General features: G+C 66.2%; 95 protein-coding genes and 1 pseudogene (1 of these 96 only partly in view). 51 read left to right on the top strand and 45 right to left on the bottom strand.

Annotated elements, in window-relative coordinates; all coding sequences use genetic code 11:
- Nucleotides 1-122 precede the first annotated feature (122 nt).
- The 5 genes from QZM72_RS13980 to QZM72_RS13960 form a co-directional block, all read right to left on the bottom strand.
- Nucleotides 123-347, bottom strand: a complete 225-nt coding sequence (locus QZM72_RS13980; RefSeq protein ID WP_089470077.1) for a hypothetical protein — start codon at nt 345-347, stop codon at nt 123-125.
- 277 nt (nt 348-624) lie between these two features.
- Complete coding sequence (locus tag QZM72_RS13975; protein ID WP_006485974.1) at nt 625-828, bottom strand: cold-shock protein; 204 nt, start codon at nt 826-828, stop codon at nt 625-627.
- A gap of 351 nt (nt 829-1,179) precedes the next feature.
- The gene (locus tag QZM72_RS13970) at nt 1,180-2,025 is read right to left on the bottom strand and encodes a MerR family transcriptional regulator (protein ID WP_301738406.1); all 846 of its coding nucleotides are present in this window, start codon (nt 2,023-2,025) and stop codon (nt 1,180-1,182) included.
- Between the two features lie 9 nt (nt 2,026-2,034).
- A complete protein-coding gene (locus tag QZM72_RS13965) occupies nt 2,035-2,595 on the bottom strand; it encodes a GNAT family N-acetyltransferase (RefSeq protein ID WP_301738405.1) in 561 nt (186 codons plus the stop codon).
- A gap of 81 nt (nt 2,596-2,676) precedes the next feature.
- A complete protein-coding gene (locus QZM72_RS13960) occupies nt 2,677-3,549 on the bottom strand; it encodes a LysR family transcriptional regulator (protein WP_301738404.1) in 873 nt (290 codons plus the stop codon).
- 131 nt (nt 3,550-3,680) lie between these two features.
- Here QZM72_RS13960 and QZM72_RS13955 point away from each other — a divergent pair, with 131 nt between their 5' ends.
- Entirely contained in the window at nt 3,681-4,679 is a 999-nt protein-coding gene (locus QZM72_RS13955) for a quinone oxidoreductase (RefSeq protein ID WP_301738403.1), read from the top strand.
- A 41-nt stretch (nt 4,680-4,720) separates the two neighbouring features.
- Here the strand turns inward: QZM72_RS13955 and QZM72_RS13950 are convergent, their stop codons facing one another.
- Nucleotides 4,721-6,235 carry an MDR family MFS transporter gene (locus tag QZM72_RS13950; RefSeq protein WP_301738402.1) on the bottom strand — a complete coding sequence of 505 codons (1,515 nt, stop codon included), beginning with the start codon at nt 6,233-6,235 and terminating at the stop codon, nt 4,721-4,723.
- A gap of 231 nt (nt 6,236-6,466) precedes the next feature.
- On the opposite strand from QZM72_RS13950, the gene QZM72_RS13945 reads away from it, so the two are divergent.
- Nucleotides 6,467-8,026, top strand: coding sequence for a methyl-accepting chemotaxis protein (locus tag QZM72_RS13945; protein ID WP_301738401.1), 1,560 nt, complete (start codon nt 6,467-6,469; stop codon nt 8,024-8,026).
- A 160-nt stretch (nt 8,027-8,186) separates the two neighbouring features.
- Here QZM72_RS13945 and QZM72_RS13940 read toward each other — a convergent pair whose 3' ends face one another.
- The 4 genes from QZM72_RS13940 to QZM72_RS13925 all read right to left on the bottom strand — a co-directional run bounded on the left by QZM72_RS13940 (nt 8,187) and on the right by QZM72_RS13925 (nt 12,600).
- A complete protein-coding gene (locus QZM72_RS13940) occupies nt 8,187-8,558 on the bottom strand; it encodes a hypothetical protein (RefSeq protein WP_301738400.1) in 372 nt (123 codons plus the stop codon).
- Between the two features lie 26 nt (nt 8,559-8,584).
- Nucleotides 8,585-9,751 carry a DUF6402 family protein gene (locus tag QZM72_RS13935; RefSeq protein ID WP_301738398.1) on the bottom strand — a complete coding sequence of 389 codons (1,167 nt, stop codon included), beginning with the start codon at nt 9,749-9,751 and terminating at the stop codon, nt 8,585-8,587.
- A gap of 197 nt (nt 9,752-9,948) precedes the next feature.
- Nucleotides 9,949-11,622 (bottom strand): ATP-dependent helicase, encoded by a 1,674-nt coding sequence (locus tag QZM72_RS13930; RefSeq protein WP_301738397.1) that lies wholly within the window; start codon nt 11,620-11,622, stop codon nt 9,949-9,951.
- A 123-nt stretch (nt 11,623-11,745) separates the two neighbouring features.
- On the bottom strand, nt 11,746-12,600 hold the full coding sequence (locus QZM72_RS13925) for a helix-turn-helix domain-containing protein (RefSeq protein WP_301738396.1): 855 nt from the start codon (nt 12,598-12,600) through the stop codon (nt 11,746-11,748).
- Nucleotides 12,601-13,086: 486 nt separating this feature from the next.
- On the opposite strand from QZM72_RS13925, the gene QZM72_RS13920 reads away from it, so the two are divergent.
- The 4 genes from QZM72_RS13920 to QZM72_RS13905 all read left to right on the top strand — a co-directional run bounded on the left by QZM72_RS13920 (nt 13,087) and on the right by QZM72_RS13905 (nt 16,695).
- Nucleotides 13,087-13,296: a hypothetical protein gene (locus QZM72_RS13920; protein WP_301738395.1), complete on the top strand. Its 210-nt coding sequence runs from the start codon at nt 13,087-13,089 to the stop codon at nt 13,294-13,296.
- Nucleotides 13,297-13,848: 552 nt separating this feature from the next.
- Complete coding sequence (locus QZM72_RS13915) at nt 13,849-14,121, top strand: hypothetical protein (protein WP_301738394.1); 273 nt, start codon at nt 13,849-13,851, stop codon at nt 14,119-14,121.
- Between the two features lie 84 nt (nt 14,122-14,205).
- Nucleotides 14,206-15,540 (top strand): FAD-binding oxidoreductase, encoded by a 1,335-nt coding sequence (locus QZM72_RS13910; RefSeq protein ID WP_301738393.1) that lies wholly within the window; start codon nt 14,206-14,208, stop codon nt 15,538-15,540.
- 60 nt (nt 15,541-15,600) lie between these two features.
- Nucleotides 15,601-16,695 carry a TrkA family potassium uptake protein gene (locus QZM72_RS13905; protein WP_089470068.1) on the top strand — a complete coding sequence of 365 codons (1,095 nt, stop codon included), beginning with the start codon at nt 15,601-15,603 and terminating at the stop codon, nt 16,693-16,695.
- A gap of 215 nt (nt 16,696-16,910) precedes the next feature.
- Here QZM72_RS13905 and QZM72_RS13900 read toward each other — a convergent pair whose 3' ends face one another.
- The gene (locus tag QZM72_RS13900; RefSeq protein WP_256979752.1) at nt 16,911-17,975 is read right to left on the bottom strand and encodes a LysR family transcriptional regulator; all 1,065 of its coding nucleotides are present in this window, start codon (nt 17,973-17,975) and stop codon (nt 16,911-16,913) included.
- Between QZM72_RS13900 and QZM72_RS13895 the strand changes: the two genes are divergently transcribed.
- The 8 genes from QZM72_RS13895 (at nt 17,959) to QZM72_RS13860 (ending at nt 27,971) form a co-directional block, all read left to right on the top strand.
- The gene (locus QZM72_RS13895; RefSeq protein ID WP_089470066.1) at nt 17,959-19,674 is read left to right on the top strand and encodes a dihydroxy-acid dehydratase; all 1,716 of its coding nucleotides are present in this window, start codon (nt 17,959-17,961) and stop codon (nt 19,672-19,674) included. The two genes, QZM72_RS13900 and QZM72_RS13895, sit on opposite strands and share 17 nt — an antisense overlap.
- A gap of 1 nt (nt 19,675) precedes the next feature.
- Complete coding sequence (locus QZM72_RS13890) at nt 19,676-21,058, top strand: MFS transporter (RefSeq protein WP_089470065.1); 1,383 nt, start codon at nt 19,676-19,678, stop codon at nt 21,056-21,058.
- Complete coding sequence (locus QZM72_RS13885) at nt 21,048-21,965, top strand: TauD/TfdA family dioxygenase (protein ID WP_089470064.1); 918 nt, start codon at nt 21,048-21,050, stop codon at nt 21,963-21,965. The genes QZM72_RS13890 and QZM72_RS13885 overlap by 11 nt, the downstream gene beginning before the upstream one ends.
- A complete protein-coding gene (locus QZM72_RS13880; RefSeq protein ID WP_301738392.1) occupies nt 21,966-23,252 on the top strand; it encodes an aconitase X catalytic domain-containing protein in 1,287 nt (428 codons plus the stop codon).
- Nucleotides 23,249-23,704, top strand: coding sequence for a DUF126 domain-containing protein (locus QZM72_RS13875; RefSeq protein ID WP_089470062.1), 456 nt, complete (start codon nt 23,249-23,251; stop codon nt 23,702-23,704). Before QZM72_RS13880 ends, QZM72_RS13875 begins: the two co-directional genes overlap by 4 nt.
- A gap of 64 nt (nt 23,705-23,768) precedes the next feature.
- Nucleotides 23,769-25,070: an FAD-dependent oxidoreductase gene (locus tag QZM72_RS13870; RefSeq protein WP_089470061.1), complete on the top strand. Its 1,302-nt coding sequence runs from the start codon at nt 23,769-23,771 to the stop codon at nt 25,068-25,070.
- A gap of 160 nt (nt 25,071-25,230) precedes the next feature.
- Entirely contained in the window at nt 25,231-26,634 is a 1,404-nt protein-coding gene (locus QZM72_RS13865; RefSeq protein ID WP_301738391.1) for an MFS transporter, read from the top strand.
- A gap of 146 nt (nt 26,635-26,780) precedes the next feature.
- Nucleotides 26,781-27,971 (top strand): porin, encoded by a 1,191-nt coding sequence (locus QZM72_RS13860; protein ID WP_301738390.1) that lies wholly within the window; start codon nt 26,781-26,783, stop codon nt 27,969-27,971.
- Nucleotides 27,972-28,340: 369 nt separating this feature from the next.
- Here the strand turns inward: QZM72_RS13860 and QZM72_RS13855 are convergent, their stop codons facing one another.
- The 4 genes from QZM72_RS13855 to QZM72_RS13840 form a co-directional block, all read right to left on the bottom strand.
- Entirely contained in the window at nt 28,341-30,227 is a 1,887-nt protein-coding gene (locus tag QZM72_RS13855; RefSeq protein WP_089470058.1) for a methyl-accepting chemotaxis protein, read from the bottom strand.
- Between the two features lie 859 nt (nt 30,228-31,086).
- Entirely contained in the window at nt 31,087-31,815 is a 729-nt protein-coding gene (locus QZM72_RS13850) for an MmgE/PrpD family protein (RefSeq protein WP_301738389.1), read from the bottom strand.
- Nucleotides 31,808-33,163 carry an MmgE/PrpD family protein gene (locus QZM72_RS13845; protein ID WP_301738445.1) on the bottom strand — a complete coding sequence of 452 codons (1,356 nt, stop codon included), beginning with the start codon at nt 33,161-33,163 and terminating at the stop codon, nt 31,808-31,810. The genes QZM72_RS13850 and QZM72_RS13845 overlap by 8 nt, the downstream gene beginning before the upstream one ends.
- Nucleotides 33,160-34,572, bottom strand: coding sequence for an MFS transporter (locus QZM72_RS13840; protein ID WP_301738388.1), 1,413 nt, complete (start codon nt 34,570-34,572; stop codon nt 33,160-33,162). The genes QZM72_RS13845 and QZM72_RS13840 overlap by 4 nt, the downstream gene beginning before the upstream one ends.
- Before the next feature lie 207 nt (nt 34,573-34,779).
- Here QZM72_RS13840 and QZM72_RS13835 point away from each other — a divergent pair, with 207 nt between their 5' ends.
- The 9 genes and pseudogenes from QZM72_RS13835 (at nt 34,780) to QZM72_RS13795 (ending at nt 41,713) form a co-directional block, all read left to right on the top strand.
- The gene (locus tag QZM72_RS13835) at nt 34,780-35,472 is read left to right on the top strand and encodes a GntR family transcriptional regulator (protein WP_089470054.1); all 693 of its coding nucleotides are present in this window, start codon (nt 34,780-34,782) and stop codon (nt 35,470-35,472) included.
- Between the two features lie 2 nt (nt 35,473-35,474).
- Nucleotides 35,475-35,585 (top strand): annotated as a pseudogene (locus tag QZM72_RS13830) (IS3 family transposase); the annotation flags it as partial.
- A gap of 153 nt (nt 35,586-35,738) precedes the next feature.
- A complete protein-coding gene (locus tag QZM72_RS13825) occupies nt 35,739-35,996 on the top strand; it encodes a hypothetical protein (protein WP_301738387.1) in 258 nt (85 codons plus the stop codon).
- A 21-nt stretch (nt 35,997-36,017) separates the two neighbouring features.
- Nucleotides 36,018-37,352 (top strand): glutamine synthetase family protein, encoded by a 1,335-nt coding sequence (locus QZM72_RS13820; protein ID WP_089470052.1) that lies wholly within the window; start codon nt 36,018-36,020, stop codon nt 37,350-37,352.
- A gap of 10 nt (nt 37,353-37,362) precedes the next feature.
- Nucleotides 37,363-38,745 (top strand): aspartate aminotransferase family protein, encoded by a 1,383-nt coding sequence (locus QZM72_RS13815; RefSeq protein WP_089470051.1) that lies wholly within the window; start codon nt 37,363-37,365, stop codon nt 38,743-38,745.
- Nucleotides 38,742-39,482: a GntR family transcriptional regulator gene (locus QZM72_RS13810; protein ID WP_089470050.1), complete on the top strand. Its 741-nt coding sequence runs from the start codon at nt 38,742-38,744 to the stop codon at nt 39,480-39,482. Before QZM72_RS13815 ends, QZM72_RS13810 begins: the two co-directional genes overlap by 4 nt.
- A 286-nt stretch (nt 39,483-39,768) precedes the next feature.
- Nucleotides 39,769-40,374, top strand: coding sequence for a TetR/AcrR family transcriptional regulator (locus tag QZM72_RS13805; protein WP_089470049.1), 606 nt, complete (start codon nt 39,769-39,771; stop codon nt 40,372-40,374).
- Between the two features lie 2 nt (nt 40,375-40,376).
- Nucleotides 40,377-40,823, top strand: coding sequence for a DMT family transporter (locus QZM72_RS13800; protein WP_089470048.1), 447 nt, complete (start codon nt 40,377-40,379; stop codon nt 40,821-40,823).
- Complete coding sequence (locus QZM72_RS13795; RefSeq protein ID WP_089470047.1) at nt 40,823-41,713, top strand: alpha/beta fold hydrolase; 891 nt, start codon at nt 40,823-40,825, stop codon at nt 41,711-41,713. Before QZM72_RS13800 ends, QZM72_RS13795 begins: the two co-directional genes overlap by 1 nt.
- Before the next feature lie 42 nt (nt 41,714-41,755).
- Here the strand turns inward: QZM72_RS13795 and QZM72_RS13790 are convergent, their stop codons facing one another.
- Together QZM72_RS13790 and QZM72_RS13785 are read right to left on the bottom strand one after the other, a co-directional pair.
- Nucleotides 41,756-42,943: a diguanylate cyclase gene (locus tag QZM72_RS13790; RefSeq protein WP_301738386.1), complete on the bottom strand. Its 1,188-nt coding sequence runs from the start codon at nt 42,941-42,943 to the stop codon at nt 41,756-41,758.
- Nucleotides 42,944-43,423: 480 nt separating this feature from the next.
- Entirely contained in the window at nt 43,424-44,332 is a 909-nt protein-coding gene (locus QZM72_RS13785) for a LysR family transcriptional regulator (RefSeq protein ID WP_089470045.1), read from the bottom strand.
- A 143-nt stretch (nt 44,333-44,475) separates the two neighbouring features.
- On the opposite strand from QZM72_RS13785, the gene QZM72_RS13780 reads away from it, so the two are divergent.
- The 8 genes from QZM72_RS13780 to QZM72_RS13745 all read left to right on the top strand — a co-directional run bounded on the left by QZM72_RS13780 (nt 44,476) and on the right by QZM72_RS13745 (nt 59,222).
- The gene (locus tag QZM72_RS13780) at nt 44,476-45,348 is read left to right on the top strand and encodes an NAD(P)-dependent oxidoreductase (RefSeq protein ID WP_089470044.1); all 873 of its coding nucleotides are present in this window, start codon (nt 44,476-44,478) and stop codon (nt 45,346-45,348) included.
- A 54-nt stretch (nt 45,349-45,402) separates the two neighbouring features.
- On the top strand, nt 45,403-46,917 hold the full coding sequence (locus QZM72_RS13775; protein WP_089470043.1) for an aldehyde dehydrogenase: 1,515 nt from the start codon (nt 45,403-45,405) through the stop codon (nt 46,915-46,917).
- 48 nt (nt 46,918-46,965) lie between these two features.
- On the top strand, nt 46,966-48,300 hold the full coding sequence (locus QZM72_RS13770) for a DUF3100 domain-containing protein (RefSeq protein ID WP_089470042.1): 1,335 nt from the start codon (nt 46,966-46,968) through the stop codon (nt 48,298-48,300).
- Nucleotides 48,301-48,382: 82 nt separating this feature from the next.
- On the top strand, nt 48,383-49,573 hold the full coding sequence (locus tag QZM72_RS13765) for a M20 aminoacylase family protein (RefSeq protein ID WP_089470597.1): 1,191 nt from the start codon (nt 48,383-48,385) through the stop codon (nt 49,571-49,573).
- Nucleotides 49,574-50,036: 463 nt separating this feature from the next.
- Entirely contained in the window at nt 50,037-54,425 is a 4,389-nt protein-coding gene (locus QZM72_RS13760; protein ID WP_301738385.1) for an autotransporter domain-containing protein, read from the top strand.
- 182 nt (nt 54,426-54,607) lie between these two features.
- Nucleotides 54,608-55,255 carry a hypothetical protein gene (locus tag QZM72_RS13755; RefSeq protein ID WP_144030157.1) on the top strand — a complete coding sequence of 216 codons (648 nt, stop codon included), beginning with the start codon at nt 54,608-54,610 and terminating at the stop codon, nt 55,253-55,255.
- Between the two features lie 565 nt (nt 55,256-55,820).
- Nucleotides 55,821-57,953 carry a polysaccharide deacetylase family protein gene (locus QZM72_RS13750; RefSeq protein WP_089470039.1) on the top strand — a complete coding sequence of 711 codons (2,133 nt, stop codon included), beginning with the start codon at nt 55,821-55,823 and terminating at the stop codon, nt 57,951-57,953.
- 33 nt (nt 57,954-57,986) lie between these two features.
- A complete protein-coding gene (locus QZM72_RS13745; protein WP_301738384.1) occupies nt 57,987-59,222 on the top strand; it encodes a S53 family peptidase in 1,236 nt (411 codons plus the stop codon).
- Between the two features lie 252 nt (nt 59,223-59,474).
- Here QZM72_RS13745 and QZM72_RS13740 read toward each other — a convergent pair whose 3' ends face one another.
- From QZM72_RS13740 to QZM72_RS13725, 4 genes are all read right to left on the bottom strand, one after another.
- Nucleotides 59,475-60,206 carry an ABC transporter substrate-binding protein gene (locus QZM72_RS13740; protein WP_089470037.1) on the bottom strand — a complete coding sequence of 244 codons (732 nt, stop codon included), beginning with the start codon at nt 60,204-60,206 and terminating at the stop codon, nt 59,475-59,477.
- A 44-nt stretch (nt 60,207-60,250) separates the two neighbouring features.
- Entirely contained in the window at nt 60,251-61,531 is a 1,281-nt protein-coding gene (locus tag QZM72_RS13735; RefSeq protein ID WP_301738383.1) for an MFS transporter, read from the bottom strand.
- 140 nt (nt 61,532-61,671) lie between these two features.
- Nucleotides 61,672-62,721: an Ldh family oxidoreductase gene (locus tag QZM72_RS13730; protein ID WP_089470035.1), complete on the bottom strand. Its 1,050-nt coding sequence runs from the start codon at nt 62,719-62,721 to the stop codon at nt 61,672-61,674.
- A gap of 215 nt (nt 62,722-62,936) precedes the next feature.
- Nucleotides 62,937-63,854, bottom strand: coding sequence for a LysR family transcriptional regulator (locus tag QZM72_RS13725; protein WP_089470596.1), 918 nt, complete (start codon nt 63,852-63,854; stop codon nt 62,937-62,939).
- Nucleotides 63,855-64,356: 502 nt separating this feature from the next.
- Here QZM72_RS13725 and QZM72_RS13720 point away from each other — a divergent pair.
- Complete coding sequence (locus QZM72_RS13720) at nt 64,357-65,505, top strand: porin (protein WP_089470034.1); 1,149 nt, start codon at nt 64,357-64,359, stop codon at nt 65,503-65,505.
- Nucleotides 65,506-65,626: 121 nt separating this feature from the next.
- Here QZM72_RS13720 and QZM72_RS13715 read toward each other — a convergent pair whose 3' ends face one another.
- A complete protein-coding gene (locus tag QZM72_RS13715; protein ID WP_179233540.1) occupies nt 65,627-66,085 on the bottom strand; it encodes an Lrp/AsnC family transcriptional regulator in 459 nt (152 codons plus the stop codon).
- 183 nt (nt 66,086-66,268) lie between these two features.
- On the opposite strand from QZM72_RS13715, the gene QZM72_RS13710 reads away from it, so the two are divergent.
- Together QZM72_RS13710 and QZM72_RS13705 are read left to right on the top strand one after the other, a co-directional pair.
- The gene (locus QZM72_RS13710; protein ID WP_301738382.1) at nt 66,269-67,366 is read left to right on the top strand and encodes a branched-chain amino acid aminotransferase; all 1,098 of its coding nucleotides are present in this window, start codon (nt 66,269-66,271) and stop codon (nt 67,364-67,366) included.
- A gap of 101 nt (nt 67,367-67,467) precedes the next feature.
- Nucleotides 67,468-69,363 carry an FUSC family protein gene (locus tag QZM72_RS13705; RefSeq protein ID WP_301738381.1) on the top strand — a complete coding sequence of 632 codons (1,896 nt, stop codon included), beginning with the start codon at nt 67,468-67,470 and terminating at the stop codon, nt 69,361-69,363.
- A 201-nt stretch (nt 69,364-69,564) separates the two neighbouring features.
- Here QZM72_RS13705 and QZM72_RS13700 read toward each other — a convergent pair whose 3' ends face one another.
- Together QZM72_RS13700 and QZM72_RS13695 are read right to left on the bottom strand one after the other, a co-directional pair.
- Nucleotides 69,565-70,503: a response regulator gene (locus QZM72_RS13700; protein WP_301738444.1), complete on the bottom strand. Its 939-nt coding sequence runs from the start codon at nt 70,501-70,503 to the stop codon at nt 69,565-69,567.
- Between the two features lie 67 nt (nt 70,504-70,570).
- Entirely contained in the window at nt 70,571-74,008 is a 3,438-nt protein-coding gene (locus QZM72_RS13695; protein ID WP_301738380.1) for an ATP-binding protein, read from the bottom strand.
- Nucleotides 74,009-74,232: 224 nt separating this feature from the next.
- Between QZM72_RS13695 and urtA the strand changes: the two genes are divergently transcribed.
- The 8 genes from urtA to QZM72_RS13655 all read left to right on the top strand — a co-directional run bounded on the left by urtA (nt 74,233) and on the right by QZM72_RS13655 (nt 81,949).
- On the top strand, nt 74,233-75,507 hold the full coding sequence (gene urtA / locus QZM72_RS13690; protein WP_089470030.1) for an urea ABC transporter substrate-binding protein: 1,275 nt from the start codon (nt 74,233-74,235) through the stop codon (nt 75,505-75,507).
- Between the two features lie 55 nt (nt 75,508-75,562).
- Entirely contained in the window at nt 75,563-76,480 is a 918-nt protein-coding gene (gene urtB / locus QZM72_RS13685; RefSeq protein ID WP_301738379.1) for an urea ABC transporter permease subunit UrtB, read from the top strand.
- A gap of 55 nt (nt 76,481-76,535) precedes the next feature.
- Nucleotides 76,536-77,705, top strand: coding sequence for an urea ABC transporter permease subunit UrtC (gene urtC, locus QZM72_RS13680; protein WP_301738378.1), 1,170 nt, complete (start codon nt 76,536-76,538; stop codon nt 77,703-77,705).
- Between the two features lie 3 nt (nt 77,706-77,708).
- The gene (urtD, locus tag QZM72_RS13675) at nt 77,709-78,452 is read left to right on the top strand and encodes an urea ABC transporter ATP-binding protein UrtD (protein ID WP_089470028.1); all 744 of its coding nucleotides are present in this window, start codon (nt 77,709-77,711) and stop codon (nt 78,450-78,452) included.
- A 34-nt stretch (nt 78,453-78,486) separates the two neighbouring features.
- Nucleotides 78,487-79,176, top strand: a complete 690-nt coding sequence (gene urtE, locus QZM72_RS13670) for an urea ABC transporter ATP-binding subunit UrtE (protein WP_301738377.1) — start codon at nt 78,487-78,489, stop codon at nt 79,174-79,176.
- Between the two features lie 61 nt (nt 79,177-79,237).
- Nucleotides 79,238-80,476, top strand: a complete 1,239-nt coding sequence (gene fmdA / locus QZM72_RS13665) for a formamidase (RefSeq protein WP_089470026.1) — start codon at nt 79,238-79,240, stop codon at nt 80,474-80,476.
- A 36-nt stretch (nt 80,477-80,512) separates the two neighbouring features.
- Nucleotides 80,513-80,848, top strand: coding sequence for a zinc ribbon domain-containing protein (locus QZM72_RS13660; RefSeq protein WP_301738376.1), 336 nt, complete (start codon nt 80,513-80,515; stop codon nt 80,846-80,848).
- Between the two features lie 75 nt (nt 80,849-80,923).
- Nucleotides 80,924-81,949 carry an aliphatic amidase gene (locus QZM72_RS13655; RefSeq protein WP_301738375.1) on the top strand — a complete coding sequence of 342 codons (1,026 nt, stop codon included), beginning with the start codon at nt 80,924-80,926 and terminating at the stop codon, nt 81,947-81,949.
- 147 nt (nt 81,950-82,096) lie between these two features.
- On the opposite strand, the gene QZM72_RS13650 is transcribed toward QZM72_RS13655, so the two are convergent.
- The gene (locus QZM72_RS13650) at nt 82,097-82,402 is read right to left on the bottom strand and encodes a DUF4148 domain-containing protein (protein ID WP_089470024.1); all 306 of its coding nucleotides are present in this window, start codon (nt 82,400-82,402) and stop codon (nt 82,097-82,099) included.
- A 278-nt stretch (nt 82,403-82,680) separates the two neighbouring features.
- Between QZM72_RS13650 and QZM72_RS13645 the strand changes: the two genes are divergently transcribed.
- Nucleotides 82,681-82,890 carry a hypothetical protein gene (locus QZM72_RS13645; protein WP_301738374.1) on the top strand — a complete coding sequence of 70 codons (210 nt, stop codon included), beginning with the start codon at nt 82,681-82,683 and terminating at the stop codon, nt 82,888-82,890.
- Between the two features lie 349 nt (nt 82,891-83,239).
- Here the strand turns inward: QZM72_RS13645 and QZM72_RS13640 are convergent, their stop codons facing one another.
- From QZM72_RS13640 to QZM72_RS13625, 4 genes are all read right to left on the bottom strand, one after another.
- The gene (locus tag QZM72_RS13640) at nt 83,240-84,706 is read right to left on the bottom strand and encodes an efflux transporter outer membrane subunit (protein WP_301738373.1); all 1,467 of its coding nucleotides are present in this window, start codon (nt 84,704-84,706) and stop codon (nt 83,240-83,242) included.
- Entirely contained in the window at nt 84,699-85,904 is a 1,206-nt protein-coding gene (locus tag QZM72_RS13635) for an efflux RND transporter periplasmic adaptor subunit (RefSeq protein ID WP_301738372.1), read from the bottom strand. Before QZM72_RS13635 ends, QZM72_RS13640 begins: the two co-directional genes overlap by 8 nt.
- The gene (locus QZM72_RS13630; protein ID WP_301738371.1) at nt 85,894-89,148 is read right to left on the bottom strand and encodes an efflux RND transporter permease subunit; all 3,255 of its coding nucleotides are present in this window, start codon (nt 89,146-89,148) and stop codon (nt 85,894-85,896) included. Before QZM72_RS13630 ends, QZM72_RS13635 begins: the two co-directional genes overlap by 11 nt.
- A gap of 345 nt (nt 89,149-89,493) precedes the next feature.
- Nucleotides 89,494-89,721, bottom strand: coding sequence for a hypothetical protein (locus QZM72_RS13625; protein WP_301738448.1), 228 nt, complete (start codon nt 89,719-89,721; stop codon nt 89,494-89,496).
- Here QZM72_RS13625 and QZM72_RS13620 point away from each other — a divergent pair.
- Nucleotides 89,683-90,105 carry a hypothetical protein gene (locus QZM72_RS13620; protein WP_301738370.1) on the top strand — a complete coding sequence of 141 codons (423 nt, stop codon included), beginning with the start codon at nt 89,683-89,685 and terminating at the stop codon, nt 90,103-90,105. The genes QZM72_RS13625 and QZM72_RS13620 overlap by 39 nt on opposite strands.
- Nucleotides 90,106-90,158: 53 nt before the next feature.
- Here QZM72_RS13620 and QZM72_RS13615 read toward each other — a convergent pair whose 3' ends face one another.
- The 3 genes from QZM72_RS13615 to QZM72_RS13605 all read right to left on the bottom strand — a co-directional run bounded on the left by QZM72_RS13615 (nt 90,159) and on the right by QZM72_RS13605 (nt 92,420).
- Nucleotides 90,159-90,917 (bottom strand): SDR family oxidoreductase, encoded by a 759-nt coding sequence (locus QZM72_RS13615; protein ID WP_301738369.1) that lies wholly within the window; start codon nt 90,915-90,917, stop codon nt 90,159-90,161.
- A 152-nt stretch (nt 90,918-91,069) separates the two neighbouring features.
- Nucleotides 91,070-91,441 carry a hypothetical protein gene (locus QZM72_RS13610; protein ID WP_144030156.1) on the bottom strand — a complete coding sequence of 124 codons (372 nt, stop codon included), beginning with the start codon at nt 91,439-91,441 and terminating at the stop codon, nt 91,070-91,072.
- Nucleotides 91,442-91,475: 34 nt separating this feature from the next.
- Complete coding sequence (locus QZM72_RS13605) at nt 91,476-92,420, bottom strand: LysR family transcriptional regulator (protein WP_089470019.1); 945 nt, start codon at nt 92,418-92,420, stop codon at nt 91,476-91,478.
- 161 nt (nt 92,421-92,581) lie between these two features.
- On the opposite strand from QZM72_RS13605, the gene QZM72_RS13600 reads away from it, so the two are divergent.
- On the top strand, nt 92,582-93,796 hold the full coding sequence (locus QZM72_RS13600; protein WP_301738368.1) for an FAD-dependent monooxygenase: 1,215 nt from the start codon (nt 92,582-92,584) through the stop codon (nt 93,794-93,796).
- Nucleotides 93,797-93,892: 96 nt separating this feature from the next.
- On the opposite strand, the gene QZM72_RS13595 is transcribed toward QZM72_RS13600, so the two are convergent.
- Both QZM72_RS13595 and QZM72_RS13590 read right to left on the bottom strand, forming a co-directional pair.
- Nucleotides 93,893-94,837 carry an esterase family protein gene (locus tag QZM72_RS13595; protein ID WP_179233521.1) on the bottom strand — a complete coding sequence of 315 codons (945 nt, stop codon included), beginning with the start codon at nt 94,835-94,837 and terminating at the stop codon, nt 93,893-93,895.
- Nucleotides 94,838-94,898: 61 nt separating this feature from the next.
- Complete coding sequence (locus tag QZM72_RS13590) at nt 94,899-95,996, bottom strand: OpgC domain-containing protein (RefSeq protein WP_301738367.1); 1,098 nt, start codon at nt 95,994-95,996, stop codon at nt 94,899-94,901.
- A gap of 381 nt (nt 95,997-96,377) precedes the next feature.
- Here QZM72_RS13590 and QZM72_RS13585 point away from each other — a divergent pair, with 381 nt between their 5' ends.
- A complete protein-coding gene (locus QZM72_RS13585; RefSeq protein ID WP_089470017.1) occupies nt 96,378-97,532 on the top strand; it encodes a porin in 1,155 nt (384 codons plus the stop codon).
- Nucleotides 97,533-97,575: 43 nt separating this feature from the next.
- Here the strand turns inward: QZM72_RS13585 and QZM72_RS13580 are convergent, their stop codons facing one another.
- Nucleotides 97,576-98,487, bottom strand: coding sequence for a LysR family transcriptional regulator (locus tag QZM72_RS13580; protein ID WP_301738365.1), 912 nt, complete (start codon nt 98,485-98,487; stop codon nt 97,576-97,578).
- A gap of 142 nt (nt 98,488-98,629) precedes the next feature.
- Here QZM72_RS13580 and QZM72_RS13575 point away from each other — a divergent pair, with 142 nt between their 5' ends.
- A complete protein-coding gene (locus QZM72_RS13575; RefSeq protein ID WP_301738364.1) occupies nt 98,630-99,631 on the top strand; it encodes an aldo/keto reductase in 1,002 nt (333 codons plus the stop codon).
- A gap of 127 nt (nt 99,632-99,758) precedes the next feature.
- On the top strand, nt 99,759-100,499 hold the full coding sequence (locus QZM72_RS13570) for a sulfite exporter TauE/SafE family protein (protein ID WP_301738363.1): 741 nt from the start codon (nt 99,759-99,761) through the stop codon (nt 100,497-100,499).
- A gap of 83 nt (nt 100,500-100,582) precedes the next feature.
- On the opposite strand, the gene QZM72_RS13565 is transcribed toward QZM72_RS13570, so the two are convergent.
- From QZM72_RS13565 to QZM72_RS13555, 3 genes are all read right to left on the bottom strand, one after another.
- The gene (locus QZM72_RS13565) at nt 100,583-102,745 is read right to left on the bottom strand and encodes a hypothetical protein (RefSeq protein WP_301738361.1); all 2,163 of its coding nucleotides are present in this window, start codon (nt 102,743-102,745) and stop codon (nt 100,583-100,585) included.
- Between the two features lie 490 nt (nt 102,746-103,235).
- Nucleotides 103,236-103,622 carry an ester cyclase gene (locus QZM72_RS13560; protein WP_301738360.1) on the bottom strand — a complete coding sequence of 129 codons (387 nt, stop codon included), beginning with the start codon at nt 103,620-103,622 and terminating at the stop codon, nt 103,236-103,238.
- Nucleotides 103,623-103,668: 46 nt separating this feature from the next.
- Nucleotides 103,669-104,565: a LysR substrate-binding domain-containing protein gene (locus QZM72_RS13555; protein ID WP_301738359.1), complete on the bottom strand. Its 897-nt coding sequence runs from the start codon at nt 104,563-104,565 to the stop codon at nt 103,669-103,671.
- 500 nt (nt 104,566-105,065) lie between these two features.
- On the opposite strand from QZM72_RS13555, the gene QZM72_RS13550 reads away from it, so the two are divergent.
- From QZM72_RS13550 to QZM72_RS13540, 3 genes are all read left to right on the top strand, one after another.
- Nucleotides 105,066-105,935 carry a peptidoglycan DD-metalloendopeptidase family protein gene (locus QZM72_RS13550; RefSeq protein WP_089470010.1) on the top strand — a complete coding sequence of 290 codons (870 nt, stop codon included), beginning with the start codon at nt 105,066-105,068 and terminating at the stop codon, nt 105,933-105,935.
- Between the two features lie 208 nt (nt 105,936-106,143).
- The gene (gene bla / locus QZM72_RS13545) at nt 106,144-107,043 is read left to right on the top strand and encodes a class A beta-lactamase (protein WP_089470009.1); all 900 of its coding nucleotides are present in this window, start codon (nt 106,144-106,146) and stop codon (nt 107,041-107,043) included.
- Nucleotides 107,044-107,149: 106 nt separating this feature from the next.
- Complete coding sequence (locus QZM72_RS13540; protein WP_089470008.1) at nt 107,150-108,022, top strand: LysR substrate-binding domain-containing protein; 873 nt, start codon at nt 107,150-107,152, stop codon at nt 108,020-108,022.
- Between the two features lie 26 nt (nt 108,023-108,048).
- Here the strand turns inward: QZM72_RS13540 and QZM72_RS13535 are convergent, their stop codons facing one another.
- From QZM72_RS13535 to QZM72_RS13505, 7 genes are all read right to left on the bottom strand, one after another.
- The gene (locus QZM72_RS13535; protein ID WP_089470007.1) at nt 108,049-108,384 is read right to left on the bottom strand and encodes a hypothetical protein; all 336 of its coding nucleotides are present in this window, start codon (nt 108,382-108,384) and stop codon (nt 108,049-108,051) included.
- A gap of 364 nt (nt 108,385-108,748) precedes the next feature.
- A complete protein-coding gene (locus QZM72_RS13530) occupies nt 108,749-109,003 on the bottom strand; it encodes a GlsB/YeaQ/YmgE family stress response membrane protein (RefSeq protein ID WP_089470006.1) in 255 nt (84 codons plus the stop codon).
- Between the two features lie 155 nt (nt 109,004-109,158).
- Nucleotides 109,159-109,839, bottom strand: a complete 681-nt coding sequence (locus tag QZM72_RS13525; protein ID WP_301738443.1) for a fimbrial protein — start codon at nt 109,837-109,839, stop codon at nt 109,159-109,161.
- Between the two features lie 333 nt (nt 109,840-110,172).
- Nucleotides 110,173-112,767 (bottom strand): fimbria/pilus outer membrane usher protein, encoded by a 2,595-nt coding sequence (locus tag QZM72_RS13520; RefSeq protein ID WP_089470004.1) that lies wholly within the window; start codon nt 112,765-112,767, stop codon nt 110,173-110,175.
- A gap of 203 nt (nt 112,768-112,970) precedes the next feature.
- Nucleotides 112,971-113,711: a molecular chaperone gene (locus QZM72_RS13515; protein WP_089470003.1), complete on the bottom strand. Its 741-nt coding sequence runs from the start codon at nt 113,709-113,711 to the stop codon at nt 112,971-112,973.
- A 110-nt stretch (nt 113,712-113,821) separates the two neighbouring features.
- Complete coding sequence (locus QZM72_RS13510; RefSeq protein ID WP_089470002.1) at nt 113,822-114,373, bottom strand: fimbrial protein; 552 nt, start codon at nt 114,371-114,373, stop codon at nt 113,822-113,824.
- Between the two features lie 425 nt (nt 114,374-114,798).
- Nucleotides 114,799-115,343, bottom strand: the 3' portion of a protein-coding gene (locus tag QZM72_RS13505) for an ABC transporter ATP-binding protein (protein ID WP_089470001.1). Its footprint extends 232 nt past the window's final position; only the last 545 of its 777 coding nucleotides appear in the window; the start codon falls outside the window, past its right edge — the gene reads right to left on this strand; its stop codon occupies nt 114,799-114,801.

The following is a 115,343-nucleotide window of genomic DNA, read 5'->3' as shown; positions in this document are numbered from 1 at the left end:
CGACTGCGTCGTGCCGGACTGCGGTGAAGGAGGTGAACGGGCGCGCCATGCAAAAAAACCGACGGGCACGTTGCCCGCCGGTTTTTTATGACCGTCTGCGGATATCGACAGCCGCGCAACCTTTAACCGCGCGTATCGACCCAGTTGCGCGCCCAGCGTGCCGAATGCGCGAGCGCCTGCGCTTCGCTCGGGAAGTAGTCGAGCGAGTAGAACTGGTAGCGGCCTTCGTCGCGCGTGCTATCGGCGCGTTCGAGCAGCAGGTTGGATGAAAAACTCCCGTCGGGCAGGCGATGCGCCGAGGGTTGGACGGCATAGCCGTTGTACTGTTGAATTCGTTGGTTGTGCATTTTAATTTTAATGATGATCGAGTGCGCGCGTGCCGTGCGAAATGCGCACGGGTACGCCGATTCAACGCCATTGCGAGCGGAATCTGGCGCAGTCGGAAAGCGAAAATAAGGCGTTGCGGCCGGAGGGGGATGAAGTGCAACGAGACGTGTAGCGCGTGGCAAGCTGCTGAATAAACAGATGCAGCTGAAGCCGATCGCGCCAACTTTAGGAGACGAAGCTCCGTGGGGATGTCGCTGCGACCCGGCGTCCGTCGACGGACGCCGGGCCCTTCAAACTTTACAGCGGCTTGATGTTGGCCGCTTGCAGACCCTTCGGGCCCTGCTTCGTTTCGAAGCTCACTTTTTGGTTTTCAGCCAACGTCTTGAAGCCGTCGGCACGAATTTCGGAGAAGTGAGCGAAGAGGTCGTCGCCGCCGTTGTCCGGCGTGATGAAACCAAAGCCTTTGCTGTCGTTGAACCACTTGACGATACCGGTATCCATGAAGATTCCTTGAGAAAAAAATAGAGATTTGCTCTGTTGAAGAGCGCGTGAAGCGTCAAGGAGGGAGAGGACAACGAATACCGCTTGGGAGGAGCGAGCAATTGATGAACAGCAATCGGACTTCTTGGACTTCGGCGCATACACTAACCGTCGGGCGGGCTTGCGTCAACGAATAACTTGTAACTGTGTCGCGACGAGGGGGCCGTGGGCGGAGCGATGCGGGGCCGTCTGGCTGGAATGCGCGCCGAGCGGCGCTTCTGGCCATCCGCCGGTAATGGCCTGCGACCTTGCCGCGAACCGGATCCGCGCGCGTCGTGGCGACAAGCCGACGCATGCACGACGGCCGCGCGCCTATGCGTTGTCGCCGTCGCGTTGCGTGTCGCTCGTACCGGACTGCCGCGCCGCTTCGGCTTCGTCGTTGAGCTTCTTGTCGAGGATCGTCGCGACCCGGCCGCCGAGATACGCGCCGGCCGCGGTTTCGAGCGCGCGGTTCGTCTCGCCTTCGACGAACACGGCCGCGAGCGGGCGCAGCCGCCAGATCGCGTCGACGAGTTCGGGCACGTCGGTGGCCGGCGGCAGCGTGCCGGCGTCGTAGCGGTCCAGCCGCTTCACGACGAGATCGACGAGCAGCCGCGCGATCGCGTCGAAATGCGGCCGCGCGAGGCTGATCACGTCGAGCAGCTCGCGCGGCGGAATCCCTTCCTTCGTCATTGCGGCCGCCGCCTCGAGCAGCGCGGGGCTTTTCGCGACGAACGACAGACCGCGCCGTTCGAGCAGCCCGAGTTCGGTCACGCGCGACAGTTGCGTGGTCGCCTGCGGGCCGAACATCTGCGCGAGTTGGGCGAGCGAATAGGTTTTCGGCAGCTCGTGCGACCAGCGGCCGCCGATCGCGTTTTCGAGGCCGAGGATCGAGCGCAAGTCGTGGCCTTCGTCGATCGCCTTGATCAGGTCCTGGATGTTCGACAGCGTGTAGCCGCGCGCGAGCAGATGGTTGATCAGCTTCAGGCGCGCGACGTGCGTGTCGTCGTAGATGCCCACGCGGCCGCGTTTCTCCGGCGGCGCGAGCAACCCGCGATCCTGATAGGCGCGGACGTTGCGCACGGTGGTGTCGGACACGCGCGCGAGTTCGTCGACCGTGTACTCGTTGCGGGAATCCGGCGCGGCCTCGTCGGGCGTGGAAGAAGTCTGTTTTGACATGCGGCCATTTTAGCGCGCCGCGGCAGGCTCGGGCGAGGCGGGGCGCGTGTTCGCGCCGGCGCCGAGCGGGCGCTGCATCAGCGCCGTGTCGATCCAGCGGCCGTGCTTGAAACCGACCGCCTTCAGCAGGCCGGCCGGTTCGAAGCCAAATGCGCGATGCAGCGACGTCGAGCCGCCGGTGCCGCCGTCGGCGATCACCGCGATCATCTGCCGCCACGGGCCGCCTTCGCAGCGCGCGATCAGCGCCTCCAGCAGCGCGCGGCCGATTCCGCGCCCGCGCTGCGCCTCGTCGATGTAGATCGAATCCTCGATCGTGAAGCGGTACGCGCTGCGCGTGCGGTACGGCGTCGCGTACGCGTAGCCGGCCACGCGAGCGTCGCATTCGGCGACGAGATACGGGAGCCCGTGGTTCAGCACCGCGTCGCGGCGTGAGCGCAGCTCGGCGGCGTCGGGCGGCGTTTCCTCGAACGACGCGACGCTGTGGTGAACATGGTGCGCATAGATCGCGTGGATCGCATCGAGGTCGGCGTCGGTCGCGTCGCGCACGACGCAGGCGGGAGCTGTGGACATGGCGGCAGGGCGGACGAAGTGAAGACATTACTATGCCGGCCGCCGCGGCGCGTGGCAAAGCCCGTTTGCGTTTCGGCGGCTTTACAGCCGTCCGTCCGCTGCATGAACCGCATCGGCGATCGCGTCGGCCACGCGCTGCACGCGCGGCGACCGGCGCACGTCCGGGTGAACGACGAGCCAGATCTCGCGCTCGATGTCGCAGCGCGGCGCGTTCGTGAGTTCGACGAGCGGTGCGCCGGCGTGCGCGGCCAGATCGTCGAGGAGAAACCGCGGCAGCAGCGCGACACCGGCCCCGGCTGCGCAGGCGCGGTGCTGCGCGGCCAGGTCGTTGGCGATGAACGCAAAACGGCGCCCGGCCGCGAAGCGTTCGAGCCATTGCTGCTGCGGCGTTTGCGCGAGTGCATCGTCGTAGCCGACGAACGGCCAGCTGTCGGGCGGCACGTCCGTCCATTCCGGTGCCGCGCACAGCGCGAAGCGCATCGTGCCGAGCCGGCGCGCGGCGAGCCCCGGCTCGCTCGGCCGCGACAGTCGCACCGCGAGATCGGCTTCGCGCGCATACAGGTTCGCCGCGTGCATCTCGCCGATCAGGTCGATCCGCAGCGCCGGCCATGCGCGCTGCGCCCGGGCCAGGCGCGGCGCGAGGAAATGGCTGGCGAACACCGGCGACGCCGATACGCGCACCACGCCGTCAAGCGCGGCCGCGCCCTGCGCCGCCCGTGCGAACGCATGCGCGTCGGCTTCGAGGCGCGCGGCGTGCTCGGCCAGGTGCAGCCCTTCGTCGGTCGGCGGCCAGCCGCGCGGCAGCCGGTCGAATAGCCGGATCCCGAGCGCCGACTCGAGCGCGTCGATGCGCCGCGCGACCGTCGAATGCTGGACCTGCAGCGCCCGGGCCGCGGCCGACAGGCTGCCGGCGCGCATCACCGCAAGGAAGTAGCGGACATCGTCCCAGCTCATCTGCAGCGCACGCGCGGCGGGAGAATCGTGATCGGTCGAATTTTGCACAGTAGATGGGCGTTCAGCGTGAATTCCGTTCGATTATGCACGATGGGATGATCGTGTCACTTCATTCGATAGAGAGGAACGTCATGACCCAGACTGCCAACGCCGTCCGGATCGGAATCGACCGTTACGGCGACGCCGACGTGCTGCGTCGCGTCGATGGGCCCGTCGCGCCGCCCGGCGCCGGCGAAGTGCGGATTCGCCAGACGGCGATCGGCGTGAATTTCGTCGACATCTATTTCAGGACGGGCGCGCACGCGTTGCCCGCGCTGCCGGCCGCGCTCGGCGTCGAGGCGGCCGGCGTGATCGACGCGGTCGGGCCGGGCGTAACGGCGCTCGTGCCCGGCCAGCGCGTCGCATATGCCGGCATGCCGACCGGCAGCTATGCGAGCCTGCGCACGATGCCGGCCGAGCGCGTGCTGCCGATTCCCGACGGGCTGAGCGACGAAGCCGCCGCCGCCGGGCTGCTGAAGGGGATCACCGTCTACATGCTGCTGCATCGCGTCCGGCAGGTCGGCGCCGGCGATACGGTGCTCGTGCATGCGGCGGCCGGCGGCGTGGGGCTGCTCGCGACGCAGTGGGCGCGTGCGCTCGGCGCGCGGGTGATCGGCACGGTCGGATCGGCCGCGAAAGCCGCGCTCGTGCGCACGCACGGCGCCGAAGCGGTGGTCGATTATCGCGAGGAAGATTTCGTCGCGGCCGCGCGTGCGTTCGGCGGCGGTGCAGGCGTCGACTATGCGATCGACGGAATCGGTGGCGACGTGCTGGCCCGCACGCTCGGAGCGATCCGTCCGTTCGGGATGGTTGCGAGCATCGGGCAGGTGGCGGCGATCGGCGCGCGGCAGACGTTCGATCTCGACGAACTCGGGCCGGCCCGTTCGATCGCGCTTTCACGACCGAGCGTGCTCGGCTTCATCGCGCGCGACGTCGGTGCATATCGGGACGCCGCGCGTGCGACGCTCGACCGGCTCGCGGGCGGGATGCACGTCGAGATCGGCGCGCGGCTGCCGCTCGAACAGGCGGCCGATGCGCACCGGTTGCTGGAGTCGCGCGCGACGACGGGCGGGGTTGTGCTGCTGGCGTGACGGCGGGTGCGGGCGGGGCGCGTCGCGCTCCGCCTGCCGCTTCAGTGATGCTTGCGCAGCGGCGCATCCTCGACGAACCACGCGAGCACGAACGCGATCGCGATGATCGCCGCGGCCGCCAGATACACGACGTGCAGCGAGCCGGCGAACGCGTGCAGGTACGCGTCGCGCATGGCATCCGGCAACTGATGCACGGCGGCCGGGCCGAGTGCGGGCGGCAGCTCGGTGCCGGCCGGCAGCGCATGCGTCATCCGCGATTGCAGCCCGTGCGAAAACAGCGCGCCGAACCCGGCGACGCCGAGCGAGCCGCCGATCGAGCGGAACAGCGTCGCGCCCGACGTCGCCACGCCCATATGCCGGAATTCGACCGTGTTCTGCACGGCGAGCGTCAGCACGGGCATCACCATCCCGAGCCCGATCCCGAGCAGCGCCATGTACGCGTACATCGTGTGCAGAGGCGTATCGAGCGTCAGCGTCGACAGCAGCGCCATCGCGACGCCGCCGGTCAGCGTCCCCGCGATCGGAAACGGCCGGTACGAGCCGAGCCGCGAGATCAGCCGCCCGCTGACGATCGACGTGACGAGCATCCCGCCCATCATCGGCAGCAGCTGCAGGCCGGCCTGCGACGGCGTCGAGCCCTTCACGACCTGCAGGTAGAGCGGGATGAACGTGACCGAGCCGAACAGCGCGACGCCGACCACGAAGCCGATCAGGCTGACCAGCACGAAGGTGCGATGACGGAACAGGTCGAGCGGCATGATCGGCTCGGCCGCGACGCGTTCTTCGTAAATGAAACCGCCGATCGCGACGAGGCCGAGCACGAGCGTCATCCACAGCTGCGGCGACGTCCACGGCAGCAGCGAGCCGCCTTCGCTCGTGAACAGGATCACGCAGGTGAGGGCGGTCGCGAGGAACGCGGCGCCCATGTAGTCGATCCGGTGTTTCACGTGCGCGGTGTGCGGCCGGAACGCCATGCCGATCACCGCGAGCGCGAGCAGGCCGAGCGGCAGGTTGATCGTGAAGATCCAGCGCCATGAAAGATGCTCGACCAGGAAGCCGCCGAGCAGCGGGCCGACGATCGTCGCGAGGCCGTAGACGCCGCCGAACATCCCCTGGTAGCGCGCCCGGCGATCGGGCGGAACCAGATCGCCGATGGCGGCCATCGTGACGACCATCAGGCCGCCGCCGCCGAGCCCTTGCAGCGCGCGCAGCACGATCAGTTGCGTCATGTCTTGCGCGACGCCGCACAGCGCGGAGCCGGCGAGGAACAGCACGATCGCGGCCTGCAGCACGATCTTGCGGCCGTACAGGTCGCCGAGCTTGCCGTACAGCGGCAGCACGACGGTGGACGACAGCAGGTACGCGGTGACGACCCACGACAACTGGTCGAGCCCGCCGAGTTCGCCGACGATCGTCGGCAGCGCGGTCGACACGATCGTCTGGTCGAGCGCGGACAGCAGCATGACGAGCAGCAGCGCGGCGACGATCAACCCGGTCGGCGCGTCGCGTCGGGCCGCTTCGGCGGCGGGCGGGGTAAGAAAGGTGTCCGTTGTCATCGAGATATCTGCCATGGCAGGGAATTGGATCGAAATATAGTCATGGATGATTGACTAGTCAATTTCTGCCCAGCCTCGATATGTTGCAGTCGTAACAGGAGATTGCCCGCCTGAAAAATTGACCACGATCAGCCGCAATGCAGGGACGGACTCAAGTTTTTTGCAGGCAACCCGTAATACAGAGGGCCGCGGACCGATTGCCGCGGCATTTTTCATCGCTCACGTGCCGTCATGAACCTGAACGCCCTGTTTTCCCGTTTCTCGATCCGTACGCGGATTTTCTCCACGCTCGGCCTCGTCGCCGCGCTGCTCGTCGTGTCGGGGCTGATCGGCCTCGCGGGCATGCAGAGCTCGAACCGCGCGCTCGACGAGGCCTATACGCAGCAATTGGCCGCGAAGACCGCGCTGTCCGCGGCGAGCCTGAACCTGACGATCGTGCGCACGACGCTCGACCGGGCGCTGCTCCATCCGGAAGCGCCGGAAGTGCCCGATCTCGTGAAGAAGGCCGAGAGCTATCTCGCGAAGGCGGACACGGCGTGGCGCAACTACGCGACGATGCCGCACGACGGCGACGAAGGCCCGCTCGCGAGCCGCCTCGATGCCGCGCGCCAGGCGCTGATCGGACAGGCGCTGAAGCCGCTGATCGATGCGATCCGCGAAGGGCGGCGCGACGAAGCCGACCGGTTGCTGATGACGGTCGCACCGCCGCTGTCGGTCGCGCTCACGCAGGCGACCGACGCGCTCGATGCGTACCAGGCGGCGCGCGGCAAGGACGTGTACGACACCGCGCAGACCTATTACGGCTGGATGCGCATGGGCGCGATCGCGGGCATCGCGTTCGGCCTGGCCGCGTGCCTCGGTTGTGCGATCGGCCTGCATTTCGCGATCACGCAGCCGGTGAATCGCCTGTTGTCGCATTTCCGCCGGCTGTCGGACGGGGATCTCACGTCGGAAGTGCATTGGTCGTCGCGCGACGAGATGGCCGAACTGGTCAAGGGGGTGACCGGCATGCAGCGCAGCCTCGCGGATACGGTACGTCAGGTGAGCCAGGGTTCCGAAGCGATCTCGACGGCGACGCACCAGATCGCGGCCGGCAACACCGACCTGTCGCAGCGCACCGAGGAACAGGCGTCGGCGCTGCAGGAGACGGCCGCGAGCATGGAGCAGCTCACGGCAACCGTGAAGCAGAACGCCGACCACGCGCTCGAGGCGCAGGCGTGCGCGGACAGCGCGAGCGAGATCGCGACGCGCGGCGCGACGGTCGTCGGCGAGGTGATCGGCACGATGAACGAGATCGACCGGAGCTCGCAGAAGGTCGCCGACATTATCGGCACGATCGAAGGCATCGCGTTCCAGACCAACATCCTCGCGCTGAATGCGGCGGTCGAGGCCGCGCGCGCCGGTGAGCAGGGCCGCGGCTTCGCGGTGGTCGCGGGCGAGGTGCGCACGCTGGCACAACGCTCGGCGTCCGCCGCGAAGGAAATTCGCACGCTGATCGGCGAATCGGTCGAGCGTGTCGCGACGGGCTCGCGGCTCGTCGGTACGGCCGGCGCGACGATGCAGGACATCCAGCAGGCGATCGGGCGCGTGACGGGCATCATGACGGAGATCGCGGCCGCATCGAGCGAGCAGCGCGACGGAATCGAGCAGGTGAACCGCGCGGTGTCGCAGATGGATCAGGTGTCGCAGCAGAACGCGGCGCTCGTCGAGCAGGCGGCCGCGGCGGCCGCGTCGCTGGAGGAGCAGGCGGATGGGCTGCGTCGCGCGGTGGGGGCGTTTCGGGTGGGTTGAGCGTGACCGGGTGAATTGCCGCAGATCTGTGGGCTGATGCGACCTGTTTCGCGGGTTGGTCGATGCTCTCGTCGGTGATCCGAGCGCGCAGTCTGTCGAGAAACAAAGCCCCGCTAGTGGGGCTTTGTTTCTTATAAATCGAAAACTTAGGGTGTAACCTTTAAAACAAAGGCAATCTGGCGCGAAGCCAATCCCACTTGGAGGGGGGGATCATCAGATGTTTTTTTATATTCGATTCATCGGTCAAGTCGATATAGCGAACCAGGTTGCCCTCGTAACGCAGGGGCGGGTGAGAGCTATCTCCGTGATACCAGTTGACGGAGAAATATCGTCTCGCAAGAAGCTCGCCATTTTCACTAAACACGCTTAGTTCGATGTTGTCGTCGGTCGCGTCCTGATCATTCCCGCCAGTGCCACACAGCTTGAATCGATACCAAACGCCATTCATGTTTTTTATGCCGCCATCCAATGTATCCGCTCGATCATAGAAATCGCATCGTCCGTAGGCGGGGCGACTGAAATGAATGATCAAACCTGCGCATAGGTAAATGGCAATGGCTAGGCCAATGTATCTGGTGGCTCTATTCGGCATATTTCGCCAAGATTAAGGTCGATCGGTTTATTAAGCTTCAAATAGACTGGCTTCGAATATAGCATGAAGTCTCTGCCTCTGTGATGCCTCTCTCTCCAGCGACTGTAATCTGCGTTGTAGATCGGAAAGTAAACGTCGGGTTTTTTGAATTTCCCGAACATGCTTCTTCGGGTGTCGATTGGTTTGTTGATATTTTTTGACCAAATATCAATGTCGAATTCTCGCCTTGGCGATCCTGATCCGGTGAGAAGCGACCCTGTCGCAATGATCACTCCATGCGTGTTCCAGTGGCCTAAATATTGTTTTCCGTTGAATGAGTAGTTGTCTTTCACGTAAACATAGATGTGCGTAATTTTCCCCGTGGCGCTTAGGCAATAAAAGGTGCTTGATTTTTCATATTTGAAGTATTTTTCACTGGAAATTTCGACGTTTCCAATGGCCGCATAAATATTAAAATTGGCCAATGCCCCTGTGAGATCCGTCGGGAAAAGGTTTTTCAGGGTGTCAAAATTTCCTATAAGCGAGGAGGTGTTGAAATTTAATGTCGAATTTATGTCAAAAAATAGCTCTTTGACAAAGGACTTCGTGATGTCTGTTGCTGTGCGTATGGAGCGCTCGCTGTAGATATCGTTTGCAAGAAGTTTCTCGTATTTTTTCCTGACATTTCCGAATTTCAACACCCAATCAAGAGTAACGTCATCGTTATTCATTGGCTGGACCGACGTTGGATCGTCATTGTAGGTATGCGCCGCGCCCGCAAACCAGATTCGCGCAAGCCTGGCTGAAACCTTCCAGCCCAGATTGTCCATCGCAATCGGCACGTCCTGGAGATCGAAAGGCGGCGGGGTTTCGCAAACTTCCGATTCCGCCTGCGTCGGCGGTTCTTTGGTTCTTGCCTGATCGGTTTGCGGCGGCGGTCGAGGTGGCGCAGGAGGCTTTGGGGCATTCGAAGGCCTGGAAATCGCTTTCGGAGGCGGTGGCGGCGGCTTTTCCCCCGGTGCAAGCCGGTCGATCGATACGCTCCTTTGCGTATCAAGCGGAACGCACCCTTGGGAACCCCTGTATTCTCTCAACGCCGATCCGAACAATCCCTTTTTCGGTTTGTAGTACGGCAGTTTTTTCACGTCGGCCATGGGCTATTCCGTTTGCAACGAATGGCCTGGCATCGTAAAAGCCGGCTGCAAACGGGCAAACTGTCAGGTATGGCCTAAAGAGGTCGAAACGAGCGTGGACAAGGGGCCGGAGCATCGAGAAATGTGCCCGATTGTGTCAACGGCCACGATATCGGAGAGTGTCCCCGGGGCGGACAGGCGTTCGCCCGCCCGCCGCGTCAACCCGCCGCGTCCGCGAGTTGCGCGGCCGCGCGCGACGACGCGACGATCAGCAGCTTCATCGTCGCGCGCGTCGCGCCGACGAACAGCTTGCGCGCGGCACGCGCGTCGAGCGTGTCGAAGTCGACTTCGGTGAGGATCACGCACGGCGCCGACTGGCCCTTGAAGCGGTAGATCGAATCGAGCAGCACGTCGCCTTCGCGATATTCGGGGTTGCCGAACAGATCGTACTTGCCGGTGAAGCGCTTGATCCGGTGGGGGCCGAGCTGGTCGAGCGGCGCGAGCACCGAGCCTTCGCGGCCGCGGTACGACAGCACCGCGATGTCCTGCTTGCGGAAGCCGAGCGACAGCGCCTGCGTGATCGCGCGCTTGGTCGCGTCGATGCAGGCTTGCGCCAGTGCGTCGCCCGACGCGCCATCTTCCCCGTATGCCGACACCGACGGATCGGAGCCGTCGAACGGGCTGCCCGAGCGCAGTTCGGCCGCGAGCGGCTCGACGCGGCCGACGACGTCGCGCACGAATTCGAGCAGGTCGCGCGGGCTGCGGTAATTCGTGAGCGCCTTCAGCGTGACCCAGCCGGGCAGCGCGACCGGTTCGCGCATGTACAGGTTCTGCAGCGGATCTTCCAGCCACCACCATGCGCCGTCCGGCACGAGCAGGCGCTCCAGCGCGGCCGCCCACGGCGCATGGAAATCCTGCCCTTCGTCGACGATCAGCACGTCGAAGCGCCAGCGCTCGGGAATCGGCGCTTGCGCGAAGCGCGCCTCGAGCCGTTCGAATTCGCCGGGCACCTGGAAGTCGGGCGTATAGCCGCCGTCGCGCGCGACCCAGTCGCACAGCTGGTGGTAATTCGCAATCTTCGCGCCGGGCGGCGCGATGCGCGCGATGTAGTCGGCGAGCGGCCGGTTGAAGCATACGTAGAGCACGCGCCGGCCGGCCGCGACGGCGTCGCGCATCACCTGCACCGCGAGCTGTGTCTTGCCCGACCCTGCGGTGCCGGTGACGCGCAGCCGGAACGGCGTGAAGTCGAGCTGGCGCGCCCATGCGGCGAGCCCGCCCGACAACCGCGTGACGAGCGTGCCGGCCTGCCCGACGAGCGCGCTCGTGTCGGGCGTGAGCGCGAGTTCGTCAGCGAGGAAATGGTGGAGCTTCGGCGCGTTGGGAAAGTGTTCGTCGTCCTCGGGCAGGATCCGCAGGATCACTTGCGCGAGCTGTGCCTTGCGCGACGCATCGACGATGCGGTCGGGCGCGACGCCGGCGATCGACGCGTCGCGGATCGAGTAGTCGGGGCAGTACAGCAGCGCCTCGACGCCGTAGACGCCCGCGCCGAGCGCCGCCGTCAGCCGCCGGTGCAGCGTTTCCTGCGTGCGCGCGAGCTGGATCGGGACATTGCGCTCCTTCTGCAGGTAGACCTTCACGAGCCCTTTCGGGGTTTCGCGCAGGAAGCCGGCCTTCTGCTCGATCAGCAGCACGCGGCCGGCGGGGCTCACGACGACGAACGCGGCTTCGCCGAACACCGAGAACGCCTGGTCTGCGCGCGTCCAGTGGACGCCGTGATACACGGTGTAGCTGTCGGGCAGCGCGTGTTCGAGCGAGGCGAGCGTTTCGCGTTCGCGTTCGGCCGCGCCGGTTGCGGCGAGGCTTTTCCAGTCGTCGGGGATGAGGCGGGCCATGGAGTTGGGCGGCGGATGCCGGCGTGGGCGTGAACGGGTGCGGCTATTGTACTGAGGAACCCGTTCATGCCCGCGGCGGCGCGCGTGCGTCGGCCGTTCGACGGGCGGCCTGCCCGGCGGACGTCAGCCGCGCGCGAGCCGCTTCGCGAGATCGGCGCTGAGGATCGCCATGCGCGCGGGTTTTTCGTAGCACACCACGTCGAACGCGCGGATCACTTCGCTGATGTCGGCTTCGCTCGCGCGGCCGGTGAGCAGGTCGCCCGTCAGCACGAAAATCGGCGCGCCCGGGTTGTCGGACGTGCGCACGGCCTTGATCGCGGTGGCGGCCGTGCCGTCGTCGAACAGCCATTCGGTCAGGACCGCGTCGAAGGCCTGGCCCTGCAGCGCGTCGACGAACGCCGCGAGGCCGTCGAACGCGGCCGTCGCGAAACTTTGCCGTTCGAGATAGCGGCACAGCTCGGTCGCGCTGACGCGATCGGGATCGATCACCGCGATGACGAGCTTGTCGCTCTCCGCACGGCGCGGGTAGATCTCGATCTTGTGTACGTCGTATGCGTTCTGGTACAGCACGCCGGTATGGCGCAGCACGCGCCAACGGCCGTTCTGTTCGTACGCGACGAACTCGGGGCGCGCGCCGGCTTCGAGCGGCGCGCCGATCCAGGCGGTGCATGGAATCTCGGCGACGCCCGCATACAGGATGGCTTCCTGCGAATAGGCGCCGACCATGCCGGGGTCGAGCGTTTGCGCGCCGAACAACTGGGCGGCGGGCTCGCCGTACGCTTCGGCGACTTTCTTGATTTGCGCGAGCGTCCAGGGGCTGCTGCCGCGCAGTTTGCGGTGGCCTTGCGAGAAACTCAGATCGAGGATGCGGCACAGCTCGGTGGTCTGCTGGCGCTTGCCGATGCCGTTGCGGGTCATCAGCTCGCGCACGCGCTCGGCAACCGCGAGGGAATCCGTGGTGATTGCTTCAGTGGTCATGCTACGGGAACGGATCGTGACGTTCAGAACGACGCCTTGCGGCAGTCTCGGCGGACAGTCTTCATGACGTCCAATGGCGAGCCGACCGGCCACGCACGGAAAAGATAACTTTACCGCAAAATGGTCGGCATTCAGTGTGGTGAAAGGTGCGTTTGTGTGAAAGGTGTGTCATGAAGTTACGTCCGGCCTGTCGCGGCGCGTGGGCGGGAAGGCGCGTTCGGCACCGTCGGGGCGGATTTCAACCGGCCCGGATGCGATTCCATACGAAGCGGCGGGTAATCGCCGCGCCATGCACCAACGCGGGGCGCGTACCGCCCGGAAGGAGGTATTCGCCCCGAGTTTTGGAGGATATCGCGCGACGGCCGGCCGAAGCCTCCGGAGGATGGGCGATCGACGGTTTCCTCTAGTGAAACCAACGCGGATACATTTTCGGCGCCAGCGCAGCGGCGTGCTACGATTTTCCTGTCTCAAAAAAGTGTTGAACCGATGCAGAAGAAATTCTTGATGCGCGGATACGAGATGAACTGCGAGCCGCGCGTGACGGAGTCCGGCAAATATGCTGCGCAGGTCGAGGTCACGAAGGTGGGTTTCAGCCGGGAGGCTGCGTTCCGCAAGCTGGGTGAATTCGAGACCGAAGCCGAAGCAGTCGCGTACGCAAGACAATTCTCAGAAGAGTGGCTGAGCCGCTATGCGTAGCGCGGCGCGTGCGCATGCCCGTGCAATGCGGGCATCGGTCGACCGGTGCGGCGCCCCGGGCGACGGGAATTCCTGCCTGAATATTGCGAATGCGTTCGGAAATTTGTAGATTGATGATTCCATCTGCCGCTGCTTCGGTCAGCGCGGCGTCGACCCGCTTGCGCGCCCGCGCAACGATCACGGATCGCTGACGGGCAATCTCGATCACCATTCGTGTTGTTCGACGTTTCCGTTCGAGAGGAGGGGTGTCTGGGCCCGCGCCCGACGACGACCGGGATGGTCTCCGGCCGTGGGTTGTCGGGCGCTTCTTCCCCGTGACGGATCGCGTCCGCTCGTTCTCTTTGTGCAGACGATTACCCCTCGCTGCGTCCACGAGCACGGACCGAACATACTCGGTCACGCCGGATCGGCCGCGGTTCCGGTAGCAGGAAGCGATTGTCGCGATCGCTTGTTGACCGGGGCCGACCGCACATGACATTGCCAGTTCTCCGACATGGAGCGGGCATGGTTTGACGTTGTATTTGCAGTCCTTATCGAATAAAAAATACTGGAGTGCGATGGGACGATCGCGTCGGACGTCGAGTCCATTTCGACGCGGCGGTTCGCGTTGCGCTCCGCGGCCTCGCCTCGTCGAACGGAATTTCCGCAACGGCCTCGGGTGCCGGAGCGCCGGCGTCGGTCGACGAGTGCATCGCTGCCGGTATCGACGCGCAAGCGACGGCAACCGTCAATGCAACACGCGGCTCCGGCGCCGTGGCTTCGGCGGGCCGCGCGACCGCAATCGGCGTCAATGCGATGGTCGGCCACGAAGGGATGGCCGAATGACGGTTTCCCGCAATTTATCGCTTCATACGACGACGTTGCCGCGATAAGCTTTGCCGGCCATGCATTGACACTCGATAGAAAACAATGACCACCACCTATCCGCTGCACGACGCATTGAGCCACCCCGATACGGCGTTTCCGCCCGAAGCCGACGTCGTGATCGCCGGGGCCGGCATCATGGGCTGCGCGGCGGCTTACTACCTCGGCCTGCGCGGCCTCAAAGCCGTCGTGCTCGACAAGTCGCGCATCGCCGGCCAGCAATCGACGCGCGCGTGGGGCTTCGTGCGACAGCAGGGACGCGAATCCGCCGAAGTGCCGCTGATGATGGCCGGCATGCGGATCTGGGAAGGCCTGGAGCACGCGCTCGGCTTCGATCTCGAATGGCGGCAGGGCGGCTGTCTCTACATGGCGGACAACGAAGACGACTGGGCATCGTTCGAGGCGTGGCTCACGGTCGCGCGCGAGCACGGGCTCGACACGCGCACGCTGACGCGCGCGCAGATCGACGAACGCGTGAATGGGCTGTCGACGCACGCACGTACCCTCGGCGGCTTGTATACGGCGACCGACGGGCAGGCCGAGCCGCGTCGCGTGGCCGCCGCATTCGCGGCGCGCGCGACCGAGGCCGGCGCGCGTTTCTTCGAAGGCTGCGGCGCGACCGCGATCGAGACGGCCGGCGGCACGGTCGTCGGCGTGGCAACCGAACGCGGCACGATCCGCACGCGGCGTGTGATCTGCGCGGCCGGCGCGACCAGTTTCCGCCTGCTCGACGGCGTCGGCATCCGGCTGCCGCAGCAGGCCGTGCGGGGCACCTGCATGCGCACCAACGTGGTCCCGCCGGTGACGGCGGCGACGGTATGGGGCCATGGCCTCGGCATCCGGCAGCGCAGGAACGGCGCGATCAATCTCGCCGACGACATGCAGGTCGACGTCGATCTGACGCTCGGCCATTTGCGCGGATTGAGCCTCTTCTGGCCGCAATTCTGGTCGCAGCGCGACAAATTCCGGCTGCAACTGGGTGCGTCCGCGTGGCGCGACGTGCTCGCCCGCATCAACGGCCCGACCGGGCCGATCGAGCCGCGCGATCCGCAGCCGCAGCCGAATCGCGCGCATGCGCCGCGCGCGCTTGCGAAGCTCAAGGCGATCTTTCCTGCGCTGAAGGATGCGCAGATCGTCGAGGCATGGGCCGGCCTGATCGACGTGTTGCCGGACGGCATCCCGGTGATCGATGCGCCCGGCGCGCCATCGGGGCTCGCGATCGCGACGGGGTTCTGCGGGCACGGTTTCGCGATGGGGCCGATCGTCGGCCGGCTGCTCGCCGAATGGATCGACACGGGCGCGCCGTCGCTCGACCTGTCGGCGTTTCGCGCGAGGCGTTTCGTCGACGGGACGATGGTGCGGCCGCGCAGCATGCTGTGACGGCCGGGCGCACATGTTCCCGTCGTAGAATCGAGCCCGCATCCCTCAGGAGATTCCCCGTTGGCCACGCCATCCGATCAACGCCGCTCGTTGCGCATGCGCCTGCGTCGCGCCCGCAATCCGTGGCAGGCGCCGCGTGCGCGCACGCTGTTCACGCGTCCCGCGACGTCGCCGCGGCGCACGCTGCTGTTCCGTCTCGGCGCGGTCGTGCTGTTGTGCGCGCTGGCGTTCCTCGTGCTGTATCTCGATCGCGACGGCCTGCGCGATTCGACCAAGAGCACGCCGATGACGGTCGCCGATCTCGTGTACTTCACGATGGTCACGGTCGCGACGGTCGGCTACGGCGATATCGTGCCCGTCACGGCGCGGGCGCGCCTGCTCGATGCGTTCTTCATCGTGCCGATCCGCATCGGCATCTGGTTCATTTTCCTGGGCACGGCGTATCAGTTCGTGATCCAGCGTGTCATCGAGGAATTCCGCATGAAACGCCTGCAGAAGCAACTGTCCGATCACATCGTCGTGTGCGGTTATGGCCTGTCGGGGTCGATCGCGGTGCGCGAGTTGCTGGAAAGCGGCACCGATCCCGCGACGATCATCGTGATCGATGCGCAGCAGCAGGCGCTCGAAGCCGCGACGTCGCTCGGCGTGACCGGATTGCTCGGCGATCCGGCGCACGAGGATCTGTTGCAGCAGGCGCAGGTGCGCGCGGCGAAGGCCGTGATCATTTCGGTGACCGACGATCCGACCGCGATCCTGCTGACGCTGTCGGTGCGCAGCATCGCGCCCGACACGAAGATCGTCGTGCGGATCCAGGAGAACCTGTACCAGCGGCAACTGCGGCAGGCCGGCGCGGACGTGATCGTGTCGTCGACGAAGATCGGCGCGCTGCTGCTGGCGGATGCGGTTCATAGCCGTTACATCGTGCCGTTCGTGAACGACATGCTGTCGACGCGTGGGCGCGCGACGCTGGTCGAGCGCGAGGCGTTGCCGCATGAGGTGGGCTGCCTGACGAACGTCGTGCCCGGCGCGATCGTGGTCGGGCTCGATCGCTGCGGGAAGATTTACTCGTTTTACGAGGATCCGCCATGCAGGATCGAGGCGGGCGATACGCTGGTGGTGATTCAGTCGGCGCGGATTCCGGATCCGGATGTTTGAGGGCGGTTGCCCGTCTTCGCAACACCGGGATCGGCGACACTTTATTTCTCGACACTCAAGCCCCTGAGTTTGCGACAGTTTTCCGTTTCTCAGTCGATGCCGACCGGCGAAGTGACACTTTCACTTCGCAAACGGTGACGACTTTATTTTTGTCTACGGAAGCAGATCGATCCTTCCCAAGGATATTTCACCACGGGTGCTTGCGATCTGATGTCCTAGGCTCCCGTCAAACGCATCCGCTTTGTATTCGGCAACGGCTCGTGCTGCATCGGCCCCTTGACGAGTTCGCTCATCGCGTCGCGGATCCAGCGGTTGGCCGGCTCGTGATGAAAACGCGGATGCCAGTGCAGATAAAGCTCGTACGTGGGCGCGGGGAAGGGCAGCGGCAGCAGCTTGACGTTCACGAGCTCCGCGAAGCGCCGCCCGACGGCCTGAGGCACCGCCGCGATCATGTCCGACCCGGCGACGACGAACGGCACGCCGATAAAGCGCGGCGTACTGAAGCGTACGTTGACGCGAATCCCTAGACGCTCGTGCGTGCGTGCCAGCACGTCCTGCTCGCGGCCTTCGGGATGCACCATCACATGGGCGGCGGCACGGTACTGATCGAGCGACAGCGTGTCCCCGATTTCCGAATGACCTTCGCGGGCGATACACACGTACGAATGCCGGTACAGCGCCTTGCGCTTCAGCGATTCGCTGTTCAACCCCGGAAAGTAGCCGATCGCGAGGTCGACGTCGCCGCTTGCCAGCCCCTCCTCCAGTTCCAGCATGCCGAGCGCGACCGTCTTGATGTTCACGTGCGGTGCGGCCTTGTCGAGAAAGCTCTCCAGGCGGGGCAGGAACACCATTTCGCCGATGTCCGACATGCACAGCACGAAGTTGCGCGACGACTCGGCCGGGCGGAACTCGGGCATCGGCAGGATTTCGGTCTGCACGAGATCCAGTAGCCGCGCTACCGGCTCGCCGAGGGCCTGCGCGCGCGGGGTCGGCTCCATGCCGCGGCCCGTGCGCACGAACAGCGGGTCCTCGAACAGTTCGCGCAGTTTCGACAATGCGTAGCTCATCGCCGGCTGGCTGAGCCCGATGCTGACGCCTGCCTGCGTCACATGGCGCTTTTTCAGCAGCGCATCGAACACTTTCAACAGATTCAGATCGACCTGACGAATATCCATGGTTTGGATGATACCTATCGATTTCACATAATTGACGGATTTTATCGGGCTTCCTACCATCGTTTCCACAACAAAGGAGTGAGACACCATGTCCGATGGACGCAAGCCGCAACGCCCGTTGCGCAGCAATTTTCCGCGCGGTTCGTACCTCGGCGCGGTGCGCGCCGCTCAGTGGCGCAATCTCGGCATCCGCGAGGAAGACCTCGACAAGCCGAAGATCGCCATCGTCAATTCCTCGTCCGAACTCGCCACCTGCTTCAGCCATCTCGACGGCATCGCCGCGCAACTGAAACAAGCGATCCGCGCCGCGGGCGCGCTGCCGTTCGAGATCCGCACCGCGGCGCCGAGCGACTTCATCACCGGAGCAGGCGCGCGCGGCGCCTACATGCTGGCCGCGCGCGACCTCGTCACGAACGACATCGAAGTGGCCGTCGAGGGCGCGCAGCTCGACGGCATGGTGTGCCTCGCGTCGTGCGACAAGACCGTGCCGGGCCAGCTGATGGCCGCCGCGCGACTGAATATCCCGAGCATCGTCGTCGCGTGCGGTTATCAGCCGAGCGGCGAATATCGCGGCGAGCACGTGGACATCGAAGACGTGTTCGTCGGCGCGATGCATGCACTGACCGGCACACTGCCCGTCGAGGACCTGATCGGCATGAGCCAGAACGCGATTCGCGGCCCGGGTGTGTGCTCGGGTCTCGGCACCGCGAACTCGATGCACATGGTCAGCGAGGCGCTCGGCATGTCGTTGCCCGGCAGCACGCCGGTCGCCGCCAACAGCGACAGGATGTTCGCGTTCGTGCGCGAAGCCGGCGCGCGCATCGTCGAGATGGTGCGCGACGACCTGAAGCCGCGCGACATCCTCACGCGCGGCGCGTTCGAGAATGCGGTGAAGACGGTGCTCGCGGTCGGCGGCTCGATCAATACGGTCAAGCACTTGCAGGCGATCGCGGCCGAAGGCCGGCTCGACGTCGACGTGTACGCGCTGTTCGAAGCATTCGCCGCGCAGATCCCGGTGCTGACCGGCGTGCGTCCGGTCGGTTCGCACACGATCGAGCAACTGGAGGCGGCGGGCGGCGGCCGCGGCGTGATGAAGCGGCTCGAAGCCTGGCTCGACACCGGTGCGCTGACGGTGACCGGGCGCACGGTGAAGGACAACCTGGCCGATGCGAGCGTCGCCGACGACGACGTGATTCGCCCGCCGCAGCGCGCGTTCGCGAACCATCCGGCCATCGTGCTGGTGCGCGGCAACCTCGCCCCGCAGGCCGGCATCGTCAAATTCGGCATCTCGCCGACCAAGCAGCGTGCGTTCAGCGGCGATGCGATCTGCTTCTCGACCTCCGACGAGGCGATCGCCGCGATCAAGGACGGCCGCGTACAACCGGGCAAGGTCGTCGTGATGCGCGGCGCGGGCGTGTGCGGCGGCCCCGCGATGGGCGGTGGGGCGTCGCGCGTGGTGTTCGCGATCGACGGTGCGGGCTTGTCCGAGCAGGTCGCGATGCTCACCGACGGGCATCTGTCGGGGCTCGTCTGCAAGGGGCTGGTGGTCGCGGAAGTCTCGCCGGAAGCCGCGACCGGCGGCCCGCTCGCGTTCGTCGAGGACGGCGATACGATCGAAATCGATCTGGACCGGCGCGTCTGCGATCTGAAGGTCGACGAAGCCGAGCTGGTGCGCCGCCGCGCCGCGTGGCAGCGTCCGGCGCCGGTCAACGATACCGGCTGGCTGAAAATCTACCGCGCGACGGTCGGCACGATGCCGCAAGGCGCGGTGCTCGGCGCCGAGCGGCCGGCGCGGGAGCGTTGAGATGGGCGACGAAACCGCAATCGACATCGGCACCGTGATCGAGCGGCGGCAGACCACCCGCTTCGGTGTGCTGCTGATCGTCGCGATGGGCGTGATGATGATGACCGAGGGCTACGACCTCGCCGCGATGGCGTTCGCGGCCCCGGCGCTCAGCCGCGCGTGGCACCTCGAACACGGCGTGCTCGGCCCGGTGTTCGGCGCATTCGTGTTCGGCACGATGATCGGCGCGTTCGTGCTCGGCTATCTGGGCGACGTGATCGGCCGCAAACGCATGATCGTGATCGGCAGCGTCGTGCTCGCGGGCTTCACGTTCGCCGCGTCGCGCGCAACCGGCCTCGAACAGCTGCTGGTACTGCGCTTTCTGGCGGGCATCGGCATCGGCGGCGTGGTGCCGAACGCGATCGCCTACACGACGGAGTTCGCGCCGAAACGCTGGCGCGCGACGTGGGTCACGCTGATGTACTCGGGCTATACGATCGGCAGCAGCGCGGGCGGCCTCGTGTCGGCGTGGCTTGTGCCGAAGTTCGGCTGGCAGGTGGTGTTCGTGATCGGCGGCATCGCGCCGCTCGTGTCGAGCGCGATGTTGTGGTTTGCGGTGCCGGAGTCGATCCGCTTCCTGACGCTCAAGGGCCGTCACGCCGAAGTCGCACGAATCGTCGCGCGGATCGCGCCGGGCGTCGTTGTCGCGCCGCATACCCGCTTCGTTATCGGCAGCGCTTCGCAGAACCTCGCACACGAGCGCCGCCGCGACGGCTCGCTGCGGCTGCTGTTCGCGGGCCGGCTGCGCGCGCTGACGCCGGTGCTGTGGGCCGTCTACATCGCGAACTCGATGGCGCTGTTCTTTCTCAGCAGCTGGCTGCCGGCGCTGATCGAAAGCGTCGGTCTCGCACCGCGCGACGCGGCGCTCGTCTCGACGATGTTCCAGGTCGGCGGCACGCTGGGCGGGCTCGCGCTGATGCGCTTCGTCGACACGCGCGGCGCCATCATCATCACCGTGCTGCCGCTCGTCGGCACGCCCCTCGTCGCGCTGCTCGGCACTGGACTGCCCGCGCCGATGCTGGTCGCGGCGGTGTTCCTGACCGGCTTCACGGTGGTCGGCACGCAGTTCGGCCTGAACGCGGTCGCGGCACTCGTCTATCCAACCGCGCTGCGCGCGAAAGGCACGGGGGCGGCGGTCGGTATCCAGAAGATCGGCGCGATCGCCGGGCCGGTGATCGGCGGGATGCTGATGGCCGCGCATCTGCCGGTCGAACGGATGTTCTTTCTCGGCGCGGTACCGGTCGCCTTCGTCGCGCTGCTCGCGTTCGCGCTCGGCCGCCTGCATCGCCGCGGCGACGATGCCGCGCCGGACAACGCTCAAACAGGAGCCGCCCATGTCGCTTGAAGTCGTTCCCATTGACGCCGCGCGCCCGGATTTCGTCGGCCTTGCCAGCGGCATCGATCTGACGGCGCCCGTTTCCGAACCGCTCGCGTGCGCGATCGACGCCGCGATGAACCGCTACGCGGTGCTGGTGTTCCGCGGCCAGCCGCTCACGCAGGACCAGCAGCTCGCGTTCGCGCGCGCGCTCGGGCCGCTCGATCTCGGTTTCAAGCGCGTGGCGCGTCCGCATGCGCGGCTCGCCTTCCAGGAACTCGCGGACATCTCGAACGTGGACGAGTCCGGACAGATCGCGGACCGCGCGCACCGGCGCATCGTCGGCAATCTCGCGAACCGGCTGTGGCACAGCGACAGTTCGTTCCAGCAGCCGGCGGCGCGCTATTCGATGCTGCATGCGGTGATCGTGCCGGAGTGGGGCGGCGAGACCGAGTTCGCGGACATGCGGGCCGCGTGGGATGCGCTCGATCCTCGCGATCGGCGCGAACTCGAAGGGCTCGAAGCGGAGCACTACGCGCTGCACTCGCGCTTCCTGCTCGGCGACACCGACTACAGCGACGAGCAGCGCAACGCGCTGCCACCGGTGCGCTGGCCGCTCGTGCGCGAGCACGCCGGGTCGGGGCGCCGGCATCTGTTCATCGGCGCGCACGCGACGCATGTCGTCGGCCGCACGCTGGCCGAAGGCCGCGTGCAACTGATGGAGCTGCTCGAGCATGCGACCGCGCGTCGCTTCGTGTATTCGCATCGCTGGCTGCCCGGCGACCTCGTGATCTGGGACAACCGCTGCACGCTGCACCGTGGCCGTCGTCACGATCTGTCGGTACGCCGCGAGCTGCGGCGTGCGACGACGGTCGACGTCGACCGGCACGCGGCGGCGCCGGCCGAGCCACTCCAACCTGCACTGGGAGCACGCTAAATGCAGTTGAACGACGACGAACGGGCAATGCTCGACGGCCGCGACGGTGCGGCCGTGCAGCGCGCGATGGATCTGCTGGTGCGCTACGGCGAAGCGCTCGGCGCGTCCCGCCTGGTGGATACGAACAACGTGTGCGGCACGGTCGGCGCGACGATGCCGTTCCTGCGCGATTACGCGGCGAAGCACGGCGGCCTCGACGCGGTGTTTTCCGAATTCAATCTCGACAGCCCCGAGGTGGTCGAGGTGCCGAAGGCGAAGGTCTTCAGCAGCCATCTGCAGCAGGGGCTCGACCCGCAGCATGCGCAGCGCCAGGGCGTCGACGGCGAGATCGTGAAGCTGTACCGCCAGGGCGAGGCGTTCACGGGACGGCTCGGCATTCAGCCGCTCAATACCTGTGCGCCGTACCTGATCGGCAACGTGCCGGCGCGCGGCGAGCATTGCGCGTGGATGGAGTCGTCGGCGGTCATCTACATCAACGCGGTGCTCGGCGCGCGCACCAATGCCGAAGGGCGCGAGAGCACCGGCGCCGCGATGCTGACCGGCAAGATTCCGTACTGGGGCCTGCACCTCGATGAAAACCGCGGCGGCACGCATCTGATCGAACTCGACGTCGAGGTCAAGACGGTGCAGGACTGGGGGCTGCTCGGCTACTACGTCGGCGAAGTCGTGCAGGACCGCATTCCGGTGATCGACGGGCTGCGCGACGTGCCGAACCTGCCGAAGCTCAAGCACTTCGGCGCGGCCGCGGCTTCGTCGGGCGGCGTCGAGATGTACCACGTCGTCGGCCAGACGCCGGAAGCGCGCACGCGCGACGAAGCGTTTCGCGGCCGCAAGCCGCTCGAGACGATCCGCTACGGCGCGGCCGAGCGGCGCATCGCGTACGAGCGCGTCAACACCACCGCGAAAGATGCCCAGGTCGACTTCGTGATGCTCGGCTGTCCGCACTATTCGATCGAACAGATCTGGGAGGTCTGCCAGTTGCTCGAAGGCCGCCGGATCGGCGCGAATACCGAACTGTGGATCTTCACCGCGCGCGCGACCCGCCAGCTCGCGGACCAGGCCGGCTATACGAAGCTGATCGAGGACGCGGGCGGCGTGCTGATGACCGACACGTGCTCGGCGATCGGCCGCGTGATGCCCAAGGGTACGCGCGTCGTCGCGCTCGACTCGGCGAAGCAGGCGCACTACCTGCCGGCGATCATGGGCGTGCAGGCGTGGTTCGGCACCACGGCCGACTGTATCGAGGCGGCGGTGAGCGGCCGCTGGCGCGGAGGGCTGGCCGCATGAGCACGAATCGCGACATGACGGGCAACGCCGGCACGCCGATCGTGCTGCGCGGGCGCAAGGTGGTCGGCGGCTGTGTCGAGGGCGAGGCGCTCGTCACGCGCGATCGCATCTCCGGCTGGGGCGGCATCGATCCGCGCACCGGCACGATCATCGAGACGCGTCACGAACTGCGCGGCCAGAGCTTCGCGAACAAGGTGCTGGTGTTTCCCGGTGCGAAGGGTTCGTCGGGATGGTCCAGCCAGTTCCATATCGCGCGGATCGCCGGCACCGCGCCGGCCGCGATGCTGTTCAACGAAATGACGACCAAGATCGCGCTCGGCGCGGTGGTGAGCCACGCGCCGTCGCTGACCGGTTTCGACGTCGATCCGCTCGACGTGATCGAAACGGGCGACTGGGTTCGCGTCGATGCCGAGCGCGGCGTCGTCGAAGTGCTCAAGCGCAGCCGCACCTGATTCCGGCGCGCGGCCTCGGCCGCGCCGCCGCCATGGCTTTTCAAGGTTTCAAGGAGAACATGTTTTGAAGACTGGTACTCGTATCGTCCGCCGCGACGGCCGGCCGACGGGCTGGACACTCGACGCCGACGTGTGCATCGTCGGCGCGGGCATCGCCGGCACCTCGGCTGCGCTCGAAGCGGCCGCGCTGGGCCGCAAGGTCGTGCTGGTGGACAGCCTGCCCGCGCTCGGCGGCCAGGCCGTCAACTCGATCATCGGCACGTTCTGCGGGCTGTTCTCGAACGGGCCGAAGCGCTTCCAGGTGACGCACGGGATCGCGGACGGCATCCTGCGCGATCTCGGCGAGAAAGGCGCGCTGCACTACAAGGAAGGGCCGCTGACGACCGTCGTGCTGTACGACGAAGTCGCGCTCGCGCGCTGGATCGAGCAGAAGATTCTCGACGCAGGCATCACCGTCGTGCTCGGGGCCGTGTTGCGCGACGTGGTGCGCGAAGGACGGCGCGTGCGCGAGCTCGACGTCGCGACGCGCTACGGCGACGTGCGCGTCGCGGCCGACGGCTTCGTCGACGCGAGCGGCGATGCCGCGCTCACGTGGCTGGCCGGGTTCGACTGCCAGGAGCCCGAAACGCCGATTCGCGGCACGCAGATGATCGTGCTCGAGAACCTCGACGAGACCGACCTGCCGACGCCGCCCGCGTTTCGCGAGCGCGTCGAGGAAAAGGCGCACGCGTATGGGCTGGAGCGCAAGGACGGCCTCGTGTTCTATTTCCGCGGCCGCAACATCGGCATTGCCAACATGACGCACATCGAGACGCCGCTCGAACCGATGGCGGCGTCGCGCACCGCGCTCGCCGGCCGCGAACAGGCGGACCGCGCGTTCGAGTTCCTGCGCGCCGAGTATCCGCACATTTATCGCAACGCGCACATCCGCAGCTACGGGCTGCCCGGCATCCGGCAGACGCGCTGGATCGTCGGGGCCCAGCAGTTGCGCTCGGAAGACGTGATCGCCGCCAGGAAGTTTCCGGACGCGGTCGCCCGCACGTCGTGGCCGATCGAATTGCACGATCGCGACGACGGCTATGAATGGAAGCCGTTCGGCGACGACCATCTGCATACCGTGCCGTTCGGCAGCCTCGTCGTGAAGGACGCGGACAACCTGATCGCGGTCGGCCGCTGCATCGACGCGGACGCGACCGCGCTGTCGAGCGTGCGGGTGATGGGGCCGTGCATCGCGATGGGCGCGGCTGCGGCGCACGCGTTCGATCTCGCGGATGGCGGCAGCGTCCACGACATCGATCGCGGCCTGCTGCGCGAGCGGCTCGCCGACAACGTCGATCGAATCGATCCACCGCATCTGCAGGACTGACGCAACACCCGCCGGCGGCACGGCAAGACCAAAGAGGTGCATCGGGCGCGCCGCAAGCACGCTCGCGAACAGCACCCACTGCCGCGCCGGCCAGAGACATGACGGAACGCGCGACGCGCCGGGATCTGCCGGGGCTCACGCGGCACCTGAGGAGGAGACGATGATTCAACCCTTGCCCGATGCGCGCACGGTGGACGTGTCGCGCCTGATCGACGAACAGAGGATCGGTCGCTTCGCGATCCTGCTGATCGCGTCGACATGGCTCGTGATGCTGACCGACGGCTACGAGCTCAGTGCGCTGGCGTTCGCCGCACCTTCGCTGATTCGCGCATGGCACATCGAGCGCAGCGTGCTCGGCCCGGTGTTCGGCGCGAACATCTTCGGCATCATGATCGGCTCGATCCTGTTCGGCTATATCGGCGACCGGATCGGCCGCAAGCGCGCGATCCTGTCCGGTGCGTGCTGGTACGGGCTCGTCACGCTCGCGACCGCCTGGGCGTCGACGGTCGACCACCTGCTGTGGCTGCGCTTCGCCGCGGGTATCGGCATCGGCGGCGCGGTGCCGAACGCGTTCGTGCTCGTGTCTGAATTCGCACCGAAGCGGCTGCGAGCCACCTGGGTCACGCTGATGTTTACCGGCTATACGCTCGGGGCGGGCTTCGGCGGCGGCGTCGCCGTGTGGCTCGTGCCGCACTTCGGCTGGCCCGCGGTATTCGTGGTCGGCGGGCTCGCGCCGCTCGTGGTGGCCGCCGCGCTGTCGTTCGTGATGCCGGAGTCCCTGCGCTATCAGGTGCTCAAGGGTTGGCCCCGCGACGGTATCGCGGCGACCGCCGCGCGCGTGCGGCCCGAACTCCCGTTCCCGCCGGATGCGCGCTTCGTCGTGACCGACGAGCCCCGGGTCGCGAAGTTCTCGCCGCGCATGCTGTTCGCCGGCCGTTTGCGCTACGTGACGACCGCTCTGTGGCTCGCGTACATCGCGAATTCGATGGCGCTGTTCTTCCTGCAAAACTGGTTGCCGGTGCTGATCGAGGCGACCGGCGTGGCCGCGCATCGCGCCGCGCTGATGACGACGCTGTTCTCGATCGGCGGCACGCTCGGCGGCCTCGTGCTAATGCGCTTCATCGATCGTCATGGCGTGCGGCTCGTCACCTGTTTGCCGCTCGTCGGCTTTCCGCTCGTCGCGGCGCTCGGCATGAACCTCCAGACGGCCTGGCTGACGGCTGCCGTGTTCGGCGTCGGTTTTTGCGTCGCCGGCACGCAGGCTGGTCTCAATGCCGTCGCATCGATCGTCTATCCCACCAGCTTCCGCTCGAAAGGCACCGGCACCGCGATCGGCGTGGCGAAGATCGGCTCGATCTCGGGCCCGATGATCGGCGGGATGCTGCTCGCCGGACATCTGCCGGTGCGCGAGCTGTTCCAGGTCGCGGCGCTGCCGGTCGTTGCCGTCGCGGCGCTGATGTTCGTGCTCGGTCGCATGTACCGGCCCGGCGACACGCACGCCGACGGGCTCGCGGAGTGCGATCCCGCGGGCGCCGAACCGCCGCTGCCCGCGGCGGAGCGCTAGGAACGGCAGCCGGGCCCGCCGGCTGGGCGCGGCGCGTGGTCGAGCGTGATCGCTAGAGCGATGCATGCGGCGCATTCGCGCCCCGACGCTCGTTTCCGCCGCCGTTGATCCGCATCCCCTCATTGCATCGAAACCGGAGAAGCACAATGAAAACGGCAGTCTGCACTGCTGCGGTGGCTTGCGTCCTCGCGGCGCCGCTCACGGTCCGCGCGCAAAGCTCGGTCACGCTGTACGGCATCATCGATACGGGCATCGCGTGGACGAATACGGTCGCATCGTCGATCAGAGCGCAGGGCGCGTCGCGCTGGTCGATGGCGACCGGGTGGGGCAGCGGCGACCGCGTCGGCTTCCTCGGACGCGAGGAACTCGGCGGCGGCCTGTCCGCGGTGTTCCGGCTCGAAGCGGGTTTCAGCGGATTGAACGGCACGTCGTCGCAGGGCGGCCGGCTGTTCGGGCGGCAGGCGTACGTCGGCCTGTCGAGCACGCAGTATGGCAAGCTGACGCTCGGCCGCCAGTACGACTATACGTTCGACTACGTCGCACCGCTGATGGCGTGGCTTCAGTTCGGCAGCATCTACGGCGCGCACATCGGGGACGTGGACGACAGCTTCCAGACGTTTCGCCTGAACAACAGCGTCAAATACGAGGTGAGTCCGCTCGCGGGATTGAAGCTCGGCGCGCTCTATGCATTCAGCAACCAGGGCGGCGGCGTCGGCCAGGGTTTCGCCAACAACCGCGCGTACGGCTTCGGGCTCGACTACGTGCGCGGGCCGATGCACGTGGTCGCGAGCTACCTGCAACTGAACAACCCGTCGGCGGGGATCGCGGCGTCGGGCAATAATCCGAACGGCGCGATCGGCGACGAGTACAGCGGCTCGACCAGCATCTTCTATAACGCGGGTTTCGTCGAGCGTCAGCGCATCTCGGCACTGGGCGGCGGCTACTCGTTCGGCGCGGCAGCGGTGAACGTGGTCGTCACCGACACGCGGCTCGACTATCGCGGCGGCCACAGCCTGCGCGTCGACAACTACGAGATCAACGGGCGCTACCACTTCACACCGGCGCTGATCGGCGGCGTCGGCTACATCTTCACGGATGGCCACGGGTACGCCGGCAGCGGCGCGACGTCGTTCGCGACCGGCGACCGGCCGAGATGGCATCAGGTGGATGCGGGCGTCACCTATCTGCTGTCGAAGCGCACGGATCTGCACATGTCGATGGTCTATCAGCGGCGGGCCGGCGATGCGAGCACCGTCGCGATCAACTTCTTCGGCCCGGCGGGGGCGGGGCGCAGCAGTCAGATCGCGGTGCTGGCGGGGCTGCGACATCGCTTCTAGCGTACGAACGGCGCGCAGCGGGCCCGCGCGCGTTGCCGAACGGGACAGCATCGTCACGACGAGCCGCGCAACGCGGCGGTCACACCAATTGAAAGTCCACGGCGGAAGATGCGCTGCGCGCCTTGAAGAGTCGCGTCGGGCGTAATAGGAGGGAGGAACTCCTATTACGGGTCGAGACGGGTCGTCAGGGGGTAACGGCCGTGCGAGCCTGCGACGAATCCGAGAAGGGCAGGAATCGCGATCCCGTGGAGCTTCAACCGTTTAAGTAAGGCGGCGGTTTCATTCGACATGACCGGCCGCCCGGAAAATGCTCTAGCCGGAAGGAACCGGAGGTCTTGCTCACGATGGTGCGCGGCTCTGCTGCGAGCCCTACAGCTTGAAAAAGCGAACGGTAGAATTGAGTTCGTGACCCTGCGACTTGAGCGAATCCGAAGCGGCGGCTATTTCTTCGACAAGTGCGGCATTCTGCTGGGTCGATTGGTCCATCAAGGCGACCGCCTGATTCACCTCATCGATCGAACGACTCTGTTCGCGAGCCGACGTGGCAATCTTGTCCGTGATCGTCGCGACATGCGAAATGGCCGTGGCCAACTCGGCAATGGTCTTTCCGGCGAGGTTCACCTGTTCGGCACCCGCCTCGACATTCGCGACAGATGACTCCAGCAAGCCCTTGATCTCCTTGGCTGCGGTCGTTGAGCGTTGGGCAAGGTTTCGCACCTCGGCGGCGACGACGGCAAAGCCGCGTCCGCTTTCGCCCGCACGTGCTGATTCAACCGCTGCGTTCAAAGCGAGGATGTTCGTCTGGAATGCGATGCCTTCGATCATGCCGACGATCCCTACGATCTTGCTGGATTGCTCGACCGCGACGTTCATCGTGTTCGCGGCCTTCAAAACCGCTTCATTCCCGCGATGGGCTGTCTCGACTGCGCCGCTCGCCACGCTATTGGCGCTCGTTGCCTGTTCGGCCGCGCCGCGTACGGTTCTCGCAAGCTCCTCCATACTCGCAGCCGTCTGCTGTAGCGAAGCCGCCTGCTGCTCGGTCCTTGATGACAGGTCCAGATTCCCTGACGATACTTCCCCCGCCGCGAGCTCGAGGTGGCCGCTGGTGCTCGCGACATTCTGCATGACGCCGTGGAGCTTCGCGACAAAGGCATTGAAGTGACGCGCCAGAAGGCCAACTTCGTCTTTGCTATCGAGCGGCAGCCTCCGGGTCAGATCACCGTCGCCGGCAGCAATCTCATGCATGGAAATAGCGAGGCTGCGGATTGGGCCTGTCATCTTTCGCCCGAGCAGGATCGTCATGCCAAGCCCTGCGGCCAGCACGAAAAGGCCCGTCGCGATGAGCGTCAAAGTCAGCCTGTTGGAGGCCGCCATCATTTCCGGCCTAGGCACCAAGGCGAAATATTTCCAGCCGTTCCTTCGCGACGTATAGATGAAGGATTCGTATGAAACGCCGTCCATCCGTACAGTGGTCAGCCCGTCTGGCGACGCGGCCAGTTGCGTGTAGCCGCCGCCAAGGCTTTTCAGATCCTTGAACTCGTGTTCCTTGGCCTTTGGGTCGATCAGGATCTTTCCGTTGTTGTCTGCGACGAGCAGGTAACCTGTCTCGCCAAACTTGATACCGCTGGTGAGGCGAGCGAAGTCGGCAAGCGAGATGTCGCCCTCGAGCACGCCGAGGATTTCTCCCTTGCTGTCTTTCACGACTCGAGCAAACGAAATGATCGCACCGCCGGAACCCGCCGCGCTCAGATATGGAGCAGGGCGCACGACGCGATCGGGCGCCGTCAACGCTAACTGATACCACGGCCTCACGCGAGGATCGTAGTGGTCGCCATTCATGCTCTCGATGGGCCATTGGACGTAGCCACCCCAGCGAGTGCCTATATCGAGGTATCGCATGTTCGGGTGACTGTCGCCAAACTGCTTCAGCAGAGTGAAAATAGTTTTCTCAGTTTCACCGTTAGCATCCGGCGTCATCTGGCCACCATGAGTCAGATAGTCGGTGATGCTCTGATCAGCCGCTCTTAGTTGCGTTGTCTGTACAAGGTAGCTGATGTTTTGCTCGACCTCGCGAAAATTGGTGTCGAGCGATTCATCGGCCTGAAGAATGCGCTCATGGCTGGATCGCTCGAACTGGTCGACGGCCTGCTGTCGCACACTGCGCGCGCCGACCGCGGTTAGAAGGAGAACCGCAACCGCGAGTGCAGCACCGGCCACAGCGCTGAACTTGAATGCGATCGAACTCGTAAGCTTCACAAATGCCCCCTGAGCAGAATCTGAACTTGAACCGTAATGTCTTGCGGCGCGCAACGAACGCAGAGCGGATGGTTATTAATGGTTGTCGGCTTCTTTTCCGGTGGCTTGAGCAGTATCGGTGCAGAACTTCGACGTATTTCTGCGCCAGGCACGGGCGCCGTGTTGGTGTTTGAAAGATTGAGGACGGTTTGCGGGGATGAAGTACGTCTCTCTCGACACAAACACGCATTTCAAAAAGCGCTTGAGCTATATCCGGATCCCGCCCGACGCGTTCGGTCCCATGCGCGCGCAGCTTTAGACGGCTGGCATCAACCGCGGTGTGCCGTTCCCCGATCTCGACGGGGTGGCAGGCCGGATCGCCGACGCAATCCTCTACCCCGACGATCAACCGACGCCAGGCGCCGGCAACCTTTGAGGAACCCGATCGGCTGTTTCTCATCAGGTGGGTGATTTGTCAGCTTCCCCCGTTTTCGGGGGCACTGCCGTCTCAGGAAGCGACGCTAATCCAATGTCGTACCCGGCGCCTCTGCGTTGGAGGCCTCCCCGGAGCCCCTGACGGATATCCGCATTGCTGCCATGACCGCTGCGAACCAGGTCGGCGGGATCGCACTCGATCCCCCGGTGTTTGATGTGCAACAGCGCAAGCTCGAGGGCGGCTTGCCGCCGGAATCTGCATGCAATACGTCAGCGGTAGTGATACGAAGGCACGAGATCTTGCACGTGAGGCGAGCCGTTGCGATCGGCTCGACGAATAAAATGGCTGGCCGATGACTTGGCCAGCAAAAGGGTTCTGGCGATCCGAGGTTGATGTTTGCCAGAACCCAGGCACTGTGCAGAACAGCGAAGCCCAGATGTCGATCTAGCGCGCCGATACCCATCGTCGACCGATCATGTCGACGATGGACGCCGCGTCGAAGCGATACGCCATCAGCGCAGCCAAACCGCGCCGTCCGTCGATGGACGCCGGAGCGCTCGTGAAGCCGTGCTTCGCGATCAGTGCGGCCTCGATCGCGTCTGCGACGGCCTTGCCGGTTTCGAGCGCGCCCATGTCGTGCGTCACGTTATGAGCGAGGCCTGCGGCCTGGGTGGCTGCGATGCCCAACGCATGGCGTGCGCACGTTTCGTCGAGCCGGTACAGGCGTGCCGCGGCGAGTACAGCACCCAATACACCAATCGCCGATGTCACGTTCCAGCGCGCGCGGAACGCATCGCTGTCCACCGCGCCGAGCAGCCGAGCCGCGGCTTCGATGCCGACGGCCGCGGCTTGCGCCATCTCGAGCTCGGGTGTGTCGAGTGCATCGCCGATGGTCATGACGGCGGCGAGCACAGCCACGTTGTGCGTGGCGTCGACTTGCGCCAGCACGGCGCCCATCGTCCATGCGCGTACCCGTAGATCGCTGGCGGAACTGCCTTGCGACTGCAGCAGTGCCCCCAGTGGGGCCGCGATGGCGTCGTCAACGTGTGCGCGCGCCTCGGCGAGACGCGCGCGTGCGTGGTCGACGGCAGTGGCGGACGTCGCGTCGAGCGGGCCGCAGGCCAAGGTGGTCAGTGCTTCGGAGACGGTGGAATGTTGAGCAGTTTCATGCATGGTTCAGTTCCTTGTTCGGCGCGCACAGCGCAAACAGCGTGTCGAGCGACGGTGCGGAGTCGATCGCTTCGACAGTCGCGGCAAGGCTGGCCGCGCTGCCCTTGCCGAGTACGGGGTCGACCAACAGGCGGACTTTTTCCATCAGTTCTTCGTCGGTGAGCGGACGAGCGAGGCTGCCGCGCGCGTGTTCCACATGATGTTCGAGCACCGCGCCGTTCGTGAGCGTCGCGCGGATGAACACTTCGTCGCGATTGACCGTCGGGTCCGGTACGAGCCTCGTCAGCGCGCGAATGCGCTGCACGTCGTCCTTGACGACGCGTGCATCTTCGTACTGTGCGAGGCCCACGCGCCTGTCGCACAGCGCCGCCGCCACGCCGTGAATCGCGCTGAAACGAGCCTGCAGGCCATCCTTCGGTTGCGGATTGCCCATCAGTTCGGGGACGAGCGGATGACATCGCAGTGCTATCGACTCGAGAGCGCCGACGTCTGCCACGTGTGGTGCGATGGCAAGGCCGGCGTCGATGGCCGGATGCGCGACGATGCCGCACGGGTAGGGCTTGTACGTGTTGAAGCGTAGCTCCCAGCGCTCACCGAACGCGTCGTTCATCTGCCCGAAGTCAACGCGCGTCGACATTGAATGCGCATATCCTCCGCGTGCTTCGAAGATATCGCTGCTGGCCTGCAGGCCGGCCTGCGCGAGACGGGCTGCGGCGACGCCGTTGGCCGCGGCCTTGCCCGCGTGATACGGCTTGGTCATCGTGCCGAATGCCTCGCGCTGGCCGACGAACATGGAAGCGGCAATCGCCACCGCTTGCGCGAGCCGAGTTTCGTCGAGTCCGAGCAGCAACGCGGCGGTCGTCGCGCAGCCGATCACGCCGCAAGTGCCGGTGATGTGCCAGCCGCGGTCGTAATGTTCCGGCGAGATCGATACGCCCACGCGCAACTGCGCTTCACAGCCGAGCGCGAATGCGGTGAGGGCGGTGCGCCCCGTAGGTTTCGTCTCGGGCGCGAGTGCGGTGATGACAGCCAGAATCGATGCGGCCGGGTGGATGACCGTTGCCAGATGGGTATCGTCGAAATCGTCCAGATGCCCGGCAAAGCCCGTAGCCAGCGCGGAAAAATGCACGTCCACGCGCTCGCTGCGGCCCGGCACCGGCGCGCACGCGGCGACGCCGAGTTCCCGAGCGGCGGCAAGAATCGCGTCGACGCCGGGATGGCCCGACGCACCGATCGCCGTGCCGATCACATTGATAAGCGAGCGTTGCGCTTCGCGCGCGACGGTAGCGGACAGCGGACGCTGCGCGAGGGCATACAAGCCATGCGCGAATGCGGCGGCAATCGAACTCATTGAGACAGCTCCTCTAAACGGATGCCGTTGGTGCGCGGCCCGAGGGCGCTCACCATCACGACGATGACCAACATGGCCGACGAAATCAGCACGAACACGGCAGGCACGCCCGAATGCTTGAGGAGCGCCGCCACCCAAAACCCGACAAAGATCGAACTCAGCCGGCTCCAGCAAAATACGAAACCGACCGCGCGCGCTCGTATGCGGGTCGGGTAGAGCTCTGCTTGGTAGGTATGAAAGATCCCGATCAGCCAGTTATTGGCGATCGTCACGGCCGCGCCGCACATCAGGATCGGCCCGGGCCCGCGCGCCATGCCGAACAGGACGCCTGCCACGGCGACGACGGCCGCGCAGCCCACCAGTTGCCATTTGCGCTGCACGCGCTCGGCGAAACACATCGCCCCGATCGCGCCGAGCGGTGTGGCGAAGGCGATCACCATGGTGTAGAGCAGCGAGTGTGTGAGCGTGATGCCCTTCGTAAACAACAGCACCGGCACCCACGCGCCGAAGCCGTACACGCCGAATGTCTGGAAGAAGTTGAAGCACGAGAGCATGATCGTGCGCGGCAGATAGCGACCTTTCCACATTTCGAGCCACGAGCCGGTGCCTTCTTCGGAGGCGAGCGGCACGTCGAGAGCGGGGGCGTCCAGCCGCTGCCCCGTTTCCGCGATGACCTGCCGCTCGATCTCGTCGACGATGGCGCGCGCTTCGGCTTGACGGCCCTTGCTTTCCAGCCAGCGCGGCGATTCAGGCAGTCTGCGCAGAATGAACCAGATCAGGACGGCGCCCGCCGAGCCGATGATCATCACCCACCGCCAGCCGTCCAGACCGAGGATCGTGTACGGCACGAGCAGATACGACAGCACGGCTACCGTCGGCACGGACGTTAGGATGACGAGAATACTGAACGCCGAATAGCGACCACGTGTGTGATTGGGTGTCAGCTCGGAAATGTAAGTGTCGACAGTGATGAGCTGCACGCCGATGCCGACGCCCGCCAGGAAGCGCCACGCATCCATGCCAAGCGCCGACGTCTGGAAAGCCGCCGCAAAGGTGGCGATCGAGTAGGTCACCATCGCCGCGGCAAACACCGCGCGGCGCCCGAAGCGGTCCGTGAATCCGCCTAGCGCGACGGTACCGACGAACATGCCGGCGAAGAACGATCCGAGGAAGCTCGCGAAGCCATTGACGTCGAACATGCTCGCCGTGGTGGCGCGATAGAGGCCACTGTGGATGAGCCCGAGCGAAATATAGGCAGCCATGAACATTTCGTAAAACTCAAACCAGCCGCCGATGGCGATGCGCGCGACCAGGCCACGAAAGTAGCGGGTCGGCGGGAGTCGATCGAGTCGGGCGGATACGCTCGCTTCGACCGTACTTGCGATGGCGACATCTTTCTCCAGATACATGACAGTCTCCAATGTTGATTTATGTGGCCCTTATTTATCTGTCGACACTTTGGCAAGATTAAGCGAATCAATGGGATTTTTCAAAGTATTTTTCTTTAAAGTGGATACACTTTGGGGTGGTAACGTGCCTGCCTCGTCCGATCGCCTCTTGGTAGAATCAGCGCACCGGTGCAAAAGGCGCCTTGTCGGATGAGGGAAGGAAGCGGAATGAATGAAAGCGACGTCGTGCTGGCGGACACCGAAGACCCCGCGGAGGCCGGCGGCGAGAGTTCGCGGGTGGCGGAAATCGTCGACTGGGTGGCGCGAAGCATCATCGAAGGCCGGTTGCAGCCGGGCGACGACCTGAATTCGGTCGAGCTTGCCCGACGTTTCGGTGTCAGCCGGACGCCGGTGCGCGAAGCATTGTTTGTGCTGCATCGCGAGCGCATGGTCGACTGGTCGCCACGGCGGCGCCCGCGCGTGGCGGCGATGAGCCTGAAGGACGTTCGCGAGGTTTACCATCTGCGCGCGCTGCTCTATGCAGAGATGTCGCTGGCGATCGTCGAGCATGCGACGGAAGACGACATCGCGTCGCTCTGGAGAGCCTATGGGGCGCTGGCTCAGGCCGCCAGCCAAGGCGATGTCGACGCTTACTTCTGGGCCAACGTCGCGTTTCGTGACGAGGAGTTGCGTGTGAGCCGCAATGCAATCTTCAAGGAAGTGCTCGACTCCATGCGTATGCGGACCAATCGGATGCGGCATCTGAGCACGTCGTTGCCAGGTCGGATGCAACGCTCGTGCGCAGATCACCTGCGGCTGTGCGAAGCGTATGCGGAACGAGACGGCACGCTTGCTGCGGCGCTCAATCGTTCTATCGTGATAGGTGCGTTGAAATCCATCGAGAATATCTGGGTCGCCTGATCATCGAAGCTCTCCACTCGTATATCCGCTGGTACGAGGCAATCCGGATCAAGGTCTCGCCCGGCTCCCTCAGCCCACTTGAATACCGGAAGCGTGTTGGAATCGTGGCATAACCGGCCCCGGATTTTGGCCGCTCTCCTTCACGGCGCCGGCGGCAAGCTGCACCTCGATGCGCCCCGGACGCGTTGCCATCGCCGCCCTTTGGCGGTCGCGTAATCCAGATCGACGGAATGATCGGCACGGAAATGGCGGCCGAGACGTAGAGGATGTCGTTCAAGCTCATCGATCGAAAGCCAGCCCATCCCGACTCGTCTCACCACCGCACACGCTCGGCCATTCTCGATGCCGTCACGGCAGCGTGCTGCCCGTTCGGGTCGAAGCCATTCGATGGCATGGGGATGCTCATGGACCTGCGACCGGCAGTGTTGGCGCTGTCGCGAATGGCCCATCGTCCACCTGGTTATATTTGTGATCACAAAGCAAAATATTTTTGCGGTAGCATACGTAAAACCCTATTTTTGTGATCACATCGTGAGTGACATGCCATGAATGACGCTTTGAGCGAGTTCCTGACCCGGCACCGCATCCGCGAGGTGGAGTGTGTCATCCCCGACATGACGGGCATCGCGCGCGGCAAGATCCTTCCGCGCGATCTGTTCATGGCGTCGGGAGAGATGCGCATTCCCAAGAGCGTGCTGCTCAACACCGTGAACGGGCAACAGCCGGACAACAGCCCCTTCGTGGGCGATACCGACCCAGACATGGTCTGCAAGCCCGACGCCGCCACCGTGCGCATCGTGCCGTGGGCGGCTGAACCGGTGGCCGTGGTCATCCACGACTGCCTGGAATGGGACGGCCAGCCGGTGCAACTCTCGCCCCGCGCGGTGCTCCGCCGCGTGCTGGCGCTGTACGAAGCACGCGGTTGGCAGCCCATCGTGGCGCCCGAGATGGAGTTCTATCTGGTGGCACGCAATCAGAACCCGCACGAGCCGCTGCAGCCGCCGCTGGGGCGCACCGGAAAGCCCGAGGTGGGGCGGCAGAGCTACTCCATCGACGCGGTGAACGACTTCGATCCGTTCTTCATGGAACTCTCCGCCTTCTGCGACCAGCACCAGCTGGGCGTGGAAACGCTGATCCACGAGGCTGGCCCGGGGCAGATGGAGATCAACTTCAGCCACGGCGACCCGCTCGACCTGGCCGACCGCGTTTTCCTGTTCAAGCGCACGGTGCGCGAGACGGCGCTGCGCCACGGCGTCTTTGCCACGTTCATGGCCAAACCCATGGAGGGTGAACCCGGCAGCGCCATGCACATTCATCAGAGCATCAACGACGGCGAAGGCCGCAATATCTTCAGTAATACCGACGGCACGGCCAGCGAACACTTTCACCACTTCATCGGCGGACTGCAAACCTATATCCCGCAGGTGATGCCCATGCTGGCGCCCTACGTCAATTCATACCGGCGGCTGGCGCCGTACATGTCGGCGCCCATCAACGTGCGCTGGGGGCAGGACAACCGCACCTGCGGTATCCGCGTCCCCAAGTCCGGCCCCGGGGCCCGCCGGGTCGAAAACCGCGTGCCCGGCGTCGACGCCAATCCCTATCTGGCCATGGCCGCCACGCTGGCCTGCGGCTACATCGGCATGCGCGACCGGCTGCCCCCCAGCGAGCCCACCGACGGCAGCGCGTGGAACGTCGCCCACGAACTGCCGCGCCATCTCGAAAACGCGATCGAGGCCATGCGCGCCTGCGATGCCATGAAGGAGGTACTGGGCGAAACTTTCGTCGATGCCTTCTGCGCGGTGAAGGAACTGGAATTTTCCACCTACAACCGTGTGATCAGTTCGTGGGAACGAGAGCACCTGTTACTGCTGGTTTGAGGAGTCCGTAATGAACCACACCCTTCCACATACCGGCATCGGGCGCGAACGCGTACAGGCCTTGCTCGCGCGTGAACGCGCCGAATACGCGCAACGCAACCCGAAGTCGCAAGCGATGTCCACACGCGCCGCGCCGCAGCTGATGTTCGGCGTGCCGCTGCACTGGATGAACGACTGGTCCACGCCTTTCGCGCTGCACGTGGCGCAGGCCCAGGGCGCGCAACTCACCGACGTGGACGGCCACACGCTGGCCGACTTCTGCCTGGGCGACACCGGCGCCATGTTCGGCCATTCGCCCGCCGTCGTGACCGAGGCACTGGCGACCCAGGCACGGCACGGCCTGACCACCATGCTCCCCAACGAGGACGCATCCGTCGTGGGTGAGTTGCTGGCTCGGCGTTTCGGCCTGCCGAAATGGCAGTTCGCCATGACGGCCAGCGATGCCAACCGTTTCTTGCTGCGCTGGGTGCGTGCCGCCACCGGGCGGCGTACCTTGCTGGTGTTCAACGGCTGCTATCACGGCACGGTCGATGACGTCTTCGTCGACCTGGTGGACGGCCAACCCACGCAACGTGCCAGCCTGCTGGGCCAGGTACACGATCTCACCGCCACCACGCGCGTGGTGGAATTCAACGACCTGGCCGCACTGGAAGCCGCGCTGGCCCCGGGCGACGTGGCCTGCGTTCTGGCCGAGCCGGTGATGACCAACATCGGCATGGTGCTGCCCGAACCGGGCTACTGGGCGCGGGCGCAAGACATCATCCGCCGCCACGGCAGCCTGCTGATACTGGACGAGACGCACACGCTCAGCAGCGGCCCCGGCGGCTATGCGCGCGCTCACGGCCTGCAGCCCGATGCCGTGGTGGTGGGCAAGGCACTGGGCGGCGGCATGCCATGCGCGGCCTATGGTTTCAGCGCCGTGCTGGCCGAGCGCGCCGAGGCCGCCAAGCGCACGGCACCGCCGGGCCACTCGGGCATCGGCACCACGCTTACCGCCAACCTGCTGGCCATGGCGGCGATGCGCGCCACGCTCACTCACCTGATGACGCCCCAGGTCTTCGCCCCCATGCACGCGCTGGCCGAGCAACTGGCCGCCGGGCTGCGCACGATCTTGGCCCGCCACGGCCTGCCGTGGTGCGTCACCCAGGTGGGCGCCCGGGTGGAGTTCCAGTTCTGCCCGCAGCCGCCGCGCAACGGCAGCGAGGCCGAGGCGGTCATGGATGCCGAACTGGAGCACGCGCTGCATCTGGCCTTGCTGAACCGCGGCGTGCTGATCACGCCTTTTCACAATATGATGCTCGTTTGCCCTGACACGACTCCGATGCACGTGCAGCGCCTGCTCACCGCATTCGATACCGTGCTGGCTTCGCTCACCGCCGCTACCGATTCATGAGTAACGACATCGAACCCACCACCACGCAGCAGGACACGATCTACGCCACGTTGCGGCAATGGGTCACCGTAGGCCGCTTCCTTCCCGGCGAGCGCTTGAAGATCCGCAACGTGGCAGCCGAGATGGGGGTGGGGCAGATGCCGGTGCGCGCCGCGCTACAGCGTCTGGCCGCCGAAGGCGCGCTGGTGAACGTGCCCAACGCCGGAATGATCGTCCCCAGGCTGACGATGCCCGAATTCGACGATCTGCTGCAAATGCGCATGCTGCTCGAGGGCGAGGCCGCCGAGCGCGGTTGCCTGAGACTGGAGCCGGCCGAACTCGCCACGCTGCGCAAGCTTTGCCAGCGCATGGCGAAGGCGTTGAAGAACCCCGCGAATCGGCCGGCTCGCGCCCGAGCGCCCGCGGGAGACAAGCAAACGCTGCGGCAGCCCGCCGTTTCCTTGAAGGCCGACCAAGCCACCGATTACCTGGCCGCCAACGAAGACTTCCATGTCCTGCTCTACAAGGCGGCCGGCTCGCCGTTGCTGTTCGAGCTGATCGATACGCTGTGGCTGAAGGCCGGCCCAATCTCGAACCGTCTCTTCGACACGGCCGAAGCCTCCGCCGTGTTGAACGACGCCCACGAAGACCTGATGGATGCGCTGGACAGGCGGGATGCCGCCGCGGCGCGACGCGCGGTGGAGCGCGACATCTTCGTGGCGGGACAGTTTCTGAGGTCAACGCTAAAACGCGATTGAGCGCAGGCGCGACTCGACCGTCGCGCCGTCGCGCAGCTAGCGCCGACCTGTCCCGTCTCGTCCTCGAGCGTCATGAACGGCATACCGTTCGCGGTTCCCGGCCTGTGCCGTACCGTGACCACTCCTCACGCGCGCAAGTTGGACGCTGTGCAACGTCGCCCGTTGCCCGGCCGGCCTCCGAGGCCGCGGCCGGTTCGCGCGCGTGCGGACGTCGCCCCGATTCTGGTCGCTTGACGAAAAAGTGGATCATTTATAGAATGATCACTTCCTAAATGGAGTGATCAAAATGGTTCAGCCAGTCGCAGGCCGCTCCCGGGGCCGACCCAGAACCTTCGACGAGCAGCGGGTTCTCAGTCGCGCCATTGCCTTCTTTAGCGCGTCGGGGTATTCGGCCGCCGGGATCAGCGATCTGTCCAGGGCGACCGGTTTAACTACCGGTAGCCTCTACAAGGCCTATTCCGATAAAGAAGGCATCTTCGCCAAAGCACTCGAGTGTTATATCGCCCGACGCGAGGCGGAGGTGGCCGCCATACTGGCTGATGCGGAGAGCGGGCGCGCCGCTATCGCGGCATTGCTTGGCCTTTATGCCCGGCTTAGTCAGGGCAAAGAGGGCAAACTCGGCTGTCTGTTGGTGGCAGGGATTACAGAGTTACCCCAGTTTTCCCGCGTGGGCGTTGTGATGCGTGACCAGCTTGCGCGGCGTCGCGATCTGCTGATCGGACTGGTCGGCCAGGGGCAAGACGACGGCTCGATCACGACCACGGCTGCCCCGGCGACGGTGGCCGATCTGTTGCTTGCGCTGCTGCAGGGAATGCGCGTGCTCGGGAAAGCCGAATCGTTCAGTGAAGATACGGACGCGTTCGTTGCGCTTGCACTCAAAGTCCTGGAATAACCATGAACGGCTCCATTTTTTGGGCTCTCATCGGCGGGACCATGTTGCCATTGCAGGCGGTGATCAATGGGCGACTTGCGCGCCCGTTGGGATCGCCTCTTTGGGCAGCCGCCGCATCCGGCGCAGTCACAACGGTCGCGCTGGTCGTGATCGGTTTGGCGACCACTGGCGGTTTGCCGCGCGGCGAGGGCGGCGTCGATCTGCCGGTCTGGTCATGGAGCGGCGGCCTGTGCGGCGCGCTCGCACTGACAGCAATGACCGCCGCCGCGCCGCGACTCGGCGCTGCGACCATGATTTCGATGGTCATCACCGGGCAGGCGCTATTTTCCGTCGTGATCGATCAGTATGGGTTGTTCGGATCGGCCTCCCATCCCCTCACCGCACGGCGAGTCATCGCGGTCTTTCTGCTGATTGCGGGTGCCGTGCTTTTTTCGAAGAGGAATCCTTGATGATACATGGCGAGATGCCGGCGGCGCCCGCCGGCTTTGAACATCGTTTCGCGACGGCGAAAGGCTTGCGTTTTCACTATGTCGATGGCGGTGCGGGTGCCGCACGCACCATCGTCCTGCTCGCGGGCTTTCCCGAGAGCTGGTATGCGTGGCGCAAAGTGATGCCGTTACTGGCTAGCCGCTTTCGCGTCGTCGCCATCGATCTGCCAGGCCAGGGCGATAGCGATCGGCCGATGGATGGTTACGACACGCAAACGGTCGCGCAGCGCGTGCACGACCTCGTAAGCCATCTCGGACTCAAACGATACAGTCTCGCCGCCCACGACGTCGGCGCGTGGGTGGCATTTCCGTATGCGCATCTGTTCGGCGAGGAGGTTGACGCACTGGCATTGCTGGATGCGGGCATTCCAGGCATTACCTTGCCGGACATGCTGCCGTCTTCGTCCGACCGGTCGTGGAAGACCTGGCACTTTTCCTTTCATGCCGTTCCGGACCTTCCCGAGATTCTTCTCGAAGGTCGTGAACGGGCCTATCTGGAATGGTTTTTCTGGAGCAAGACGGCCAACCCGGCGTGCTATGGCGAGGACGAGATAGCCGAGTATTTGAGGATCTACCGCGCGCCTGGGGGCATGCGTGCAGGCCTCGCGTTCTATCGCGCCGCGGCGCTTTCGGTCGAGCAGAACCGGGCGCTGTCGCACGAGCGGAAGCTGACGATGCCGTTGCTCGGCCTCAGCGCGGATCAGGGATCGATCCCGGACATGGCAGCCGCGCTTCGCCCGTTTGCAAACAACGTCACGGGCGAGATCGTCGCGAATTGCGGACACTTTCAGCCGGAGGAGCAGCCCGAAGCCGTGTCGGAGGCGTTGGTGCGGTTCTTCGCTTCGCCGTGAGTTCGGTCGATCCAATGGATACGCGGCAACCGCTCCATTCTTTCAAAATACCGCCGCATGTCCGGTGTGCTCGCCCGTTGCGTGGACGAGCCGATTGCCGCCGAGCGATTTTGCTCGATACAGTGCCTGGTCGGCAACCGAGAGCAAGTGGGTAAGCGAGGCCGTCTCATGATCCGATTCGGCCAGGCCGATGCTGACGGTCGCGCGGATGCGATTGCCGTCAGCGCCATGCGATATCGCCGCAAACCGGTTTGCGACGGTCTCGGCCACCGCGCTTGCGCGGTGGGCGTCGTAACCTGGCAGCAGCGCAGCGAATTCTTCGCCGCCGATGCGCGCGAGAACCACGCTCGTCTCGGTGTCGACAACGGATCGGACCGTATCCGCGAATGACTTCAATACGTCGTCGCCGGTTTTGTGCCCGAAGCGATCGTTGATTCTCTTGAATTGATCGAGATCAAATGCAAGGAGAGTGGTCGGTAGCCGACGTATCCCGTGCTCGTTGATCACCCGCTCCCCCTCTTCAAAGAACAGCCGGCGATTCCCCAGGCGAGTCAAGTAATCGGTACGGGACTCCTGCAAGAGTTCGCCATGAATTTCTTCCCGCGTCAGGCGGAGCAACGTCATCGGCAAAATAACGGAATAAAGGACGCCCTCGTACATGGTGATTTTGCTGGCAATCGATTGTGCGCCCGCTCCACAGGCCGAGACCAGCCATGGCAGAGCGAATGCTCTGGCGGCATAGAACAGTGCGTGGATCCCCGTGACCGCCACTGCGACGCGTCGGGATTGAACCGCTGGAATGCCGTCGCGTCGCGTGAGTTCGAAGGCCGTCATGGCGGAGACGAGCGCGATCGGGATGGCGCTGACATAGAGCCATATGACCGTCTGGGAGGACGCTGTAGAGGCCGCCCATGTAAGCCCCATCAAGAGAAGCAAACCCATTGAGCTTCCGACATACCGTCGGCCATTGAACATTGCCACGGCGTGCAGAACCAGGAGATAGCCACCCAGAATCACGAGGTTGCTCACGGCGGCGCCAGCGGCGCCCAGCAATTCGCGCCGAAATGCCGCCAGCGCGCAGCCGCTTCCGAGTGCCGCATATCCAATCGCCAGCATGCGCAGTTCGTCGCCGCGCTTGGGATGGGAAATATGCTCCCAGTACGTCATGGCGGAACTGGCAAGCAACGTTCCGATCGCCAGGAGGTAAAGGGTAGCTAGATCGACTGTCATTGCCGACGCCAAGGCGGGTCCCCGCCACGACGAGGAAAGGTTGAGGGAATACCGGGATAACGGCAGATGCGTCGAATTCTTGAAAAAAGTCCGGGCGGACCGCCGGCGGCATGAACCCGTGTTTCCGACAGAGGCGGCCAGGCATCGCGAGCAGCGATGGCGGGGCGACGATCAATGCCACGTTGCGAATGGGTGGCCGCGCCTCGATGTTGCAAGCGCCGCGGTTTCGAGGTGTTCCGGAAAAGGGGCCATGTCCGCCATGAAGACGCCAACGATCGAGGCACTTCCGGCAGCCGCCTGCTTCGTCGACGTGTGCCTGACGTTATGCTTTCCTACGCGAAGCATTTCGCGAACGCGGCGGCTGCTCGATCTGCCGGAACGGAACACTTCGCAGCGGAATCGGCGGTCTTCATGAAACCGTCTCCCAACCCGGACGCGCGTCGCGGGCGGCAGCAGGCGCACGAGCCAGGCCGGCCCTCGCTAACGAAACGCCCGCATCTGCCCCGTCATCATCTGCAGCATCTTGTTGGCCGCCACCGACAGCTTGCGGCCCACGCGCGTGACCATGTGCGCCTCGGCGTTCTCGAGGATCGGATGCGCGATCTCGATTGCGAACAACTCCTTGGCCTGCAGTTCGGCCGTTACCGCGAAGGCCGGCATCACCGCGATGCCGAGCCCGGACTTCACGAACTCCTTGAGGATCGCGAATGAATTGGTGGTGACGCTCGGGGCGAGCCGCACGCGCTCGGCGTATTCCACGGCCTCCATCATCTGCCGCGTGCCGTAGGACGGGTGGGTGGCCGCCAGCGGGTAGGTGGCGAGCTGCTGCACCGTCAGCACCTTGTGGCTGCGGCGCGGGAAGTCCGGGCCGACGATCGCCATCATCGGCTGCCGCTTCGACGCGCGCGACACCAGCTTGGGCTCGGCGGGCGGGTTGTAGACCAGGCCGATCTCGCCCTCGTCGTTCGAGATCTTGCGGATCACGTCGTTGGTGCTGCCCACGTCGAGGTTGACGCGGATCCCGGGGAACTGCCGGCAGAACTGTTGCATCGGCCCGGCCAGCAGGTCCGAGACGAAGCCCTCGCCGAGCACCAGGCTGACCTCGCCGGTCTTGAGCCCGCGCAGTTCCTGCAGGCGCGAGATGAGGTCGTCGCGGTGCGCGAGCTGCTCGCGGAAATACTCGATCACGCAGCGTCCCGCCTCGGTGGGCGTCACGCCGCGCGCGTGGCGCTCCACCAGGGTGGCGTCGAGCTCCTTCTCCAGCAGCCCGATCTGGCGGCTCACGGCCGACGGCGCCACGTCGAGCCAGTCGGCCGCGGCGCGAATCGTGCCGCAACGCACGGCCTCGTAGAAATAGACGATCCGGCTGTCGGTCAGGGTATCGCTCATGATCCGGGTGTTCTAAAAAAGAGAACAATATCAATATTGGCGTTGATTGATTATACGGGTCGCCGGACGGAACATCGTTGTCATGCAAGGCGGGCGCAAGCTGATGCGCCGGCCTCGAACCAACAGCTATCAGGAGTCGTCGGATGAAAACGGTGGGCGTGATCGGTCTGGGCAACATGGGGCGCGGCATGGCGGGTTCGCTGCGGCGCGGCGGCTACACGGTGCTCGGTTACGACGCGGCGCCCGGCGTGGCGCTCGCGCTGGCCGGGCAGGCGGTGCTGTCGGCGCGCGATTCGGTGGCCGAGATCGCGCGCGACGCCGACGTGCTGCTGCTGTCGCTGCCGACCTCGGCGGTGGTCGAGGCGGTGGTGCTGGGCGCGGGCGGCGTGCTCGAGAACGCAAAGCCGGGCAGCATCGTGATCGACACCACCACGGCCGATCCGGACAGCACGCGGCGCGTGGCGGCGGCCCTGGCCGAGCGCGGCATCGGCTTCGTCGACGGCCCGGTGAGCGGCGGCCCGAAGGGCGCGGCCACCGCCACCATGACCATGGTGCTGGGCGGCTCGGACAGCGATATCGCGGCCATCGAGCCGATCCTCGCGGTGATCAGCGCCAAGCGCGTGCATGTGGGCCCGGTGGGCGCCGGCCACGTCACCAAGCTGCTCAACAACCTGTTGACCGGCGTGCACCTGCTGGTCGCCAGCGAGGCGGTGCGCACCGCGCACGCGGCCGGCGTCGATCCGGAGAAGCTGGTCGAGGCGCTCAACGGCGGCTCCGGGCGCAACAGCGCGACGCTGACCAACTACCCGACGTGGATCTTCAACGGCAAGTTCGATTCCGGTTTCACCATGAAGCTGATGCGCAAGGACGTGCGGCTCGCGCTGGGGCTGCTCGACCAGTTCGACAGCGTGGCGCCGGTGGCGCGCGAGGCCGCGCGCGTGTGGGCCGCCAGCGAGGGTTCCGTCGCCGACGGCGAGGACTTCAACCGCATCGTCGACTTCCTCGACCCTGCCTGAGGCCGGGCAGCTCGCGCCACGATCCCGTTCGACCTACTTATACGGATACCCGACATGACCCAGCACGCAGACCAGTTGCTCGCCGCCTTCGCGCATTTCTTCCCCGGTGTCGCCACGATCGGCTCGTATATCGACGGCGAACTCGTCGCCGGCCAGGGCGACACGATCCAGCTTGACGATGCGGCGACGGGCGAGGCCACGCTCGCCTATCGCGACGCCGGCGCGGCCGTGATCGACCATGCCGCCGAAAGCGCGCGCCGCGCGCAGCGCGAATGGTGGGCGCTCACGCATGCCGCGCGTGGCCGCGTGATGCAGGAAGTGGCGCGCGCGATCCGCGCCGAGGCCGAGGCGGTCGCGCGGCTGGAGGCGCTGGGGTCGGGCAAGCCGATCCGCGACTGCCGGGGCGAGGTGGCCAAGGTCGCCGAGATGTTCGAGTACTACGCGGGCTGGACCGACAAGTTCTACGGCAGCGTGATCCCGGTGCCGACGTCGCACCTCAACTACACGCGCCGCGAGCCGGCCGGCGTGGTGCTGCAGATCACACCCTGGAACGCGCCGGTGTTCACTTGCGGCTGGCAGGTCGCGCCCGCGGTGGCGATGGGCAACGGCGTGCTGCTCAAGCCGTCGGAGCTGACGCCCTTCACGTCGCTGGCGCTTGCCCGGCTCGGCGAGCGGGCCGGGCTGCCGCGCGGCCTGGTCAACGTGCTGGCCGGCTTCGGTCACACCACCGGGCAGGCGGCGATCGCGCATCGCGTGGTGAGCAAGGTGGTGTTCGTCGGCTCGCCGGCCACCGGCGCGCGCATCGCCGAGGCCGCCGCGCGCCGCGTGCTGCCCTGCGTGCTGGAGCTGGGCGGCAAGTCGGCCAATATCGTGTTCGCCGATGCCGACCTCAAGCGCGCGGCGCTGACCGCCCAGGCGGCGATTTTTGCCGGCGCGGGCCAGAGCTGCGTGGCCGGCTCGCGTCTGCTGGTGCAGCGCGCCGTCTACGACGAATTCGTCGCGATGGTGGCTGCCGGCGCGAAGAAGATCCGTGTCGGCGCGCCGCTCGACGAGGCGACCGAGGTCGGCCCGATCAACAATCGCAAGCAGTACGACCACGTGATGTCCATGATCGCGCGCGGCGTGGCGGCAGGCGCCACGCTCGCCAGCGGCTCGGCCGAGCGCGTCGGGGAGGGCGGCGGCTACTTCGTGGCGCCCACCGTGCTGGCCGGCGTGTCGAATGCGATGGAGGTGGCGCGCACCGAGATCTTCGGGCCGGTGGTGGCCGCCATCCCGTTCGACACCGAGGAGGAGGCGATCGCGATCGCCAACGACACCGACTTCGGCCTGGCCGGCGCGGCCTGGACCACCGACGTGGCGCGCGCGCATCGCGTGGCCGCGCAGGTGAATGCCGGCACCTTCTGGGTCAACGGCTACAAGACCATCAACGTGGCCTCCCCGTTCGGCGGCTACGGCATGAGCGGCTACGGCCGCTCGAGCGGGGTCGAGGCGCTGTACGAATACACGCAGACCAAGAGTGTGTGGGTCGAGACGGCCGAAGCGCCGCCCACCGCGTTCGGTTATCTGTAACCACCGGCCCGCATGCGACGGCAGCCGGGCTTCAAGGGGAGACTCGTCATGGAACACGCACTGGGTATCGAGCGCCGCGAGCTGGGCGGCGCGGCCACCGCCAAGGTCCTGCTTTACGCGGCCGGCATCCTGCTGGTGGCGGAATGGATCGGCTCGTTCACGTTCAAGATCGGACCGGGCAAGGTCGTGCTGCTGCCGATGATCTGGGCGCTGCTGCTCGGCGCCGCGGTGGGGCTGGCCAGCGCGCGCTGGAACAGCAGCGCGCGCCTGAGCGTGCCCGACCAGTTCTTCGCGGCCGCGATCCTGCAGCCGGCGCTGCTGCTGTTCGTTTCCAAGCTCGGGCTGATGGTGGGCAGCGCACTGCCCAAGCTGGCATCGGCGGGCTGGGCGCTGGCCTTCCAGGAATTCGGCCACTTCGTCGGCACCATCCTGCTCGGCCTGCCGCTCGCGTTGCTCCTCGGCATCAAGCGCGAGGCGATCGGCGCGACCTTCTCGGTAGGCCGCGAACCGAGCCTGGCGATCATCGGCGAGAAGTACGGGATGGATTCGGCCGAGGGCCGCGGCGTGCTGGCCGAGTACCTGACCGGCACCGTGTTCGGTGCGGTGTTCATCGCCGTGTTCGCCGGTTTCGTGAGCAGCCTCGGCATCTTCGATCCGCTCGCGCTGGCGATGGGCTCGGGCGTCGGCTCGGGCAGCATGATGGCGGCCGCGTCGGGCGCGATCGCCGCGCAGCAGGACCCGGAGACGGCGAAATCGGTGCTCGCGTTCGCCGCGGCCAGCAACCTGATCACCACCACCATCGGCACCTACTTCACGCTGTTCATCTCGTTGCCGCTCGCGGTCTGGGGCTATCGCGTGCTGGAGCCGCTGATCGGCCGCACCACCAAGGCATCGGCGCAGCCCGGGGCGGCCAGCCCGTCGCTGGGCGACGTGCGGACCGAGGCACCCACGCTCGGCTATGGCGGCAAGCTGCTCGCCTGGATCGTGACGGCCGCGATGGCGCTGGTGTGCGACTGGATCGCCCACGGCACCACCCCGCTGGCGGGACTGCCGGGAATGGCGATCATGGTGGGCGCGACGATCGTCGGCGATGCGCTGGCGCGTGTGACGGGGCGTCGGATTCCGGCGGTCTGCTGGGTATCGGTGGTGGCGATGTTCCTGACCTCGCCGTGGTCGCCGTGGGCTTCGCAGATCGCCGCGCTCAGCTCGCACAACGATTTCCTTGGCGTGACCACGCCGATGCTGGTGTTCGCGGGGCTGTCGATCGCCAAGGACATCCCGGCCTTCCGCCGGCTCGGCTGGCGCATCGTGCTGGTGTCCTTCGTGGCCAATGCCGGCACCTTCATCGGCGCGACCCTGGTGGCGCAGCTGTTCCATATCTGACCCGAGGCCTCGCGGCACGGCGGCGGTCGGCATGGCCGTCCGCCGCCGTGCCGCGACGACCGACGAGAGCGCTCCCATCCGCATGAAACTGATCGATTCCATCGTCGCGCACGCCGACGAACTGACGGCGATACGCCGCGATATCCATGCCCATCCCGAGGTGGGCTACGACGTATTCCGCACCGCCGAACTCGTCGCCGAGCGGCTCGAGCAATGGGGTTACGCCGTCACGCGCGGCGTCGGCCGCACCGGTGTGGTCGGCACCTTGAAGCGCGGCGGCAGCATGCGTGCGATCGGCCTGCGCGCCGACATGGATGCGCTGCCCGTGCAGGAGGCCAACACCTTCGCGCATCGTTCGACGGTGCCCGGCGCGATGCATGCGTGCGGCCACGACGGGCACACCGCGATGCTGCTGGGGGCCGCGCGCCATCTGGCGCGGCATGGCGAGTTCGACGGTACCGTGCAACTGTTCTTCCAGCCGGCCGAAGAGACGGGCGGCGGCGCGCGCGCGATGATCGAGGACGGCCTGTTCGAGCGTTTTCCGGTGGATGCCGTGTTCGGGCTGCACAACTGGCCCGGCATCGCGGCCGGCGATTTCGCGGTGCGGCCGGGGCCGCTGATGGCCTCGACCAGCCTGTTCCGGATCAACCTGCGCGGCGCCGGCTGCCACGCGGCCATGCCGCACCTGGGCCGCGATCCGGTGTTCGCGGCGGGGCAGGTGCTGAGCGCCTTGCAGGGGATCGTTACGCGCAACCGCAATCCGATCGACGGCGCGGTGCTGTCGGTCACGCAGGTGCATGCGGGCGAGGCGATGAACGTGGTGCCGACCGATGCCTGGCTCGGCGGCACGGTGCGGACCTTCTCCGAGGCGACGCTCGACCTGATCGAGACGCGCATGCGTGCCGTGGTGGCCGCGACGGCCGCGGCCTTCGATTGCGAGAGCGAGGTGGATTTCCAGCGCCAGTATCCGGCTACCGTGAACGACGCCGAGCAGACGGCGGTGGCGGTGACGGTGATGCGCGAGCTGGTGGGCGACGCGCATGTGAACGCCGCCGTCGATCCGACCATGGCGGCGGAGGACTTCTCGTTCATGCTGCGCGAGAAGCCGGGTTGTTATGCGTTCCTCGGGAACGGGGTGGGCGATCATCGCGTGCATGGGCATGGCGGCGGGCCTTGCCTGCTGCATAACGCCAGTTACGACTTCAACGATGCGTTGCTGCCGGTGGGCGCGAGTTATTTCGTGAGGCTGGTGGAGCGGGTTTTGGCACGGTAGGCAGGCAGTGGCGAGTTTTCGCGGCCGAGCGTGATGAACGAGCGCCGCCGAGGTGAGCTCGGTGTGGGGGGCGCCCGTCCGCAAGCCGCATGCAGTCACGCGTTCAAGCGTATGTCCGGACATGCGCCCACGGTATATCGACGTGGGCAGCGAGCGCGGCGGCGTTTGACGAGAACGTGATGCGAAGGCCGCGACGTTGCCGGGCTCGCTCACGAGAGGTAGTCCGCGGTGCTGACGCTTCCTCCCGCCCCTGGAGCGTGGCGGCCGCGCGACAGCCCCGGATGGGCGTTCTCGGCAGGTGTTATATTGCGCGCGCATGCGCCCCGACCGATGAGCCAGAAAAATCAGTATCCGCGGATCGGCGCGCCATAGAACGACAACAACGACGGGTCCGTCGCGCCATCGGTACAGCCTCTTCGTGACCAGCGCCAGGCCCATGGGTCTATGCACCGAGGGGATCGACATGAACCGGGTCTATCGGCTGGTCTGGAGCCGTAGCTTGCGTGCTCCGCAAGTGGTATCCGAACGCACGAAGGCGTCACACGGCGGGGTCGACGCCGGTCATGGCGCCACGCCCGCGCACCGCCGCGCTTCCATCGCTTCGATCGTTTCAATCGGCGTGTCGCTCGGCCTGGCCGGTGCGTCTGTCCCGGGCTGGGCCGTCACGTGCTCTGCCGGCACCATCGCGAATTGCAGCGCCCCCGGCGGCGACGGCATCCCGGACCGAAGCGGCAACGGCGGCAGCGGTAACGGCGGTGGCGGGGGTTCCTCCACGTTGGGCGGAGGCTCCGCCACGGTCCAGGTTCCCGGCGGCGCCACGTCGGGCGGGACAGGCGGCACCGGCGCGACGAACGACAGCGGTCAGGGCGGCCCCGGCGGCGCACCCGCGGTGGTGCTCGCCGGCGATGCGGTGATCAACGCGAACGCGCAAGGCGGCGCAGGTCAGTCCTTCGATGGATTCAATTTTGCCGGCGGCGCCGGCGGCGGCGGCGCGGGCGTGTATTCGACCGGCACGAGCGTGACCGTCGGCAACGGCGTGACCGTGCAGGGCGGCACCGGCGGGAATGGCGGGGCCGGCACGTCGGGTCCTGCGTCGAACGGCGGCGGTGGCGGCGGAGGAGGCGGTGGGCTGGTCATGGTGATACCGGCGGGCGAGGTGACGAACCAGGGGGCGCTCGTCGGCGGAAACGGCGGCAACGGGGGCGGCGGCGGAAACCCGGGTGGCGGCGGTGGCGGCGGCGACGGGCTGCTGACCTTGGGGCCCGGTTCGCAGGCGACCAATCTCGGGACCATCGTCGGTGGTGTGGGCGGCGTCGGCGGCGGCGGCGCAAGCACGGCCGGCGCCAGCGGCGCGGGCGTCAACCTCGCTGGCGGCTTCACCGTGCTGGTCAACGTCGGCATGATCGGCGGCGGCGCCGGCAACGGCGGGGCCGCCGGCGCCGGTGTCATCGCCAATGGCAGCGATGTCGTCGTCAACGGCGGCACGATCGCGGGCGGCTTGTACGCGGACGGCGTGACGCGTGCGGCAGCCATCCGTTTCAACGGCACGAACAATACGCTGCAGTTGGTCACCGGGTCCAACATCGTCGGTAGCCTCGAGGTGACGGCCGGGGCGACGACCACCATCACCGCGGGCTCCGCGGGGCTCTCGTTGTCCAACCAGGTCACGCTCGGCGATGCCGCCTCCCGCGTGACCTTCGATTCCACCACGACCGACCTCGTGGTGTCAGGCGTGGTATCCGGGGCGGGCAACGTGGCCGTGCGCGGTGGCCGAACGATCACGCTGACGGGAGACAACACCTATACCGGCGGCACGACGATCAGCGCCGGCACGCTGCAGATCGGCAGTGGCGGCACCACGGGCTCCGTCGTCGGGGACATCGTCGACAACGGCACGTTGGCGTTCAACCGCAGCGACACGGTGTCGTATGGCGGCACCATCAGCGGGACGGGCAACCTCGTGCAGGCGGGAAGCGGCACGCTCGCGATAGCCGGCGCTGCCGGCTATGCGGGGAGCACCGCCATCAATGCCGGCACGCTCGCGCTGATCGGCGCGGGCAGCATTGCCGCTTCCAGCGGCGTCGTGAACAACGGCACGTTCGATATCTCGGGGACGACCGCCGGCGCCACGATCAACGCGCTGACCGGGACGGGCACGGTCGCGCTGGGCGGCCGGACGCTGACGCTCGCCAATGCGGCCGGCACGTTCAGCGGCGTGATTGGCGGCACGGGCGGGCTGACCGTGGCGGGCGGCGCGCAAACGCTGTCGGGGGCCAACGGCTTTACCGGCGCAACGTCGATCAACGCCGGCACGCTGGCGTTGACCGGTTCGGGCAGCGTCGCCGCGTCCAGCGGCGTCGTCAACAACGGTACGTTCGATATCTCGGGGACGACGGCGGGGGCGACGATCAAGACGCTCACCGGGACGGGCACGGTTGCGCTGGGCGGCCGCACGTTGACGCTGGCCAGTGCAGCCGGCACGTTCAGCGGCGGCATTGGCGGCAGCGGCGGGCTCACCGTGGCGGGCGGCACGCAAACGCTGTCGGGGGCCAACGGCTTTACCGGCGCAACATCGATCAACGCCGGCACGCTTGCGCTGACCGGTTCGGGCAGTGTCGCCGCGTCCAGTAGCGTCATCGACAACGGCACGTTCGACATCTCGGGGACAACCGCCGGCGCCACGATCAACGCGCTCACCGGCACGGGCACGGTTGCGCTGGGCAGCCGCACGCTGACGCTCGCCCATGCAGCCGGCACGTTCGGCGGGACCCTCGACGGGACGGGCGCACTGACCGTCGGCGGCGGGACGCAAACACTGTCGGCGGCGAATGCCTACACGGGCGCCACCACGGTCAATGCCGGCACGCTGGCGCTAACCGGCGCCGGCAGCATTGCCGCCTCGAGCGGCGTCGTCAACAACGGCACGCTGGACATCTCGGCGACCACTTCCGGCGCCACGATCAACGCGCTCACCGGCACGGGCACGGTCGCGCTCGGCAGCCGCACGCTGACGCTCGCCCATGCATCCGGCACGTTTGGCGGCACCGTCGGCGGCAGCGGCGGGCTGACCGTGGCGGGCGGTACGCAAACGCTGTCCGGCGTGAACACCTATACAGGGGCGACGACGGTCAACGCGGGCACGCTCGCGTTGTCGGGCGCCGGGCGGCTGGGGGCGTCCACGTCGGTCGCGCTGGCCGGCCCCGTGGCCGCGCTCGACCTGTCCGCGGCCGGCAGCCAGACGGTCGCGCATCTGTCCGGCGTGGCAGGCAGCCGCGTGATGCTGGGCGGCAACGCGCTCACGCTGTCCGACGATTCGTCGCAAACATTCAGCGGCAGTCTCGTCGGCACCGGCGGCTTGGTCAAACAAGGCGCGGGCATGCTGACGCTGAACGGTGTCAGCAACGCGTTTTCCGGAACGACGACGGTGGCGGGCGGCACGTTGGCCGTCGGCGACGCGGCGAATGCCGGCGCGGTGCTCGGTGGCAATGTCGTGGTGAATCCGCTCGGCGCGTTGCGCGGCCACGGCACGATATCGGGCGACGTCGACAGCAGCGGCGTGGTCGCGCCGGGCGGCTCGATCGGAACGCTGTCCGTGGGCGGCAACTATACGCAGGCGGCCGGCGGCACGCTGTCGATCGAGGTCAGCCCGACGGAGGCATCGCAACTGCGCGTAGGCGGTGCCGCGACGCTCGACGGCGCGTTGGCCGTTCTGTTCGATCCCGGCACCTATACGTCCCGCCGCTACACCGTGCTGAGCGCGGCCAACGGCGTGACGGGTCAATTCGCGAAGGTCGTCACCACCACGGCCGGCGCGAATCTCGGCGCGCTGCAACCGTCGGTGGACTACGGCGCCAACGCGGTCGACCTGCTGCTCGCCGAGCCGACCGGCCCCGGTACGCCGGCCGGCCCGACGATCATCGCGCCGACCAGGACGTCGATCTATACGGCGCTCGGCACGACGGCCTTGCTGCAGGCGCAGAGCGCCAGCTCGACGCTGCTCGGGCGTCTGGCGGCTCCGGAGGATGACGCGGCCGGCGCCAGCAACGTGTGGGCCGTTGCCAGCGGGTCCAGCACCAAGGTGGGCGGCACGAGCGGCGCGCCGGGCTTCCTCACGCACGCGTATGGGTTCCTGGCGGGCGGGCAGGGACGGCTCGGCGACGCCACGGTCGGTGCGGCCGGCGGCTACACGCACACCGCGTTGTCCGAAGACACGACAGGCGCATCGGGCGCCATCGACACGCTGCGCGTCATGTTGTACGGCGCGCAGCCGATCGGCGCGGTCAACCTGTCGGCCACGCTCGGCTACGGTCTCGATTTCCTGTCGCAGAAACGGCCATTCGGTAGCGCGGGTACCGCCGAAGGCGACCATCTCGGCCACGAATTCACCGCCGCCACGCAGGCCAGCCTGCCGATGGCGGCCGGCGGCTTCCGGTTCGCGCCGCACGTCGGGCTGCGGTATGCGTACGTGCGCGGCAGCGGTTTCGGGGAGGACGGCGCCAACGGCCAGAACCTGCACGTCGGCCCCGACAGCGCGAGGAGCCTCCAGCCGTACGTGGGTGTATCGCTCGACAAGGCGTTCGGCGATGCCGTGCGCCCGGTCGACGTCCAGCTTCGCGTCGGCTATGCGCACGAGGTGCTGCGCGGCCGCCGCGTGGTCCAGGTGCAGAGCCAGGACGGGACCGTGTTCGCGGCGGCGGGGGCCGATCTGCCGCGCTCGTTCCTGACCACGGGCGTCAGCGTCACGCTGCAGGCCGCCAAGACGACCACGGTATCGCTCGGGCTGGATGCGACGATCGATACGGGCCATGTGTCGGCGCAGTCGGCATATGTGCGAGTCAATTCCAGGTTCTGACCGCATGGGAACGGCGATGGTGAAACGGGTCTTGGTTCGAAGCGAAGAAGCGGGCCAGCAAAACTGTGACGCCGTCGGGCGTGCCCGAGCGGCTCGGTCCTGTCGACGGGCTTGCTCGCGATCCATTGATGTGACGGGTTGTCGTCGTATTCAATCGATCGATTGACCGACGCAAATTCCCTATGACAAAGACACACATCGGAAATCGCACGATCGCAGGTGCGCGCGCCGGCCGCCCACTTTCCGTGTGCTTTGCCATCGTGATCATATTGAGTCTATGCCCGCCATTCGGCAGTGTGCATGGGCAGCCACCGGACGAAGCGGCATCGGGCTCGCGCGTCGAATCCCGATTCCCGGCGAGCCTGACTGCAACGCAGGCACTGCAAGGCATGCTCGAGCTGATTCAGGGCAGCCATCGCGTGACCGACATCACGCCCGAAACGGTGCACCGTCTCTTTGGCGTGCAGACCCAAGCGTTGGGCCAAGACGAATTCGGCTACGGCCAACGCCTGCAAGGTAACTGGGCATTCAGCCTCCAACGGCTGACGCGCGGGGATACAGGCCCGCGCATGGATCTGATCTTTGACCCGATTCCCGGAACACCGGCTTCCCCGCTGCCGGCGACATGCGAGCCGGATTTCGCGCGGTTCACGGGCGCACTGGAGTCCATGGGATTCAGGCGCCAATCGCGCTATGGCGAACACGGCCGCTGGATCTCCGATGTCTTCGAACGGCAAGGCATGTCCGTGGAGGTATTCCCGCTCAGGGCGTCTGCCGACAATGGCGAACCGCTCGGCCCGACCTGCGTAAAAATGGTGCTGGTGCGATAGGGCCATCTGTTTGCACGCCGCGCACGCGAACACCGCGCGGGCCACACGCGTGCCGCGCCGGTGTTGCACGGCAGAATCATTTTCCGTTGAATTTTCCGTTGATCCACGGCGCGCTTGCCGATGCCCGACCAGGCCGGCAGCGATCGGGCGCCCCGTCCGACGCAGCGCCAAATTGCCTCGCATCGTCCGTCGAGACGATTCTCGCCGCTTCATTCCATTACCGGCCGCGTGCGCCGTATCGGCGTTGTAACGTTTTGAGGTCGGTTTTCCCGTGCCGGATGCTCGACATCGCCGCTGGCCGTCCCGACAACGCAGTTGCGAGACTGGCACGGTGTTCGCTTCACCGGGGGCGGTAGGAACGATAGTCGCCATGCACTCCTGATCGTCCGACGAATCGACGCGCATGCGTCGCGGGGCGCCCGAAACACGGCACGTTCGCTCTGCGCCGCCAGCCGATGGCGCGCCCCGATCCGGACGCAGACCGCTCGATCACGATGAGCGCAACGCGCAGGCCGTGACGAGTCGCGCATCGGCTGTCATCCCACCTCCTACGGGGAGAGAAAAAATGTCGGCCAAGTCAATCCGGACCCTACGAGCGTTTCTGATCGTCTTTTCCGTTTGCCTGATGACGTTGGCACCCGGGCGGGCGAGCGCACTGTCGAACCAGTTGCTGTTGCTGCTGCCGGACAACTTCACGCTGCCGGACCCGCGTGTGTCCGCGTGGCTCGATTCCGCGTCGGAGGAGGGGCTGCAGATCTCGCTGATCAGCGACACGCAGTTCAAGCAGGGCGGCGCGTCGCTGCAGCAGTACCAGGGGCTCATCCTGCCCGACCAGGTGCATACGGTCGCCGACGACACGCTCGTGACCGCGATCCAGAACTACGCATTGAACGGCGGGCGCGTGATGCTCGTCTATGATTTCGGCGTACTGAACGCGACGGGTTTCTATCCGGCCGGGCAATCGCGCTTCAGCTCGATGGCCGGCGTCAACTACGTGCTCTACGACACGCTCGGCGGGAACATGATCGGCCTCGGCAACGTGACCGGCATGAGCAGCACGTTGCGCGCGCTACAGGTTCCTCCGGGGAAGTCGATGGCATGGCCGGGCTCGACGACGGCCGCGACCGCGTTGGCCGCAACCGCGTCGACGCCGTCGACCGGCTCGACGACGAACCCGCTGCTCTACCTGCAGCCGAGCCCGTCGAACCCGGGCGGCCTTGCCGGTTACAACCATCAGGCGTATTTCACGTACAAGACGGTGAACGGGCGCATGACCGGCGTGCCGCTGAATCTCGGGCGCGTGTCGGCCGGTGCAAAGGTCCGGTCCGGATCGTATGCGCCGACCTCGACGATGCTGTCGCCGGTATCGACGGCGACGAATGGCGCGACGTCGCTCGCGAGCGCGTCGCCCGCCGCGGCGACCGACGTGCTCGAAGGCATCTCCGGCTACGTATACGGCTTCCTCACCTATCCGAGCTACGTCACGCAAGGCACGTATACCGGCACGACGCTGCTGACGTCGCCGAACTTCGGGCTCGTCGCCGGCTATCAGGCGTATGGAAACGGCGGCGTGATGTTCGTCAACCTGCCGCTCGCGTATCTCGACGGGCAAACCGACGGCATGCCGATCCACGGCTTCCTGCATTACTTCACGACGAACATCCTGTCGATGCCGCACCTGTCGCTGCAGCCGCGCGCGCAGGCCGGGATGGTGCTGAACTGGCACTTCTGTGCGCGAGATCAGATTCAGCCGGCGCAGTACCTGAAGAATTACGGCGTCTGGAACAGCGGCCCGTATTCGATCGTGATGACGGCCGGCCCTGACGACGTGACGATCGGCGACGGTCTCGGCATCAACCTGACGAACAATACGCAGGCGAAGCAACTGGTCGCGTTCCTGCTCAAGCGCGGGCACAAGATCGGCAGCCACGGCGGCTGGGCGCACGACTACTGGGGGGCGAACGCCAGCGAAACCAACGCGAGCACGTTCACGCAGTATCTGGTGCTGAACCACAATGCGGTGCAGTCGGTGACGGGTAAGCCGGACGTCGAGTGGGCGGCCCCGGAAGGCAATACGCCGACGTGGTCGGTGAACTGGCTCGAAGCGAACGGCTACTCCGGCTACTACTTCACCGGCCATACCGGCAACGCGCAAACGCGTGCGTATCGCAACGGCTCGCTGCTGAATCCGGGCATCTGGGCGTTTCCGGTGATGCCGTTCGGCAAGTATGCGACGTTCGAAGAGTTCCAGGAGTTCGCGGTGCCGACGACGGACGTCCAGGACTGGTACATGTCGCTGATGAATTTCGTCGTCGCGAACCGCACGAGCCGGTTGATCTACATGCACCCGCTCGGCGCGTCGTGGTATCCGAACGTCGTCACGGCGATTCTCGGCTACGCCGCGTCGCTGGCGACGACCGGCCAGTTCAAGTGGTTCACGATGGATCAGCTCACGCAGTTCGACCGGCGCCGCCTGCTCGTGAACTGGACGGCGACCGATACCGGCACGAGCTGGACGTTCAGCGCGACGCAGCCGACCAGTCTGCAGGACATGACGTGGCTGTTGCCGAAGAGCACGTACCAGTTGCCGAGCGTGAAAAGCGGCAGCGCGACGGTCGTGAGCACCGATCCGGTCAACTGGCTGGTCATCGCGGGTTCGGGCAAGTCGCTGTCGTTCACGAGCGCCAAGGTGCACTGACGCGCGCCGGCTCCTTAGTCAACGGGGAACACCATGAAGCAAACGTCGTTTGCGCGTGTGCTGTGCATGCTGGCCGTATCGGCGAGCATCGCGTCGATGGCCGGCGTGTCGTTCGCCCAGTCCGCGCATCGAGCGCCGAGCGGGTTTGCACGGCCGCCGCTCCATCTGCATGGATCCGCGAAACGGAATCCGGCGGGCCTGTCGCCGCAGCAGATTCGCCGCTTCTACGGATTCGACGCGTTGCCGGCGCGCGGCTACGGTGGCGACGATCAGGTCATCGCGATCGTCGATGCGTACGACAATCCGAACGTCGAGGCCGATCTGCGCTTGTTCAGCCGCACGTTCGGCCTGCCGCCGTGCGCGTCGCCGCGCTGCTTCACGAAGGTGTACGCGACGGCCGACAAGCGTCCGCCGCCGCCCGACGCACTGTGGGCACTCGAGAGTTCGCTCGACGTGCAGTGGGCGCACGCGATCGCGCCGAATGCGCGGATCGTGCTGGTCGAAGCCGCGTCGAGTTCGCTCGATGACCTGATGAGCGCGGTCGCGCTCGCGACGCGTCCGGCACCGGGCGGGGTCGGCGCGAAGGTCGTGTCGATCAGTTGGGGGAGCGGCGAGTTCCTGGCCGAAACGCAATTCGACGGACAGTTCGCCAGCGCGAACGGTGTGTCGTTCGTCGCGGCATCCGGCGACGGCGGCAACGGGGTCGACTACCCGGCCGCCTCGCCGTACGTGCTGAGCGTCGGCGGCACGTCGATCGCAACCGATGCGAGCGGCGCCTATGTCGACGAAACGGCGTGGGCCGGCAGTGGCGGCGGACAGAGCGCCGTCGAGACGGCGCCGACGTATCAGTCGAACTTCGGGCTGCCGTCGGACAGCCTCGGGTTGCGCGTCCTGCCCGACGTCGCCTATGACGCCGACCCGGCGTCCGGCTTCGCGGTCTACGATTCGTACGGCTATGCGGGGCAGAGCGGGTGGTTCGTCGTCGGCGGCACAAGCGCGGGCGCACCGCAATGGTCCGCGTTGATCGCGATCGCGAACAGCGTGCGCATCGCGCGCGGCAAGACGACGCTGAACGCGGTGAGCACGATCCAGAGCGTGCTGTACGGGCTCGCGTCGAGCGCCTACGCGACGAACTTTCGCGACATCGTCGGCGGCTCGAACGGCGCATGCGGCACGCTGTGCACCGCGGCAACCGGATACGACTACGTAACCGGCCTCGGGCGCCCGATGGCCGCCAATCTGGTTCAGGCATTGATCGCCGCGCCGTGACACGGGGACGGCCCTAGAAGAGGGCAGGCGGGCCCCTTTACCCGACGCCAGCTGATCGCCATCAGCTCATCGCGAGATCGTGGTTGCCCAGGTGAGCGCTCATTGCCGTCGGCGCGGCCCGGACGCGATCGATCGCACGCGTTTCGGACGGACGCCCGAGTTCCGGGCGCGGCAGTGGGATGATGCAAAGGGACGGCCCTTCGGCTTGAATAACGTTTCCGCGACAAGCGGCGCGCATCGGGCCGCATCGACCTACGCCGTGGGCGCAACCGATGCGCCGCTGATCTTGTGCCGCGCGAGCGCCTGAGCGATGAACCCGGACGCCTTCGCTTCCTCGACGAATACCCGCAACGTCTCGGCCGCCGCCGCCCCGCGGCGCTTCGGCAAACCCATCGCCTGACGGATCACCATGAATCGCTCATCGAGCAAGCGCAGGCCAGGGACTTGACGTGCGTCTGACTCGAGCTGTTGCTTCACGCCGGCGGCGACTTCCAGGCCTTCATCGACGAACGTTCGGACGACCGTCGGGGATGTCCGTGCCCGCACGATCCGCGCATGCTTCAACTCGCGAGTGAGGAACAGGTCGTAAGCGCTTCCCTCGCCAACTGCCACGCGGATCGACGGCTGGTCGACATCGTCGTTGGTGCGAATCGACGATCCGTCGCGCACCATGTAATAGCCTTCGATCAACACGTACGGGTCGGTAAACGCGATGGTTTCTCCTCGTCGTGGATCGATTGCGAAGAAGCCGATGTCTGCCCGCTCGTCGCTGACCGCCTGGACGGACTTGCCCGCCGTATCGAACACCACCAGTTCAAGTTCCACCTCGAGCATGGCGGCAAAGGCGCGCGCCAGATCCACCGACACGCCGGTCGGTGCGCCTGACGGCTCCTTGCCCGCGAGAATGGGATTCCCGAGATTGATCGATGCCCGCAGCTTGCCGGCAGGTGTGAATGCGCGAATGATGGATGGATCGGGTTTCATGTGGATAGCGTGAAGAACTGACATTCGTATGGGAGCACGGACCTTCAGCCGCAGACCCTCGCATCGCTGGACTTGCGTTGCGCCGATGCCCGGGGCCTCAGCAGTATCGCCACGGCCAGCACGCTGGCCAACGCGATACCGCCCGCGAGAAAGAATGCACTGAGGAACGTATGGCTTTCCTGCACGAGAAAGCCGGTTGCCGCCGGGCCGAGGATGCCCGCGCAGTTTGCGATCGCGTGTACGCATCCGCCGACACTGCCGAGTTTCGGGCCGGGGATCGTGTCCTGAATCAGCGCCCAATAGGCGCTGCCGCTCAGATAAAGGGCAAACACGGCGACGGCCATCAACAGCAGCGCACCGAGCGTCGTGGTCACGGCGCCGGCCAGCGTGACGCATACGCCTGCCGTGCCGAGACAGCCGATCAATACCCGCTTGCGCGCAAGCAGTGCATTGCCCGTCCGGCGAAAGATCCGATCGGACAGCACGCCGCTCAGTCCGTAGCCGATGAATCCCAGCAGCCAGGGCAGCACCGTCGCGAGACTCATGCTTTTCAGACTCAGGTGACGGTCCATCGTCAGAAAGGTCGGGAACCAGGTGAGAAAGAAAAACAGGATGTAGCTGTAACCGAAGTACGAAATCATCGCCGCGACAATGACGGACTGCTTGAGGTAGAAACCGAGCGGCTGCATGTCCGAAGGGCTTTCAGGCACGCTTCGGTCGGATTCGATCAGGCGGCGTTCGTCATCGGATACGCGTGCATGCTGGTGCGGCTTGTCGGTCGCCATGCACACCCAGAAAACCAGCCAGAGCAAGCCGAAACACGCGATTCCGGCGAACGCGACACGCCAGCCGTAAGCAGCCGTCAGCAGACCGACTACCGGCCCTGCAACCGCGCCGCCCAGCGGCAGACCGCAATTGGCGAAGCCGAATGCGGTCGCCGACTCCTTGTGCGGGAACCAGTTGTTCACGATCTTGTTGATCGTCGTCGCGAGCGGACCTTCGGCCATCCCGAACAGGGTGCGGATTGCCAGCAGCGATCCAAAACCGCCGGCAAGGCCGGTCGCGCCGCAGAGCAGCGACCAGGTCAGGACGGCCCAGGAGAAGACGCGTTTGCCGCCCCAGCGATCCGCGGCCCATCCGCCAATGAAATTGAATGCCGCGTAGCCGATGAAGAACGTCGAAAACAACAGCCCGAGACTGCCCGGCGACATGCGCAGTTCCCGCATGACGGCGGGTGCGGCGACGGACAGCGCCGCACGGTCGAGATAATTGATGAAGCCTGCGATGAACAGCAGCAGGACGATGCGCCATCGAATGTTTGTCACCTGTCGCTCCCTGGAGCTTGTTATGTGCTTGACGGCCGGGCGCTCGAACGCGCTGCCCGGTCCGTCGCCTGTCGGTGCGCAGTCGCGCCCCGGATTCGGAACCGCGCGAGCGTGGTGAGCCACGCTCGCGAACGAGGCCCTCAGCGCTGCGGATGCGCGATCGCTTCCAGCATGGCGAGCTGGGCCGCGCCGATATCGATGCCTTCCGCCAACTGGCGTTCCAGGCGACCGAGTTCGATCTCGCCGGGCACGATCACCGGCGCGTCCGGATGGGCGGGTTTGGAGCCGTGCAGGATCGCCGCATAGTCGGTCATATGCGTGGCGAGCCACGCGGTGCTGCCGAGTCGGGTCGTATCGATGAGAATGAAGAAGTGGCCGAGATTCTGCGGCTGTTCAGGATCGTCTTCCCACGACTTGACGTGCGTGAGATACGCCGCGCCGGAAAGCAATCCCGCGAACAGGTCGACCACCAGCGCGAGACCGTAGCCCTTGTGGCCGCCGATCGGCAGCAGAAAGCCATCGAGGGCGGCTTTCGGGTCGGTGGTCGGTTTGCCGTGCGCGTCGGTTGCCCAATCGCCGGGAATCGGTTCGCCGCGCTTGAGCGCGTTGCGAATCTTCGCACGTGCCGCGACGCTGATCGCCATGTCGAGCATGAACGGATGACCATCCGGGTTCGGGACGCCAAAGCCGACGGGACTGTTGCCGAGGCGTGCGTCGGTGCCGCCCCACGGCGCAATCGTCGTTGTCGCGTTACTGCCGATGATGCTGGCGAACCCCTGCTGTGCGGCGAGGTACGAATAGGGTGAGACGGGGCCGAAGTGATTGCTGCCGCGCACGAACACACAGGCGATGCCGTGTTCGCGTGCAGCGGTCATCGCCAGATCGAGCGCGCGATGGCCGACGAGCGGGCCGATGCCGTTGTCGCCGTCGAGGCGGTGAAGCGCCGGCGCCACCTGTTCGGCGGTGATCGAAGGCTTGGGATTGATGCCGCCGATGCGCAGGCGGGCGCCGTACGACTCGACACGGCTCGTGCCGTGCGTACGCAAACCGAACAGGTCGGCAAGCACGAGGATCGCGGCGGTGTCCGTCGCGTCGGCGCGTGTCAGTCCGAGCGTGCAGAGTGCTTCGATGGTCAGCTCGGTCAGATGGGCCCGGGTGACGATGCCGTGGGTGGGAGTAGGCTGGGTCATGGAATGCGTTGTCTCCTTCGATTTGAAAACCGTGCGGTTCAAGCGGCTGCAAATAGCACGACGCTTGCGTTTCGCACATGATCGTGCAGGAGCGGTTCACGCAACAAACGCATATTTTCGTTCGATTGGTGCGTCGTGCGCACGAATCCAGCCCAACTAACGGATGCCCCACGAAGGCTTTGCCGTCCCGCCTGAGGCCGGGGCTGACGCTTCGCCTATTCGGAAGCGCTTGCGGGCGGCACATCGGGCGAGCGCCTCTCCGTCAACAGCTCAAGGAAGAAGCGGCCTGCGGAGGACAAACCGCGGCCGCGTCGCTGGATGACGCCCAGCGTTCGCCGGATCGGCGGATCGACGAGCGCGACGCTGGTCAGTGCCTTGTGCGGGCCGCGGGGCATGGCGAGCCGAGGCACGACGCCGACTCCCAAGCCCGCTTCGATCAGGCTCACGAGCGCGGGCACATGGCGTACCTCGCAGAACCATTTGGGCCGGTCGGCGACGCCGGCCAGCGTTTCGTCGATGACCGCGCGATTGCCGCTGCCTTGCGCAATGGCCAGATACTCGAGGTGGGCGAGCTCCGCCCATGCGACGGATTTGCGCTTTGCGAGCGGATGACTGCGCGGGCAAGCGAGCACGAAAGGGTCATCGAGCAGCGGGGTGAATTCGATGTCCGGCTCTTCGGTGCCGACGTAAGTCAGACCGAAATCGGCTTCGCCACGCGCGACGGCGAGAAAGACCATCGACGACGGCTCGTCGATGAGACGAAGGCGAATGCCCGGGTAACGCTGATGGTAGGTCGCAATGGTTTCGGGAAGGAAGTAACGTACCGCCGACGGCACGCATGCGACCGTGAGTTCGCCGGTCATCTTGCGTGCAAGATCGTCGAACTCGAGCATCGAGTTGTCGACCTCGTTGAGGATACGGTGAGCGCGCTCGAGAAACCCGCGACCGACGATCGTCAGGTCCATCTTTCGCGTCGTTCGCTCGAACAGTCTGACGCCCAGCACCTCCTCGAGTTTTTCTATCCGGCGCGATAGCGCGGACGCCGATAGATGCAACGTGTCGGCCGCGGCGCGAAAGCTGCCCAGATCGGCTGTCGCGACAAAGGCCCGCAAGTCCGATATCTCGAAATTCATTTCGATGACCACAGCGATGGAAAAGGATGCTCAGTTTCGGCATACCGATGGGTGCTGTCAATTCGTGCGTATGGCACACGAATTCGCCGGCGCGATCGTCCTGTCTTGCGGCGCCCGGCGTGCCAGGCCATCCCGACTTGAATGACTCTTTCCAGATCCGCTGAAGCGCGCAAGCGAGTGATGTCGCGTGCCCGCGATATTCGCGCCTGAATTGCGACGGGCGCTCTGTCGAGCGTCCATGCAGAGATCCGGGCCACCCGCCAAACGGCTCGCGACAGTCGATGGAACGCGGGCCCGTCTGCTTTTCAACCGGCCGCTAACCGTTTTCCGCACCGACAAACATCCCCCATTTTGAAGAGCACCTTCCTGCCGAGAGGGGCTAACAGCAGAAAATCGGCTCATTACACTGCGCCCGTCGCATCGCCGATGCAGCCTCGACGCGGCACCTACGCAGCGCGGAGGCGTTACGACCGGCAAACGAAAAAACCAGGGGGAAATCGTCATGAACAAGCGTTGGGGGATCGTCGCGCCCGCGGCCTTGCTTGCTGCAGCCGCACATGCGCAGAGCAGCGTAACTCTGTACGGCAAGATCGAGGACGGCATCAACTACACGAGCAACGCACGCGGCCACGGCACCGTGCAACTGCAAAGCGGCTATGACTACGGCAGCCGCTGGGGCATCAAGGGCACGGAAGACCTCGGTGCCGGCTACCAGGCGATCTTCACGCTCGAGAGCGGGTTCGACGTCAATACCGGCAAAATGAACCAGGGTGGTCGGGAGTTCGGCCGCCAGGCCTTCGTCGGCATCGCGTCGGATCGATACGGCACGCTGACGTTCGGTCGCCAGTACGATCCGAGCGTCGACCTCTTCTCGCCGCTCACCGCGAACGGCAACTGGACCGGCTACCTGTTCTCGCATCCGTACGACAACGACAATACCGACTACTCGTTCCGCGTGAATAACGCGGTCAAGTACGTGTCGCCGGTGTGGCACGGCGTGACCGCGGAGGCGATGTACGGGTTCAGCAATCAGGCGGGCGGCTTCGCGAACAACCGCCTGTATGGCGCCGCGCTGCAATACCAGCAGGGCGGACTGACGGTCGGCGCGTCGTATTTGAAGATCAACAACGCACGCAATGCCGATTCGACCGGGGCGATCACCGGCGACAACACGTTCGATGCGTCGTCGCAGCAGAACATCGGCATCGGCGTGAATTATGCGTTCTCGAATGCGCTCGTGGGATTCACGTATTCGCACGTCGACGTCTACGATCCGACTTCGAACGCGTATTTCACCGGTACGACGCAGCCACCGGGCGGCGCGTGGAAGTCGTGGAAGTTCGACAACTTCGAGGTGAACGGCCTCTATCACTTCACGACCGCGTTCTATGTCGGCGCGGCATACACGTACACCCAGGCCCGCGTCGCGTCGACGGTCGGTGCGTTCAATCCGAAGTGGCATCAACTGAGCACGAAGGTGAATTACGACTTGTCGAAACGCACGTCGGTGTTCGTGGAGGGCGTCTATCAGCATGCGATGAACGCCCATACGGGGACCGACTTCGACTACGCGTACATTCCGGGCGCCGCCGATATCTCGTCAGGCCCGAATCAATATGTCGCGCGTATCGCGCTGCTGCATCATTTCTGACGCCAATGCCGTTCGCGGAGGCTGCATGGCTCCGCGAACGCGGCTTGTGCGCCGGCACGTGCCCCGATTCGACAGAACTCGCCGGCGTGTCGCCCGCAGCGTTCCGCAGCGCCGTGCGCAATCAAAGCGGAAGCACGGAAGTCTGCTTGATCTTCTGCATCGGAATCTCGGTCTTCACGCTCTGCACGCCTTCGATCCGGGTCAGGTGGTCGATCTGGAGTTGCCGATAGGCGTCGATATCGGCGGTCACGACACGCAGCAGGCAATCGCAATCGCCCGCCATCAGGTGGCACTCGAGCACCTGTGGAAGACGTTGAACCGCCGCGGTGAAACGGTCGACGGTTTTCGCGTCCTGGCTCGTCAGCCAGATGCGGACGAACACGGTCAAGCCCGCGCCGATCTTCGATGCATCGAGCAGCGCCGCGTAGCGCTGGATGACGCCGGCCTGTTCCAGCTGCTTGACTCGACGCAGGCACGGCGACGGCGACAAGCCCACTTTCTGCGCCAGTTCCACGTTCTGGATTCGCCCGTCTTCCTGGAGCACTTTCAGAATGCGACGATCCATTTCGTCCAGTTCGATGACGGCCATTGGTGCGACCTATTCGGTTGAGGCACGCGGTGCCCGGGTTTTCGGTTTTTGAAGCATGAAATTGCCAAACCGCGTCCATCTTAAGGCGAACACGCAACCTGAAATTATTTTTTCTACGATAAATTTTTGCCCGTAGCAGCCGGGACGGTCCCGCTGCCGATCAAGGGGCAAACGATGAGCACCGATTCCGTCCAGCACTTCGAATTCGAGAAAAATCTTTACCCCGTCGCGGCGGCCGAGCGCGCCGCGCTGCTCGCCAATCCCGGTTTCGGCCGGGTCTTCACGGATCACATGGTGACGATCCGGTACTCGGCGGACGAAGGGTGGCATCACGCGAAAATCGGGCCGCGCGAATCGTTCCGGTTCGATCCGGCGACGCTCGTGCTGCACTACGCGCAGGAAATCTTCGAGGGCTTGAAAGCCTTTCGGCTGCCGGACGGCGGCGCGGCGTTGTTCCGTCCCGATGCGAATGCGCGGCGCTTTCGTCATTCGGCCGAGCGGCTCTCGATGGCGCCGTTGCCGGAGGCGATGTTCGTCGAATCGGTCCGTGCGCTCGTCCGGGCCGATCGCGACTGGATGCCGGCGTTCGACGGCGCGGCGCTGTATTTGCGGCCGTTCATGATCGCGACGGAGGCGGTGCTCGGCGTGAAGCCGTCGCCGGAGTACCTGTACTGCGTGATCGCGACGCCGGTCGGCGCGTACTTCAAGAGCGGCGCGTCGGGCGTGACGCTGTGGGTGTCGGAGCAGTACACGCGGGCGGCGCCGGGCGGCACCGGCGACGCGAAATGCGGCGGCAACTATGCGTCGAGCCTGGCCGCACAGGCGGAGGCGACCCGCGAGGGCTGCGAGCAGGTGGTGTTTCTCGATGCGGTCGAACGCCGCTGGATCGAGGAACTGGGGGGAATGAACGTGTTCTTCGTGTTCGACGACGGGTCGATCCAGACGCCGCCGCTGAACGGGACGATTCTGCCGGGCATCACGCGCGCGTCGTTGATCACGCTGGCCCGCGATCTGAACTACACGGTGCGGGAAGAGGGCTACACGATCGAGCAGTGGCAGGCGGATGCGCGCAGCGGCCGACTGGTCGAGGCGTTCGCGTGCGGCACGGCGGCGGCCGTGACGGCGATCGGCCGGGTGAAGGGCCGTGCGTACGACTTCACGATCGGCGACGGTGGCGCGGGGCCGGTCACGTCGCGCCTGAAAGCGGCACTGCTCGATATCCAGAACGGGCGCGCAGCCGATCGCCACGGCTGGGTGGACCGCGTGTTTTGAGTTCGGCACGGCGGCCGTCGCGTCTTGCGACGGCCGTCCTGAAAGCCGCGGCCGGCATGCCGGCCGGAACCAGACGCATGGCCTCCTGGAATGTTTCGATCATGTCAGTTGTTTCGTTGTCACGCGCCATTGACCGCCTGTTCGTTGTCGACCCCGGTCTTCATCGACTGCTGGGCGGTGCACGCGCCGCACTGGCGAGCGTGCTTGCCGGCGCGCTCGCCATTGCATCGGCGCTTCATCTCGGTTTGGCGATCACCACCGGCGCCGTGGGCATCCTGTTCGCGATGATCGCGCCACTCTTCCTGCGCGATGTTCGCCGGCCGGACTGGTATGAATCGCTTGCGTGGCAATACGGCGTCGCCTGCGCGAGTTTCGCCGCGGCCGCCGTCGCGAGCGCGTGGCCAGCCGTCGGCAAGGCGGGTTTCGTGATCGTGCTGTTCTGTTCGATGCTGTGCCAGACCCAGGGGCCGCGCACGATCGGATGTGCGTTCCTGGCGATCGCGATGTACTACCTCGGCCTCTATCTGCATCCGGCCGCGCCGCAGGTCGGCCATATGCTGGCGATGTCGATCGCGGGCCCGGCGGGTGTCGTGCTCGTCTGCCGGATGCTGTTGCCGACGCATGCGGCGCACACGCCCCGGCTGATCGCGCGCTCGGTATCGCTGCAAGCGGCATGCATCGCACGAAGCGACGTGTCGGACGCGGGCGCGCTGGATGCGATGGCGCATTTGCTCGCATTGAACGAAGCCGCCATCGCGCTCGAGCATCACGCGTCGACACTCGACGAGCGCGACGCGCGTGCCTTGCACGCCGCGCTCGTCGCATTGGAGATCGCCGCGGCCCGGCGTGTGCTGAAACACGACCGGACGGATGCCGCCGCCGCGGCGCTACGCGCGGCGATGGCGCGCTTCGATAGCGTCGCCGGCGAAGTGGCGGCGCGCATGACCGCCGCACGTCCGCCCGCGTCGCCGCGGCATGCGCGGGCGCTTCGGTGGGGCGCCGACTGGCGCACGCTTGCATGGTTGCCGGCGATCCGCGCCGCGGCGGCTGCGTGCGCCGCGATGTTGATTGGCGAGACGCTGTCGTCGGAGCGGTGGATGTGGGCGGTGCTCAGCACGTTCGTCGTGTTCTTTGGCACGTATTCGTGCGCGGACACGATCTATCGCGGCACGCAACGCGTCGCAGGTACGCTCGCCGGCGCGCTCGCGAGCGTACTCGTCGTCAGCGCCGTTCATCATGCGAATGCACTCGTGGTCGTCGTCATGGGCGTGTGTGTGTTCGCCTGGGCGTACCACATCCTGCACGCCTACGGGCGCGGCGTATTCTTTCTGACGGTGCTGATCGGCCTCGTCTATGCGCAACTGGGGTTCGAGATCGGCGCGCTGGCGGAGCTGCGTATCGGCGAGGTATTGATCGGCTGCGCGGTTTCGCTCGCGGCGGCGATGCTGGTGATGCCGCTGGCGGCGTCGCGCCACATCGCGACGCGCTCGCACGGCCTGTTGGCCGCGCTGCGCGAACTCGTGCACGCGCGCGACGACGGCACACGGCCGGAGGCGGCGCAGACGCGCGCGGTCGATCGCCGTTTTCACGAGGTGCGGATGGCGATCAGGCCGTTGGCGGCGTGGCGCATGCTCCGTGTCTCCGGCGATGCGCGACGGTTGTCGGACACGCTGCTGGTCTGCTGGCTGTACGGCCGGATCGTGGCGACGCTTCTGCCCGTTGAAGCCGGCGCTCCGGCTGTCGCCTTCGAGCGGCGTACGCGCGCAGCCATCGTCACGCGAATCGAGGCGTTGATGAGCGATGCGGATCACGGCCGATCGATGCCGCTCGATGCGGCTGCGAGTGTCGGGCACGGAACGCTCGCGATATCCGGCGATCTTTCGTTGCCGCCCCATCGGGAACTGGCCCGGCTCGATGTCAAGTTGACCGAACTCAACCGCGCATTCGAAGATGCGCTGTTCGGAAAAAACATGGGCGAGGAGCGGTGGCGGAAATAACCGCTGCGCTCGCATCACGCGCCCGTCGAGTGCCGGCACGTGTGCGGGTTCGATAGGAATCGGCCGATCTCGCGCGACGGGCTACCGATTTGCGACCGTTGGCGGTACCCGCCATCCGCCAACGATCGTTCGGGCGGTCGTTCAACGCATCGCTCCGCCAGCAACGTTCTTTCCACCGATGTGCGGGAAAGCGATACCTTTTCACGTGCGCTCGAGCATCTTGATCGCCGCGGCGGCGGCTCCCGCGCGGGTCTCGACATGTAGCTTGCGGAACAGGTGTTCGAGATGCTTGTTCACCGTGCGCGGGGCGATGCCCAGAATGTCGCCGACATCGCGGTTGGTCTTGCCGTGCGACACCCACAGCAGCACTTCGGCCTCCCGCATCGTCAGGCCGAAGCGTTCGGCGAGCGCATTGCAATGCACGGTGTCGTCTCTTTCCTTGAGCACCACGATCCATTCGCCCGGTTCCGGGCCCAGCGTCGCACTGGCCGAGCGGCGTATCTGGCCCGAGCTGAATTCGTGGACGGCGTCGCCTTGGGCGCCGCGCGCGAGCCAGTCGATGAACCAGGTGCGCAGCGGCGCAGGCAGTTTCGGCGGCGCACCGGTATCGCGCGCGTTCGCGGTTGGCGCGGCATCGGCGGGAGCGTCATGCGCTGCCGTGTATGCAGCGAGATGATGCGCAGCCTGCGGACTTTGCCACCGAATCGTGCCGTCCGCACCGACGATCAGCGCCGCGCGCGTGTCGAGCGACAGTGCGGCCTCCGCGTACAACTGGGCGCGTGAGCGCCGCACGTGGGCACCGATGCGCGCGCACAACTCTTCGGGCTGCACCGGTTTGGTCACGTAATCGATGCCGCCCACGCGAAAGCCGCGTACGACATGTTCGCTCTCCGTCAATGCCGTCATGAAGATCACCGGCAGATGCTCGTGTCGTCCGTCCTGCTTGATACGCACACATGTTTCGAAGCCGTCCATGCCGGGCATCATGGCGTCGAGCAATACCACGTCGGGCGTCACGCGCGCGAGGCGTTTGAGCGCGTCCTCGCCGGACAGCGCGACGATCACCGCGTAGCCGTGCGCCTGCAGCGTATCGGAGAGGAAGGCGAGGTTCTCCGGCGTATCGTCGACGATCAATATCATGGGCCGTTCGCGCAGCCACGCGGCCGGGGCGTCGACGATCGGGGCAGCCACGATCGGGGTGGGCGCGTCATGCGTTCGCGCCGCGCGCGAGTCGGTCAAGTTCATGCTCGAGTTCCCTTAGCTGAAAGCGTTCCGCCAACGCGCGCAACGCGTCGATTTGTTGCAGCAACCCGGGCCAGGCCTCGCGGGCGGCGTCGAGCTGCTCGATCACGCCCTGTACGTAGCCGACTTCGAGATGCGCATGCAGATGTTCGATGAGTTCGCGTGGCCACACGGCAGGTGGGGGCGGCAGTGTCGCGGCAGGCAGGCTCGCCGCCGGTAGCGCGCTCGTGTTGGTTTCGGATGCAATCCAGTCGAGTGCAAGCAGTTGTGCAAGCTTGTCCAGCAGCAGGTTCACCTGCAGCGGTTTCACCAGATATCCCTTGCATCCGGTCGCGCTCGCACGGTCGCGGTCGTCGGCGAACGCGTTGGCGGAGAGCAGCACGATGGGCGCGTTCGACAACTGATTCTCGGAGATCAGGCGGCTGGTTTCGTAGCCGTCCATCAACGGCATCGAAATGTCCATGATGATCGCGTCCGCCGTGTGAATCGCCAGCCAGCGCAGCGCATCGGTGCCGCTGGCCGCTTCGGCGACGTCGAAGCCGAGCGGTGTGAGCAACTGCACGACGATGTCGCGCTGATCGTCGAGGTCGTCGACCACGAGAATGGTGCGGCGCGCACCCGTATAGCCGAGAATCGACGCGAGTTCGGCGTGGGTTTCGGCCGCCGTGTCGACGGCCGGGGCGAACAGGCGCACCACGAAGCGCGTACCGTGCCCGACTTCGCTGTCCACTTCGAGGCTGCCGCCGAGCGCTTGCGTGAGCAGGCGGCAGATCGTCAGCCCGAGGCCGGCGCCGTGATCGTACGCATGGGCCGCTTCGCCGCGTTCGAACGGCAGGAACAGGCGCTCCATTTCGGCGGGCGGGATGCCGGGGCCGGTATCGATCACCTCGAATTTGAGCGTATCGAGCACGTGACTCACGCGCAGCGTGATCGTGCCGCTCGACGTGAAGCGGATCGCATTGCCGATCAGGTTCGTGAGGATCTGACTCATGCACTTCTGGTCGGTGCGCACGGTAGCCGGCAGCCGGCCGACCGTCTGCACGTCGAAGGCGAGCGCCTTTTCGAGCGCCTGCGGACGGAGCATCGACGTCAGATGCGCGACGAAATCGGCGAGGGATACCTTGGCGACGTTCAATTGAAGCTTGCCCGCCTCGATGCGCGCGATGTCGAGCAGGCCGTCGACGAGCGCGAGCAAATGCTCGCCGCTGCGATGGATCGTGCGCACGGCGTTGTAGCGGGTGGGCGCGAGTTCTTCCTTCGCCTGCAGCAGTAATTGTGCGTAGCCGAGAATGCTGTTCAGCGGCGTGCGCAACTCATGGCTCAAACCGGACACGTAACGGCTCTTGGCCCGGTTGGCCGATTCCGCGGCGGCGGTCGCGCGCTTGAGCGCCGCGTCGGTTTTCTGATGCGCGTCGATCTCGAGCATCAGCAATTCGTTTTGCCGCTGCGACTCTTCCTGCGTGACGCGGCGGTTTTCGCGCTCCAGCACGAACCACCAGGCCGCGATGCAGCCCACCAGCGACAGCGCGAGAAAGATATTCAGAAAACTGCCCGCAAGCGCATGGCCGATCGACGGCCCGGCGGCGCTCATCGAAGTCGCGCTCTGCGACCAGATCAGGTAGAGCACGCTGCCCAGCACGGCGAGCATGGCGAGCACGAGGCTCGCATAGTGGATGAGGCGCAGTGCGGCGGGGCCGAGCCGCGCGCCGGGCAGCACGCGATGCAGCGCGCGGTCGGCTTGCGACGTGAAGCGCGCGTGCGGCTTGCAGCGATCGTGGCAGCGCGAGTCGAGCGAGCAGCATAGCGAGCAGATCGTGCCGCCGTAGGCCGGGCAGTACGCCGTATCGTCGGGTTCGAAGGTGTTTTCGCAAATCGCGCAGCGCAGCGAGGTGGCGTCGCCGGTCGGTTGCGCGGCGCGGGCAATGTAATAGCGGCCGCGTGTCAGTATCGCGAGCACGGGTGCGCACGCGAACGCCGCGCCGAACGCGATGAACGACGACATCGCCTGGGCAAGCACGCCGAACAAGCCGCTATGCGCGAGCATCGCGACGGCCGCCGCGATCAGCATCGCACCGACGCCCACGGGGTTCACGTCGTAGAGGTGCGCGCGCTTGAATTCGATATGTCGCGGGCTGTAGCCGAGCGGCTTGTTGATGACGAGATCGGCGAACAACGCGCCGATCCACGCAATCGCGATGTTCGCGTAGAGCGACAGCACCTTGGCGATCGCATCGAACACGCCCATTTCCACGAGCAGCAACGCGATCATGACGTTGAACACGAGCCATACCACGCGGCCCGGATGGCTGTGCGTGAGCCGCGCGAAGAAATTGGACCACGCGAGCGAGCCCGCATAGGCGTTGGTCACGTTGATCTTCAACTGCGAGACGATCACGAACAGCGTCATCGCGGGCAGCGCCCAGCTCGCGAGCCCCAACGGATCGAGCAGGAGATGATAGGCGACGAGGTACATCTGCGTCGGCTCGGTGGCGTGGCTGGCATCGACTTCGTACTGGAGCGCGATGAAGGCGAGCAGGGCGCCGCCCAGCATCTTGAGCGCGCCGGGCACGATCCAGCCCGGCCCCGTCGAGAGCAATGCGAACCACCAGCGCGTGCGGTTCTTCGCGGTGAGCGGCGGGAGGAAGCGCAGATAGTCGACCTGTTCACCCACCTGCACGATCAGCGCGAACACGACCGTCGACGCCTGGCCGAAGGCGACCAGGCTGAAAGCGCGGCCTTGCGGCGCGAAGCCCGCGAAGGTGGTCCATTGCGCGATCAGGTCGGGATGGCGCCACAGCACGGCAGCGTAGGGCAGCACGAACAAGACGAGCCACAGCGGCTGCGTCCAGCTTTGCAGGCGGTTGATCAGCGTGATGCCGAACATGACGATCGGAATCACCACGAGCGAACTGACGACGTAGGCGATCGCCAGCGAAATATGGAAATAAAGCTGGAGCGCGAGCGACATGATGGCCGCTTCGAGCGCGAAAAAAATGAACGTGAACACCGCGTACAGCAGCGACGTGACCGTCGAGCCGATATAGCCGAAGCCCGCGCCGCGCGTGAGCAGGTCCATGTCCACGCCGTAGCGCGCCGCGTAATAGCTGATGGGCAAACTGGTGAGCCAGATCAGCACGGAGACGGCCGCAATGGCCCAGACCGCGTTCGTGAAGCCGTAGTTGACGACCAGGCTGCCGCCGATCGCTTCCAGCACCAGAAACGACACGGCGCCGATCGCCGTGTTGGCCACGCGCAGCTCCGACCAGCGCCGGAACGAGCGCGGCGTGAAGCGCAGCGCGTAGTCCTCGAGGGTTTCGTCGCCGACCCACGCGTTGTAGTCGCGACGCACCTTGACGATGCGTTGCGTACCGGGCGCGCCCACTGACGGGTGACTCTGGGACATGAAGATGATCCGAAATGGTGCGAAAGCGGCGCGAGCGGGGCGCGAACGGCACAACGGCGGGCCACACCGCTCAGGATCGCCCTGCAATGCAAATTACATTCCAGTCCACGCACCGGGAATACGTCGATTGACGTATTCCGATCCTCAAATTGGCTTTCTACATTGCGTCCAACCTCGACCCAGCCCGCAGCGCTCCGCGCCGGGCACCCGATAAGGAGAACGTGATGTCCGCAGACGATCGACTCGATGACGATGCCCGGATGCCTTCGCCGCTGCGCCGGAAAATGCTCGGCGGTCTCGCCGCCGCGCCGCTGATGGCGCTTGGCCTGCCGCGCGGCGCGTTGGCGCAGACGCCGCCCACGGCGAAGGTCAACACCACGCGCCTCGCGGTCACGGACACCACGGTGACGGTCGGCCAGCTTCACTCGGCCACGGGCACGATGGCGATTTCCGAAACCGGCTCGATCCAGGCCGAGCGCCTCGCCATCGAGCAGATCAACGCGATGGGCGGCGTACTCGGCCGCAAGGTGCAGATCATTCAGGAAGACGGCGCGTCCGACTGGCCGACCTTCGCCGAAAAGTCGAAGAAACTGCTGGAGAACGACCACGTCGCGGCGGTGTTCGGCTGCTGGACCTCGGCCTCGCGCAAGGCGGTGCTGCCGGTATTCGAGAAGGACAACGGCCTGCTCTATTACCCGACCTTCTACGAAGGTCTCGAACAGTCGAAGAACGTGTTCTACACCGGCCAGGAAGCGACCCAGCAGATTCTCTGGGCGCTCGACTGGGCGTCGAACACGAAGAAGGCCAAGACCTTCTTCCTGATCGGCTCCGACTACATCTGGCCGCGCACGTCCAACAAGATCGCGCGCCGCCATATCGAGCAGCATCTGCACGCGAAGGTGGTGGGCGAGGAGTACTACCCGCTCGGCACGACCGAATTCGCGTCGCTGATGAACAAGATCAAGCTCGCGCGGCCGGACTGCATCTTCGCGACCGTGGTGGGCGGCTCGAACGTGGCGTTCTACAAGCAGCTCAAGGCCGCGGGCATCACGCCGCAGAAGCAATTCCTGCTGACGCTGTCGGTCACGGAAGACGAAGTGCTCGGCATCGGCGGCGACAACTTCGCGGGCTTCTATTCGTCGATGAAGTACTTCCAGTCGCTCGATAACGAGAACAACAAGAAGTTCGTCGCGGCGTTCAAGGCGCGCTACGGCCAGAAGTCGGTGATCGGCGACGTGACGCAGGCGGCCTATCTCGGCCCGTGGATCTGGAAGGCCGCGTGCGAGCGCGCGGGCAGCTTCGACGTGGACAAGGTGGTCGCGCACTCGGCGGGCATCGAAGTGGCGAACGCGCCGCAAGGCTACGCGAAGGTCGATGCGAACCACCACCTGTGGAGCCGCTCGCTGATCGGGCAGGGCCAGGCGGACGGCCAGTTCAAGGTCGTCGCGCAGTCGGAGCAACCGATCCAGCCGAATCCGTTCCCGAAGGGCTATATGTAATCCGTCAACCGCAGCGGCGCGGCGGCCGATGACGCCGCCGCGCGAGGAGCGTTCGATGTCCGCTACCGATATTTTCAACATCACGCTGATGCAGGGCTTCGCCGGTCTGAGTCTCTTCAGCGTCCTGCTCCTGATGGGGCTCGGGCTCGCCGTGATCTTCGGCCAGATGGGCGTGATCAACATGGCGCACGGGGAATTCATGACGATCGGCGCGTATACGGTCTACATGTTCTCGTGGTTTTCGCAGAACGTCTGGCACGCGCTCACGCCCGTGTATTTCTTCTTCGCGATTCTCGCGGCGTTCGCGCTGGCCTTCGCGGCGGGCTGGCTCGCCGAGTGGGCGCTGATCCGCCATCTGTACAAGCGTCCGCTCGACACGCTGCTCGCCACCTGGGGCTTGAGCCTCGGCATGCAGCAGGTGTTCCGCTCGACCTTCGGGCCGAAGGAAGTGAGTCCGGCGCTGCCCGACTGGCTGATGGGTTCGTGGGAGCCCACGCCCGGCCTCGACATTCCGGTGAGCGGCATGTTCGTGATGGGCCTCGCGCTGTTGATGACGGGCGGCCTGCTGCTCGCGCTCTATCGGTTGCGCTGGGGCTTGCGCGTGCGCGCCACGGTCGCGAACCGGCCGATGGCGAACGCGGCAGGCATCAACACGCGGCGTACCGACCGCATGACGTTCGCGATCGGCTGCGGGATCGCGGGCGTGGCGGGGGCGGCCTTCACGGCGATCGGCTCGACGGGCCCGACGAGCGGCTCGCTCTATATCGTCGACTCGTTTCTCGTCGTGACGTTCGGCGGCGCGGCGAGCCTGCTTGGCACCGTGGCGTCGGCGTTCGGCATCGCGCAGATGCAGTCGATCAGCGAGTTCTTTCTGTCGGGCTCGATCGCACGCGTGCTCACGCTGCTCACCGTCGTCGTGATTCTCATGCTGCGTCCGCAGGGCCTGTTCGCGTCGAAGGTGCGACGCGTTTAAGCCCGCGCTCATGCACAAGCCTCATTCACAGCTTCATTCGACTGGAGAGATGGACATGGAACCCATCCAACCCGCGGCGGTCGGCGTATCCCCGCGATCCGGCCGGGGTGCGCCGCCGGCCGGCTGGCGAGCCCGCGTGGCGCGGCTCGACACGTCGGGCTACGCGGGCATCGTGCTGCTCGCGCTGCTGATCGTGGTCGTGTTTCCGCTCGCGCTCGACACGTTCCGCCTGAACCTGATGGGCAAGTACCTTACCTACGCGTTCGTGGCGATCGGCCTCGTGATCGCGTGGGGCTACGGCGGCGTGCTCAGTCTCGGCCAGGGCGTGTTCTTCGGCCTCGGCGGCTACGCGATGGCGATGTTTCTGAAGCTCGAGGCGTCCGATCCGGCCGCCACGCACACGCAGACCACGCCGGGGATTCCCGACTTCATGGACTGGAACCAGCTCACCGCACTGCCCACGTGGTGGAAGCCGTTTCACTCGTTGCCGTTCTCGATCCTCGCGGTGCTCGTCGTGCCGACCGCGCTCGCTTTCGTGATCGGCTACGCGATGTTCAAGCGGCGCGTGGGCGGCGTGTACTTCGCGATCATCACGCAGGCGGTCGCGCTGATCCTCTCGGTGCTGATCATCGGCCAGCAAGGCTATACGGGCGGCGTGAACGGCATCACCGATCTGCGCACGCTGCTCGGCTGGGACATCCGCACCGATCACGCGAAGCTGATCCTGTACTTCGTGAACGCCGCGTTGCTGATCGGCGCGCTGCTCGCCGGCCGCTGGGTTCAGCGCAGCAAGCTCGGCACGCTGTTGCTCGCGATGCGCGACAAGGAAGACCGCGTGCGTTTCTCGGGCTACGACGTCGCGATGTTCAAGGTGTTCGCGTTCTGCCTGGCGGCGATGCTCGCGGCGATCGGCGGCGCGATGTTCACGCTGCAGGTGGGCTTCATGTCGCCGTCGTTCGTCGGCATCGTGCCGTCGATCGAAATGGTGATCTACGCGGCCATTGGCGGGCGCATGTCGCTGGTCGGCGCGGTGTACGGCACGATTCTCGTCAATCTCGGCAAGAGCTGGTTCTCGGAGAGCTTTCCGAACCTCTGGCTCTATCTGATGGCGGCGATGTTCATCGGCGTGGTGATGGTGTTTCCGAACGGGCTGGCCGGTCTCTACGACGAGCATGTGCGCCCGCGCGTGCGGCGGCGGCTCGGTGCGGCGAACGAGGAGGCGTGAAGCATGAGCAATACCGACTTTCTGCTCGCGATCGAGGACCTGACCGTGTCGTTCGACGGCTTCAAGGCGATCGATTCGCTCAATCTGTATCTCGAACGCGGCGAGCTGCGCGTGGTGATCGGCCCGAACGGCGCGGGCAAGACCACGCTGCTCGACCTCATCTGCGGCAAGACGAAGGAAACGGCGGGCAGCATCAAATTCCGCAACGAGGAAATCACGCATCTCGCGGAATTCCGCCGCGTGCGCAAAGGGATCGGCCGCAAGTTCCAGACGCCGTCGATCTACGAAAACCTGAGCGTGGCGCAGAACCTCGAGGTGTCGTTTCCGCGCGGACGCGGCGTGTTCGGCGCGCTCGCCTATCGCGAGGATGCCGACGTGGCCGATCGCGTGCGCGACGTGGCCAACGAAATCGGCCTCGCCGCCGCGCTCGATCTGGAAGCGGGGCTGCTGTCGCACGGCCAGAAGCAGTGGCTCGAAATCGGCATGCTGCTCATGCAGGATCCCGAACTGCTGATGCTCGACGAACCGATCGCGGGCATGAGCGTGCGCGAGCGCGAACTGACCGCCGATCTGCTCGACCGCATCTGCCGCAACCGCTCGATGATCGTGATCGAGCACGACATGGCCTTCGTGGAGCGCATCGCGCACAAGGTCACGGTCATGCATCAGGGGAAGATTCTCGCGGAAGGGCCGATGGCGCAGGTGCAGGCCGATCCGCGCGTGATCGACGTCTACCTGGGTCATTGATTCGGTTACCGAACGACAACACGGAGAACACATCATGCTGGAAGTCGACGATCTCGTCGTCAGCTATGGGCAGAGCGAAGTGCTGCACGGCATCGACTTTTCCGTCGCGCAGGGCGAAAGCGTGGCCGTGATGGGCCGCAACGGGATGGGCAAGACCACGCTGTTCAAGGCGCTGATCGGCATGCTGCCCGCCAGTCGCGGCACGGTACGCGTGGCCGGCGCCGACGTTTCGAAGGACGAGAGCTACCGCCGCGTGTCGAAAGGCATCGGCTACGTGCCGCAAGGACGGCAGATCTTCGCGTCGCTGACCGTCGAGGAAAACATTCAGACGGGCCTCGAAAATGCGCAGAGCCAGCGCGTGCCCGACGAACTGTACGCGTTGTTTCCCGTGCTGTTCGACATGAGAAAGCGCAAGGGCGGCAATCTGTCGGGCGGCCAGCAACAGCAACTCGCGATCGCGCGCGCGCTCGCGACCGACCCGAAAGTGCTGTTGCTGGACGAGCCGACCGAAGGCATCCAGCCGTCCGTCATCAAGGACATCGCCAAGGCGCTCAACCAGATTCGCACGAGCCGCAACATCGCCATCGTCGTATCGGAACAGGTGTTGAGCTTCGCGCTCGACGTGGCCGACCGCCTGTTCGTGATCGAGGGCGGGCGCTTCGTGCACCAAAGCACGCGCGATGCGGGCGACACCGACCGCATCCGCGAATATCTGTCCGTCTGAGCGCGGTGCGGCGTTCGCGCGCCGCGCCGTCTGTCAATCCGCGAACCCAGGAGCGAACGCCATGCCCGAGACTCTCATCAAGGTCGATCTGAACCAGTCGGCTTACGAAAACGAACAGGTGCACAACCGCTGGCACCCCGACATTCCGATGGCCTGCTGGGTCAAGCCCGGCGACGATTTCATCCTCGAAACCTACGACTGGACCGGCGGCTTCATCAAGAACGACGACAGCGCCGACGACGTGCGCGACATCGACCTGTCGATCGTGCACTTTCTGTCCGGCCCGGTGGGCGTGCACGGCGCGGAGCCGGGCGACCTGCTGGTGGTCGACCTGCTCGACATCGGCGCGAAGGCGGATAGCCAATGGGGTTTCAACGGCTTCTTTTCGAAGACGAACGGCGGCGGCTTTCTCACCGACCATTTCCCCAGCGCGCAAAAATCGATCTGGGATTTTCATGGTGTCTATACGAGCTCGCGCCATATTCCCGGCGTGAATTTCGCGGGCCTGATTCACCCGGGCCTGATCGGCTGCCTGCCCGACCCGACGCTGCTGGAGACCTGGAACGCGCGCGAAACCGGCCTGATCGCCACCGCGCCCGATCGCGTGCCGCCGCTCGCGAATCCGCCGTTCGCGGCCACCGCGCACATGGGCAAGCTCGCGGGCGAGGCGCGCGACCAGGCGGCCGCGCAGGGCGCACGCACGGTGCCGCCGCGCGAGCACGGCGGCAACTGCGACATCAAGGATCTGTCGCGCGGCTCGAAGGTGTTTTTCCCCGTGTACGTGGATGGCGCGGGCCTGTCGGTCGGCGACCTGCACTTCAGCCAGGGCGACGGCGAGATCACGTTCTGCGGCGCGATCGAAATGGCCGGCTGGGTGCATATGCGCGTGAATCTCATCAAGGGCGGCATGGCGAAATACGGTATTCGCAACCCCGTCTTTCAGCCCAGCCCGATCACGCCGACCTATAACGATTACCTCATTTTCGAGGGCATTTCCGTCGACGAGCACGGTGGGCAACATTATCTCGACGTCACCACCGCGTATCGCCAGGCGTGTCTGAACGCGATCGAGTACCTGAAGAAATTCGGCTATTCAGGGGCGCAAGCGTATTCGTTGCTGGGCTGTGCGCCGGTGCAGGGGCATATCAGCGGCGTGGTGGACATTCCGAACGCGTGCGCGACCTTGTGGCTGCCCACACAGATCTTCGACTTCGACATTCGCCCGAATGCCGACGGCCCGATCCGGCACATCCAGGGCGGCGTCGATCTGCCGTGTTCGCCGGATCTCGCGAACGCGTAACGACACATTGAAATGACGCAGGAACAGGAGGCCGTCATGCCAATCTACGACTTCGAATGCGCAAGCTGCGGGCCGTTCTCCGTGATGCGCCGCATCGCGGATCGCGAGAAACCGTGCCGCTGTCCCGACTGCGGCGCGGAAGGTGGGCGCGTCATCAGCGCGCCATCGCTGGCGCTGATGGGGGGCACGCGTCGCGCCGCGCACGCGACCAACGAACGTGCCGCGCACGCGCCGCGCCAGTCCGCCGACGGGCCGCCGCTACGTTATCTCGCCGGTTGCAGTTGTTGCTCGGGCGGCGCGTCGAAGCTGGCGGGCACGGCGTCGGACGGCCTCAAGCGGCCGGCGGGGCGTCCGTGGATGATCAGCCACTGAGGTGTGCCGCGCGCGAGCCGATGCCTGCGAACAGGCCGTCGCGCGCGGCGTCAACGAGTTCAAGGAGGAAGCGTCATGCGACATGGTGATATTTCGAGTAGCCGCGACTGCGTGGGCGTCGCGGTGGTCAACTACAAGATGCCGCGTCTGCACACGAAGGCGGAGGTGCTCGACAACGCGCGCCGTATCGCCGACATGGTGGCAGGCATGAAGCAGGGTTTGCCGGGCATGGATCTCGTGGTGTTTCCCGAGTATTCCACGCACGGCATCATGTACGACCGTCAGGAAATGTTCGACACGGCGTCCACGATTCCCGGCGAGGAGACGGATATTTTCGCGGCGGCGTGCCGCAAGGCCAACGTGTGGGGCGTGTTCTCGATCACGGGCGAGCGCCACGAGGCGCATCCGCGCAAGGTGCCGTACAACACGCTCGTGCTGATCGACAATCGCGGCGAGATCGTGCAGAAGTATCGCAAGATCATGCCGTGGACACCGATCGAAGGCTGGTATCCGGGCGATCGCACCTATGTGACGGATGGGCCGAAGGGCCTCAAGATCAGCCTGATCATCTGCGACGACGGCAATTATCCGGAGATCTGGCGCGACTGCGCGATGAATGGCGCGGAGCTGATCGTGCGCTGCCAGGGCTATATGTACCCGGCGAAAGAGCAGCAGGTGATGGTCGCGAAGGCCATGGCGTGGATGAACAACACTTACGTGGCCGTGGCCAACGCCACCGGCTGGGACGGCGTGTATTCGTACTTCGGCCATTCGGCGATCGTCGGGTTCGACGGGCGCACACTCGGCGAATGCGGCGAAGAGGAAATGGGCGTGCAGTATGCGGAGCTGTCGCTCGGCATGATTCGCGACGCGCGGCGCAACATGCAGTCGCAGAACCATCTGTACAAGCTGCTGCATCGCGGTTATACCGGCACGATCCATTCCGGCGACGGCGCGAATGGCGTCGCCGAATGCCCGTTCGGCTTCTATCGCGACTGGGTTGCGGATCCCGACGCGATGCGCCGCCGTGTCGAAGCGCTCACGCGCGCAACGCCCGGCACGCCGGAGTGCCCGATCGACGGCATTCCGCACGAAAAGTGAGTATGCGCGCCGTGAGCATCGGGCGTTCATCGTGCGGCAGGTGCGGTACGCCATTCGGTTTTTTGCCGCGGCAAGGAAGTCTTCGATGAGTCGCGCTACTTCGGTCGGCGCCTCTAGCGTCGAGCGGCTTGGGTTCCCCGGGGCGATTCAGTTACCGCTCGACGCGACGGTATTGGCCGCCCCGGCACAATCGTGCCGGTACTTCTGCATCAGGCGCGCCTGCGCCGAATCGATATCGTCGGGATAGCTGCTCTCGTCTCCGGACGACGGGTCGTAGCCGACGGATTCCAGCTCGTTCAGTTCGTTGACGAGCTGTCGGTGGGAGACCTGTCCGTTCGTGTGCACGAACGGATAGTCATGGCATTGCGCCGGCGTAAGTTTCGTCTCGGCATGCGCGGAGACGCTCAATGCGAGCATGGCGGCGCAGACGAGGTAGCGGGCGGGGTGATTCATCTTCGGCTCCTGGATAGCGTTGAATAGAGGCCGTACGGCAGGATGCCTGCGTCGGCCGCAAGACGAAGATTAGGGACAGCGGGCTATCCAAACAGCAGCGCGAGGATGAAACATGTTTTATGCAAACCCGGATCGGGTCATGCACGGGCTGCCGCATGCGCTAAAAGTTAAAGAATCCTTCATGCGCGTGTGCCCGGATGGTCAGGCGCAGCGGCGTATCGTCGAGCGATGGATCAATCGAAGCCGCGCACCGCGCGGTGCGCCCAGGGGGTAACGCAATGAAATCAACCGTCATGATGGCCGGCCTGGTCGCGCTCGCGTGTTCGTCGCTGCCGGCGTTCGCGAAGGTGCAGGGAACCGGACTCGCGATCGCCGATGTGACGCTCGCGCACGCAAAAGCCGAACATAGTGATCGTGCGATCGATGCCGAACGCAATCTCGCGTCGCATCGCGTGGACAGATTGGGCGCACAATCGCACCACGGCTGATCTGCCCGACGTCCGGATCGATAAGGTGACCAGCTACGGTTACCCGGTGACGCTGCCGGACGCATGAACGCGCGGTTCCGGCCGCGCAACGAACATGACGGGCGCCCTGCGATGGCAGAGGCGCGGCGTGTCGGTGCCGCGCACGGTCGAGGACAAGCATGAGGCACGGACATTAGCGGATCGGCATACGCAACGTGAAAAGAAATTCATGCATCGGTGTGCAGTCGCGGCGGCATGAAACCGGCACGTCGTGAAGCATTCCGAGTAGTCGGGCCGACGTAAAAAGCGGCACCCGTCATCGCGACGGGTGCCTCGAAATGCGACACGCCTCGTCCGTGTCGCAAGGGAATCAGTTCGCTGAACGGGGCGTCGTCGCGGCCGGCGCTTGCGTACCGGATGCGGCCTCATCCGTCGACCACCCGCCACCCAGCGCGGCGATCAATCCCACCGCCGCCAGTTGCCGGCGCGTGTCCAGCTCCAGCATCGCGACCCTGGTATCGAGTTCGGTGGCCTGCGCCGTCACCACGTCGAGATAGCTGACGACGCCGTCCCGATAGCGCGACATCGACAACTGCAACGTGCGTTCGGCCGCGTCGAGCGCCTCCTGCTCGCGATCGGCTTCGTCGCCGAGGTGGTGCGCGAGTGCGAGGTTGTCTTCCACCTGCCGGCACGCATCGAGCACCACCACGCGGTATTTCGCGCCGTTTTCGGCCAGCCGCGCGCGCGCCTGGTCGGTGAGCGCCTGGCGCCGGCCCCCGTCGAACAGCGTCAGCGCGAGGCTGGGCCCGATCGACCAGATCTCGTTCGGCGCGCTGAGCCAGTGGCCGAGGCCCGAGCTCTGGTAGCCGCCGACCAGCCCGAGCGTGATGTCGGGGAAGAACGCCGCGCGCACCACGCCGATCTTCGCGTTGGCGGCGGCCATGCGCCGCTCGGCGGCTGCGACGTCGGGACGCCGCTGCAGCAGCGTCGCGGGAATGCCGGCCGGGATCGTCGGCAGATACGCCGCGTTCAGGTCCGGCGTCAGCGAGAACGACGACGCCGGCACGCCCGTGAGCGTCGCGATCGAATGCTCGTCAAGCGCGCGCCTCGCTCGTATATCCTCGGCCGACGCGCGGGCCGAATCGAGCTGCGTCTGCGCGCGCGACACGTCGAGATCGGACGCGATGCCGCCCGCGTGCCGGCTCATCGTCAGGCGTAGCGCGCGCTGATACGTGTCGATCGTGTCGGCCAGCAACTGTTGCTGCTGGTCGAGCCCGCGCAGGCTGAAATACGCGTGGGCGAGGCTGGCTTGCAGACTCAGCCGCACCGACGCGAGATCGTCCGCGCTGGCCTGTTCGTCGGCACGCCCGGCCGCGACTTCGTTGCGGACTTTGCCCCACAAGTCGAGGTCGTAGTCGAAGCGGGCGTCGAGTGTGTTGTCGCCATAGACGTTCGGCTGGTTCGAGCCGCGCAGCGGCCGCGTGGCCGATTGACGGTTGCTCGAGAGCTGCGCGCCGAGACCGATGGTCGGGAAGAGGCCCGAGCGCGCCTGATCGAACAGCGCGGCCGCTTCGTCGTGGCGGGCCACGGCCGCGGCCACGTCGGGGTTGGCCGCGGCCACCCGGGCTTCGAGCCGGTCGAGTACGGGGTCGCGGAATGCCTTCCACCAGCCGTCGCGCGCGATGCGGTCGGCCGGCTTCGCGGGCTGCCAGCCGCCCGCTTCCTTGAAGCTGGCCGGCAGCGCCGTTCGCGGCGCGCGATAGGCGGGCGCGAACGAGCACGCGCAGAGGAACGCGACGCCGGCGAGCATCGCGCAGAGCCGAAGCCGCTTAGCCATGCGCACGCTCCGTGTCGTGCTTGGCCGATGCAATGGTGGGGGCCGGTGCCGCGAGCCTGACCGGGTCGCCGTCGGCCAGCGAGTCGGGCGGGTTGTCGATCACGCGATCGTCCGGCGCGAGGCCGGTCGCGATCTGCACGTGCGTGCCGAGATCGGTCGCGATCGTCACGGGCTTGAATACCGCGCGATTGTCCTTGCCGACCACGGCGACCTGCAGGCCGGCCTGCCGGAAGATCAACGCGCTGGCCGGAATCGTCAGCACGTGGGTGCTGCCGGCCGGCAGCGCGAAATGCACTTCGGTGTATTCGCCGGGGATCAGCTTGCCGTCGCGGTTGTCGACCATCAACTGCACGAGCAGCGTGCCGGTCGAATCGGCGATCGAATCGTCGGTGTCGGCGAGTGTCGCCCGGAAGGTCTCGCCCGGATGCTCCGGCACGGTCAGCGTGGCAGTCATGCCGGGGCGGATCGCGGCGGCCTCGTTCTGCGGCACGCTCACGTAGACGCGCATCCGGTGGACGTCGGACACGGCAAACAGCTCCGGGCCGGTGCCGCCGCCGGCCGAGATCAACTGGCCGATGTCGGTCTTGCGCGCGGTGACGACGCCGTCGAACGGCGCGACGATGCGCTTGAACGCCTCCAGTGCCTCGAGGCGCCGCACGTTGGCCTCGTTGGCGGCGACGATCGCCTGCTTGGCCGCGAGGTCGCTGGTCTTTTCGTCGGTTTCCTGCTGCGACACCGAATCTTGCGCGAGCATCCTGGTCCAGCGCGCGGCCGTGGACGCGGCCAGCTTCTCGTTGGCGAGCGAACTTTGCAGGTCGGCGCGCGCCTGCAGCAATTGCTGGTCGAGTTCGGGCGTATCGATCAGCCCGAGCAGTTGCCCTGACTTCACGTGCGCGCCGATATCGGTGTACCACGCATGCAGATAGCCCGACACCTGCGCGTGGATCGGTGCGCTCTCGAACGCGGACAGGTGGCCGGGCAGCACGAGCGCGGCGCCTGCGTCGCCGGCCGACGGCGTGTACGCGGCCACGGTCGGCACCGCCTGTTCGGCGGACCAGGTGGTCATGTCCTGTTTCGCGTGCGCGCGGCCGACGATGCCGGTCGCGACGATGCCGACCGCGATCAGCGCGGTGAGCGTGGCGACGAGCTTGAGGTTGGGCAGCCGTTTCGGCGACTTGATATCGATCTCAGTGGACATGGGAAGCTCCGGACGCGGAAAGGGAAGAGGCGCGGGAAGCGTCGTGCTTCAGCGCGTCGCGCCGATGCACGAGGCTGAACACGACGGGAACGAAGAACAGCGTCGCGATCGTCGCGCATGCGAGGCCGCCGATTACCGCGCGGCCGAGCGGCGCGTTCTGCTCGCCGCCGTCGCCGAGGCCGAGCGCCATCGGCGCCATGCCGATGATCATCGCGAGCGCGGTCATCAGCACCGGGCGGAACCGCGTGAAACCAGCTTCGAGCGCGGCGGCCAGCGCGTTGCCGGTGTCGGCCAGGCGCTCGCGCGCGAAACTGACGACGAGGATCGAGTTGGCTGTGGCCACCCCCATGCACAGGATCGCGCCGGTCAACGCCGGCACCGACAGCGGCGTATGCGTGGTGAACAGCATCCAGACGATGCCGGCCAGCGCCGCGGGCAGTGCCGAGACGATAACGAACGCGTCGGCCCACGAGTGGAAGTTCACGACGATCAGCAGGTAGATCAGCACGATCGCGCCCACGAGGCCGAGCAGCAGGCCCGCGAACGCGCCGTTCATGGTCTGCACCTGGCCGCGCAGCGTGACGGTCGAGCCCTTGGGCAGATCCTTTGCGGTGGCCTTGACGATGCCGTCGATGTCGGCCGCGACCGCGCCGAGGTCGCGCCCCTGGGTAGTCGCATAGATGTCGAACAGCGGCTCGATGTCGTAGTGCGACACCACCGCGTTGCCGACACCGCGCGTGATCGTGGCGAGGCCGCCCAGCAACTGGGACTGGCCGTTCGCGCCGGTGACCGGCAGGTTCTGCAGCGCCGACAGCGTGGTCATCCTGTACTGCGGCGTTTGCGCGACGATCGGATAGGACACGCCGTTGTGCGGGTTGAGCCAGTAGGTCGGATCGACCTGGCTGGTGCCGGCGAGCGTCGCGACCACCGAGTTCGTCACGTCCTGCTCGGTGATGCCGAGCTGGTCGGCGCGCGTGCGGTCGACCGTCACCGTGAACTGCGGATAGGTGCCGGCCTGCTGGATGCGCGGATCCGCGACGCCGGCGATCAGGCGCAGCTTGCGGTACAGCTCGCGCGCATAGGCGAGATTGGCCTGCTGGTTCGGGCCGGCCACCTGCAGGTCGACCGGCGCCGGTGCGCCGAAGTTGAGGATCTGGCTGACGATGTCGGCGGGCAGGAACGAGAACGTGGTGCCCGGATAGGCGCGCGGCAGGCGTTCGCGCAGCGTGTGCACGTAGTCGGCGGTCGGCGCGTGATCGCGCGACAGCGAGATCAGGATGTCGCCGTCCTGCGGCCCGAGCGTGCCGCTGTTGTTGTAGGTCAGATTGATCCCGCTGTTCGGCAAGCCGATGTTGTCGATCACTTCGCGCAACTGCGCGGGCGGAATCACGCCGCGAATCGTGTTCTCGATGCGGTCGAGTTCGGCGGCGGTTTCCTCGACACGCGTGCCGACCGGCGCACGCACGTGTAGCGCGATCTCGCCGGAATCGATGGTCGGGAAGAAATTGCGGCCGAGCCACGGCGCGAGCAGGAAGGACGCGGCCACGATGCCGAGGAAGGCGCCGACGAACGGCTTGCGGCGCGTGAGCGCGAGGCCCAGCAGGATCCGGTACGACGCGCGCACGGCTTCGAAGCGGCGCTCGAAGGCGCGCTGGAAGCGCACCAGCGGGTTGCGCGCTGGCGGGACGTCGTGCGCGCCGGCATGGCCAGCGTGCGGATCCATCACCGCGGCAAGTTCGCCCGACGCGTGACCGGCCGATGCGTGCGGCTTGAGCAGGTATTGCGCGAGCATCGGCACGAAGGTGCGCGACAGCACGAACGACGACGCCATCGAGAAGATCACCGCCTTGGCCATCGGCACGAACAGAAAGCGCGAGATGCCGTCGAGCATCAGCATCGGCACGAACACGATGCAGATGCACAGCAGCGAGACGAGCGCCGGCATCACGATCTGCTTCGCGCCGTCGACGATCGCGGTGCGCGTGTCCTTGCCCTGTTCGAGGTGCCAGTTCACGTTCTCGATCGTCACCGTCGCGTCGTCGACCAGGATCCCGACCGCGAGCGCGAGGCCGCCGAGCGTCATCACGTTCAGCGTTTCGCCGGTGGCCGCGAGCAGCGCGATGGCCGAGAGCACGGCCAGCGGGATCGACGCGGCGATGATCAGCGTCGAGCGCCACGAGCCGAGGAACAGCAGGATCATCAGCGAGGTCAGCGCCGCGGCGAGGATGCCTTCGCGCGCCACGCCGCTCACGGCGCCCTTCACGAAGGTCGACTGATCGCCCATCGTGACGAGCGTCAGGCCCGGCGGCAGCGTCTGTTCGACCAGCGGCAGCTTCGCCTTCACGCCGGCGATGATGTCGAGCGTCGAGGCGGAGCCGTTCTTCAGGATACTCATCAGCACCGCGCGGTGGCCGTCCACGCGCACGATGTTGCCTTGCGGCGGGTAGCCGTCGCGCACGTGCGCGACGTCACGGATGTCGATCGTCGTGCCGTCGACCGACTTGATCGGCAGGTCGTTCAGCGCATCGAGCGAGAGCGGGCTGTTGTTGAGCTTGATGTTGTATTCGAAGCGGCCGATCTTCTGCGTGCCGGCCGGGATGATCTGATTCTGCTGCGCGAGTGCGTGCGCGACGTCCTGCGCCGACAGCCCTTTCGACTGCAGCGCCTGCGGGTCTAGGTCGATCTGCACTTCGCGCGCCTTGCCGCCGTACGGCGTCGGAATCGCGACGCCGGGCACCGACAGCAACTGCGGTCGAATGAAGTTGACCGCGTAATCCTCCAGCTTCTGTTCGTCGAGCGTGTTGCTGGTCAGTGCGATTTGCAGCACGGGCACGGTCGACGCGTTGTAGTTGAGGATCTGCGGCGGCGTGGTGCCGGGCGGCATCTGCTTGAGCACGGTCTGCGAGATCGACGTGACCTGCGCGGTCGCCGTGCGGATATCGACCGTCGGCTGGAAGAAGATCTTCACGATGCCGTAGCCGCGGAACGATTGCGACTCGATGTGCTGGACATCGTTGACCGTCGTGCCGAGCGTGCGCTCGTAGTACGTGATCACGCGTCCGGACATGTCGTCCGGCTGCAGGCCCGCGTAGTTCCAGACGACGCTGATCACCGGAATGCGGATGTCCGGAAAGATATCGATGGGCGTGCGGACTGCCGCGAGCGGGCCCGCGATCAGGATCAGCAGCGCCAGTACGACGAACGTATAGGGCCGGGCGAGCGCGAGCCGGACAATTTTCAGCATGAGGTGCTGCTCCGTTCAATATCGTCGTGAAGAAGAGCCGGCTGTGCGCGTCCTCGGGAAAGACCCGATGCGCAACCGATGACCGGATTCTGCGGAGCGTCCACTAACAGCCGGTCGCAAAAAAGATGAAACAAGTTTTAAGGAACGGGCGGGCTCAGCCGGGCAGGTGGTCGCGAGCCGCCGACCGAAGCGGTAGCCCGCACGGCCTCGAAGATCGTCGTGCGCGTGAGCACGCGGCCAGCGTTGCGCGTCAGGAATGCGAGCAAGTGGCACTCGGTCGGCAGCCGCGCGCCGTCGACCCGGTGGCCTTCGTCACGCAGCGTATGCGCAATGTGATCGGCGGAATCAGGCAGCGGCGAGCTGCATGGCGACGCGGTCGGGCACGCGACAGTGGTCGACCGCGTAACCGATGAAGCCGCGCACTTTCCCGGCGCTTTCTAAAAAAAGCTTCATGCGCGGATCGCCGATCTTCAGCCGGTTCGCGTGTACCGAGGTCGATACTTGGATCGTGTAATTCCGGCAAGGACGACAAACATGGCACAACCGTTGAGCATCAAGATGATCGAAGAGCACGGCAAGCTCGTGGTGCTGATGTCGATCGAACGGGGCGCGGCCGTGCTCGATCCGGAAGACGTGGACGCGGTCATCCAGTACTTGAGCTTGCTGCGCGCGTCGATGCGGCCGGCGGTGCCGGAGCGTCCGCCGCACGGGCAGCCATTCGTGACGGAAATGGATCCCTGCTGGTATGCCGAGCGCCATCCGCTGGAAGGAGGCGTGGTGCTGTTACTGCGTCATGGCGGGCTCGGCTGGGCAAGCTTTGCACTACCGCCGCGCAGCCTCGAACGGTTGCACGCTTCGCTGGCGCAACTGCTCGAGGACGAGCGGCGGGCGATCGGCCTGCCGCACCGAATCCGTGCCGTAAGCGCGCTGGCATGCAGCGGCCGCGCGACGGGGTGATTCGGCAGCAGTCAATGCGTGATGCTGCCTCCCGGCGCCAGTCGCACCGCGCGCTATCCGCGCCCGACGAACGGCATCGTCGTCGCCATGATCGTCATGTTGAGGATGTTGGTATCGAGCGGCAGATTCGCCATCTGGACGACCGCATTCGCGACATGCGCGACGTCCATCCGCGCCTCGGGCGCCAGGCTGCCGTCCGCTTGCGGGACGCCTTGCGTCATCCGTTCCGTGAGCGACGTCGCGGCGTTGCCGATGTCGATCTGGCCGCACGCGATGTTGTAGCGGCGGCCGTCCAGCGCCAGCGACTTCGTGATTCCGGTCACCGCGTGCTTGGTGGCCGTGTACGCGATCGTATCGGGGCGCGGCGCGTGCGCCGAGATCGAGCCGTTGTTGATGATTCGGCCGCCCTGCGGCGTCTGCGTTTTCATCAGCCGCCATGCGGCGCGCGCGCACAGGAATACGCCGGTGAGGTTGGTTGCGACGACGCTGTTCCACACGTCGAGTTCGTATTCGTCGAGGGACACGACCGGGGCGTTGCGCCCGGCATTGTTGAACAGGACATCGAGCCGGCCGAACCGTTGCGCGATCTGTGCGAACGCGTGGTCGACCGATGCTTCGTCGGTGACGTCGACCGGAAACACCTCGGCGTCGCTGCCGGCGACGCGGATGGCGTCCTGCGTGTCGCGCAGCGACGCCTCAGTGCGCCCGAGCAGCGCGACGGTGAAGCCGGCCTGGGCGAGTGCGATGGCCGTGGAGCGACCGATGCCGGAGCCGGCACCCGTGACGGCGGCGAATTTCTTCGAGACGGACATGGCGTGATTTCCTGCGGGTTGAATGGCGGGGGAGGCGGGCGAGGGTCGATGCCGTCGCCACTTCGGCAATGTAGTCGAAATGCACGACCGGCCGGTTGATGCAGAGCCGCGAAGCGCGATTGGCCGCGCGACACGCTCTCGCGATCGGTCGACTATATCGCCGTGGCGTTTGGCGCGCGCGGCAGCAAATCGATCCGGCTTCGCGTCAGGCATTGTGGCCAGGTCGCCGCCACGCCGTTGTGCGCGACGACGACGAAGTTCGTGAATGCGCGATCGGAAACGAGCATCTGCCCTTTGCCGATGTGTTCGCCGATAAAAGCGATGGCGGGTTCGATCGGCAGAAAATCGCCGATCTTGCGACGAACGTGGATGACGACGTCCGCGGAACCGATCGTCGACAGCATCTTCCAGAGAAGGTCGCGATCGACGCTGCCGGTCGACAGTAGATGAATCCATTCGCATTTGACCAGTTCCACGTCGGGACGATGTTTGAGATAGAGCGCATGCACGCGTCTGGGATTCATCGATGGGGTTCTCCGTGACAGGCGATCGCCATGATCATGTCCGCCGGCCGGCCGCGGCCTTTCGCGTTCGCGCACCGGTTTCCGCAAACAACTCGACCACCACATCGCGCAGCCAGCGGTTCCCTTCGTCCTGATTGACCCGCGTGTGCCACAGCATATGGATCGGCGCGCCGGGCAGCGTGACGGGCAGCGCACGCCAGCCGAGCGAGAACGGCGCGGCGAGTTGCAACGCGAGGTGCTCGGGCACCGTCGCGATCAGGTCGGTGCGCTGCAGGATGTAGCCCACGCTCATGAAATGCGGCACCGTCAACCGCACCTGGCGCTTCACGCGGCGACGCGTCAGCCATTCGTCCACTTGCCCGTGCCCGGTGCCGGCCGACACCACGACCAGATGTTCGGCGTCGCGCCACGCGTCGACCGTCAGCGGCGCCCCCTCGAGCGGATGCCCGCGCCGGAACAGGCATACATAGCGCTGATCGAACAGCCGGCGCTGATAGAACCCGCCCTTCAGTTGCGGCAGCAGGCCGATCGCGAGATCGACGCGGCCGTCGGCCATTTCGTCGCCGAGATTGACGCTCGTGTTGCGCACGGTGTTCAGCGCGATGCCCGGCGCCGCATGCGACAAGTGTTCGAGCAGCGCGGGCAGGAACACGACTTCGCCGATATCGGTCATGCCGATCGTCAGCGTGCGCGTGGCGTGCAGCGGATCGAAGCCGGTGTCGGGGTTCAGCGCGGCGTGCAGCGTCGCGAGCGCCTGCGACACGGGTTCCGCGAGACGCAGCGCGAACGGTGTCGGCACGACGCCGCCGGGCCCGCGCACGAACAGCGGATCGCCGAGCCGGCGGCGCAGCTTGGCGAGCGCGTTGCTGACGCCTGGCTGGCTCATGTTCATTTGCTCGGCGACGCTCGATACGCGCCGTTCCTGCATCAGCCGCTGGAAAAGCAGCAGCAGGTTGAGATCGATCTCGCTCAGTTCCATCGTTGCGCGTAGCCCGGTTCATTGCATTCAGTGATGAAGCAGATTCATTTCATTTTATTGCCGGATAAAAGTCCACTCCTGAAAATACCGATACGGCGCATGCATTCGGCACGAGCGCCGAGCCCGCCGCACACCTCACATACATCGGAGACACCTTCATCATGCAGACGAACCTGAAGATTGCGATCGTCGGCGCCGGCATCGGCGGCTTGACCCTCGCGCTCGCGTTGCGCGAGCACGGCATCGACGCGCAACTCTACGAGCAGACGCCTGAATTGCGCGAAGTCGGCGCGGCGGTCGCGCTGTCGGCCAATGCGACGCGCTTCTACGAACGCATGGGCTTGCGCGCGGCTTTCGATGCGGTGTGCGCGGACATCCCGGGGCTCGTCTACCGCGACGGGCGCAGCGGCGCGGTGATCGGCCATCATCGCGGCGCCCCCGACTATCGCCGGCAATTCGGCGGCGCGTACTGGGGCGTGCATCGCGCGGATCTGCAGGCCGTGCTGTCGACGGCGGTCGGCCTCGACTGCATCCATCTCGGCCATCGTCTGGTCGACCTCGCGCAACACCCCGATCGCGTGACGCTGTCGTTCGACAACGGCACGCAGGTCGACGCCGATCTCGTGATCGGCGCGGACGGCGCGCGTTCGATCACACGACGCTGGATGCTCGGCTACGACGATGCGCTGTATTCGGGCTGTTCGGGTTTTCGCGGCGTGGTGCCGGCCGCGCGCATGGACCTGCTGCCCGATCCCGACACGATCCAGTTCTGGGTCGGGCCGCATGGGCATCTGCTGCACTATCCGATCGGCGATGACGGCGACCAGAATTTCCTGCTGGTCGAGCGGCACCCGTCACCGTGGCCGTCGCGCGAGTGGGTCATGCCGGCCGAGGAAGGCGAGCAACTGCGTACGTTCCGGAACTGGCATCCGGCGGTGGTGCAGATGATCACGGCCGTGCCGATCAGCCAGCGCTGGGGGCTGTTTCACCGTCCGCCGCTCGGCCGATGGAGCCGCGGGCGCGTGACGTTGATCGGCGATGCCGCGCATGCGCTGGTGCCGCATCACGGGCAGGGCGCGAATCAGTCGATCGAGGATGCGGTGGTGTTGGCCGCGCAATTGGCGAAGGCCGGCCCGGGCAATTGGCGCGAAGCGCAGGAAGCCTACGAGCGGCTGCGCCGCGGCCGGACGCGCAAGGTGCAATATGCGTCGATCTCGGCAGCCGACGTGCTGCATCTTCCCGACGGGCCAGCCGCGCAGGCACGCAACGCGCGGCTGGCCGACCGCGATCGCGTGCTGCATCACCTGGACTGGATCCACGATTTCGATGCGCTCGATACGGAGCCGAGCGAGCGACAGGGCGGGACGTGGCTTTGAGCGGCGGGCGGCGCGCAGGGCACGACGGTCAGCGACGGCGGTCGGCCGATTACCGACCCGCCAGCCCGGAACGATCGCCGCAACGGCCGTCGGGCGTTACTTCACGCACTCCAGCGCATACTTCAACCCCTGCCCGAGCAACCCGCGCCAGACGTCCCACGTATGCCCGCCGTCGACGATGCGCAGCTCGGCCGGGTTCTGCGCGCGGCGCAGGTGCGTGTACAGCACGCTCGATTCCGCCTGGATCGTCAGGTCGTCGTCGCCGGCTGCGATGAACATCGGCACACGCCAGTTGCGCGCGAAATAGCCGCGCAGCAGCGCCGGATAGTTCAACTCGTGCCACACGCGCGAATCGAACTGCCGATCGCCGAACACGCCGACGTAGCGCGCGGCGGAATTGAGCGGCGGCTCGTTCGCGTAGATGGCCGGGCTCAGCAGCATCGCGCCGCAGAACAGCCCCGGTTCGAGCAGCGAGAAGCGCAGCGCGCCGAAGCCGCCCATCGACACGCCGCCGATCGCGCGGCCCGCGCGCTGGTTCGACACCGCGAAGTGCGCTTCGACTTCGGGCAGCAGGTCGTTGAGGAACGCGCTCTGCATCTTCTCCTTGCGATCGACGTACCAGTCGGTGCCGCCTTGCGGCATCACGATCACGACGGGCGGGATGTCGCGGTGCTCGATCAGCGTGTCGGCGGTGGCCTGCAGCCGGCCCTGCGTGACCCAGTCGTTCGCGTTGCCCGCGTTGCCGTGCAGCAGGTACATCACCGGGTAGCGTGCGCCTTCCGGGTTGTAGCCGGGCGGCAGGTAGACCGTGTACGACCAGTCGCGCTTCAGCGACGCCGACCGGAACGTGCGCAGCACGATGCCGCTGCCCGGATTGACGGGCGGCTCCTGCGCGGCGGATGGCGTCGTCGCGGTCTGGATGGCCGGCGGCGCGGGCGATAGCGCCGGCGCGGCGGCAGGCGCCGCCGACGGCGTGGCATGGGCGGTGGCGATCGCGCCGGCGATCAAGGCGAGGGCGAACGGAAGGGCGAGTCGGCGCATGGCGAATCGTTTCGGGAGTGGCGCCGGCTATCGTAGCAGCGGCGCATGACGGCGCGGCGCGTCATGGCCGCGAGCGGAACGGCAGCCGCGCGACGAGCGGCCCGTAGAGTTTGGCCACGAGATACAGCAGCCCGATCGCGACGGCGTCGGCGGCGAGGCCGAGCGGCACGTCGAGATAGCCTTCGGTCGCCTGGTAGAGCACCGAATCGACCGCGAGCGAGATGCCGGTGCCCGCGACGAAGCACAGCAGCCCCTGCCGGCCGATCGTGCCGATCCACGGCATCGCGTGCGCGACCTTCTTCATCCAGCCGAGGTGCACGAGCTTGGCCGCGAGCCATGCGATCGCGAGGAAGTTCACGAGCCGCAGCGCGCCGAGGTTCTGCTTGATCGACGGATCGGTCGGGAACGGCTCGATGCGCAGCCGGTAGTACGCGCCGGCCGCGACGATCGCGAGCGCCGCGGCCGTCAGCAGCCAGCCCTGCGGCTTCGGCGCGAGGGTCTGGTAGACAGGCTGGCAGCGCGCGATCACGCCGAGCACGAACAGGAACTGCCACGCGAACGGGTTGAAATCCCACGGCGCGCCTTCGACGGTCGGCAAGAAGCGTGCGATGTGCGGCGCCGCGTACCACAGCGATCCGCTGAACGCGAGCATCAGCCACGGCTGCGTGCGCGCGAGCGGCAGCGCGAGCGGGACGAGCAACGCGAAGAACGCATACATCGGCAGCACCGACGCGAGGTACGGCTGGCGGCGGAACAGCAGGATGTCGCGCAGCGCGGCGAGCGGCTTGTGCAGCAGCCCGTCGAGATCGTTGGTCGGCATGTTCGGGCCGTCGATCGCGAGCGCATTCAGCGCGGCGGTGATCAGCAGCATCAGGCCGGCCGTCACGAGGAACGCACGGTAGATCTCGAACGCACGCCGGATGAAACGCTGGCGCGCGGCGGCCTCGTCGTGCCGCTCGGCGAGCGAGTTGTACGCAATGGCGGTGGCGAAGCCGCCGAGGAACACGAACACCTCGGCCGCGTCGCACAGCGCGTACGCATGCAGCGTGACGCGCGACAGGATGCTGCCGCCGATGTGGTCGACGACGATGACGAGCAGCACGAGGCCGCGGAAGAAATCGAGCTCGGCGTAGCGGCCGGCCCGGGCCGGCGCGGTCATCGGAGCGCCTTCCGGCGCGGGCCGCGGGCACGGCCGGCACGCGCCGCGCATGAATCGGGGTGAAGCATGACTTCGTGAAGAAATGGCGGACGGATGCGCATTGTGCCACCGATGCGAAGCGTTCCGGGTTTACGCGGATGGCGGGCCGGCCGGCCGCTGCCGACAAGCCCCGTCAGGCTGTCCGCGCAACGGGGCAGTTGGACGAGCGCAACGCTTTGCGCGCGACGACCCGCACCCGATGGACGGACGGTTTGCGTCGTGACACCATTTTGTCCTCACGCGGCCGCACACCGCGTCGTCCGCCCTGCGGGCCACACATACAACAGATCGAACATTCGCCGGGCGTACGGCCAGCCCGGCCCCCGGCTCCGGAGATTCGTCATGAGGAAGCACGTCATTTTTGCCGCCGCGCTCGCTGCCTTCGCCGCGCCGGCCTTCGCCGAGACCAGCGTGACGCTGTACGGCGTGATCGACGAAGGCTTCAATTACACGAACAACGTCAACGTCAATGGGGTCGGAAAGACCAATTACCAGCTCGCGAGCGGTTATGCGCAGGGCAGCCGGTGGGGCCTGAAGGGCAGCGAGGATCTCGGCGGCGGGCTGAAGGCGGTCTTCACGCTGGAAAACGGTTTCGACGTGAACAACGGCCGGCTCGGCCAGGGCGGCCGGATGTTCGGCCGTCAGGCGTTCGTCGGGTTGTCCGAGTCGCGCTTCGGCACGCTGACCTTCGGCCGCCAGTACGATGCCGTCGTCGACTATCTCGCGCCGCTGACCGCGAACGGCAACTGGGGCGGCACGCTGTTCTCGCACCCGTTCGACAACGACAACACGGACAACTCGTTCCGCGTCAACAACACGGTCAAGTACGCGAGCGCCGACTGGAACGGCCTGACGTTCGGCGGCACGTACAGCTTCAGCAACAGCACGGGCTTCTCGAACAACCGCCAGTACAGCCTCGGCGCGCAGTATTCGCTGGCCGGGCTGCAGGTCGCGGCCGCGTACCTGCAGGCGAACAACCCGGGCATCGGCAACGCGGGCGCGATCGCGGCCGACGACGCGAACTTCGTCGCCGATCGGCTGCGCATCTTCGGCGGCGGCGTCAACTACACGTTCGGCCCGGCGACGGTCGGCGTCGTCTATACGAAGACCGACGTGAAGAACCCGGTATCGACGATCTATCTGCCGGCGTCGACGTTCGCCGGCCTCGGGCTGACCGCGACGAAGTTCCAGAACTTCGAGATCAACGGCAAATACCAGCTCACGCCCGATTTCTACCTCGGCGCGCAGTACGTGTACACGGACGGCAAGTACGATGCCGCGGCCGGCTCGTTCAAGCCGAAGTACCACACGGTCGGCCTGATGGCCGACTACAGCCTGTCGAAGCGCACCGACGTGTATCTGCAGGGCGCATGGCAGAAGGTGGGCGGCGACAAGACGGGCACGGCCGCCGACGGCGGCTATGTCGTCGGCACGGACGGGCCGTCGGCATCGTCGAACCAGTTCGCGGTGCGCGCCGCGATCCGCCACAAGTTCTGACCGGGCGCCGGCGCCGGGGCGAACGGCCCCGGCACGGCCGCCGTCAGTCCGCCCGGTGCGTGCCGCCGAGCGTTTCCGCGAGCCAGTCGACGAAGATCCGCACGCGTGGGGCCAGATGCCGGCTGTGCGGAAACACGACCGACACCGGCAACGGCGGCGCCTGCCATTCCGGCAGCACCTCGACCAGCGAGCCGCCCTCGAGCAGCGGCGCGAGCCCGTCGCGCGGCGCCTGGATCAGCCCGAGGCCCGCGACACAGCACGCGAGATACGCCTGCGAACTGTTGACCGACACGACGCTGCGCATCTTCACCGTGTGCAGCTCGCCCGAATCCATGTCCGCATATTCCCAGTCCAGTTCGCGGCCCGTGCGGCTCGAGAAATAGCCGACCGCGACGTGGTCCGGCAGATCGTCCGGCGAGCGCGGCGTGCCGTGTCGCGCGAGATAGGCGGGCGACGCGCAGTTGATCTGGGGCATCTCGCCGACGTGCCGCGCGACGAGCGACGTGTCGGACAGCACGCCGACCCGCACCGCGCAGTCGATGCCGTCGGCCACGAGATCGACGAAGCGGTCGGTCGTGCTGATCGCGACGCGCAGGTCGGGGTAGCGCGCATGGAAATCCGGTAGCGCCGGAATCACCTGGTTCAGCGCGAAACGTTCGGGCAGGTCGATGCGGATCACGCCGCGCGGCGACGCGCCGGCATCCTCGAACAGCGTTTCCGCGTCGTCGAGATCGGCGAGCAACCGCACGCAGCGCTCGTAGTAGGTCGCGCCCTCGGCGGTCAGCGCGACGCGCCGCGTCGTGCGTTGCAGCAGGCGGATCTTCAGGTGCTTTTCCAGATACTGGACGGCATTGCTGACCGTCGGGCGCGGCAACTGGAGCTGCTCGGCCGCTTTCGTGAAGCTGCCGAGATGGGCGACGCGCGCGAAGACGCGCATTGCTTGCAGATGGTCCATGCGGGCGAACACCTTGGCGGGAACGGGAACAGGCTCCATTGTTAATCAGCGTCGAATGGTTTGGTGGAGCGTTTCGCGTTTATCGGGCGGCGTCGTGCGGCCAGAATCCGTTTCATCCACTCACCATTCGAAGGAAACGGACATGGACACGCGTCAACTGGGCCGCACGGGCCCGCAGGTTTCGGCGATCGCGCTCGGCTGCATGGGGATGTCGGATTTCTACGGGCCGGCCGACCGCGGCGAAAGCATCGCGACGCTGCATGCGGCGCTCGACCACGGCATCACGCTGGTCGATACCGGCGACTTCTACGGGATGGGCGACAACGAGATGCTGATCCGCGACGCACTGCGCGGCCGGGCGCGCGACCAGGTGCTGATCAGCGTGAAATTCGGCGCGCTGCGCGATCCGGCCGGCGGGTTCGCCGGCTACGACGCGCGGCCCGCGGCGATCCGGAACTTCGTCGCGTACTCGCTGAAGCGGCTCGGCACCGACTACCTCGACATCTACCGGCCGGCCCGCGTCGATCCGGCGGTGCCGATCGAAGAGACGGTCGGCGCGATCGCCGATCTCGTGAAAGCCGGCTACGTGCGCCATATCGGGCTGTCGGAAGTCGGCGCGGACACGATTCGCCGCGCGGCCGCCGTCGCGCCGATCGCCGATCTGCAGATCGAATACTCGCTGCTGTCGCGCGGGATCGAGGCCGAGATCCTGCCCGCGTGCCGCGAGCTCGGCATTGGCGTGACGGCCTACGGTGTGCTGTCGCGCGGGCTGCTCGGCGGGCGCTGGACGGCGGCGCGGCAGGGCGAGCGCGATTTCCGCGCGGCGAGCCCGCGCTTCCAGGGCGAGAACCTCACGCACAACCTCGCGCTCGTCGACGCGCTGCGCACGATCGCCGACGAGAAGGGCAGCAATCCGGCGCAGGTCGCGATTGCGTGGGCGCTGTCGCGTGGCGCCGACATCGTGCCGCTGGTCGGCGCGCGCAAGCGCACGCAACTGCGGGACGGTTTGCTGGCGACCGAATTGCAACTAACGGTCGAAGAACTCGCCCGCATCGAAGCGGCGGTTCCCGCCGGGGCGACTGCCGGCGAGCGCTATCCGGCCGCGCAGATGGCGCACCTCGACAGCGAGCAAGGCCGGGGGTGACGCGTGGGGATCGACGGTCCTGAAAGCCCGTCCGGCGGCCCCGAGCCAGCCTCAGGCAAAGCCAGATGGCGGGCGGCGTGGCGGGCAGGCACCATCGGCGCCGTACTCAACGGACGGGATGCCTGCCATGCCAATTCATACGCTGACGATCATCGTGCTGGTTTTCCTGCTGGCCGGCGCGGTCAAGGGGATGATCGGGCTTGGATTGCCGACGATCGCGATGGGGCTGCTGACGCTCGCGATGCCGCCGTCGGCCGCGGCGAGCCTGCTGCTCGTGCCGTCGTTCATCACCAACGTGTGGCAGTTGTGGCTCGGTCCGTCGTTCGGCGCGCTGCTGCGCCGGCTGTGGCCGCTGCTCGTCGGCCTGACCGTCGGCACGCTGACGGGCGGGTTGCCGGCGCTTGCAGCCGGCAGTACGTGGACGCACACGGCGCTCGGCATCGTGCTGGTGCTTTACGGGCTGTGGGGGCTGGCGGCGGCGCGGCTGCCCGCACCGGGCCGCCATGAAACATGGCTGTCGGCCGTGGTCGGCTACCTGACAGGCGTCGTGACGGCCGCGACCGGCGTGTTCGTCGTACCGGCCGTGCCCTATCTGCAGGCGCTGCGGCTGTCGAAGGACGATCTGATCCAGGCGCTCGGGCTGTCGTTTACCGCATCGACGATCGTGCTCGGCCTGCAGTTGCGCGTGACGGGCGCACTGCAGACGGTCGATCTCGGCGTGTCGGCGCTCGCGCTGGTGCCGGCGCTCGCAGGGATGGCCGGCGGGCAATATGCGCGGCGCGTGATGAGCGAGAAGATGTTCAAGCGTTGCTTCTTCGTCGGGCTGATCGCGCTCGGCGCGTATATGGCGGGATCGCGGTGGTGGTGAGCGTGCGCCCCGGCGCTGAATGATCCCGAAGCCGGTTTCGGCAGCCGGCTTCGGGAACGGTCACGGGGTGGCGGTCGTGCCGCTTACGCCGGATCGGCGTACCTCAGCGTCCACCCGACGGTACGCGTCGCGCCTGCGCCGAGCGCGAACGGTTTCGTCGTGCACGCGAAGTTCGAATGCAACTGCCCGATCGGCGTCGTCGACAACGGATTCGTCGCGCCGTTCGCCGTGTCGAAGGCGGACAGCGCGCAGTTGTCGAACCCGGATGCCGTATAACCGGTCGCGGCGCTGTTCGCGTACGTCACCGACACGCCGTCGCCATTGGCCTGCGTCGACGAGAAATCCGCGAACGACGTGAAGTCCGTCTCGACCGCGAGGTTGCCCGCGAGCGTGCCCGAACTCAGCGTATCGCTGCGCGAAATCGCGCCGTGCGCGAACGTCAGCACCGTGTGCACCTGCAGGTCGAGATCCGTCGTGTACGCGGCGTTCTTCGACGCGAGCCGGAACTTCGTCGTATCGAACGACACGATCACCTGGCCGTTGCTCTGCTGCACGTTCAGGTTCCTGTAGTACGTGACGGGAATGTAGGTTTTCGCGTTGTACGTCACCTGCGGGAGCAGCAGCGCATAGCCGAGGTCGGTCGTGCCGTAGATCAGCTTGTCGGAGAACGGCACCGGGTAATACGGCGTGTACGAGTCGTAGTCGGGCGCCTGGCTGAGGTTCAGGTTGATCACGCGCCGGCCGTCGCGCACGGTGAGCAACGCGGCGCTGTACGGATGCGCGGCGTCGCCCGGCTGGTTGTACCAGGTGAGCGTGTAGCGCGGCAGCGCGTCGAGCCACGCGCGGTAGTCCGCATCGGCCATCGGCGCCTGGCCGCCGAAGCCGAGCTTGTTCCACCACGCGTTCACGTACAGGTACTGGTGCAGCAGGCTGAAGTTCTCGCCCATCACGCGCGGCTTGCCGCGATACGTGTCGGTGCCGCGGCCCTTGACCCACATGTTCACCGACGGCGTCGGCAGCGACGGGTCGTACCAGTACGTGTCGAAACGACGCGCGGCCTGGTAGATGAATGCATACGCAACCTGTTTCTCGCGATCGGTCAACACGCCGGCATTGGCCGCGGCCGTCAGCACCTCCATGAACGCGGAATCGCCGTACGGGCCGATCGAGCGGCCGTAGTCGAAACCCTGGCCGTCGGCGTTCAGTTGCGGCAGGATCAGGTCGACCGACTTGCGCAGATAGCCCTTCAACTCCGGCGTGAGATTCGCTTCGTTGCCCATCTCGAACGTGCGCTCGACCACTTCGCCGATCAGCAGCGTGCTGTAGCGGTCGAAGCGCGCCTGGTCGTAGTAGGTCGTGTGCGTGTTCGACGCTTCGTCGGAGAACCCGCCCGACGAGTCGTTGCGGATGTGGTTCGTCAGCGTGTACAGCAGCGCGTCGCGTGCGCTCATCGCCGCGACCGCCGGATCGGTCTTCGATGCGAACGACGGGCTGCTCCAGCCGAGCTTCTGGCGCAGCCCGGCAATGCCGTAGGACACCGCATAGTAGTTTTGCGCGGTGTTGAGCGACGCGATGTCGATCGGCGTGCCGGCGGCCGGGCACGTCGTGGTCTTGCCGCTCGCATCGGGGCCGAACATGTCGCAGAACGTGAGCCGCTGCTGCAGCGTCGCGAGCATCGCGTCGCTGAAGACTTCGTTGAGCATCCCGCGCGCCTTCAGGTTGTTCAGCGCGACGAGGTAGTAGTACTCGCCCCACGACGTGTTCGCATACGCGTAGGTGCCGCCCGACTGCGCCATCATCGCGGTCGTGATCGTCTGGTACGTCGCGAGGTAGCTCGCGTATTGCGGGTCGTTCTTCGCCTTCATGTCGATCAGGATGTATGACAGCCCGAGCGCGAGCTTGCCGGGAAGGAATTTGTCGCCGGTATTCGTGTCGAGCACGTGGACGGGCGTGCCGTCGCCGAGATCCATCACGACCTGCGTGAAATCGGGCGATTTCCGGATCAGGTCGAACAGCGCGCGCATCTGGCCCATCATCGTGACCGGGACGTTCGTGCCGGCGGGCACGCTGGTGTCGGGCGCGCCATAGACGAGGGCCTGCAGCGAGTTCGATGCGAGCGCGGGCGGGGTGGACGGAGGGGACGACGACGGTGTGTCCGTCACGTCGTTGCCGCCGCACGCGCTCACGAGCACGACGGAAAGGGCGCTGAGCGCGGCGCCGAGCGCGAATCTGCTGCGCGGATGCATGGTGTCTCCAGTTTTGAATAGTGGTGAAGCACGGTCACGTATCGCCGATACCGCGCTCGGTGCCGTACCTGGCGCCCGCCCTGCAAACCCTGATCCCTGAGGCGGACGGCCTGCCTCGCACATCGAGCAGGCAAGCGTTCCCCCTGCGCGGGCCATGACGGACATCTCGCTCGCGCATTGGAAAACGTTTTCCAAATTTAGGCATCGAGCGGCGTGATGTCAATGAACTTTCACGTCGGAGACGGCGGTAGAAACCCGAATGGGTGTGAGGGAGGGGGAGTCGAAATTACACGTAAGTAGCGGGAATTTTATCTTGATGACCGCGTGTCATCGCGCGACAGAGAAGCTGTGAAGCGGCCAGCGGGAGCATGCCAGGGAAACGGGTTCTCGATGCATGAAGAGAGAAAACGTTATCCATAAGAATCCAGACGCAGAGAGCCGCTCAAGGCTGCCCGCAGCCACATGCGCCGACCCGCCGCTTCGACGACGTTCAAAGCTGCTTCTCGATCGCCGCCTTGTCGATCACCGACCACACCTGCCGGATCTTGCCGTCGTGAAACTCGTAGAACACGTTCTCGGCGAACGTGACCTTGCGGCCGTCGACGGCGAGCCCCATGAACGTCCCTTTCGGCGAACACGCGAAGCGAAGGCGGCATGCGACACGCGGCGGTTCGCACACGAGCAGCCGGATGTCGAAGCGCAGGTCGGGAATGTCGCGGAAGTCCTGTTCCAGCATCGCGCGGTAACCGGCGAGGCCGAGCGGCCGGTCGTTGTGAATCACGTCGTCGGACACGTGTTCGCCGAGCGCCGTCCAGTCCTGCCGGTTCAGGCAGTCGATATACGCGCGATAGCGGGTTGCGAGGTCGATGTCGGTCATGGTCACGTCTCCGTATGTCGATGGGGCGAGTCGAATGCGGCGCGCGTTACGGCGGCGGTGCGTCGCCAGACAGGAACGCGACGAACTCGCGCGTGTACTTCGGCAGCGCGTCGAACGACCGCGCGCAGAGCGTCAGTTTCCGATGGCTCCACGGATCGGACAACTCGACGAGCCGCACGTCCATCGTCTGCATCGCGCGCTCGGCCGCATGCCGCGACACGATGCCGATGCCCACGCCGCTCGCGATCACGCGGCAGATCGCGTCGAAGCTCTTCAATTGCACGCGATAGCGGATTCGCCTGCCGAGCGCGCGCGCCTGGTCGGCGAGATGCACCTGCAACGCGCTGCCGTCGGTGAGGCCGATGAAGTCTTCGCCGGCGATGTCGTCGAACGCGACCTTGTCGTGCGACGCGAGCGGATGCGCGGCCGGCACGACGACGATCAGCCAGTCTTCGCGGAACGGTTTCTGTTCGAGCCCGCCGAGCCCGACCGAATCGGCGACGATGCCGACCTCGGCCGTCTTGTTGCGGATCGCATGCACGATCTCCTGGCTCGAACGTTCCTCGACGCTGATCGACAGCTTCGGATGGTGCGGCAGGTAATCGGCCAGGGCATCGGGCAGGTATTCGCTCAGCGACGCGGTGTTGCACAGCAGCCGGATATGGCCGCGCAGCCCCTGGCCGTATTGCTGCAGTTCGCCGCGCATGTGATCGATCTGCTGCAGCACGGTGCGCGCGTGATGTTCGAGCGCGCGCCCCGCATCGGTGGCCTGCGCGCCCGACTTGGTCCGGTGCAGCAGCGGCACGCCGAGCTCGTCCTCCATCCCGCGAATGCGTTCGCTCGCCGCCTGCAGCGTGATGTGCGTGCGTTCGGCGCCGCCCGTGATCGTGCCGGCTTCGCAGATGTTCAGGAAAAGCCGCAGGTCGGTCAGGTCGAAGCGCATGATGGGCGGAGCGATGGGTGGGGAATGGCCGATAAGTTAGCAGGAACCGCGGCGCCGGTCTCAGGGGCGGCCTGAGACCCGGTTCGCCGCTTCCGCATTTTCGGGACGCGATCGGCGGCCGATCATGAACGCACATCAACCGGGGAGCCCGTCATGCAGATCGATTCGTCATGGGGCGTGTCGTTCAAGATCGCGCTGCATCTGCTGTTCCTGTGTATCGGCATCGCGTGGGCGGGTGCCGAATTCGTCGCATGGTTGCGGTGAATGTCGTCGTGTGAGGCTATCGAAACGAATCAATCATAGTTTTTTGTGACGAAAATTCTTCCGTTTTTCCGCGTCGAGACCATCAAGTTTTTCCGGATCGGGCCGTACTACCGGTAGTGAATGCCGGCCGGCATCCGGTCCGTGATCGTTTGTCATCATTGTTTGCATCCGGTTACACGTCGGCCGTTCCGTTTTTGAGATGCTTGAAAGATTGTCAAACCGGAGTCGGATCGTCCATGAAAACGCGCGAGATTCACCGCAAGGCGGCGTGGCTGTCGGGGCTGGCCGCCGTGCTCGTCATGGCCGGTTGTGCAAATACGCAGTCCGTTCCGCCGAGCAACACGCTGGCGGCCCAACCCTCCGATTCGAGCCCGTCCGCGGCGCCGTCGCCCGCGCCGATGCCGCCTGCGCCCATTCTCGTCGCGCGCAAGTACGTCGTGAAACGCGGCGACACGCTGACGGGCATCGCGTCCGCGAACGATTGCAGCGTGACCGACTTGCGCACCTGGAACAAGCTGGCCGCGAACGGCAGGCTGCGCATGGGGCAGGTGCTGCGCATCGTCAAGCAGCAGCCGCTGCCGCCCGCGGGCGCGGCCGGCACGCAGGCCGTCGCGAGCAATGATGCGGCGGGGAATCAGGCCACCGCGCAGGGAACTTCGCAGGCCACTTCGCCGGCCAGCGCGTCGACCGCGAACGACCGTCAGGTCGTCAAGGAAACGAAGCGTCATGCGGGCGGTGTCGCGCTCAAGTGGCCCGCAAGCGGCAAGATCGTCGAAGGGTTCCGGCCCGGGCAGAACCGCGGCATCCAGATCGCCGGCCGGCCGGGCGACCCGGTCCGCGCCGCGGCCGACGGCCGCGTGATGTACGCGGGCACCGGCCTGAACGATTACGGCAGCCTGATCATCGTCCAGCACAACGCGGATTTCCTGACCGCCTATGCGCACAACCGCAAGCTGCTCGTGAAGACGGGCGACATCGTGCATCAGGGCGATGCGATCGCCGAGATGGGCGACCTCGACAACTCGCGCGTCGCGCTGCTGTTCGAGGTGCGGCGCGACGGCAAGCCGGTGAATCCGATGCCGTACCTGCCTTCGTCGCAAGGGTGAAGTCGGGTCGTTTCGCTGGAACGCGACGGCGGTCGCTGCTACGCTAGGTGTTCATGCGAATCCCGCCACCGCGCGGGGGCGACGGGCGTCTTTCGGGGATGCGCGGCGAATGCCGTCGCGGGCCGGCCGTCGGCGTGAACGGTCGTGCGTCGTCGATGCGCGGCCGCGTCGCTTCGCGCCACCGTTTCCGACAGAACAGACCTCATTCATGGAACACTCTCCGACACGCCGCTCGCTGTTGCTTGCCGCCGTTGCCGCGCCGTTCGTTGCCGCGTGTACTTCCGCGCCGGTCGCCGACCAGGGGCGCGCCCATACCGCGCAAGCCGAACTCGCCGCACTCGAAAAAGCGTCGAACGGACGGCTCGGCGTCGCCGCGCTCGATACGTCGAACGGCGTGCGCATCGCGCACCATGCGCGCGAGCGCTTCCCGCTGTGCGGCACGTATGCGGTCATGGCCGCCGCCGCGATGCTCGCGCGCGGCTCGCTCGACGCGTCGCTGCTGCCGCGCCGCATCCTGTACCGCCGCTATGAAATCGTGTCCGGCTCGCCGGTGACGGAGAGCCACGTCGATACCGGCATGACGGTTGCGCAGCTGTGCGCGGCGATGCTGCAGTCGGGCGACAAGGGCGCGGGCAACCTGCTGATGGGCGTGCTCGGCGGCCCGCAGGCCGTCACGGCGTTTGCGCGCGAAAGCGGCGACACCACCTTCCGTCTCGATCACTGGGAACCCGAACTGAACCGGGCCGCCCCCGGCGACGAGCGCGACACGTCGACGCCGGTCGCGATGGTCGACACGCTGCAGCGGCTGCTGCTCGGCGACACGCTGCGCGAGCCGCAGCGCGCGCAACTGACGGAATGGATGGCCGGCGGCGCACGCGGCGCGGCCGGCATCGCGGCGGGCGTGCCGCCCGGCTGGCGCGTGGCCGACAAGGCCGGCACCGGCGGCTACGGCACGACGACCGACATCGCGGTGCTGTGGCCGCCGTCGCGCGCGCCGATCGTGATGGCCGTGTCGTTCACGCAGCCGGACGCCGCCGCCGCGGCGCGCGCGGACGTCGTCGCATCGGCGGCGCGCATCGCGGCGGGCGCGCTGACCGCCGCGGCCTGAACCTTCGGCGTCTCGCGCGAAGCCGGCGTTTGGCTTATCGTGTCGATCAGCGCGCGCCGGCGTCGGCGCGCGGTTCTTCCGCGTCGTTTTTCGTTTCCCGTTCGCCATGCGCCGACTTCCGCCCCTGCACGCGCTGCAGATCTTCTCGACGGTGGCTCGCCACCGCAGCTTCACGCGCGCGGCCGAGCAGCTGTGCATCACGCAGGGCGCGGTGAGCCGGCAGATCCAGACGCTCGAGGCGCACTACGGTTTTCCGCTGTTCAAGCGGCATGCGAAGGGCCTCACGCTGACGGCCGAGGGCGAGCAACTGTTGCCGGTGGTCGACGAGAGCTTCGCGCGGATCGAGGACATCTCGATGAAGCTCACGCGGCAGCGCACCGATCTCGCGCTGAAGGTGCCGACCTGCGTGATGCGCTGGATGCTGCCGCGCATCATGCGCTTCCAGGGCGAACATCCCGATCTTCACGTGCAGATCACGACCGCGTGGCAGCACGTCGTCGATTTCTCGAGCGAGCCGTTCGACGCGGCGATCGTCTACGGCACGTCGCCGGGGCCGGGCGTGGTCGCGCTGCCACTGTTCGACGAGCGGCTGACACCCGTTTGCGCGCCCGAACTGCGGCAGGCGTCGCCGCTCGGCACGGTCGGCGATCTCGCGCGCCATACGCTGCTGCATCCCACGCGCGACCATCGCGACTGGCGTGCGTGGCTCGACCATGCGGGCGAGCGTGGCGTCGATCCCGCGCGCGGGCCGACGTTCGACACGCTCGATCTCGCGACGAACGCGGCGATGCAGGGCTTCGGCGTCGCGATCGGCGACGTGACGCTCGTCGACGACGACGTCAGCGCGCGCCGGCTCGAACGGCCGTTCGACATCGTGCTCGAAACGGGCGCGCGCTACTTCTTCGTCTATCCCGAGAACCTCGGCAGCCAGCAGAAGATCCGCGCGTTCAGCGACTGGATCGCGCGCCATCGCGACTGACGCGCGACGTTTCCCCGCAGCGAGTGCTACTGATAGGTGACGACCGCGATCATCGGCGCGTTCGCGTTGCCCGGACGGACAGGTAAAACGATTGCGCGCGAGGCCTGCGTAAAGGCCGTGGTCTTGATCGTGCGCAGGCTGGCCGCGTCGACGAACGCGACTTGTCCGCTCGCCGGGCGCGGGCAGTCGGGGCGCACGTGCGCATGCGCGGCGTCGGCCGTGTCGAGCGCGAACGAGCACGGCGGCTCGACGATCATGCCGGTGAAGTGGATGATGCCGGACGCGCCGGCGGCAAAGGACGAGGACGAGGCCAGAAGCGAGGCAGCCAGCGCGAGCGAGGCGGCAAACGAACGATGCTTCATGACAGGCTCCAGAGAGGAAGCGCGTCGCAGCGAGGCCGCTCGAATGGCAGTCCGTCAACGCTGCGGTGCTGTATGCGTAAACGGCAAGTTCATCGAACCTCTTGAGGGAGAAACCCGGAAATCACGACGCCGAGCAAACGACGCCGCGTTCCTTCAATCAATTTATCTCAAATTTGTGCGGCCGCAAGTCAGGGTATAGCCGATAACGTACGCTCGGCTGACGCGCGTCAATGGATGCAGCGTTTGCGGGTAAATCGTTGAGGACTCAACGAATCGACAATCCTGAGGATGACGATTCGCCAAAAGAAAACGGCCGCTCGTGCGGGACGAGCGGCCGTTTGCGTCGGAGCGCGGTATGCGGTGTTCAGCCCGCGCGCTTGCGGATCGCACCCACGACGACGAGCAGCACGATCGCGCCGATGATCGACGCGATCCAGCCGGCGCCCTGGCCCGGTGCATACCAGCCGGCGGCGCGGCCGACGTAGCCGGCGACCAGCGAACCGACGACGCCGAGCACGACGGTCATCACGATGCCCATCTTGTCGTCGCCGGGCTTCAGTGCGCGGGCGAGGAGGCCGACGATGAGCCCGACCACCAGGGTTTCGATGAATTGCAGCATGGATGCCTCCCGGTTGCTGTTGAGTGGTTGACGAAACGTCATGGACCCGCGCGGCGCACCAGGGTTCCCGGTAGCGGCGAACCCGCGCGCGGCGTGCCGAGTATCGCACGCCGCGGTGTCGCACGGATGTCGGCGCTGCCGCGCACACATATCGTTCATTGGTAGTCGAGCAGCACCTGCGCCGCGGCATGCACGGAACCGCCACCGATCTTCCCGCCTGTTTGCAGATAGGACGCCCTGAGCGGAATCGACGGCGATCCGCCGGTGGCCGCGTTGTAGCCGGTCACCGTGTGCGATTTTCGCAGCGTCAGCGGCTGACCGGTCGTCGCATCGGCGATATGGATGCCGATGCCGGCCGCAGTCGCATCCGGACGCAGCTGCATGCCACCCGGTATCCCGGCGACGACGTCGTCGAGCGGCGCCAGTTGGTATCCGATCCGGTTGTAGCCGGCCGGGCAGTTGTTCAACCGCACCTGGAACTCGGTCGCGCCGGCGGTGGAGCCCACGCCGTTGAAGTCGCGGCGCTGCACGGGCGGCAGCGTGACGGTCTGGTCGTGAACCGAGCAGGTTCCGTTGATGAAGCTGACCTTCGCCGCGAGGAAGACGGGAGTCGATCCGCCCAGGAGACCGGATTTGTAATAGATCGTGTAATAGGCGCTGATCATGCCTGAATTGAGCGAGCCGTCCTGAGGCTGGCGGCTGTCGCGAAACAGCATGACTTCGAGCGTGTTACGCAGCGTCGTCTTCGTCGACGACACAGCCACGTTGCCGTCGACGAGCATGCGCGTGGACAGGCCGGACACGTTGGTTTCCAGGTCGGGGCCGTCGGACGTCATCACGCCGCCTTTCGGATACATCCTGATGCTCGTGATCTGGCAAGTGCTCGCGCCGCATACGTCCTGCGGCGTGAAGTAATGACGCGCGACGACGACCCCGGGCGCCGCGTTGGCCGGGCTCGAAACCGTGGCCTGCCCGAACGCATAGAGGCCGGCTGCGGCCGCGTCGGTCGCGAACGCCGCGCATGCGAGCAGCAACGTCGATGCAATCGCGGCGACGCGCGACGCGCGTCGGGCAACGCCGCCCCGAACTTCACTCGAGTGCGCCATGCGTGGGCGGCGCGCTGCGCGGATCGATGTGGACGATGAAGAGAAGTGGGTCATCTGGGTTCCTTATTGTGCGGCGGTCGTCGAATCGGCGCGGCAGACGCTCTTGACGGTCTGTATGCCCGACGCGTGCCCGCGACGGTCGACGACGGGGAGCGCGTATGCGATCCGGCAGAACGAGCGGCGGTCGGCGCCCCATCGAACGGTGAGCGTGCCGCTGTCGCCGAGCCCGCGCGCGAAGATCTTGCTCGCCTGGGCGACGACGCCGATTTCCTTGCCGGTTTCGTCCTGCACGGTGGCGCCGAACGGCAACGGCGTGCCGTCGGCCTGCGGCGCCTGAATGAGCGCCGCGCGGCCAGTGTCGGTCGCGAACCGGATCAGCGGCACCGCGCCGGCGCGCGGCGCGATCTGTCGGCTGGTTTCCTTCAGCTCGACGTCCATCGAGATTCCCTTCGGATCGAGCGCGACCGTGTTGAGGCTGTAGGGCGTCAGGTACGGGACGACCGCGAAGCCGTTGCCGTCGACTTTGACGCCTGCCGCGTTCGTGATGCGCGCGCCGGCCGCGCCGGGCGCCTCGACGATCGCGAACGTCTCGGACACCGGCTGCGAGAACGTGATGCCGCCGCGGTGCGCGACGAGCGCGCCGCGCACGCCGAGCGAACCCTGCTGGAAGTCGGTGCTCGCGCCCGCGCTTGCATTGATTTCGGCCATGCGCGCGCGGTACGTGACGTTTGCGCTGCCGTCCGTGGCCGAGCCCGACCCGGACGCGTGGTTCGCGCTGACGCTGTACGACAGCGCGTGATCGTCGCCGAGCGAGCCGGACAGCGTCGACTGCAGCCGGGTGCGGCCGAGCGTGTCGCGCGACACGTTGCCCGAGACGGTCGTCGGGCTCGCGTGGCCGAGCGGGATCGTGACGCTCGCGTAATAGAGCGTGCCCATGTCGCCGCCGGCATTGCGCTGCCGTGTGGCCGTCAGGCTATACGACACGTTGCGGAACTGGTTCGTGTAGCCGATCGAATAGTTGACGTCCGAGCCGGAGCGGTTCCAGTAGTTGACGGTCGAAGCCGTGGCGTTGATGCGTCCGCCGGTCGCGCCGAGGCGCTGCGTGAGAGCAAGCGATGCGCGATGGCGCTGACGCCAGACCGAACTGGCCGGGCGTCCGTCCCGGACGGCATCGCGCGCCTGCATCGCGTCGTTGAGGCCGAAATAGCCGTCGGTCGAATAACGATAGGCGGCCAGCGCGATGTCGGTGCCGGTCGTATCGATGGACTTCGCATAGCTGACGCGCACACTCGAACCGCTGTAGCGCTTCGCGCCGGGAATCGAGGTCATCGCATGCGTCACGTCCGCGCCGAATGCGCCGAACGACGTATTGAGGGCGCTGCCCAGCATCGCGGACGCATAACCGCCGGCGAGCGTGACGCCGCCATAGGCCGTCAGCAGGTTCGTCAGGCCGCGCTGGTACGTGGCCTGCGTGAACAGCGGCTGGCTCGATCCGTACGGATTGCGCAGCGTGCCCGCGACGAAGCTGTAGCGGCCGATGCCCGGCCGCAGCGACATCGGCACGGCGGCGTAAGGCACGGAGAACGAGTGCACGGAGCCGTCGGCCTCGGCGACCGACACCTGCAGGTCGCCGCCATACCCGGTCGGGTACAGGTCGTCGATCTCGAAATTGCCGGGCGCGACCGTCGTCTCGTAGATCGTCACGTCGTTCTGGCGGATCGTGACCTTGGCATTGCTGTTCGCGATGCCGCGCACCACGGGCGCGTAGCCGCGCAGCGAATCGGGCAGCATCCGGTCGTCCGTCGACAGGCGCACGCCGCGGAACTGCGTCGAATCGAACAGTTCGCCCGACGTGTAGCTTTCGCCGACGACGAGTTGCGACGACAGCGACGGCAGGTCGCGCTGCAGATAGGTCGCGATGCCCTGGTAACGGCTCTGGCCGCGCGACGACCACGAATACGAACCTTCGTGCCGAAAGCGCCAGGCGCCGAGATTCACGCCGCCGTTCAGGCCGAGGTAGCCCTGCGTCTGCGCGGTATGGCCGCTGGCCTTCGACGTGTAGAGGTTGAAGTTGTAGCCGAGCAGGCCGACGGTTTCGCCGGCGGTCCATTGATCGGGGTTCACGTAGCCGCGCGCCTTGCGCGCGAGCGACGCCTGCGGAATCGAGAGCCGCAGCGTTTGCCGCGCGAAGTCGAACGTCGCGCTGACTTCCGGCACCGCTTGCTCGACGCGCAGGCAGGCGTCGGGGCTCGCAAGCTGCGCGATGACATCCGGCGCGAGCTTGGTGAAATCGATACCGACGCGCTCGAACAGCGTGCGGTCGAAGCATGGCCGCGCGTCGCCCGACTCGGGCGCGGCCGCGAAGCGCACGTCGTAGCGGCCGATCCAGTCGGGGCCGACATGGAGATCCACGGTATACGTGCCGGGCGCCGTCACGTTGCGCTGCGCGAAGCGCGACACGTCGAAATGCTTGCCCAGGCGGTTCTGCAGGAAGGCGCCGTCGAACTCGACTTGCGCGAACGTGCTTGCGGCGGCGGCTTGCGTCGTCGCACGGCCGTCGCTCGACCACGCGCCGACGCAGGCCATCACCAGCAGATGGATCGGCTTGACGCGTGGCAGGTCGGCCGCCCGATGGCATGGCAGTCGAGTCGAGGTCATGAGCAGTACTCCAGATGGTTTCGGATCGAACGGATGCGTTTCGCCGGCGCAGTCGCGTGGGCGTGCGCGTTGCTGCGTGACGAATGTCGAGTCAGGGGATTCCGGGTCCGGGCCGTCCGGTCGAGACGGCGGAAAGGGCGGCGGACGAAAGGAAGGGAAGCGGGCGGCCGCACCCGCGGTGCGCGCGGCCGGCTTCTGCCGCGTTACGGAGCGATGCCGACCGGACGCCTGATGTCGGTCGACCGGCCCCAGTCGTCGATGCTGCCGAACTCGACCGTTGCACCCGCGGCGGGCGCGTCGGCGAGATGCTTGATCGGGAATCGTTGCGTGCTTCGGGGCAGCACATAGCCCATGCCGGCGTCATGCTTGCGGCCCGCGGCATTCAGCAGCACGTTGCCGAAATTGACGACGAACGGCGTCGGGTTGCGGGCCTCGAGCGCGTAGCCGCCATCGGCGCGCACCACGCGCCAGTCGAGCTGGCTGGGCGCATCGTCGGCGCTGCCGGCCAGCCCGGCGGGGCGATACATGATCTTGATGCGGGAGCGGAACGCAAGCTGGATGCGGTTCCGGTTTTCTTCCGCCGACGCTTTCGGCGGCACTTCGAGCACGTTCAGCCAGAACAGCGATTCCCGGTCGGCTGGCAGCGGTTCGCCGGTGTGCACGAGACGCAGCGTCTGGCCATTGCCGGCTTCCATCCGGAAGATCGACGGCGTCAACGTGAACGGCACGTCGATGTGCTCGGGCAACGCGCTGCTGTCGCCGTCGTCGAGCCACGCCTGCACCAACGCCGGACGCTTGCTGTCGTTCGTGAGCTGGATCGTGACCTCGCGCTCGCTGGACGGGAAGATCACGCGCGTGCCGGCGATCACGACGCTTGCGTCGGCTTGCGACGCGAATGCGGTGACGGCCAGGGTCAGCGTACGGAGGAGCTTCAACAGTTTCATGGGCGTGGAGAGTCGGATCGTTGGACGGAAGCGGACGGAAACGGCAGTTCCGTGCCGCGCGGCGTGACGGGGTGGAGATCGCCGGGGCGGCGACCTCCACGCGTGCGTTCTTACTGATAGATCAGCGAGTACTCGACGCGCGAGTTGACGTCGCCGGCCTTCACGGCGCCGGACGCGTAGTACTCGGCGAAGTAGTTCAGCTTCGCGTTGCCTTCGGCGTCGATATCGGCGATTTGAGTGCTCGCAGAGGTTTGAGCGCCGATGGGGATCAGCTTCTGTTGATCGTCCAGCACGTTAATCTGGACGCCTGTCGCGGCCTTGGCGCCCGTGTCGATCGTCAGGCGGCCGCTCGACTGATCGACGTTCGCGCCGTTTTCGAAGATCACGCCGACCTTCACCGGATTTTCGCCGCCGACCGTGCAGCCCTTGAGCGCCAGCGAGAATGCGCTGCGACCGGCGACGGAGCCGACGTCGGTGAGCGCGGTGGTGCTGACCGGCGGCAGCGGGACGGTGAGATCCGATCCGCCATCGACGCTGCAGGTCGATGCAATGACCTTGCCGACGAAGCTGACCGTGCCGTCCGCCGCGTGGGCCGTGGACGAAAAGGCTGCGCCGGCTGCGACGAGGAGAAGCGGGATGGCGCTGTGCTTGATGTTTTTCATGGTTGAAGTCCCAAATAAAGTTCGACGTTCGAAAGCGCGAATTGAATTTAAATTTCAGAATGGCGCGTTTCGGGTCAAATTATGCGGACTTCGTAATGATTTTGTAATGCGACTCGTACGAATCGATAATCCATTTATCTAGTACGCGTACGAAGTTTTTGGTTGACTGCCGCAGGGGCGGTCAGAGGGAAGGGAGGGGGCAGGCAGGGCGGCGCGTATGTGCCCCGTTATCGAAATCGGTCGGGGTACCGATTTCGTGGTCGCGCCGCCCGATATTCGCGCTATCCGCCGTTCGTGGGCGGTCATGCGTTATTCGAAGCGAATTGAAGCGGGAACGGCCGGCCGGCGGAGGGGCGTGGCGGCCGACATGCCGCGTTGCGGACGCGGCATGGCATGCAACGGTCGCGGGATCGGGGCGGCGCGTGTCAGGCCGTGGGCGCGTCGATTGCCGGGTCGAGCCGGCGATACCCTTCGGTCGCGTTCAGCAGCGTGCGCGTGTAGTCGCGTGCGACCTGCCCGGCCCGTACGTCCTCGATCCGCAGTTGCTCGACGATCTCGCCGTGCTGCATCACCGCGACGCGCTGGCACAGGAAGCCGATCACCGCGAGGTTGTGGCTGACGAGGATCATCGTCAGGTTGCGTTCGCGATGCAGGCGGCGCAGCAGGTTCAGGATCTCGGCCTGCACCGACACGTCGAGCGCGGACGTCGGCTCGTCGAGCAGCAGCACGCGCGGCTCGACGATCAGCGCCCGCGCGATCGCCACGCGCTGCCGCTGGCCGCCCGACAACTGGTGCGGATAGCGGAAGCGAAACGCGGGCCCCAGCCCGACTTCGGCAAGCGCGCGGGCGATCCGCGCGTCGGCGTCGCCGATCGCATGGATCGACAGCGGCTCGCGCAGCGTCTGGTCGACCGTGAAGCGCGGATGCAGCGATGCGTACGGATCCTGGAACACCATCTGCACGTGCCGGC

Origin of the sequence: Burkholderia sp. AU45388 (genome assembly GCF_030481585.1) — a bacterium.
Lineage (GTDB): Bacteria > Pseudomonadota > Gammaproteobacteria > Burkholderiales > Burkholderiaceae > Burkholderia > Burkholderia sola.
The sequence above is the reverse complement of the archived record's forward strand: the minus strand, read 5'-3'. Positions and strand labels throughout refer to the sequence as shown.

Excerpts from the sequence above, each read along its gene's own strand:
- QZM72_RS13980 (WP_089470077.1), bottom strand. The coding sequence starts at position 347 with ATGCACAACCAACGAATTCAACAGTACAACGGCTATGCCGTCCAACCC.
- QZM72_RS13975 (WP_006485974.1), bottom strand. The coding sequence starts at position 828 with ATGGATACCGGTATCGTCAAGTGGTTCAACGACAGCAAAGGCTTTGGT.
- QZM72_RS13970 (WP_301738406.1), bottom strand. The coding sequence starts at position 2,025 with ATGTCAAAACAGACTTCTTCCACGCCCGACGAGGCCGCGCCGGATTCC.
- QZM72_RS13965 (WP_301738405.1), bottom strand. The coding sequence starts at position 2,595 with ATGTCCACAGCTCCCGCCTGCGTCGTGCGCGACGCGACCGACGCCGAC.
- QZM72_RS13960 (WP_301738404.1), bottom strand. The coding sequence starts at position 3,549 with ATGAGCTGGGACGATGTCCGCTACTTCCTTGCGGTGATGCGCGCCGGC.
- QZM72_RS13955 (WP_301738403.1), top strand. The coding sequence starts at position 3,681 with ATGACCCAGACTGCCAACGCCGTCCGGATCGGAATCGACCGTTACGGC.
- QZM72_RS13950 (WP_301738402.1), bottom strand. The coding sequence starts at position 6,235 with ATGACAACGGACACCTTTCTTACCCCGCCCGCCGCCGAAGCGGCCCGA.
- QZM72_RS13945 (WP_301738401.1), top strand. The coding sequence starts at position 6,467 with ATGAACCTGAACGCCCTGTTTTCCCGTTTCTCGATCCGTACGCGGATT.
- QZM72_RS13935 (WP_301738398.1), bottom strand. The coding sequence starts at position 9,751 with ATGGCCGACGTGAAAAAACTGCCGTACTACAAACCGAAAAAGGGATTG.
- QZM72_RS13930 (WP_301738397.1), bottom strand. The coding sequence starts at position 11,622 with ATGGCCCGCCTCATCCCCGACGACTGGAAAAGCCTCGCCGCAACCGGC.
- QZM72_RS13925 (WP_301738396.1), bottom strand. The coding sequence starts at position 12,600 with ATGACCACTGAAGCAATCACCACGGATTCCCTCGCGGTTGCCGAGCGC.
- QZM72_RS13920 (WP_301738395.1), top strand. The coding sequence starts at position 13,087 with ATGCAGAAGAAATTCTTGATGCGCGGATACGAGATGAACTGCGAGCCG.
- QZM72_RS13910 (WP_301738393.1), top strand. The coding sequence starts at position 14,206 with ATGACCACCACCTATCCGCTGCACGACGCATTGAGCCACCCCGATACG.
- QZM72_RS13895 (WP_089470066.1), top strand. The coding sequence starts at position 17,959 with ATGTCCGATGGACGCAAGCCGCAACGCCCGTTGCGCAGCAATTTTCCG.
- QZM72_RS13890 (WP_089470065.1), top strand. The coding sequence starts at position 19,676 with ATGGGCGACGAAACCGCAATCGACATCGGCACCGTGATCGAGCGGCGG.
- QZM72_RS13885 (WP_089470064.1), top strand. The coding sequence starts at position 21,048 with ATGTCGCTTGAAGTCGTTCCCATTGACGCCGCGCGCCCGGATTTCGTC.
- QZM72_RS13880 (WP_301738392.1), top strand. The coding sequence starts at position 21,966 with ATGCAGTTGAACGACGACGAACGGGCAATGCTCGACGGCCGCGACGGT.
- QZM72_RS13875 (WP_089470062.1), top strand. The coding sequence starts at position 23,249 with ATGAGCACGAATCGCGACATGACGGGCAACGCCGGCACGCCGATCGTG.
- QZM72_RS13865 (WP_301738391.1), top strand. The coding sequence starts at position 25,231 with ATGATTCAACCCTTGCCCGATGCGCGCACGGTGGACGTGTCGCGCCTG.
- QZM72_RS13860 (WP_301738390.1), top strand. The coding sequence starts at position 26,781 with ATGAAAACGGCAGTCTGCACTGCTGCGGTGGCTTGCGTCCTCGCGGCG.
- QZM72_RS13850 (WP_301738389.1), bottom strand. The coding sequence starts at position 31,815 with ATGCATGAAACTGCTCAACATTCCACCGTCTCCGAAGCACTGACCACC.
- QZM72_RS13845 (WP_301738445.1), bottom strand. The coding sequence starts at position 33,163 with ATGAGTTCGATTGCCGCCGCATTCGCGCATGGCTTGTATGCCCTCGCG.
- QZM72_RS13840 (WP_301738388.1), bottom strand. The coding sequence starts at position 34,572 with ATGTATCTGGAGAAAGATGTCGCCATCGCAAGTACGGTCGAAGCGAGC.
- QZM72_RS13835 (WP_089470054.1), top strand. The coding sequence starts at position 34,780 with ATGAATGAAAGCGACGTCGTGCTGGCGGACACCGAAGACCCCGCGGAG.
- QZM72_RS13825 (WP_301738387.1), top strand. The coding sequence starts at position 35,739 with ATGTCGTTCAAGCTCATCGATCGAAAGCCAGCCCATCCCGACTCGTCT.
- QZM72_RS13820 (WP_089470052.1), top strand. The coding sequence starts at position 36,018 with ATGAATGACGCTTTGAGCGAGTTCCTGACCCGGCACCGCATCCGCGAG.
- QZM72_RS13815 (WP_089470051.1), top strand. The coding sequence starts at position 37,363 with ATGAACCACACCCTTCCACATACCGGCATCGGGCGCGAACGCGTACAG.
- QZM72_RS13810 (WP_089470050.1), top strand. The coding sequence starts at position 38,742 with ATGAGTAACGACATCGAACCCACCACCACGCAGCAGGACACGATCTAC.
- QZM72_RS13805 (WP_089470049.1), top strand. The coding sequence starts at position 39,769 with ATGGTTCAGCCAGTCGCAGGCCGCTCCCGGGGCCGACCCAGAACCTTC.
- QZM72_RS13800 (WP_089470048.1), top strand. The coding sequence starts at position 40,377 with ATGAACGGCTCCATTTTTTGGGCTCTCATCGGCGGGACCATGTTGCCA.
- QZM72_RS13795 (WP_089470047.1), top strand. The coding sequence starts at position 40,823 with ATGATACATGGCGAGATGCCGGCGGCGCCCGCCGGCTTTGAACATCGT.
- QZM72_RS13790 (WP_301738386.1), bottom strand. The coding sequence starts at position 42,943 with ATGACAGTCGATCTAGCTACCCTTTACCTCCTGGCGATCGGAACGTTG.
- QZM72_RS13785 (WP_089470045.1), bottom strand. The coding sequence starts at position 44,332 with ATGAGCGATACCCTGACCGACAGCCGGATCGTCTATTTCTACGAGGCC.
- QZM72_RS13780 (WP_089470044.1), top strand. The coding sequence starts at position 44,476 with ATGAAAACGGTGGGCGTGATCGGTCTGGGCAACATGGGGCGCGGCATG.
- QZM72_RS13775 (WP_089470043.1), top strand. The coding sequence starts at position 45,403 with ATGACCCAGCACGCAGACCAGTTGCTCGCCGCCTTCGCGCATTTCTTC.
- QZM72_RS13770 (WP_089470042.1), top strand. The coding sequence starts at position 46,966 with ATGGAACACGCACTGGGTATCGAGCGCCGCGAGCTGGGCGGCGCGGCC.
- QZM72_RS13765 (WP_089470597.1), top strand. The coding sequence starts at position 48,383 with ATGAAACTGATCGATTCCATCGTCGCGCACGCCGACGAACTGACGGCG.
- QZM72_RS13760 (WP_301738385.1), top strand. The coding sequence starts at position 50,037 with ATGAACCGGGTCTATCGGCTGGTCTGGAGCCGTAGCTTGCGTGCTCCG.
- QZM72_RS13755 (WP_144030157.1), top strand. The coding sequence starts at position 54,608 with ATGACAAAGACACACATCGGAAATCGCACGATCGCAGGTGCGCGCGCC.
- QZM72_RS13750 (WP_089470039.1), top strand. The coding sequence starts at position 55,821 with ATGTCGGCCAAGTCAATCCGGACCCTACGAGCGTTTCTGATCGTCTTT.
- QZM72_RS13745 (WP_301738384.1), top strand. The coding sequence starts at position 57,987 with ATGAAGCAAACGTCGTTTGCGCGTGTGCTGTGCATGCTGGCCGTATCG.
- QZM72_RS13740 (WP_089470037.1), bottom strand. The coding sequence starts at position 60,206 with ATGAAACCCGATCCATCCATCATTCGCGCATTCACACCTGCCGGCAAG.
- QZM72_RS13730 (WP_089470035.1), bottom strand. The coding sequence starts at position 62,721 with ATGACCCAGCCTACTCCCACCCACGGCATCGTCACCCGGGCCCATCTG.
- QZM72_RS13725 (WP_089470596.1), bottom strand. The coding sequence starts at position 63,854 with ATGAATTTCGAGATATCGGACTTGCGGGCCTTTGTCGCGACAGCCGAT.
- QZM72_RS13720 (WP_089470034.1), top strand. The coding sequence starts at position 64,357 with ATGAACAAGCGTTGGGGGATCGTCGCGCCCGCGGCCTTGCTTGCTGCA.
- QZM72_RS13710 (WP_301738382.1), top strand. The coding sequence starts at position 66,269 with ATGAGCACCGATTCCGTCCAGCACTTCGAATTCGAGAAAAATCTTTAC.
- QZM72_RS13705 (WP_301738381.1), top strand. The coding sequence starts at position 67,468 with ATGTCAGTTGTTTCGTTGTCACGCGCCATTGACCGCCTGTTCGTTGTC.
- QZM72_RS13700 (WP_301738444.1), bottom strand. The coding sequence starts at position 70,503 with ATGATATTGATCGTCGACGATACGCCGGAGAACCTCGCCTTCCTCTCC.
- QZM72_RS13695 (WP_301738380.1), bottom strand. The coding sequence starts at position 74,008 with ATGTCCCAGAGTCACCCGTCAGTGGGCGCGCCCGGTACGCAACGCATC.
- urtA (WP_089470030.1), top strand. The coding sequence starts at position 74,233 with ATGTCCGCAGACGATCGACTCGATGACGATGCCCGGATGCCTTCGCCG.
- urtB (WP_301738379.1), top strand. The coding sequence starts at position 75,563 with ATGTCCGCTACCGATATTTTCAACATCACGCTGATGCAGGGCTTCGCC.
- urtC (WP_301738378.1), top strand. The coding sequence starts at position 76,536 with ATGGAACCCATCCAACCCGCGGCGGTCGGCGTATCCCCGCGATCCGGC.
- urtD (WP_089470028.1), top strand. The coding sequence starts at position 77,709 with ATGAGCAATACCGACTTTCTGCTCGCGATCGAGGACCTGACCGTGTCG.
- urtE (WP_301738377.1), top strand. The coding sequence starts at position 78,487 with ATGCTGGAAGTCGACGATCTCGTCGTCAGCTATGGGCAGAGCGAAGTG.
- fmdA (WP_089470026.1), top strand. The coding sequence starts at position 79,238 with ATGCCCGAGACTCTCATCAAGGTCGATCTGAACCAGTCGGCTTACGAA.
- QZM72_RS13660 (WP_301738376.1), top strand. The coding sequence starts at position 80,513 with ATGCCAATCTACGACTTCGAATGCGCAAGCTGCGGGCCGTTCTCCGTG.
- QZM72_RS13655 (WP_301738375.1), top strand. The coding sequence starts at position 80,924 with ATGCGACATGGTGATATTTCGAGTAGCCGCGACTGCGTGGGCGTCGCG.
- QZM72_RS13650 (WP_089470024.1), bottom strand. The coding sequence starts at position 82,402 with ATGAATCACCCCGCCCGCTACCTCGTCTGCGCCGCCATGCTCGCATTG.
- QZM72_RS13645 (WP_301738374.1), top strand. The coding sequence starts at position 82,681 with ATGAAATCAACCGTCATGATGGCCGGCCTGGTCGCGCTCGCGTGTTCG.
- QZM72_RS13640 (WP_301738373.1), bottom strand. The coding sequence starts at position 84,706 with ATGGCTAAGCGGCTTCGGCTCTGCGCGATGCTCGCCGGCGTCGCGTTC.
- QZM72_RS13635 (WP_301738372.1), bottom strand. The coding sequence starts at position 85,904 with ATGTCCACTGAGATCGATATCAAGTCGCCGAAACGGCTGCCCAACCTC.
- QZM72_RS13630 (WP_301738371.1), bottom strand. The coding sequence starts at position 89,148 with ATGCTGAAAATTGTCCGGCTCGCGCTCGCCCGGCCCTATACGTTCGTC.
- QZM72_RS13620 (WP_301738370.1), top strand. The coding sequence starts at position 89,683 with ATGGCACAACCGTTGAGCATCAAGATGATCGAAGAGCACGGCAAGCTC.
- QZM72_RS13615 (WP_301738369.1), bottom strand. The coding sequence starts at position 90,917 with ATGTCCGTCTCGAAGAAATTCGCCGCCGTCACGGGTGCCGGCTCCGGC.
- QZM72_RS13610 (WP_144030156.1), bottom strand. The coding sequence starts at position 91,441 with ATGAATCCCAGACGCGTGCATGCGCTCTATCTCAAACATCGTCCCGAC.
- QZM72_RS13605 (WP_089470019.1), bottom strand. The coding sequence starts at position 92,420 with ATGGAACTGAGCGAGATCGATCTCAACCTGCTGCTGCTTTTCCAGCGG.
- QZM72_RS13600 (WP_301738368.1), top strand. The coding sequence starts at position 92,582 with ATGCAGACGAACCTGAAGATTGCGATCGTCGGCGCCGGCATCGGCGGC.
- QZM72_RS13595 (WP_179233521.1), bottom strand. The coding sequence starts at position 94,837 with ATGCGCCGACTCGCCCTTCCGTTCGCCCTCGCCTTGATCGCCGGCGCG.
- QZM72_RS13590 (WP_301738367.1), bottom strand. The coding sequence starts at position 95,996 with ATGACCGCGCCGGCCCGGGCCGGCCGCTACGCCGAGCTCGATTTCTTC.
- QZM72_RS13585 (WP_089470017.1), top strand. The coding sequence starts at position 96,378 with ATGAGGAAGCACGTCATTTTTGCCGCCGCGCTCGCTGCCTTCGCCGCG.
- QZM72_RS13580 (WP_301738365.1), bottom strand. The coding sequence starts at position 98,487 with ATGGACCATCTGCAAGCAATGCGCGTCTTCGCGCGCGTCGCCCATCTC.
- QZM72_RS13575 (WP_301738364.1), top strand. The coding sequence starts at position 98,630 with ATGGACACGCGTCAACTGGGCCGCACGGGCCCGCAGGTTTCGGCGATC.
- QZM72_RS13570 (WP_301738363.1), top strand. The coding sequence starts at position 99,759 with ATGCCAATTCATACGCTGACGATCATCGTGCTGGTTTTCCTGCTGGCC.
- QZM72_RS13565 (WP_301738361.1), bottom strand. The coding sequence starts at position 102,745 with ATGCATCCGCGCAGCAGATTCGCGCTCGGCGCCGCGCTCAGCGCCCTT.
- QZM72_RS13560 (WP_301738360.1), bottom strand. The coding sequence starts at position 103,622 with ATGACCGACATCGACCTCGCAACCCGCTATCGCGCGTATATCGACTGC.
- QZM72_RS13555 (WP_301738359.1), bottom strand. The coding sequence starts at position 104,565 with ATGCGCTTCGACCTGACCGACCTGCGGCTTTTCCTGAACATCTGCGAA.
- QZM72_RS13550 (WP_089470010.1), top strand. The coding sequence starts at position 105,066 with ATGAAAACGCGCGAGATTCACCGCAAGGCGGCGTGGCTGTCGGGGCTG.
- bla (WP_089470009.1), top strand. The coding sequence starts at position 106,144 with ATGGAACACTCTCCGACACGCCGCTCGCTGTTGCTTGCCGCCGTTGCC.
- QZM72_RS13540 (WP_089470008.1), top strand. The coding sequence starts at position 107,150 with ATGCGCCGACTTCCGCCCCTGCACGCGCTGCAGATCTTCTCGACGGTG.
- QZM72_RS13535 (WP_089470007.1), bottom strand. The coding sequence starts at position 108,384 with ATGAAGCATCGTTCGTTTGCCGCCTCGCTCGCGCTGGCTGCCTCGCTT.
- QZM72_RS13530 (WP_089470006.1), bottom strand. The coding sequence starts at position 109,003 with ATGCTGCAATTCATCGAAACCCTGGTGGTCGGGCTCATCGTCGGCCTC.
- QZM72_RS13525 (WP_301738443.1), bottom strand. The coding sequence starts at position 109,839 with ATGACGTCCGACGGCCCCGACCTGGAAACCAACGTGTCCGGCCTGTCC.
- QZM72_RS13520 (WP_089470004.1), bottom strand. The coding sequence starts at position 112,767 with ATGACCTCGACTCGACTGCCATGCCATCGGGCGGCCGACCTGCCACGC.
- QZM72_RS13515 (WP_089470003.1), bottom strand. The coding sequence starts at position 113,711 with ATGAAACTGTTGAAGCTCCTCCGTACGCTGACCCTGGCCGTCACCGCA.
- QZM72_RS13510 (WP_089470002.1), bottom strand. The coding sequence starts at position 114,373 with ATGAAAAACATCAAGCACAGCGCCATCCCGCTTCTCCTCGTCGCAGCC.